We start from the raw sequence: 109,166 nt of genomic DNA on the forward strand, positions 1-109,166 counted from the left end.
ATTACTTAACTCCACTAACTGAAACTCCCTTGGTATCAGTCTTTTAAAAAGTGGCTAACTTGTTCTTGCAATTTGCGATGGTATTTTTGTTTTGAATCATTACAGAAATAGTATTAGCTGATTGTGCAACTTCATGCTTACTAAAGAACTGTGCACCTAAGATTCGACGATTGTCCTTATCATAGACAAGTCTGATCGTTAGCATTTCAGTTGTAGGCATATAAGCTGGACGATAGTAATCATGATAAATTACATAGTCAGCATTAAAGCCCCATTGCAATGCATTCTTCAAAGTCAATCCTGTAGAAGCAATCGTGTGCTCAAACAATTCCATTGCGGAAGTTGCTTGTGTTCCCATATATTTCTGAGTATTTCCGAAGACATTCACACCTGCCAAAGCACCTTGGCGAATAGCGTTCGTTGCAAGTGGCATATAAGCTGGTTTGCCAGTTGGATTGAAATTAACGGTACATGCATCCCCAGCGGCATAAATATCAGGATCTGAAGTTTGAACATATTCATTAATAATGATAGCTCCACGACGATCCATATCAACTTGTCCACGTAATAATTCTGTATTAGCGATGAATCCAGTACATACGATGACCAAGTCAGCCTTGTGATCTTCCTTGTTTGTCTCAATAACTACCTTGTCATCACCACTGAATCCACTAACACGTTCGTTCAAAAATACTTCAACGCCATTATCCGTAAGAAGTTTTTCAACATTCTTAGACATTGACTTATCAATATAATGGTCCAGAATCTGGTCTCCAGACTGGATCAATGTAACTTTGTGATCTGTATTAGCATAACTTTCAGCCAATTCGACACCAATATATCCACCACCGACAATGGCAATATGATGGTTATCCTTAGCTGACTCATAAATTTCACGAGCTTGTGCATAACTCTTGCACATAAGAATCTTTGAATTATCAATTCCCATGATTGGTGGAACTTGTACATAAGAACCAGTTGTCATAATTAATTTGTCATAAGTATCTTCAAAAACATTACCTGACTTAATATCCTCAATCATTAACTTCTTATTCTTTGCATCAATTTTTAATACATCATGCTTCATAAATACCTTAGCTCCGAGTTTTTCCAATTCGGAAGGATCTGAATAAAACATGTCTTCAAGACGCTTTACTCTGTGTCCCAAATACAAAGCTATACCACATGACAAAAATGAAATATTATCATCACGTTCATACAGTAACTTCTGTTCCGGGATGATCTTGTAAAATTTGATCTACAGCGGCGGTACCTGCATGGGTACACCCAACTACAACAACCTTCATTTAAATTCCTCCAATTTGAAAGTACTACACTTCAATCATACAACAAATACAATTTTTTTAAACAATATTTTGATATTCCAAGCACAATTTTATAAGTATACCTTTTTTAAAAATAATATATATAATTAAATTTGTAAGACATAATATTGCGTTATAATGAATGTTGATTTTTTTGTTCCTACTGTTGAAATTGATATACCGACTGTGTAGACCGATTTCAACCAAGGTCTGAAATCTTGCTTTTGAACTCAACACAAACCACGGATTTCAATTACAAATTAAAAACCGTCTAAAACTAAAGCAGATGCATATTTAACCGTAGGCGGCAAAAAAACAAAAACCAAAAACAAAAAATTCAAAAACTAAATCAAGGGACACTTTATATGACATGGACTAAAAAAATAATATATGCCGTGACCATCATTTCAACAATGATTTACCTGCTATGGCGCTTATTCTTCACTATCCCTTGGCACTCACAATTCTGGGTATTGCTATTTGCCATCCTGTTACTACTAAGTGAAATCATTTCCAATTTCACAGCCTTTGTGCTGATTTGGAATAAGCAACAGGTCAAGGCATTCCCACGCCCAAAGATAAAAGACGAAGAATATCCCGATGTTGACGTCTTAATTGCAACTCATAATGAACCACCTGATTTATTAATGAAAACTATTAATGCCTGTACTTTTATGAAATACCCTGATAAGGAAAAAGTACATATTTACGTATCTGACGACGCTAATAGGCCTGAAATAAAGAAACTGGCTGAAAGTTATCATGTGAACTACATGGGTATCGTTGACAACAAGGACGCCAAAGCTGGTAACTACAACTACACTTTGTCCAAAACACACTCAAAATTAGTTGCTACATTCGATGCGGATATGATTCCATACTCAGAGTTTTTACTTGAGACAGTCCCTTACTTCGTCGAGAACGAAAAAGAAGGACAACAAGATGATCCACCTAAGGATTGGAAACCTATTGGATTAGTTCAAACTCCGCAAAGCTTCTACAACGCTGATATCTTCCAGTACAACCTTTTCTCAGAAAACTCCATCCCCAACGAACAGGATTACTTTTCACGTGAAGTTAACGTGCTCAATAACGCCCACGGTGCTGCTATCTATACTGGTTCCAACACAGTTATTTCTCGGCAAGCTATTGTAGACGCTGGTGGATTTCCTACCGATACCATTACCGAGGACTTTGAACTAAGCATGCGCATCAATACCCAAGGATACAACAATATTTCGACTGTCGAACCTATGGCGAGCGGATTGACCCCAGTTGATTTCAAGAGTGTTATGAAACAGCGAATTCGTTGGGCACGTGGTGTTATCCAAAGTATTTATAACTTAAAAGTTCCTTTCAACAGTAATTTGACTGGTGCACAACGTTTGGTCTACATGAACAGTTACTTCTACTGGTGGGCATTTCCAAGAAGATTCCTCTATATCTTCGCACCAGTTTTATATGCTCTATTCAAGATCAGAGTCGTTAATGCTGACTTCTGGATTCTTCTAGCTATTTGGGCTCCGAGTTACTTCCTAGTTCAACTTGTTCTAAGAAATATTACTGGTAATATTCGAACGCAGCGCTGGGGAGAGATCCAGGAAACTGTCTTCGCCCCCTACCTATTCTTCCCCGTTATCTTGGAAAGCTTCGGCATCAAAGCCAAAACGTTCAAAGTAACCAACAAGGAAGCCAAAACTTCTAAGAAGGATCTCATCTATGTTCTTCCTTACCTAATACTGTGGATAATTGTCTTCGTAAGTATCGTCAAGTTCAACTATGGTAAGTTCGGTTCAGAGATCATGTATGGAAGTGTCATAACTTTCTGGCTCCTCATGGCATTGATCAACCTATCTTTTGCGGTTCTTCTATGTTTAGGTCGCCCAATTTTCAGACGTTCTGAGCGATTCGCCAAACGAATCAATGTTAATGTTTCCGTTAACGGTCGTGGATACGATCTTGAAACAACCAATACATCTGAGGGTGGTTTGTCATTCATCTCTAAGAACCCTCTATATTTCCCTAAAGACACTGCAATCGACTTCGTTCTAAAAAATGATGACTATGAATCACACCTAAAAGGCAAAATCGTGCGTGCCTTTGAAACTCGCAATGGCTGGATGTACGGTGTATCACTCCTCACTCCAGAAACCAAAGAGTACAACGAATACTTACAGATAATTCACGATGGATTCAACAAGTATCTTCCACAAAAACGTGATCCTTGGGATACGGCTTTGGATGAATTAATGGATAACTTCGATCAACGTTTCAACAAGAAACAAGTTCAACGACAATTCACCAATGAATTCCCAATAATCCAAGTCAACAAACGTTTCAATTCTGAATCTCAAGAATTCACTATGACTACTTTTAACTTTGAAACCGTCACACTAGCTGGTACTAGCTTCGAAAAATTACCGGATACTCTTCATTTGAAATTATCCGATGATATAAGTCTGGATCTGACGGCGAAAAAAAACGCTGAATCCAATCAACGCCAGTATCGAGTTAATAATCTAGAAAAATTGCTTAACAATGATTCATTTGTAGATATCATCAATGATTGGGGAGGAAAATATGACGAATATTCTGTTAACAACGCTTAAATTCATAGCTTTCTTCCTATCAACTTGGGGATATGTATCCACTGCAAAGAGATATACCAAGGTTGACCGCAAGCTTATCTGGGTGATGGTATTTTGCGGAAATATCCTAGTACTATATGCCTTCGCTTACTTCAAACTTCTGAATCTTGCTGCAAATGTTATGTTCGGACTGGGGCTAATCCTTTTTTTGGTCAGCTTTATCCTCAATCTCAAATATCGTACTTGGCATTTTCCTATTCAATTGCATACACTCTGGATGCTGTTCTATGGAGCAATGCTCGGAACAACTCTTTTAAGTGCTCATTTGGAACATTACGACAATTTCTCACACTGGGCAGTTATCGTTAAATTCCTTTATACACAAGGACGACTTCCAGGGGCTGCAGACACCATAATCAGTTTTACTTCCTATCCAATGGGAAGCTCACTATTTGTTTATTACGTAACACATATTGTCGGATTTGAAGCCGGTAACATGTTATTTGCACAATTCATTTTGTTATTCAGCTGTATGGTCGCAATGTTTGCTGTTATCAGAGATGAGAGTCGTGCGCTTATCACTATGATGATGTGTACCATGATCACACTCTTTAACTATTTCAACATTGCTATCAGAATGAACAATCTATTGGTTGATTTTGTTATTCCTATGTTATCAATTGCTGCAATAAGTGGGATCTATCGCTACCGGAATCAAATTGGGTTGATGACTTTACACGCAGCAATGCTGGGCGCTGTGATCGGAATCATTAAGAACAACGGAATTATCTTCAGTGTGATCGTAATTGGCTACTATGCCTATGAAGTTTTCCACAATTCAAAGACTATGCAGGCTGTCATTAAAAGTACTATCAGTCTTATTTTTATGGTCACCGAAACACTTGCACCAATTATGATCTGGAATAGTCATGTCAAATCTACCTTCAAAGCGTCTAAACACGAAGTAAGTATCAAATCATATGAAACTATCTTCGGTGACAAGTCTATGACCATTGTTCATAAAATAATTCATAAATATGTCTCAAGTATTTTTAGTTTTTCCAGTTTATCCACCAAAGGAATCATTCTGGTCAATCTGATTTTGTTGATTACCTTCTTTATCATCAAATATCGCATCAAACATAAAACCCATGCGCTCAAGGCACTTATCGCCATCGATATTACAATAATCTTGTATTACGTTGGTATTTTATTGATGTTCTTAGTGTCAATGCCTACTCCAGAAGCATTGCAACTTGCCGGATTCGAGAGATATGCTTCAAGTATTGTCATATTGGCGCTTGGGGCTGTCGCCATGGTTCTGGCTCAAGAGTTAGATGCTTCATTATATGAGCAGAACATCATGCTGCGTAACTATCGAAGCTATAAGACAATAACTTCCAAAAAGATCTACCAATATACTTCAATGGGTTTGATTTTTATTGCAACACTGATGGCTTTATCTGAGAATAACGGTATTCGCTACAATGAGAAGCTCTATAGCAAGACCGAACCATCGAGAGTTTCAAAAATGACTGGTAATAATATGAAGCTCAATCATACTCGTTACCTGATAGTTTCCACCGATGCCGCAGATGTTAATAGTTACCTCACGGCTTACGTTGGTAAATACTACTTATTCACACCAAATGTCGATGCCAAAGAATTCTTCGTTATGGACGACGATCAATTTGTCGCAATGCTCAAAGGTTACGATAAAGTTGTTATTTTGAAAAAACATTTCACATTTAACGCCATGACCGAAAAGATCTACCATAAGAAGTATGGACCGGGAATTTACTCAACCAAGCAAATTCTGGATCAAAAAGAATTTGTAAAAGATGCTAACAACTAATATTTGATAATTTTTTTACATGAAAGGAAATTATAAATTTTGTTTCAAATATTCTAAAAAGATTTTTATTTATATAATCTAACAATATATTCAACTTAATGGTAATATCTATATTAGTTGCTATAATGTCAATAATTATTTATAGCAAATAGTTTACAAATTAATATTTAGAGGTGACGGATGTCAATGACTTATAACTTTGATAGTTTCCAATCACTTTTAAGTGTAGACGGCAATATTAATGCAATTATTATAGGATTGATCACAGTTGGTATTGTGACGATAATCACCCTCATGGCGTACTCATTCGAGAATCTCCTGCAGGGTAACTCCAATTCGACTTATCGATTCTTCCTTCAGTTAATTGAAGGCATTGTCTTAGCAATAAGCATGATTCTTGTTCAACATATTTTCAAAGCTCTGAATTCTGGGGATGCAAGGAATTGGTTCTACGCAACTACTCAACTAACCATCCTTCTTTACAGTCTTTATACAATGCAGAATCGTGTTATCGAGATAATGAATATAATTGCACCTGTTTATATATTCGGGTATCGTGCCGTAACTGGGTACAATAACTATCTAATACTATTTTCAATTTCAATAATTTTACTTGCTCTAATCGTTATTTATATCTATCATAACTTAGAAAAAATACTGTCCTCTAACTTGAGATTCATCATAGTCCAAGCAATCTACGGTGTCATTTGGTGGGTGATCATCTGGCCATTCCACAAGTTCACGCTGTACTATACATTCAACATGGTCATAGGATTTGTTATCTACATGTCGATCATTCGCTACTTAGCTAGATGGATTCGAAATTCTTTCGACAAATATAACAACTTAACTTAAATGGTGAATTATGACGAACTCACTGGAATCAGGAATCGAGCCAACTTCGATGAAGTATCTGAAGAGGTCTTCAAAGTCTACAGCAGTGATCCTGACGTACCAATGACGATTGCCATGTTCGATATTGATCACTTCAAGAGATTCAATGATACCTATGGCCATTTGACTGGTGACAAGGTTTTGAGACATGTTGCTTCTCACTTCGAACGTCAATTGTTCAAAAAAACTACTCGTGGACAATTATTCCGCTACGGTGGTGAAGAATTTGTCATCATCTTCAGAGGTCTAAAAGCCGATGAAAGTGTCAAAATAATTGAAGACATTCGAAATGAATTGATCAATGACCCACTTGATTATAATGGTCAAGAGTTGAATATCCGTGTTTCTTTCGGTGTAACTGAACTACGAGATACCGATATTTCATTCGACGATTTATTCAAGCGAGTTGATCACTATCTGTACAGATCCAAAGACGCAGGTAGAAATAGCTTAACAGTTGAAGACAGAACTATAAGTTTTGAAAGTTGAATTCAAAGAAGCTGGGGAAACAGCCCAGCTTCTTTTTATATCTAAATATAATTATTTCGATAACATGTAGTATACTAATTGTTAGACGCAACTATAATTGAGGTTATTAAAGTTACAACTTGAAATCTAATTCAGAGGTGCGGAATGACTATACAGCTAGAAGCTGGTATTTTTCAAAGACTTTTAAATGTTGACGCCAATATCAACGCTATAATTATTGGCCTGATAACGGTCGGAATAATCACTATTTTGACCGTTTTATCGTATAGTTTTGAGGGAATTTCTCGAAAACACAAAAAATGGTATGTCGATATGGTTCTAGGTCTTATAGAGGCTGCGGCACTAGTGTTGAGCATGATCTTAGTTCAACACATATTTAAGGCTATTAATGCTGGCAGTTCAACGAACTGGTTCTATGCCACGACACAGATGACTCTAATGCTCTATGCGTTATACACTATGCAGAATCACTTCATCGATGCAGTCAATATTGTTGCCCCACTATACGTTTTCGGGCATCACTTGGCTCATGAGAACACGAACTACAATATTTTCTTTGTGGCAATTCTGATTGTTTTGGCAATCACAGTTATCTATATTGCCTTCCATAAGAACACATTACAGAGTACTGAATGGAAATATCTTGCACTACAAATGATCTATGGTGGTATCTGGTGGATTCTTATCTGGTCTATCTACAAATTCTCACCAGTCAAGACAATTTACATGATGTCTGGTTTCATCGTTTATATGTGGGCGATTCGCTATGTTTCCAAGTGGATCAGAAACTCATTTAATAATTACAACAATATGTCCGAAAAGGTTAATTATGACGAACTGACTGGTATTAGAAACAGAGCTAACTTCGATGCTATCTCTGATCAAATATTCAAAGTTTATTCACATGAAAAAGATATCCCACTAACAATGGCAATGTTTGATATTGACCGTTTCAAAAACTTTAATGATGAATACGGCCATTTAGCTGGCGATATGGTATTGCATCATGTGGCTGAAGTATTCCATCATCAATTATTCAAACAAACAACCAGAGGTCAATTGTTCAGATACGGCGGTGAGGAATTCGTTATCGTCTTCCGTGGTTTGGACACTGATGATTCAGTAGAAATAATTCGTAATATTCGTAATGAATTGATCAATGATCCACTCTACTACAATGGTAATGAGCTAAATATCCGTATTTCATTCGGAGTATCACAATTAGCTCCTGCCGACAGGAATTTCAAAGACTTCTTCAAGCGTGTCGATCACTACTTGTATGAATCAAAGAAATCCGGAAGAAATCGTATTACCATTGAGGATGAAACATTCCCATTTGAAACAAATATGTAGTTTTCTATGAGTATAACTAAAAAAGTCAGTGCATTTACTTATGTAAATGCGCTGATTTTTTAGTTGAATGAAAGAAATTGCCTTATTTAATTTTTATAAATTAAATTATTAAAATTCAGTGTTATACTAATTTCAGCTTACTAACAAATATAGCCTTTAAGACTAGTATTGTTGAAATCTTGTTCTAGGGGTGGAGGGATAAATATTCAATTAGACACAGATATTCTTCAAGGCTTTACAAATATCAACATAAACATCAATTCAATAATCATTGGCTTGACGGCAATTGGGATAATTACCATTCTGACTATCCCGTCTTACACATTCAAAGAAAAAATCGAGGAACATCAAAACTGGCTGTACGATATGGGATTTGACTTCCTTGAGGCCGTCGGATTAGTTGTCGGTATGATCCTTGTTCAACATATTTTCAAATTCATAAATGCTGGCGATTCTGCCAACTGGTTCTACGCCACTACACAAATGACTTTGATGCTCTATTCACTGTATACGCTGCAGAATTACTTCATTGATCTGGTGAACATATTTGCCCCACTTTACATTTTTGGACATCACTTAGCTGATGGTAATATGACCTACGCTGTGTTCTTCATATCAATCCTGATTGTACTGGCGATCACTGTAATTATTATTTCAATTGACAAAAACACGATTCAAGATACCGAATGGAAGTATCTATCACTACAAGTAATTTATGGTGGCATCTGGTGGATATTGATCTGGTCAATTTATAAATTCTCTATTCTAAATACTTTCTATATGCTGATAGGTTTCATCCTATACATGTGGCCGATTCGTTTCGTATCTACAAAGATACGACGTTCACTAAATGAATTATCAAAAAGAATTAATTACGATGAATTGACTGGCGTCAGAAACCGTGGCAATTTTGATGAAATGTCAGATCAAATATTCAATATTTATCGAAACAGCAATAAACCAATGACACTTGCAATGTTTGATATCGATCAATTCAAGCAATTCAATGATACTTACGGACACTTAGCAGGAGATAGAGTTCTACGACATGTGGCAAAACTCTGTCATCATCAACTATTTGAACAAACTCGCAAGGGACAATTATTCAGATACGGTGGTGAGGAATTCGTTATTATTTTTCGGGGTCTTGATTCTGAGGACTCCGCAAAAATAGTTAATCAGATCCGTAATGAAATAATTAACGATCCTCTATCGTATAATGGCGATAAATTAAATGTTCATATTTCATTTGGCGTTACTCAATTGACTGCCACCGATCAAAGTTTTGATGACTTATTCAAACGTGTTGATCACTACTTATATGAATCGAAAAAATCTGGAAGAAACCGTATTACTGTTGAAGATGAAACATTCTTATTTGAAACTGGAATATAACAAAGTGCAGCAAAGCACGTTTAACTTCTAAATATAATTTAAAAAATCAGTGTATTTACTTATGTAAATGCGCTGATTTTTTATTTAACGAAAGAAGCTGTCTTTAGTTGTGCGTTTACACTGCACTCTTAATGACTCATGTATTTGCGCTACAACAGCTTTTTATGTATGATTTTGCCCACAAAAAAAGGTAAGACTTTCGTCTCACCCTCGGGAAGGAATCAGTTATTTTGAATCTGGTAGTCCCTAATTGCCATAGTACAACATAAGTACTTTTGGCGCAATAGGTATTAAACAAAACATTTTAACTCTTTTTCAAATCAATGGTTTCAATTTTATATTCTTTTAACAATTATTTAATATTAACTTAATGATAGATAGATTGGCTTCAATGGTTCCCGCCTCCGGCAACGAAATATCTTATCTGCCATGTGGACCGGCTCGAGCCAAAGTGCGGTCTCTCACCTCGACCTGAAGCTTTGCCATGCAAATCTCCAGGTTCGTCCTGTGGCTTCGCCACTCTCATGGCTGATAAAATATTTTATTACCTACGGCTAATGTATATCAATAATAGTTTTGTAAATTTCTCGAGCAAGATACTGATTCAAAATTAGAATAATATCTAATAACTGTAGGCTACAGCGCATAATGATGTTTCAACGAAGGTACAACTATTTTATCAGCTATGCCAATAATTATTCCTTGGATAAATACCGCCAACAATGTTCCTATGCCGACGGATAACAACTTACCTGTTGTCACAAAACAGATCACCATAATTGTTACTGGCGGCGTATAGCTCAGCAACTGTCCCCACCCCGCTGAACCATGTAAATACTTAAATCTTAATAGGTATGCTAATTCATCATTGGGATGTTGAATCAGATTACAACGTTGATAAATCGATGTACCGACTGAAACACCGATCAGTCCCAGAACATCTAGAACAATTCTGAATACAATATTCAAATGATTTAATTGCAACGGTAGATATAAATTAGAGAAGAATCCGACCAAATAACTAAATGGCAAAGAAAATAGCAAATTTGAAATAAAAATATGTCCATCAAACTTACCAATCAATATTTGATTTGCAATCGTTACCAATACCGCATAAACAAACAAAGTTGTCCCATAAGAAACATTTATCAAATGTGATATATTTACACCTGATGCCATCCAAACGGCACTACCGACATTGCTATCGATCATCAGAGCATTGGATGCAGCATCTATGATAATTGCAAATATCAAATACCCCATTCTCTTTTTAAAACTGTTATCCTCCACGAATCCACCCTCTTAATAATGTTTAAATACGATAAGTTTATGTTATTACTTTTCGTTCCAAACAAAAAGAAGACTAGGCATTTTTTGCTTAATCTTCTTTTGTTTTTTTGGAAATGAGTTTACGAAAGCCAGCAGTCTGTGCTTGCTACCGGCTTTCGACACTCTCTATTTCTAAAACGAGTTGCAGAAGGGCAAACCTCTGCGCTTACTACGACTAATAGCTTTGTCACTTCGTGACAAAACTATTAGTCTAGGTAATGCTCAAGGTCTGACCGCCCTTCTTCCACTCTCTATTTCTAAAATGAGCTACAGAGGCCAGATTCCTGTGCTCAGCTACGCTTTATTAATCGCCCACTTCGTGTGCAATCAATAAACCTAGGCTAATGCTCAGAATCTCACCGGCCTCTTCCAATCTCTATTTCTTTGGATGCTGCATTTCGTCCATAGAAATCAAATGGAATTTATGTTCATGATTTGGATCATATGCTTCGATCTGAGCCATCATTCCGGTATCTTCGTGCTCTAGAATGTGGCAGTGATACATGTATACTCCAAATTTAGTGAATCTAACGGCCAAGCGTACTGTCTCTCCGGCATTTACACCGACAACGTCTTTCCATCCATGTTCATTTGGATATACTTCTTTGCCATTTCTGCTCAATACTAAGAATTGATTACCATGCATGTGGAATGGGTGAATCATTCCTTTGTCCATGTCATTTGTATTTGTGACATCCCAAATTACTGTATCACCGATCTTTTGCTTCTTATCGATTCTTTGCATATCAAACAACTTACCGTCAAGTCTAACTTGATCATCCATACCTGACATTACGGTATGTACGATTGGTGTACCTGGCGTTGGCACTGGTGTTGGAATTGATGCCATGTGTTCTGGTAACTCAACATCTTCACGTTTATACTCGCCAATCTTGAACTTCATAACTGGAATATTATCTGTCATTAAAGTTACAACGTCACCGGGCTTCTTATCACCAAAATCTACAATAACTTCGGCACGTTCAGCACATGTCAGCATTAGTTTGGTGAAGTGAACTGGTGATGGCAATGTACCTCCATCAGAAGCAATTTGTGTGAATTCATGGTTGTCATCAAAATGAAGACGCCATTCACGACGATTAGATCCATTAAGAATACGTAATCTGACACGTTGTGTTGTCACATCAAATACACCATTGATAGTACCGTTGACCAAAGCGTACTTGCCCAAAGTACCATCCATATCGTAATCAGCTTTGTAGTCCAACTGATTATCATGATAACTTCTATCTTGCAAGATAACCGGAATATCATCGACGCCATAATTTCTTGGGAATGGTAATTTAGCTTCTTCATCATCAGTAACTACGACTGCTGCAGCTAGACCATTCCAGACTTGACGAGCTGTATTTGGACATGGGTGAGCATGTAGCCAATCAGTTTGTGCTTGTTGGTCAAGTGTGAAGTCGATATCACGACTGCCACCAGGGTAAACTGGTGCATGTGGACCACCATCAACGATAGGTCCTGTGACATTTAATCCATGCCAATGAAATGTTGTTACTTCTGGCAACTTATTAACTAGGTGAACGTGATAATGTACACCCTTTTTATAAACAATTGTCTTACCTAATATATTGGCGCTGTATCCCCAGGTCTTAGTTTTTTTACCTGGTAGCATCTGTGTTTCGCCCTCTTGAGCAGTTAATGTGTAATAAACATCATTACCCTCAACTTTGTCAGGCTTCAACAATTCTGGAATATTTAACGGTTTCTCTGGCACGTCAGCCACCTCTAATGGCTTATATCCACCGTCATGCAAGTCAAATATCGGCTCATCAAAGAAATAATCATTGTAAACTTTTTTTTCTCCCAATACATTCGCCTTCTATTCTATTTTTTAAAAACCCCAAACAGATTAACAATTGCCTCAAACAACATTCCGATAGCCATCATATACATTGCTATCATGTTCTTATTAGCAATCACGAGAAAAAGCAATATGGCATAAAAGATAACCATGAATACCGAAAACAATTTCGATCCACCCATCACAATATCACCACCAAACTTTTACACATATATTTTAATACAACGTTTACAAGTATAAAAATAGATATCTAATTATTTAATTATTAATTCAAAAATTAACAAGTGTTTGATGTAATCGTCATATTGGTTAAAAGTGTGACAAGACGTGACCTTATTCTGCTTAAACAAATAAGAGATGTAATCCAAAGTCAGATTACATCTCCTATTCTCCTTAGTGCCCAAATGTTGAATATGCTTCTACTAAATTAATTCTTCTTTCGTATAAACCTAAATATCGCTAAGAATACTCCTAATGCCATTCCCAAAACTCTTAAGATCTCACGATTCATTGTCTGTGTTTTCGGTAAGAATCTTGAGCCGACCACACTTTTATCAGGAGTATCTTCAACTGAAGCTAGATCTAACGGTGCCTCAGTACTCATATCAGTGTCATTATCCATTTCCGACATCATAACCGGATCATTAGAAGTGGCTCTTTCGTCTACTTCTTCCAAAACTGGACTTTCAACCGCAGAATCAGTTTCAGGTTCTAATCCAGGATCTACTTCTAAATCTGGAACTTCTATTTCTGGAAACTTGGGTTCCTCTGGAATCTCTGAATCACCTGGATTTTCAGGTTCTTTGGGTGTATCTGGAACTTCTGGTTCTTCGAATTCATCTGGTTTCTCTGGGATTTCCGGCTGTTCTGGAACTTCAGGTACTTCTGGTGTTTCTGGTTCTTCCGGTTCCTCAGGTACTTCTGGTGTTTCTAATTCTTCTGGTTCCTCGGGTACTTCTGGTGTTTCCGGTTCTTCTGGTTCCTCAGGTACTTCCGGGATTTCCGGTTCTTCCGGCACTTCCGGAATTTCCGGCTCTTCTGGTTCCTCAGGTACTTCTGGTGTTTCTGGAATCTCTGGATCTGGGAAATCCGTCTCAGTATCAGAACCATCTTGGAAGTCCCATCTGTGACTTTCTCCGTTAACAATTTTTACAGTGTTGGCAACAATATTACCATCGAAATTATGATAGGCCTCAACGTGAGCTTCTGGGGCTAAAAGGCTCCCTTGAAATGTTGCGTCGATTCTTATCAGGCCATGATACAAGCCATCTGACGAGTTACTATCATAAAAATTCCACAACAGATGATTATCATCAAATATTTCAGTATTCTTATTGCCTCGATCACCACCATCGTTATATTTGATTTTGATCGGTGATGACATACTATACTCAGCTTGTCCTTCAGTATCGACATTAATAATAACTGTTGTCCCAACCTTTTCTTTACTAATGCCATCTATGATCAATGGCCTATCTTTAGCCAGAACTTTAGCAGTTAGATTAATAACAATTTCATTTCTTTCATTCGGCTCGTAGTCCTGTAATTTGATAACTCTGTTATTCTCATCTGTAAAATTATCATTATTCAATTCTGCGTTAGGAGTCCTTTGCGATAACTTATTTGACTGAATTCCTAACGAGCTGAACATTTCGTCAAAATTAATATATTTATTATTGTTTTTATCTTGAAATAATTCAGACGGATCTAAATGATTAATTTTCCTATTATCCGCAAAGACATCCCCATTTACAATATTGAGTAAGACACTGTCGCCAAAAACAACTTTGTTCCCTCGAGTATCATTTTTAACGACAAAGGAGCTCTCAATACAATGTACTAAGTTCTCAATATAGTAAATATCCTTTTCCAGCGTTCCCTCATGAATCGCTGTTCCAAAGTTAACACGACCATCTAATTTTTGAACCGCCAAGTTCCCATTAGTATGAGCGGTCAATGTAGCTTCTCTAGCAAAAATATGAAAATAGGCTGCATAACTTAACAGATTATTAGGTTTTTCCCCAAAATCATCCTGGACTCTTCCACCATCATTAATAGCATCATTTACCAACACCGCATTAATATCAAAAACTTTTACAGAGCTTTCATTACTTGCGGCCCAGACTTGCTCAGATTTAACTAAATCTGAAATAAACGGCCGATAAATAGCCGAATATACCAACATACGACCTACCGATAATCCAGTAGCAGTCATAATAACTCTCTTCCTCATATTCTCACTTCCAATCAATAAATTTGTGACATAATTTTATTTTATAAATTTACTTGTAAGTTTGTCACGTTTAAACACAGCACAATCTACGGGAAAACAAAAAGGAACGTGCATTATTGCACGCTCCCTTAATTATTATTTCCTATTTAATGTAATTTACAAAACCAACTTTGTTAAATCTTCTCAATTTTTCCTACAGCAATTGGCAATGTAACGTGCTGATCATAATGACCCACAGCACCAGCGATGGTATCTGGTAATTCTAGATCATCTGGAACACCGTGGACATAAATAACACGCTTGTCTAATTCCAAATCATCAGTTCCAAATACTTCCTTAAACTTGGCTTGTAGCTTATCCAATGGAACTTCTTTCTCATATTCAAAGCTTCCGTCAGCGTTTGAAACTGGATATGTATCATTAGGGACATTCATATCATGTGGTGCGGCATCAAATGGAACCATGGTTGTACCTGATACTGGTTCTGTTTCAGGCAGGTCAACGAAACCATCACCATTAACATCTTGTGCACTAGTGGCAATTTGTGCATCTTTCCCGTCTGGGAATCCGTGGAAGTGTTCCCAGTGTTGTGTATTTTTAGGAGTATCCTTCATTGAGATGTGAATCTTCAAAACATCATTTTCAATTTCAAATGTAGCTGTTCCGTGAGCAGCTGTACCGATTTTTTTCTCATTCAATGGAACGATTTTTGCACTATATTTTTCTGTCATAGTAACTCCTCCAGTTATGTCTTAATTGATTACAAGAGTTATTGTATACTGATGACGAACAAATAGAATTGACATATGTCAAGAAAGAGAAAAATAATTTATGGCACATGACCCTATCAAATGCGTGGAACAAGTTCCCATCTTCAAAGGTGCTCCAAGAAGCGTTATTGAAGCACTGGCTAAAGTATCTGTTCACCAAAAAAAGATCAACAATGGACAAATGATCTACTCGCCTGGTGACCCCAATGATCGATTAATGATCGTAGATTCTGGAAGAGTTCGTGTCTTTAGTTACGCTGACGATGACCGCGAGCGTACACTCTACATGCTGCGTTCGCGTGACGTTGACTTAACTGGAGCATTATTCACCAGTCACCAACATCACAATTTTGCACAGGCCGCTGAACCAACCGAAATATGTTATTTGAAACAAGACGCCTTCAAAGACGTCTTAAAGAAATACCCTGAAATGGCACTGTCTTTGGTTGACATACTGGGCGAGAGATTAACATCACTAGAACAGCGTGACGTCACCGATACTCTATTAACTTCTAAGGAACGACTCTATAACTATCTACTAGAATTACAAGGCCAATTCAATAGTTCAAACTTCAAGCTTCCAGTCACAAAAAAAGACCTAGCGTCATATTTAGGGATTACTCCTGAAACACTAAGTCGGCAATTAAAATTATTAGTTGCGGAAAACAAGATAAAATTAGATAAAAGAGAATTTACGATTCTCTAGTACGTGTAAGCAATTATTTTACCGTTAATATAATTAGCGAGATAAATATCAGCCACATCCAAATTTTGTTCCTTTAGTTTGCGTTCGACCCATTCAGGATCACGACCAATCATCTCTAATTCATCAGTATTGATCTTACCGTCCAACACAACTGGGTACTTGATATTTTCTTCGTCATTCATAATGATAGTTAACTGACCATTCTGTTCAAAAACAGCACGCTTCACATTACTTATATCGGTAACGCCAGCAGTTCGCAGTTTAAACGATAAGTCGGAAGCTGACAATCCATTACGTAAGGCAAGATCAACATCGATCTTGCCGTTTTTTACGATCATTTTAGGTGAACCAATTATCATTCTTCTGAAGTAAACATTGTGATTCGACAAGAACTTGGCGATAAACACTATCAATGTCCAAATTATCAAAACCAAGGTAAATTGGAATGTCGTGATGCTAGAGTTGTAGATCATACCACCAACGATTCCACCAAGTACATAATTTTGAAGCTGATCAATGGCACTAGTTGGAGCAATATTGCTCTTACCAAAAAGATTGATCTGGATAACCATGAAGAGAAATCCAATCGTTAACTTCAATGCTAAATTACCATATGATATATCCATAATTTCTCCTCTACTTCACCAAATTAATCTGACTGGAATCAACGATGCTGGCCCTATTCAAAGTGTAACTATTGACATTATTATCAAAACTGACACGATAATAATTCTTGCCGGCTTTTATCAACATCCCTTCAGTCAGACTAGAGCTATTCGAATAAAGTTTTTTCTTGGGAATCTTCTTTTCTTTTGAAATCGAACGCATCAATGTCAGAGTTTGATTAGTCTGATTATTAATATCGATCTGTTTCTCGTAATTGTTGTAGTTGATTCCAAAAAACAATGCGATTGCAAAAACAAAGATAATTGCTAAATCACGGTATTTGTTATCTCTGCGATTCCTAAAATACAAAACTCCAGAAACAATCAAAGCAATGGATAGCCCCAAAATTACCAGGATAAATAAGAAATTGGGTTCTTGATTCTGTTCATATAAATGTTGATACGAGTAAAAAGTCATTGCAATTTCCCCTCAAATTCATAAAGCACTATTACTATTATAATATACGAAAAAAGTTGTTCTCTATTAAAAGAGACCAACTTTTTAAAATAATTAATTGCATTTTTCATTTTCTCTAAATCAAAATGTTTTCTGCTTATTCGCTTAAAATCTTTTTTGAATGTAGTAGTACGTTCAATGCTAATCATTTAGTTCGTTCCACAATTCATCTACAGAATTAAACTTTCTTAGATTACCAGATTCAGCTTCTTTTCTAGCTGCAATATTTTGAGGATTTTCTGCACGTGGTTTAAATGGGAGTGCATTATCGGTCAACGACTGCTTTAAGAACATTGTAATGGCAGTCGATAAATCCATTCCCATAGACTTAAATAATTCTTGGGACTCTTCTTTTAATTCTGGATCTACCCTAATGCTAATTCTTTTATCCTTATCACTACTATTTATTTGTTGCATCAATATCACCCGTTTCCAATGATGTTTTGACCATAATAGCATGTATGACACACGTTGTGTACCGTTATGCTTCTAAGTTACAAGTAATCATTATTTATTCCAAGGAAAATCCAAACTAATATTATTATTAAACTCACGCTGACGCATCAACTTCTCCATACGCTCAGCTTGTCTTTGCTGATAACCTTGACAAACAAACTTGTATTCATCAGTATCAGGAACCACTTCAGGTAATTCAATACCTCTTTCAACAACTACAAATGATGAGAAACAAGTCAAACCTAAGAATCTCTCACCAGTCTTCAAATGTTCGCCAATAATCTTCGTAAATACTTCTATCGAACGCTTACCAACACCAGATACGTACGATTCAGTACACATCGAATCCTGCAATCTAAATGGCAGAATGAAGTTAACCTGATCAACTGAAGCTGTGACAGTCTCGATTCTAGCAACACGGGAAGCTGGAATTGAAGAATTATCATCAATGGTAGCGAGTATCTTGCCACCGAATACTGTATCATGTTCATTCAAATCCGAAGAGAATACTCGATGATTACTGACTGACAAAGTTTGTGAAACTTTTAAGGATTTCATAGTTTTACCTCGTAATATGATTAATTACTATTATTATACTAGAAAAAATCCATAGACAATTGATCAATAACCGTAGTATATGATTAGACGATTTTAAACGTCTAATTTCGTACGAAGCGCTTCAGTCAAAGTAGCCGAAAAATTAATATTTTGTTCTTTACCTAACTTAACCAAATATTCAGGAACGGTGACATTTTTCCTGACTGTCTTAGGATTATTTCTACGATATTCATCCATATCTATCGAAATAATCGTTTTAATATCATTTTTGGAACAGTTAATATTTTCAAGATCTGTAGCCTTTGGATATTCAGTCATATCCTCCAACATAATACCTACTGCATCTTCAGCCATTAACAGCGCATCCCTCAAATCTTCACCCTGTGTCCAAGTTCCTCCATCGACATCGGGAATTTCAACTGTATATCCCTTATCTTCAGGATGCAAAATGACCGGATAAATTAATATATTCCTTTTATTCTCCATTTTTAAAAGTCCTTTCATCATCTATCTAATCCTAGCCTTACGTAATATTGATTGTTCTAATCTTTTTTTTAACTCTTTCGAATGGATTGGAATCGGGATAGATATTTTAGTTACTGGATTATACATCTTCAAATGTGATCCTCTTTGAGATTTTTCAATAAAGCCATGTTGTTTTAATAACCTAACTAACTCTCGAGGCTTCATAGTCATTAAAAGTGTTCCTCATTTCTTTCAATTATACACATTAATACTCATAATCAGCAATTTTTGTGCATAATCAAAATTACGAAAAAAGACCACATCTCTGTGGTCTAAATTACACACTATCTTCAAAATCCCAACTAAGTTCAGCACTATACGTACCTGCTCTCAAAAATGCATCATCGATATATAAAAGCAGACCGTTTTCTTTGTCCCAACCAATTGAATCAAAATTCTCACCAGCTGTTGTCTCATGCAAAAGCACCTTATTATCAAACAAATCTACATAATTACCGTTGTCATAATATCTGACACTGGCAGCGAGAATATTTCCCATGGTATCTGAGAAAGGTGTCTTCTGTGAAACGTAGGCTTTCTTACCTTGCTTGTCACGTCTTTGATCATTGACTTTCACAACATTGCCATTTGGTGCGTTGTGTTCATCATCACGATATTGAAGTGTCTTATTGTCAGTTGGTCTGATCTGACCAAAGTTCAAATCGTCCACAGACACACTGAAACCATCCAACACGTAATTGATTGTCTCCGGAGTCCCCTTGGTCATATAAACTTCGTTAGTATTTGAATTTCCATACGCATAAGGTGTATAAGTCAGTGCATCTTGACCAGTTACACCAGCAACTGTCGTTCTCACTTCGACTGAATGGCTTCTAATATCTACTCCATCATAATCCAATCCCGTGATAACCAAGTCGTCTGTACCATCTTCATTATTATTAACGATTGAGTACTCACTCGGATCCAAGACTGTTCCATCTAACTCAACAGTATCTACCTTAGTTCCAGAATACAGTGGTATTACGTAGCATCCATCTTTCAGAACTCCTTTATCACTGTTTTCAGTTATAACGGCGTTATACGTAACCTTATCGTCATTGGTAACACCATTCAGAATATGATCATCATTATTTGATTGATAAGTCTCGTTCTTCACACTATTAGTAATGGTCAGATCAGGCTTATTGATAACTGTCAATTTGGCCTGATTGGTCGTTAGTGAAGTACTACTTATAAGACCATATTTGAACGTTAACTTGGCTTGATAAGTCGTTCCATCATCATCCATCGTAGTATTCGGTACTGTATAGGAAAGATAGTCACGATAGTCAGACGCCGTACTCGTGGCAACTGTAGTCTTCTTTCCATTTTGATCATATCTATACCATTCGATCGTTATTTTACCGTCAGCATCATCATTATCACCGACTGTACTACCTTGCATATCAAACGTTGCATCATCACCAATATCAACAGTCTGATCATCCAGACCACCACCAACAATTACAGTAGTTGAATCTGAAACGGTTGAACCATTAGGATTATGTAAGGTACCAGTTACCTTTACCTTCCCAATTGCACCGTCCTTAGCAACCAACTCTGTTGTATTACCACCATTATCAGAATCCTTGGTAAAATCAGCTATGTCAGGATTATCAACTGTATATGTAATAGTTCCGTTAGCATCGCTTGGAGTAGGATATCCATGAACGTGAGTGGAATTATTAGAGATATTACTGTTGGATGAATTGTACAAGTATTCATCATCAGCCGTGACTTTCAAACCAGTGGCATTAACCGGATCCTTGGCATGTACTGCAGTTACTTGAGAATAAATATGCGTCTTTAATAACCAACCAGTGGCATAATTCCAATATTGTGTATCTAGTTGATACCAAGTCGTACCAATCTCTGTCGGAGTAACAGGCATGTTCATCTTTTGCCCACCGTCTCCTTTGGGAACTTCAGTCCAGGTCTCTCCAGCATCTGTTGTCTTGTACCATCTATAATGGGCACCGTCAAAAATACCTCCAAGAACTGACCAAACAGATCTTCCGGCACTAGTACGAATAATAATCTGCTGCCCAACTTGAGTATAGTAATCATCTTCAGGCTGCAGTGAGTATCCATTGGTCAACCAAATACCCAAAATTTTTACAACATCTTTATTAGGCTTCTCCATTGGTTTAACAACTACTTCCTCAGTATCATCAGCTTGAGCAATATCAGTTTCGTACCTATCAACAGTTCTGATAGATATGATCAATAGAACACTAAGGCAGAACAATCCTAGAAACATCTTCTTTATTGGGTGTCGTTTCATAATCAGTTCTCCTTGTATACAAAATAATTTCATATTGATTATCGCAAATACTTATGAAGTATTATTTTCAGTAATCAATAAATTATTTTTTATAAATTGATATTATATTTTATACAGCAAATAGGCCTATCAGCTCAACATTTCAATTGAACTAACAGGCTTATTTAGGACGATATACGTATCGTCAATCACTTTCAAATTTTAAGTATATGCATAGATTCCAGTTATGATGTAAAAATATATTGTGTCTTCGGTATAATACCTAGGTAAGGGAGATCCTCATGAATATTTCTAATAACAAAAAACAATGGATCAAATCACTGACAGTAGTCCTACTCTATATTCTGCTAGCAGTAATAATGACCATTACTCTGAATACCAAAGGAATCATCTGGGGTGGAGATGACGCTCCATTTCATATAGGAAGACTTGTATCCATCAAGCATTCATTCCAATATGGCAACTTTATCCCCAATATTTCCACTTCCAATTTCCGGCTGATCGGCTATGGAATAAATATTTTTTATCCTTGGGTAACTATTGCTCCAATAGCAATATTATTGATGATTTTTAATAATCCGATTACTGCATTTTATACCGGTATCGGCATTTATTTCTTCATATCATTTCTAATTAGTCATTGGGTAATGATGAAGTTCTCCAAGTCATTTTTGAATTCAATTATCTTTTCTTTGTTTTATAATTTATCGACATATATGCTAATAGATATTCTTCCACGAACAGATGTAGCTGAGTTTATCGCAATGATTATTTTACCAATATGCTTTTTAGGATTTTATAATGTGTTCTTTGGAGACTTTCGCAGTTGGAATATTTTAGCAATTGGCATGTCAGCACTTTTATTAACACACTTATTATCAACAGTTATTTGTGCATTCTTTTTCATCTTTATCCTGATTCTGTACGCCATCAAATCCAATCACTACTGGCAACGCTGCAAATCTCTGATCAAAGCGGTCATAGCAACAATTGGAGCCAGTGCCATCTTCTTGTTGCCATTCTTGAATGAGATAACTTTCCAACCTTATGCACAGCCATCACCATATATTCTCAAAGGAAAAGTCTTACTCAAGATACTACGTGCTAGTTTAATTAACAGCAGCATCCAAAGTTATGATGGTAATACGTACAATCTTGGGATATTTTTGATAACTTCTCTAGTATTAGGATTAATCTTTTTTTACAAACTTTCACCGTTATATCAGCGTATTTATACATTAGCCTTTTTATCCTTCTTCATGGCAACTGACGTGTTTCCTTGGAGCCTATTCCAAAACACTCCCATTCGCGTGATTCAATTTCCATTCAGGTTTTTGATGATAGCCACATTACTTACGGCAGTCATTGCCAGCAAACTATTAATAATGGTGATAGAAGAATTCAATCTTCAAAAACTCCAGATTGTCATCGTTTCACTTCTTGCAATCATTCTCTGTTCATTCTGGGTCTCGTCAGCCAATATTGCTAAGAATCAGGAATATATTAATAATCAATACAGGACTTTGACCGAACGACAAGTCAAAACTGATAACTTCTATGAAGACTATTATGAGCAGTACTCACCCAAAGCTGCCGGAAAGAATATCAAATCTACAGCTTGGAATATAGGCCAGATCAACAACGATCCAGTCGTATTCCATCCCCAGACTAAAGGAGACTCAATAGTTATTCACATTGGTGAACAACCTAAGAACAGTAAGATTGAATTACCAATTATTCGCTACAAAAATACCCGTGTAAGTTTGAATAATAAGAAGATTGAATTCACAACAAGTAAAAATGGCACCGTTCAGGTGAATACCAAGCACAAAATGAAACATCTGACATTCAAAGTAACTTATCACAAAGACAATCTGATTCTATTCAGTGCTGCGCTATCCATTGTATTTTGGGTATACCTGTTATATAGGTTCAAATTAGACAGTAAAAGGTTGCCTTATAAGTTATACTTATTATCAAATAACAAACTAAGTTCAAATTGAGAGGACAATTATTATGTTTGCGAACCTAATAAATAGACATACTAGAGAGGTCAAGAATGTCAAAGTAGGATTCTCTTGGACCGAATTCTTTTGGGGGTTTTGGCCCGCAGCATTTCGTGGAGACTGGAAATGGTTCTTCATTATAATACTGGCTGACATAGTTCTAGGAGTATTCACTTGGGGTGGCGGCTCACTACTAATTAATTTTATTTTTGCATTCTTCTACAACAAACTATATGTCAAAGACCTGTTGAATAAAGGATTTGAACCTTCAGACAATGGTGACTATAATGTCTTGGCATCACAAGGTTATATTTAAAACTACAAAAGGAACATGAATTCCAGCTTCAGATTGGGATTTATGTTCCTTTTTTTGTACACATATACAATTATTAGATTTTTTTAATTTTATGCTATTTTTTTTAACAAAAGGCTTATACTGTTTTTAAACAGTGACCCTATACCTGTTTAAATAAAATACGAGGTACGCTTTATGATCAAAAATGCAGATAGATTTAATACTTTGAATAGAACAGAAACAGTTAAGGAAAACTTATATCAAAAATTAATAGAATAAGGTGATTTTTTGTCTATAGTTCTTTCAGTAGAAAATTTATGTAAAACTTTTAATTCTCATAAAGACGAATTCAAAGCTGTGGATAATGTTAGTTTCAACATTCACGACGGTGAAATAATCTCATTACTAGGGCCTAACGGTGCTGGTAAAACTACAATTGTTTCCATGGTTGGTGGATATTTATTACCCACTAGCGGAAAAATTATAATTAATGGTGAAGACCGTTATCAAAACAAGTTCAAGACTAAGGTCGGAGTTGTACTTGGTGGAGAGCTGGGATTTTATGGTCGTGCCACAGCCTTGGATAACTTAATGTTCTTCGCTGACTTAGCCAAAGTTCCACGCCGAGAACGTCGTAGTGAAGCGCTAAGAGTATTGGACCTAGTGGAATTAAAAAATGTTGCTAACAAAAAGGTTCAGTTCTTCTCAAAAGGAATGAAGCAAAGGCTTCATATTGCACGTGCTTTGCTTGGTAATCCTCCGCTATTGCTCTTAGACGAGCCTACTAGTGGATTGGATGTGGAGATATCCGTAGAGATACACAAGATCATCAAACAGTTAGCAAATAGTGGCGTCGCTATTTTATTAACTAGTCACACGATGACTGAAATTGAATCATTATCTGATGAAGTACTGCTAATTGGTGCTGGAAAGATATTTTCACATGGCACGGTTAAGGACATTATTAGTGAATCTGATGTTCATCATATTGACCGTCCTGCAACTTTAGAAGAATCATATCTAGCAATTGCTTCAAAGTTAAGGAGGCCTTAATATGAGATTTCTTCGACTATTTTGGTTTCACTTCAAACTTTATGCAACCAACCAGTACTTTCTTTGGCTAACTATTTCCAGTACGGTCTCACTTTTCTTGCTGCAATTCGTTGCGGCTTACGTAACTCACAATCTAAATGATCCTGCATTGTGGTTAAGAAGTGGCGTCTTTGGACTCTGGTCATCCGCTACTACAGCCGCTGGATGTATTGGCTTCCAACGTTTTCAAGGGACGCTCCCTTATATAATCAATACTGGGATCGACAATAGAATTTCGCTAGTAGCCCTATTACTGCCAGCTTCTAGTTTCGGTTTATTAGCATTTCCAATTTCATACATAATGGCTATTGTACTTGGAGTAGCTCATTCAAATATTTCAATAAATTTAATTATGATAATCCTCGCGCTCTGGATTGCAGCGGCATTGATGGATCTATTAATAGCGGCGTTCTTCTTATTGACAACTAATGCAATTGTCTACGAAGAGCTAGTTACCATTCCACTATTACTCGTATCTGGACTGTTTTCATCTGCTCCAATATTGCGACCAATATTAACACCGTTTCAATGGCTAATACCTATTTCAGTACCCATCCATACACTATTGAATCAGACGGACAACTTTAATTTAGGAGCCTTTTTTGTCAGTTGTATCCTATGGGCTGTAATTACCTGGATAGTAACTAATCGTATATTACATACTGCCAGTAAAACTGGGAATGCGAGGTTGATGTAATGAAAATTCAATTTTCTTCCCTGTCTTACTTACAAAACTGGAAAACAAGGTTTGTCTACTTTGTCTTAATCCCTATGATCGACTTACTATTATTAGTCTTGATAAACGCACAATATACCAATAATTTGAACTGGTCAGTTGCTGTAGCGACTATTGTTCTATCAGGCGGAACTTTGTCGATGAACAGTATGTCACAACTTTTCGTAATGGATCGAACGTTGAGAATCGATCGTGAAATGGTGGTAAATCGACCATTTTCACCTGACTATTGGGTATCCAAGATACTAACTTCTGCAATAGCCGGATTGGTTCTGATTATGATCAACTTAATCATTTTGGGAATCCTGCAAGCTCCATATTTTTTATTGATCCGCGCTCTTATAATGACTCCTTTGATTATCTGTTCAGGGATAATCGTCGGTTTTCTTGGTGCTATAGCCGCTTGGGAGAATAGTAATCCTTATTTCTACATGAACTTAATCGGCTCACTAACTACAATCGTTTCTGGAGCTTTGGTCCTAGTTGAGAAATATCCTTTATGGTTGAGAACCATCAGTCACTTTTTCCCATTTTCACAGACTATCCAATTCGTTGTTACTGGTTCTGGTCACATCTATTGGGATGCAATCGTTGATTTATTTTGGCTATTATTAGGTATTATTTGTTACAAAGTCAAAATACATAGAATTTTGAAAAATCAGGCGCAATTGTGGTAAAGAGGAGTACGAAACAAATATATAATTCATTAAACGTGTGAAAAAACACAACTTTTTCCGCTTAAATCAAATAGAGGCTGTAATCCAAAACCGGATTACAGCCTCTATTTGATTTAATGCTCAAAAGTTGAACGTGTTTTGTTCCACTCTCTATTTTATGATCCCTCCCGGAATCGAATTGCGAGTAATTAAAAGCCTATTAAACCAACGTTTACAACACTTTTAGCTGTCAAAATCACCCCCGTGACGCTGACGTGACTCACTTTTTTAAATGCTGACGTACTCGGAGAATTTCTCAGCCGTTTCACGATCAGACTTTTTAGATAAATGTGCATAGGTATTGAGTAAGGTATCCGCGTTTTGATGACCAACTTGATGTTGTATTTGTTTAATGGTTAGTTCGTTGCTCTCAAGAGCCGCACTAATATACGAATGCCTGATGCCATGAACCGTGATACGTTTTAGATCGTATTTATCAATAATATGATCAAGCCAAGAATTAGGTTTCATCAAACTAAGTAATTTGTTCTTAGTATTTGGGAAAAGTAATTGATCGGTTTTGTTAGTATTGAAGCCAAGTATAAACATATTGCGTCTCATTGTTTTAATCCAATTGTTAAGTATTGAAACAGTTTTATCATCTAACGAAAGGATTCTATTAGATGCAGGTGTTTTAGTTGTACCTATCGTTTGTTTATTATTAATATCACGAGTAATTGTTTTATTAATCGTAATTGTTTTATTGATTGGGTTATAGTCCTTTACTTGTAATGCAAGTATTTCAGCCTTGCGAGCGCCAGTCATTGCCAGTACACGTAATATGGCTACCGCTTTATCATTTCTACCGGAATACTCTTTAATCAAGCATTCATAAAACGTTTGTAATTGGTCACGATCCCAAAAGTTTTCTTTTACCACTTTTACAGTTGGTTCCCTCATTTGTGGTAAGATTACAAACTCCATTGGATCACTATATATAATTTTTAACCGTCTAGCTTCTTTAAAAATCAATGCGGCATAGTTCTTTATTTTACGATAGTCCTTTAATTCAGTAGACCAATCGTTAACTATTGCCTGACATTGTTGAGCAGTTATCTTTTTAATTGGATACTTGCCGAGCGCTGGTAAAATATGATAATTAAACATACTAATAACATGGTTAAGTGTACTTTCCTTGACGGTGTTTTGATACGACTCCATAAAATAGTCGTATACTCCCTTATAGGTAACGTTTTGGTTTTCTTGATAACCATAGTTATCTATATTAGTTAGAACCCTAGACAAAGCAATTTCAGCCTGTTTTTTAGTTGAAAAGCCACGTTTAGTGGTTCTTTTTTTCTTTCCAGTTATTGGATCTTTACTAATTGTGCATTGATAACGCCACATTTTAGATCCGTCTGCTAATTCGTATTGTGTAATTGATGACATTGTAATTACTCCCGTTTCCTGTCGCACGGCATGGAGTTTTTAGGAGTGGTTACTCAAGAATTGCCTTTAAAATACTAGTTAAGCTTTCAAGAATTTCAGCTTGAGTTTTATCAGTCATTTCATTATTTTGATAATTGTTGATAACACTAACTATATAGGTTAACTCTCTTATTTTTACAGGATCATCATTCAACTGTTTGGGTTGATTAATGTATGAGAATTTTATAGCTTCTGCAAGAAGTTCAGACGTTTGATTTTTAAATACAGTTTCATTGAAATCGACATCATCAAAAAAGTCTTTTACATACTTTTCAGAAGAACCGCGTTGATCGTTTTCCCAATCCAATATTGTTTGTGCAAACTGTTCTTTTACATAGTCAGGAGCCTCTTTACGAAATAGTTCGCGGTCTTTTGCATCAACATAATAGCTTGTATCTACTAACTTGCTAGCTGGAATATCCAACTTCTTAGCAATTGACTTTAATAATTGAACTCCCATATTTCTTTTATCATGCTCAATTTCAGACATATAGGATCTTGAAATATCAAGTTTTTTGGCAAGTTGTTGTTGAGTCCAGCCCTTGTCTTTCCTGTATTCTCTTATGATTTCACCGGGTTTCATACGCTAACCTCCTAAGGTGCATTATATAAGACTGTTCGACAAAAGTAAACATTTTTTCTGTTAACACTTGACACCTATAATTCAAAATGATATATTATGGACGTCGACAATAGTGTACATGATTAAAACATGTTTCACTAATTTTTTTGATAATCAGTGTCGACAATAGTGCACATAAAAGGAGGGAAATATCATGGAATTAAAAGTAAATGTGCCAGATACATTAGATCAGCATATACAAGACTTAGTACAGCAAACCGTTACCGAGATGTTGAAAGATGTTCAGCACGGTTCCAAGTACAACGATTACTTAAACTTGGGACAAGCAGCCAACTACCTATCTATCTCACGTGGAACGCTTAATAAGGTTATTGAACAATACAATATCCCAGTGACGATGATTGGAAACGCTACAAGAATCAAAAAAACTGATTTAGACACTTATATGAAGAAACAAGCAATCTAATAAAAAAACTATAGCTGGCACGGCATGGAGTTTGGAGGTTGCTAATGGAAGACGAGTTAAAGAGTCTATTGCAGGAAGTTCAAACAGAACTTAGTACGATCACTACCGACACTATTGTACTTGGAATTAAGGAGGTGATGAAAAATTGCGATATTGATATAGCCCGCGACATGGCTAGAGATGCAGCAGATATTGTAAAGATTTTGGAACACAAATAAAAATATTGGAGAAAATTAATTATGTTTGAAAATGATGAAGAAGAAATGAATTTTATTAAAGAACAAGACGAAGTTATTCAAGCACACATTCAAAATATCGAAATGAACTTAGATGCTTTAAAGGGAAACAGTACCGTTACTTTAAGCGATTATAAAACAACACACGTTCTTTCACAATTGGAACTAGCAAATGAAATTGCACTTGATGCCAAAGCTATTAGTGATGCTATTTTATTACAGTAATGAATTACAAAAAAAAGGCAAGAAAAAAAGGACTTACAAATACCCGACCAAAGGGTGTAAGTCCTACACATAGTAATTAATACTTGCCTTAATTATACCAAAAATTAGGGAGATTTAAAACATGGAAAATGAATTAGAAGATATTATTTGTATGAATTTGAACAATAAACAAACGATTGATCTAGCGACAGCATTTATAGATGCGGTTCAAACCGTGTCAGCCAATGATACAGAGACGGCTAGAGAATTATTATTTTCTCAAGGATATATTTCAAGATTGTATGAAACACTTGCTACCGTGTCGGCTTCAATTAATACAGTTAATAGTCGATTAGGTGATCTAATTGAAAAACTCCCCAATGAGGATAAATGAATTTGTTTGCACACGCAACAATAATAAGGAAGTGATAAATTGACCACTTATGAAATGGCTTTAGAACTAGCCAAAAGAAATATATATTACTATCCTACCGCACCTGGTAGTAAGTCGGGTATGAAAGATACTCATGGTTTCAGTGATGCCGTAAATGATGATTTCATGGCTAGTGAATGGTTTCAAGAAACTAATAACAATATCGGTATTAATTTAAAGAAGTCGGGCTTAATGGTGGTAGACGTTGATATGCATGGCAATGGCAACGGCAGACACAACCTACTGAAAGTATTTAAAACATATGGACGGTTACCAGATGATACGTTAATAGAACGAACACCACACAATGGAATACATTTCTTCTTTAAAGTACCAGATGGTACAGATGTTAAGAGTAAGACAAATGCTTTTTTTGATAAGTCTTCTATTGATCTAATGTGCAATAATATTTTGATTGCTCCCAGTACCATTAATGGATCTAGCTATGCTCACGTGTCTGGTTCTTATGACGATATAAAACAAGCCCCCACCTGGTTACTAGAGTTTGCCCAGGATAAGCCAGCTAGTAACGCTGGGTTTGGCGAACCGCGTTTTAAAAAGTATACGGGAGCTTTACTGGACAAGATCGTTAAGGGTGCGAGCCTTGATGAACACAACAGAAATACCTTCCTTACAAGTCTAGCAGGTTCGATGCTTGCCGTGGGAACTGATGCCAGCAACGTTTATGAATTACTGTCGGTTATCAATCAAAACTTTATATCCCCACCTTTACCACAGAAAGAGCTGGACACCATTTACAGTTCAGTTGTTTCAAGGGAACTACGTAGATTGAAGGTGAAGTGATGGAAGAAAGACTTCAAGACAAGATTAAGGAATTATCGCAGGTACAGGAAGCAAACCAGGTACAAGATGACAAGGTACACCCTTTATGGTTCTACAAAGATGACAATGGAAAACAAGCCGTTGGTGATTTAGGACTAGCAAACGGGATATTGTCAGAAAACAAAATGATAACGTTTGATGCCTTTAAAGAGGGCTATAGATATGATAAAAAATTAGGACACTGGCGTATTGGTTATTTGAATTATTTAGGAAGCGTTATTGTACACAAGCTGCAAGACGTGGGTTATTGGAAGCCTAAAACTTTCAATTCTACCCAATTGCTTATTACTAAACAAATATATTCAGATACAACCGGTAATGTATTCGATCATAGTAAACCTAACTTAGTTGCCTTTAAGAATGGTACTTATGATATAAATACCGATCAGATCAAACCTAACGATCCCAACGATTATATTTTGAACGGTCACAATTATGACTTGGATATGGAATCAGATACCCCCACTACCGATCAATGGTTTAAAGAATCATTTCAAGATGCAGACGTTTTTATGAAAGAGTTTATTGGTTACATGTTTTATAGATCGTACGAGCCATTTCAAAAGTTTGTTATCCTACGTGGTTCCGGTGATGACGGCAAGTCTACTTTCCTAAACTATGTAAGAACGATCATAGGTGACAGCAATACCGCAAACGTAGACTTAAAAGGATTATCAGGTAATGAAGCAAAGTTTAATACCTCTACCCTTTATGGCAAGGAAGTAAATTATTTTGCTGATATTTCTAAGGACTATTTAAAAGATAGCTCAACCATTAAAACACTGACTGGTAACGATTATATGAAAGCAGAGTTTAAAGGCAAAGACCCGTTTACGTTTAGAAGCTACGCAAAATTAATATTTAGCGCTAATGAGTTACCCACCTTTACAGACTTTACAAAGGGGTTCTTAAGACGTGTGGCATTAGTAAAATACCACTTTATCCCTGACTTTGCGGACAAGTTCAATATGCAGCAGATTGAGGACGAAGCGCCGGCATTTGCTTATAAATGTATGACGGCATTTAAGAAAGCGTTGGATCAAAAAGAACTATCAGAAACGCCAGACATGAAAGCTCAAAGTGATAAATGGCTTAAGGACAATGACCATATCTCTAGTTTTGTATCAGATATGTGTGTGATTGATCTAGACAATGAAAACGGAGAACCGGCCGGCATTGTATACGATGACTACGTACAGTATTGCCAGAGCCATGGTTTTAAAGCTCACAATCAACAATCCCTCACATCTAGTTTGGAATCATTTGGAATTATTCACAAAAGAAGAAAACAAGGTGAAGAACGGGTTATGAGATATATTCATTTATCATTTAAAAAGTAACTTTACCATCTCACTACGCCAAGTGGCGGCCACGTGGCTCCTATCTTTTAAGAGAAACGGCCACGCTAAACCCTATTATATCAACGATTATAAAGCGAGTGGCCTAAGTGGCTTCTCTATTTAAAGTCATTAGTCAAAAAAAGTAAAATACTATATTTAATAAAATATAAAAGATACTTGAAATAGACCGGCCACAGCGACCATTTAGGCTACAAACGCCGGTGTATCAACAAACATAGTGGCTTATTCAAGATAAAACTAGCGGCCACGGTGAAGCGTCATCATGTGTTTATAAAGAGTACAAAGATTATTGTTCAAACCAGGGTTATAAACCCCGTGGTCAAGCAGTGCTGACAGAATATTTGGAAACAAAGGGTATTGTTCATAAAAAGAAGCAATTTAAAGGCGACAGAGTTTGGCGCTATATTCATTTAGCTATGGACGATAAAAAAGGTATTAATTTTTAAAAAGTGTCCAAGGGATGTCCATAAAGTGTCCAATGATTTTTAATTGCTTGGACACATGAAACGTTGTTATACCAGCTTTTATAAGCAAAGTGTCCATAGTGTCCATATGTTTCTAAGTCTTAAGATTAAAAAAATAAAAAACAAAAAATATAGAAATATATATAAGAGGGCAGTCATGTGACTGGACACTTTGGACACTTTTACTACAAACGTTGTTATACCAGTGTTAAAAGTGTCCAATGGTTGCATATTGAATTGGACACTTACTGGATAATGGTTGGACACATTAATTACTAAGAAAGGAAATAAAACAATGCAAGAAATTAAAAAAGACCCCCTATACCTGTTCATTAAGGATAGAGAATCCGTGATTAGAAATAAATTGCCACTACTATACTTTAGTGGTGAAGATGATAACCCAGCTAGTTTCTTAAGCCTATCACCGCAGGAGAAGACCACATTAGTAGCGTGGGTACTTAATACACTGGTCAAAGGTAAGAGCATTAATACAGATATTACTTCTTATGGAATTAAACATTTATTCGATAAGCCATTAAATGGTTTCTATGTCAAAAACGGAGTAATGAAAGGTGCAATGTTAATAGCTGGTTTCACGACTGACAATATTAAACAACGTAATTGGAGTTTCAACGTAGCAGAAGCGAGTTATAAGAACGTGCATAGAACTAACGCCCACACTCGCTATATAAACTTATTCAAGAATCGCCTACCCAATAAGGGAAAGGTGTCCCTATCATGATAAAACAAATACAATATTTTAATGGCACCAATATGGTTACAGCCAACCAAGGCAAGGACTATCAGGACGCCACTATACATAATGGACAGATACATCTAACCATAGAGTACGGACTTGAAAAGATTATCAAGACAAATAATTATGAATGTATTGAACTTGATGAAGAACTGTATTCGAAACGAAACATAAAGAAAGGCAATGATTAACTATGAAACCAAAGAAGATTTGCTCACATGCAGGTTGTAATACATTGATTGATTTTGACCAAAAGTTTTGTAGTAAACACAACGATGTAAGTAAGTGGCGCATGAGTTATGAGGGCAAGTACAGACAGTTCTACAAGTCTAAACGTTGGATAAGGGAATCAAAACAATTCTTAATTACTAATTGTGTTTGTGTGAAGTGTTTAGACGAAGGAATTATTAAAAAAGCAGATGTTGTTGATCACATTGTACCGTTGAAGGTGGATTGGTCTAAAAGATTTGATCACAACAACTGGCAAGCACTATGTCACAGACATCACGGAGAGAAGACAGGAGCCGAGCAACGAGCCCGTACGAACTCCCCCACAAGTTTTAGGGGGGCTACCTTACAAACGCCTAGGGGCCGGTGAGGACTTTTCTGTGAACAAAAAGCCAAGAAAATTAGCTACTCTAGTATCTTATTTATTAAATTATGAAAGGACTTGATTAAATGGCAAGTGGAAGACCACCGAAATTGACGGCATACGATGGTAATATTTCAAACCAGACTAAAGCCGATAAAGAAAACACTGAAAAACAGTTATTCAGTTATAAGGATCTAAACAGTAACCCTCCCGACTATCTCAAGGGTGAAGCATTGAAAGAATGGACTCACATTGTTCCATTGCTTAAAAAAGATAGTCCAATATCAGAACTAGACCGCGGTATGATTGTCGCTTATTGCAACACGTACGGACTTATGGTTGATTGTCAGAACGCACTTAATGAGTCAGGTACGTTTGATAGTAATGGCAAGAAAAGTCCTTATCTAGTCACACAGCAACAAGCAACGCGAGACTTAAAGAGCTATGCAACAGCCTTGGGACTAACGCTAGAAAGTCGCTCCAAGTTGGAATACACCAAGGCAAAGAATGCAGAGCCTGACGACCCTTACAGTGACATGCTGGAAAGTATTTGATGAGTGCAGCACAGGAATACGTTGACGCAGTCCTAAACGGGGACGTCATAGCTGGCAAGAAAATTATACAGGCTTGTCAGCGATTCAATAAGGATATGGAGCGACAGAGAACTAATGACTTTCCTTATTATTTTGATGAAAACATCGAAACAACGGTACTTAAATTTACCGAGTCATTGCCGACCACTGACGGTAAGAAGTTGAAACTTGCACGCTTCCAGAAATGGTTGTTATCAAACTTGTATTCGTGGCGTGAGGTCGGTACTGGTAACAAACGATTCGATCGGGCTTTTATCTCAATGGCACGTAAGAATAGTAAAACTTATCTAGCCTCAACAATGGGCGCTATTGCGCTTCTAATAGAAAGTGAACCCGAACAAGGTAGACAGATACTATTTACAGCAAATGCCGTTAAACAAGCACGTTTAGGCTATGACATGATGGCTAGTGAACTAAGACAAGCATGTAAACAATCACGGCTACTGGCTGGACGTTTGAAGATTAATAACTCACGTATTACTGACAAATCGAGTAATAGTTTTGCTACTGCTCTATCAAGCGACACAAGCACGTTAGATGGATACGGTGCATCATTCGCAATATGTGACGAGTTCCACGAAAGTAAGACACGCAAAGTTTACGATGCTATCAAGTCAGGAATGAACAACCAGAAGAATGGATTACTGGCAATTATCAGTACAAGCGGACTAGATACCAATTGCCCTATGTATGAAGACTATCAATTCTTATCCAAAATACTTGCTGGTAAAGATAACGCCGATCGGTATTTTATAGCCATTTGGGAAATAGACCCCGAGGACAAAGAAACTCTATTGGATCACCCAGAAGTATGGATAAAGGCAAACCCGTTATTTGAAATTGAAGAAGTTAAAACAACAATGATGGCATCAATACGCGATGACTTGGAACTTGGAGTTAAGCAAGATAATGCAGTACCCGTATTAGTTAAAAACTTCAATGTTTGGGAAAACGCTAAAACTAATCAGTTTATGGCAATTGAGGACTGGACAAAAGCACAGATTGACCACAAACCAGATATCACTGGCAAACCTGTATGGATCGGTATTGATTTATCCAAGACTAATGACTTATCAAGTGTTAGTTGGTTGGTTCCACTTGATAACAAACAATTCTTTATTGATTCGTTTTCATTCGTTGGGACTAAAGGCGGTATTGATACCAAAGAACGCCGTGACAATATCAGTTATAGAAGACTTGAACAACGTGGAGAATGCGAAATAAGCACCCTAGAAAGTGGCATTATTGACTATTCAAGGATATATGACTTTATCAATAAGTTAATTGATGATAACAAACTGGACTTACAAGCCATTTGTTACGATCCCTACAACGCTAACACCTTGATCACTGACTTAGAAAAGCAAAATTATCCAATGGTTGAAGTAAGACAAGGAGCCATCACTTTATCAATACCAATCCGAGAGTTTCAGGAACAGATTTATAACAATCAGATTGTACACAGTGATAACAAACTACTTACATACGCGGTTAACAATGCCGTATTGCGGTACGACTCACAGAACAACGTACTAATTGATAAGACTCAATACACAACCAGAATTGACCCACTTGCGGCGTTACTTGACGCGTTCACGATCGGTAAAAACTACTTTACGGAGGCAATCAATGCAAAAGCTAAAAATGAGTATTACAAATCAGACCAGTTTACTTTTTAAGAACTACCTACCAACTGTATTGCTGGTAGTTGGAATGGTAATGCTGACAATCTCAACAATGCTTATGGCAGGCTTTACATGGGCTTTATTTATAGCCGGTGTATTCACTATCATAATTGCGTTCTTACTTGATAAGGGGGTGTAAAATGCTACCGGCACCGCGATCACCCACAAGTAAATTGATTAAAAATAATAATGAAAGGAGTAATTAAATGACATTTTTTAAACCAGTCAAAGCAGACAGCCACAACGCCTTTATTGATGCTGTGACTAGTCTAACAAGCGATGACAACACCACTTACTATGGTGTAAATGCAATTAAAAACAGCGATGTTTTTAGTGCAATTAGAATACTAGCCAGTGACGTGGCAAGTAGTCCAATAGAGCTACACAAAGGCCCTAAACCTACTAAAGCTGACAAGTATTACAGCTTATTGAACAATCGCCCTAACGATCAAGTTGATGGTTATAACTTCAAGTATGCACTAATGGTTAACCTACTGCTAAACGGTAACGCGTTCGCTGAAATTGATAACCCTGACGATCCGCAAGAGTTGCAACTAGTTAAAAACTCCAGTATGGAAGTTAAGCAAGATGACGAAACCGGTAGACTTATATACCTTGTCAGCAACTCCAAAGGACGACAGCGCCGAGTTAATCCCGATCACATTTTACATTTCAAGTGTTTCACCATGGACGGCATTACTGGTACAAGTCCTTTAATGAGTTTACGTGATGAGTTGGAAATACAAAACGCCGGTAACAAAATGCTTGCCAGCTTTTATAAGAATGGTATCAACTCAAACGGTATCTTAAAGGTTAAAGGATCGGACTTAGATGCTGACGCCAAGAGTAACATTCGCACAAAGTTTGAAGCAGCCAACGCGGGTGCTAGTAATACATCACGTGTAATGATTTTGGACGAGGGACAAGAATATACACCAATGGAGGTTAACAGTGACGTAGCAAAGTTGGTAAATTCTAACGACTGGACAAGTAAACAAGTCGCCAAGGTATTTGGACTTTCCAGCTACCAATTAGGTATTGAAGAAAGCCATTCCAGCGTTGAACAAACTAACTTGAACTATGTTAATGGAACTTTAAGACATTGGTTTGATACTTTCAGTTCCGAGCTTAATTTTAAGTTATTGAGTGGCGCTGACAAGTACAATTTCAGCTTCAATACTGATGTGTTACTCACTACCGAACCCAACGCGGTGTTAGAAAACGCGATAAAAGGTATTCAAGGTGGTGTTTTAACCATTAATGAAGCCAGAGAAAAAATGAACCTACCCCCAGTAGATGGCGGTAATAATTTATTGGTAAGTTTGAACTATACGCACTTAGATAACATGGACGCCTACCAAAATTCAAAGAATACAGGAGAAAAATAAATTTGAATAATGAAGACAAAGAAAAACGCTTGAATACAGATGCCGGCTTATCCGCTCAACCTACCAAAGATGATGGACAAGAAAACACTGACTCAAACGCTCAACAAAAAGATAATAACACAAACGATAAGAAAACATTAAGTGGTTATGCCATTGTGTTTGGACAACCTAGCAAGGATCTAGGAGGTTTCAAAGAAGTAATTGACAAGGGCGCACTTGATGACGTTGATTTATCAGACGTGTACCTTGTTAACAATCACGACCTATCGCAAGTTCTAGCAAGTACCAAAGCTGGTACATTGAAACTCGATACTGACGATAAAGGACTACATTTTGAAGCACAACTACCAGATACAACAACGGCCAACGACACGTACGAAAATGTCAAAGATGGCAATATCTCAAGTATGAGTTTTAGTTTTGTCACTTCTAAAGACGGCGACGAGTTCACTAAGGACGATCAAGGCAATGTAATTAGAACCATCAAACAAGTTAAATCATTGTTCGATGTGAGTCTGGTAGCCATTCCAGCGTATGACGATACCAACGTACAAGTAAATAAAAGATCTTATGAAGAATTTTTAAACAATAACAAAAAGGTGGAAAAAAATATGGAACAAACAATTATTGATAACGCAAACACAGAAACAAGAAGTTTTGAGGACTATATCCGTTCAGAGGGTGAACAGCGTGACGGCTTGACAACTGAAAGTGCTAAGGTCGTAGTACCTAGTGAAGTAATCAAAGATGTATTTGATCTAAAACGCAGCAAGTACAACCTAGCTCAATACGCAACAACTAAAAATGTTGGTACCGCAGTTGGTAATTATCCCGTTGCAACTAATCAAACAGCCACACTAGCAACTAAGGAAGAACTTGCCGAAATCGCGGACGTTGATGCTGATATGTTTAAGGGTGTTGATTATAAAGTAACTACAAGAGCCGGAAAAATTTATTTGTCTAATGAACTAGTCGAAGACTCTGAAGTAAACATTGTTTCAGAAGTTAAAGCACAACTTCAAAAGTTGGTAGATAATACTGACAATTCAAACATCATGGATCTATTGAAGACATTTACTAAGGTTTCAGCAACAAGCATTGACGACCTTAAAAAAGTTTATAATGTTGACCTTGATCCAGCACTTAATAAGTCAGTAATCACTAATCAATCGGGTTTTAACTGGCTTGATACATTGAAAGATTCAGATGGGCGTTATATCTTGCAACCAAGTATTTCAGCACCAAGCGGTAAATCATTGTTTGGATCAGATGTAATTGTTGTAAGTGACAATTTATTTGCAAACTCCAAGGCTGGAGCATTCCCAATGGTTATTGGTGATATTGCACAATCAGTATTTCTAGCACGTAAGAACCAAGTGCAAGTACAATGGGACCAATTCGACAGTTACTCTCAAGGTCTTTCAGTAGTCGTACGCAATGACTATAAAAAGATTGATGAAAACGCAGCACGATATGTTGAAATCACACCAGCTACTACACCCGCAGCTTAATAATTAATAATTGGTATCGGTAAAATGCCGGTACCTTTTTATTTAATGGTTATACAAGTGGTAACAACCCTTTAAGGGTTTCCGTGTACGCCGAAGTGGCGTGTACAAACTATGACCAGAAAACTAGATGCAGTCATACCCGGACTGTCAATTTGTCGGTTCAGGGCTATTGTTCAAAGATGAATAACCAATAAGAGGCACCCAATTTTGAACACCCACATACATTAATTAAAATGATGAAAGGAAGTTATTATAAATGGTTAACGTTCAGGATCTAAAAAATAGTTTACGTATCACTCACACGTTAGATGATGACTTACTACAACGCTACCTTGATACAGCAACGGCATACGTTACTAATGCAGTTAACAGTAACGTTGACAATAAAGAATATGGCAAGTACAAACAATTCGATTTTGCAGTTAGTTTACTAGCTCAATACTGGTACAACAACCGTGGAATTGAATTGAAGAAACAAATACCAATTGAGGTTTTAGCAATGATACAACAATTAAGGGGGCTACTTTAATGGCTAAACTAGTAAATAGTCCTAGTGAACTTAACGAAGTTATAGAGTTTTCCAAACTTGGATATTATGAAGATGAGCTTATGAACCAGATTGAAGAAGATGTAAAACTTTTTAGTACATGGTGTAAAGTTATGACCCAATCACTCAAAGACTTTTCTGGCGAGGCACGCGGGTATATCACAGATAAAACTGTATTCATTATAAGATATGATCAGCCACAACCAATTGATGGAAATATGAAAGTACATTGGAATGGCGATGTATATGAGATCACTGATATACTTAGAGATACAGCAGCTAAACAGTACGATAAGATTATTTGTAAGAAACTTAAATAATTACAGGAACGCCAGCAATGGTGCTCTTTTTTTTACCCGATTAGATGACTCACTAACGAGCGCAAAAAAAATAAGATATCCGTTAAGATACCTTATCCCATGCCATGCAGCATATGTTAATTTGATGTTTTCGTGACGTCAGCGTGACTCACTTTTTTCTAAAATCAGTGATAATCGGTGAAAAGTAAAAAAATGCAAAATATTGATTTATCAGTAGTTTGAGGAGTTATGCACACCCCTAAAATCTATCAATGATCCCTCCCGGAATCGAACCGGGGACCTACTGCTTAGGAGGCAGTTGCTCTATCCAACTGGGCCAAGGGACCATAATGACACTACTAATAATAGTGCCACCAAATTATTACAATGTAAAGATGATTTAATCTTGTTTGTGATTTGAAGAAGGTGCACGTCTCTTACCTTTGTTCTTCTGGTCACGAAGACGCTTCTTAGGTTTAGCTTTTGGTTTAGTAACTTGAGCCTGACGTTTTTCCTTACGATAAGTTTGTTTATCAGAGAATGTTCCGTCACGATTCAAGAATACTTTTTTAACTTCTTCATCCGTGAATTCTTGAAGATTTCTAAAGTCATGACTATTACCGAAGGTAACAACATTACCAGCCTTACCCATTCTACCTGTACGTCCAGCACGGTGAACATACTCACTATTATCACGTGGAATCATATAATTGATAATAGTTGTGACATCATCGATATCCATACCACGAGCAGCAACGTCAGTAGTCAACATCAAATTAACTTTTTTACTAGCAAATAGTTGTAAAGCTGACTTACGTTGTTGTGAAGACATCTTACTATCAAGCGCAACGTAATTCGTCTTGTTGTAACGCAAATCACTGATAACTTTGTGTAATGATCGAGAATTATTGAAGAAGACAATTCCTTTGAACTTCTTATCATGTGCCATTTCTCTGATCAGCGCATTCTTAGTGTTATCGGTCGCAGCATTGATGAAGAAGTGCTTGATCCCAGCAGTATATGAACTATCATCACGTTGGTCGATCATCAAGAAGTCTTGGCCAAACCACTTGCGCATATCCTTGAAGATCTCATTTCCAGTAGCTGAGAAGAATGTCATCTGAACATCCCCCGGCATTTGAGAAATTGCATCACGAACAGGTTCAAGCTTTGATTCATTCAACATTTCATCCGCTTCATCAACGATAACCGTTTGAATCTTACCAGGCTTCACTTTACGTGCTTCAACTAATTCGTTCAAACGACCCAAAGTAGCAACGAGAATTTCAGGCTTCTCTTTGAGTTTCTTCAATTGACGTTGTGGATTGGCTCCCCCAGTAACGGCCTGAACACTGCAACCAACAGCCTTAGCTAAGGGTTGCAAAACAGTTCTAACTTGGATAGCTAATTCTTGTGATGGCTCTAAAATCAAAACTTGCAGACCATCTTCTGGTACTAAGGTTTCGATCATTGGCATAGCAAAGGCCAGAGTCTTACCTGAGCCAGTTGGTGCCATAGCAATCAAGTCTTTGCCCTCTTTGAATGGCATGTAGACTGATTCTTGGATCTTAGTTAATGTTTCAAAGTTATTTTCCTTAAAATAATCTTGATATAATTTTGGTATTTCCACTTTATTCTTCCTTATCCGCTTCAAAAACAAGTCCGGCGCTGGTTCTGGCTTGTTCTAGCACTCGATTTACTTTTTTAGCATAATCGAATAGTTTTTCGTAAGCTTTGGTATCTTTTTCATTCATAATCCTAGCGAACTCAATTGTCTCAGAATCCATTGGATTATCGCTCTTATTAGTTGGAATCTCAGTTAGCTTCTTCTCTTCATTAGCTTCTGTAACACGATTGATATCCCCAGCACTATCCATCAATAATGTCTTCTTACCAAAGTAGATCTCTGAAGGCATGTATGAATTCTTAGTTTTGCCAATCAAAATATTAACGTCGAACTTGTCATATTTCAATGTAATACTACCTGAACCATCAATTCCTGAACTCAAAATCTCTGGCTCATAGTCAACTGAATTAGGAGCTCCAAATAATACTACAGCATCATAGACTGGATATACACCTAAATCGTACAATGCCCCACCAGAAAATTTGGGATTGAAGATATTTGGCAAGTTACCAGCTAAAAAGGCATCATAACGACTTGAATATTTAACATATGACAACGTTGCTCCACTCAAACTATCACGATTGTTATCGACATAGTTTTGCACAGTCTTAAAGATTGGTTCATGAATCTGTCTAGCAGCTTCAAAAACATAAACACCCTTAGCATGAGCCAAAGTATCTAGAATTGAAAATTCACGTACATTTGATGTGCTTGGCTTCTCCAAAACCACATTCTTACCATTTTCAATAGCAAGACGTGCTTGTGCGAAATGCAAAGCATTTGGTGATGCAATATAAACCGTATCAAAATCATCACTAGCAAGAAATTTGTTAATATCGTCACTCAAGTTAATGCCAGACTTATTCATCTTATCGACAAACTCTTGCGCCTTTTCCTCAGTACGAGAATAAACATGTGTCAATTTAAACGACTCTGTTTCCTCCGCTGCTTCAATAAACTGTTGCGTGATCCAATTTGTCCCGATTATACCTAAACTTCTCATAAAATCACCTCATCTATTTAAGTAGAAAAAGCACGGCTTTTTTTTCTTACAAAATCTACCGGCTTTTTCCGCTCTCTGTCTATAATTCTACTTATATCCTCAAACAATTACCACCAAAAACGTTACAGGTCTTACCAAACTGTTGTAAGATATTACTTTACGGATAAATTTAGGAGTTTTTATAATGGAAAAAGAAACAGATAAATTAAAAAGAGAACTGGGATTCTTTCCTGCTCTCTCCACTGTCATGGGCTTAGTAATCGGTGGCGGGGTCTTCTTTAAGATTTCAAGTGTTACAGCTGCGACTGGATCAGCAAGTCTAACCATTTTCGTCTGGCTACTAGCTGGTTTTATTACCATCAATGCTGGTTTAACTATTGCGGAATTGGCTGCGGCATTGCCAGTTGCTGGTGGTATTTACAAATATATCGAATACATTTACGGGAAGGTTCCAGCTTTCATGCTGGCTTGGGCACAGTCAGTTATCTACTATCCTGCAGGAATCTCTGCATTATCTATTATTTTTGCCACACAAGTGATCAATCTTTGCGGATTGTCCGCTGGCTTGAGAATACCCATTGCTATTGCTCTTGTAGTCTTCATGTATGCCGTCAATCTTCTCGGCGCAAAAGCTGGTGGTGCTATCCAATCAGTTGCCCTTATTGCCAAACTGATTCCTATTGTTTTGATTGTCCTAGTAGGGCTATTCACACATTCAAGTAACAATGTCTCTTTATTTCCAATAACTTCTGGAAGTCATCCCGACTTCTGGTCTTCAATGGGTGGCGGATTACTAGCAACAATGTTTGCTTTTGATGGTTGGATGAATGTTGGTAATCTAGCTGGAGAAATGAAGAAACCTGAAAAGGATCTATCAAGTTCAATTATTATTGGACTATTCTTGATTACTCTAATATACGTACTAATAAGTTTCGTATTCATCAAAGAATTACCATTCCATTTGATTCCTGGTAACCAAAATGCGGCTTCAGAAGCAGCCATTAATATCTTTGGTGACATCGGGGGCAAAATTGTTACTATCGGTATTTTGATTTCAGTTTTCGGAGCGGTCAATGGCTACACAATGACCGGACCACGTGTAAGTTACGTGTTGGGTGCTGATGACGAAATAATCTTTAGTAAGTTCTTCGCTAAATTAACTAAGAATAGTCGCATCCCTGCAAATGCTGCACTTATCCAGACGATTATTGCCATCATCATGGTCTTCATGGGCAGCTTTGACTTTTTGACTGACATGCTGGTATTCGTTATGTGGATATTCTCAGTAATGATGTTCATTGGAGTATTCATCCTGAGAAAAAAAGAACCAGAACTAGTTCGACCGTATAAGATCAACTTCTATCCGATTCCACCAATAATAGCCATCATCGGTGGTGCTTATATCGTTATCTCAACTCTATTCAGACAACCTGTTCTTGCGGCAACTGGAATAGCTATAACACTACTGGGACTGCCAGTTTACTATTTACATCAATATAACAAAAAAAAGGGGTCGCTATAATGGCAGCTTCTTTTTTTTAACGTTATAATCTAAATGATTTTATAAACCCTGAAAATATTGTAGGTGTTGAAAATGGATAGTTTATTTAAAAATAAATTTGAACAAAAACTAGCTCATATAACTTTAAAATTACAAAAATTATTGTTCTATCGAATTATTCAGCGTACTGTTCTAATGATCTTCCCCTTCGTCCTATTTGGTGGATATATCAAAATCATTCAGATAACTGTTCTTGACAAGGATAGTTTCCTTACGGATATTCTCCCCAAACTTAACAATGACTTTATTTTTACCCAAATAAACGATATTGCTAATGTGCTCTACAGTCTAACTCTGGGATGGGTCGCAGTCATGGCGACCTTTGGTGCCGCTAAATATACCGCCAAATATTTTCACCGTGATGACCAATTAGCTGGGCTAACAAGTATCAGTTCGTTACTGATAATTTCATATGCATACTCCAAAGTACAGCCAATGTCCTTTCACGGAGAAGTATTAGGCATAAGAGGATTACTCTTCGCCATCTTGTTGGGGATGCTTGTCGGTTGGATCTTCAAGATATCCAGCTCATCAGCGCCCGACCACTTAACCAAACACCTATCTAGTAACATTCTTGAACGTACTTTCATATCTTTACGAGCAATCACTATTATTCTGATATTTTCAGTTATAATCAGTTTTTTGGTCAACATAACTTACTATTCTGACCTGCCAAATAACATCATGTATTCACTTGCTAACAACTATCGTAGTAAAAATCAGGTGATCCAATTATTAAGCACTTTAGGATTCTCATTTTATACTATCGTTGCTTCATTCTTTGGATGGTCAGGAATCTATTCTCCAATCGAAATAGAGAAGTCAGACCCTACAATTGTTGAAAACTTGAGCTATGCATTAACTCACCATACCGCTTGGGGATCTCCAAATTTATTTACCAGCAACACACTTTATCATCCTTTTGCGACTCTTGGAGGGACTGGCTCAGTCCTCGCTTTGATAATTGCTATATTCTTAGTTTCCAAGGATAACGACTTCCAGACCGTTGCCCGCTGGTCAATGATCCCAAGTATCTTTAACATCGGTAGCAGTGCGATGTCTGGTATTCCAGTTCTATTCAATATTATTTTTCTAATTCCATTCGTACTAGCACCACTAGCATGCATGTTATTGGCCGCAATCGTCCTTCAGTTGCATTTGATGCCGCCAAGTGTCTATCCGGTACCGACCGGAACTCCAGGCCTGCTAGAGGCATTTATTGGCACTGACGGTAGTTGGCAAGCTTTGATCTTCTCCATTATCTGCATGGCAGTCTCAGTTTATATTTACATTCCTTTTGTACGGATAGCTGAGAAGCTCAAGACAATTGACAACCTAGCTTTGGACGAGGGAGGCAATATCGATGAAAAGAACTAATCGCTTAAACAAAAGACCGCTTCAGAAGAAGCCATTAAAATATCTGATCATCCTATCTGTAATCTTGATCATTCTAGGTATCCCTTCATATATTTGGACAAAGAAAAACGTTGCTACAATGGCGGGAAGATATAATTCACCGATGTCCCCTATTATCATGATTCCTGGAAGCAGTGCTACAGTTGATCGTTTTGACAGCCTAGTAAAAACGATTAATAAGCAGTATGGTGAGCACCACAGTCTTTTGAAGCTAACTGTCCACACTGATGGTAAAATCACCTACAAGGGCACTATTCGCCCCAATGACGACCGTCCATTCATAGTAGTAGGCTTCATCAATAATCGGGATGGCTATAATAACATCAAGGATCAATCTAAGTGGTTCAATATTGCCTTCGATCAATTGAAAGAACGATATCGATTCAGTAGTTTTGATGCCTTCGGGCATTCTAATGGTGGATTGATCTGGACGTACTTTCTTGAGAATTACTTCGACGATTCATCGATCAACATGGATTCCCTACTGACAGTTGGAACTCCATACAACTTCGAAGAAAAGAATAGTTCCAATAGAACCCAGATGCTAAACGATTTTATTAAGGGTAAGGACAAATTGCCAAGTGACCTGACATACTACTCGATTGCCGGAACACAGCTATATACAGATGACGGGATCGTTCCAATTGGAAGTGTCGATGCTGGTAAATATATCTATGAAGGTGTCATCAAGCACTACACGCTCATAACCCTTACAGGTAGTAAGGCTCAGCATTCTGATATGATCACAAACAACCAATTTATTTCAATTTTCCATCAGTATATTATTGGGAACAAATTAAATAATCCAAATGATAATAACAATAAAAAAGCTCCACAAGTTACCAGATAAATTATATTGTCAAGCCAAAACGCCATTATTTAGATATTAATAATGACGTTTTCTTTGTAGCAAACGGTGTCTAAACTTGTTTTTAATTCAGTGCTTGAATACAATTGTTTATTATAGGTAATACTGTACAAGGAGGTGTCAGAATGCTGCCAGTCTATTTGTTGGAAGATGACAATGTCCAGCGAGAGAATTATTCAGATTTTATACACAATAGCATTATGATCAACGATGCTGATATGGAACTCAAACTGGTTACTGGCACAACTGATGAATTATTTGATTCCTTGGATAAACAAACCAAAGGACTATTCTTTCTTGATATGGAAATAGCTGATAACAAAACTGCAGGTTTAGAAGCCGCAGAACAGATCAAGAAGCTCATACCATTGGCTCAAATAGTCTTCATTACTACTCACGATGAATTGACGTTGATCACCCTTGAACGAAGAATTGCCCCGCTCGATTACATAATCAAGAACAAAGGTATGGATGCTATCAAAAAGAGCATCAATAATGACATTGCTTTAACTCAGCACTATTTTGAAAACTTTGCTCATCATTCTCGTAATTTATTTAACTACAAAATTGGAAGTCGCTTCTTCTCAGTTCTAATGGATGATGTCATCATGCTATTCACGGAAAAGGCTGCTCCAGGTCAGGTTACTCTGATCACTAAGAATCAACGTGGATCATTTATGGGATCACTGAATTCATTAGAAACACAGTATCCAGATCTGTTCCGTTGTGATCGCAGCTACCTAGTTAACTTGGATAATGCCAGAACGTATGACAGTAAAAGTCGTGTATTAACATTCATCGATGATTCTTTTTGTAAAGTCTCATTCCGAAAGAGTCGCGAATTAATGAACTCCCTAGAAACTAAAATTAAATAAGAGAACATAATACTTCTGAGCATAACTAAAAAACCTCGTATTTACGTAGTAAATGCGGGGTTTTTGGGTTAAACAGAAGAAGTTATGTTACTAGTTTAATGAATTCTGTAGTTATTCCACAGCTTCTTAGTTTGTAATTCTATTCAATTAAGCTTCTGATTGTTTTTCAATCTCTCTTTGTTCTCTACCTACTAGTTTGTCCAAACTGACATCGTAAACATCAGCGAATTTAATCATCGTGTAAATATCTGGCGTTCTTGTATTATGTTCATACTTTGAAATTGTTGTTATATCAACATGCAGCATATTTGAAACTTCACGTTCTGAAAGATTTCGCTCTTTACGAAGAATTCTCAAATTGTCACCTAATTGTAGGTTTCCACTAATACGAATTTCCTCTCCCATGAAATACCTCAATTCTATTCTTCTTAAAATTAACACGTATGTATATATTATTTCATAAGTTTTTTTCTCTGCAAAAAAAACTTATAAACGTAAAATTTTCACCTATAAACGTAAAATCTCCAGTTAAAATTACCAATATCTTGTTTTAAATGTAAAATATCCCTACAATTATTTGGTTAAGTTCGAACTCGCTATCGATCTACGGAAAGGAATAGGTTCATCTAACAACCTTATGTTATATATACGAACTGATTTAGGACTCATTGAAAACTTCTTCATTTTATTCGCAACCATGGAATTGTTTCACTTTTTTAATAAGGAATTTAAGTATTACTACTTGGTCAACGATATAGTATTATCAGCCGCCTTTGCAGTATTGGGGTTATACACTAATGATTCATTTTTGCTATTCTTCGTATTATTTATGCTAGGAATACAGATACTGCAAAATAAGGCCCATCGTCTCAATTATAATAACGGCATTGCACTTGTTCTAGCTGCTAATATTCAACTGATCTTATCCAGTCTCAGTACATACATCACTAGTTTCATCATCTTCTTTAGGGTCAAATGCTGGAATGTTCATGCTCTAGAAGAATTCCAGAACACTTTTGTCCCACTATCATTGTTGATAAATGTCATTCTATTATTTATCCTCGTCTCAATCGTCAGTGTTCTAGATTATCAAATAATGCAAGTCAGACACAACATAATTCGTTATCACCTGGGTAAAAGGGTCTTTATTTCATTATTCACACTATTGTTAACGCTCATGATCATTCTTGTTGTCAGTGATATTCAAGAAGTCACCGCCGTAATTCAAATGGGAATAGTTTTAGCATTCACCGTTGTGACTGTATCCACCTATTGGCAGACGATAGTTTTCATTCAATCATACACCATGCGCAAAGAAGCTAGCGAGGCCAACGAACGTATCAAAGAGATGGATGACTATCTGACTAGTTCACAACAACAATACGAAGATCTGCGAAAGTTCAAGCACGACTTTCAAAACATTCTCCTATCGCTAGGACAGGTCGTAAATGACCAAAGTTCCGATGAAATTAAAAGATATTATCACGATTTGATGAATCAACAATCCAACTTCAAGAAACTACAAAAAAATAATTTAGTTGAGTTAAGAGCAATTAAAAGCAAGCCACTTCAGAGTCTACTAACTCAAAAATATTTCATTGCTAAAGCCAAAGGAATCAAAATAAACTTTGAATTCAACGACTCTGATTATGAAATAAAAAAGAATGATCTCTCGATCATTCGTATAATTGGCATTTTAATTGATAATGCTATCGAGTATGTACAAGAACTAGACGAAAGGAAGTTCACTTGCGTATTTCTAAAATCCTCAGGAACAATTGAGATAACCGTTGCTAATCAATTGAAGGAGACTATTAATATTAATCAAATCTTCAAATCAGGTTATTCGACTAAAGATAATCATCAAGGTTATGGCTTGGCCAATATCAAAAATATTACCGACAATTCAAAAAACTTATTCATGGACGCCAAAATCGTCAATGAATATCTGATGATGACGCTAATTGTATTACAAAATGAGGAAGTTTAGGCTTCCTTTTTTATTTTTACATTAGTTAAGTGCTTACATTGACTACAAATCAAAATACCTCAACAAGCATCAAAATAGCGCCGATAAACATTGATCCGCCAACTATCCCATACCAAGATGCTAATGCATTAAATATAAATATTCTTTTGAAACCCTTTCCTTCTGGTACCGTAAAATACCCAATAGAAGCAAACAATTGCCAGAATGCAATAATCAGCATTCCGATTGCCACAAATGTGCGACCTATCATAGTAACCCCCCTCAGGATTATATTCTAACTACATTTTGACCTAAAAAAATAGTGAGGTCAAGGTTATATCCACCTTAATCTCACTATTAATTATTATTAGTTATTTTCTAGTTAATCTAGTTACTGATTCAATATGATTTGTCATTGGGAACATATCTACTGGAGTAGCATCGCCAATTTCATATGTGTCACTCAATAGCTTAAGATCTCTTGCCAATGTGGCAGGATTACAACTGATATAAACAATCTTCTTTGGCTTGATATTATTGATTGATTCGATCAATGAATTTGCCAAACCTTTACGAGGAGGATCGACCATCAATACATCGACCTTCTTCTTATCCTTAGCCCATTCATTCAAGACAGTCTCAGTCTTACCAACGATGAAGTCAGCATTCTCGATTCCGTTGATCTCAGCATTTCTCTTAGCATCTTCAACAGCATCAGCTACCATTTCAATACCAGTAACATGCTTAGCTTGGTCAGCTAGTGACAATCCAATTGTACCAATACCAGAATAGGCATCGACAACATTTTCTTTTCCAGTTAATTCTGCCTTTTCAACAGCTAACTTGTACAAACGTTGTGTTTGTGTAGGGTTAACTTGGTAGAAAGAACGTGGTGAGATTCTGTATGTGTGACCCAAGATCTCATCATCAATATAAGGACTACCGGCAAGAAGCAACATATCTCTACCCAAGATTACGTTAGTAACCTTTGAGTTGATATTTAAGTACAATGACTTAACTTCTTGATTAGCCATGATTTCTTGAGAAATTTCTTTGTAATGTGAAATATCACGAACACGTGATACCAATACAACCATCATTTCGCCAGTGTAATATGCACGACGAACCATGATAGTACGGATTTGACCTTTGTTCTTAGATTCTTCAAATCCACGGACGTTATATTTACGAAGAATATCACGAACGCGCTTGATTTCAGCATCTATCTTAGGATCTTGAATCAAGTAATCTTCCATAGGAATCAAGTCATGTGAATGTCTACGGTAAAATCCTGAAGTAAGCTTGCCGTCGATTTGACGTACAGGAACTTGTGCCTTGTTACGGTAGTGGAATGGATCATCCATACCGATTGTTTCATTGGCATCAATATCCAATTTAGCTTTTTGGAAGTCGATTTTGATTTGCTTTTGCTTGAACTTCAATTGTTCTGAGTACTTTAAGTGACTCAAGGGAGCAATTCCTGTTTGTACATAGACATTATCAATATTTTCCACACGGTCTGGTGACTTCTTGATAATATCAAGTGCTTTAGCGAAGCCATAACTCTTACCGACCTTCAAAATAACGGCATTAACAACTTCGCCAGGTAATGCATTATCGACAAATAATGTAAAATCATCAACTTTAGCGACACCCTTACCTTCATAAGATAAGTCTTCGATATTTAATTCTACTTTGTCATTCTTTTTAATATTTGGTTTTTCCATATTCCATCCTTTACGCAAAAAAGGGTGGCTGTTATTTCTCGTTCAGCCGCCCTTTTAGCAATTATTCGTCTAATTTTTTCTCTTCTTCAATAATCTTTTCACCGGCATCTTTTTCAGCAAGTGTTGGATCATCTAATGCTTTCAAGGGAATTGAATCAACATTGGCATAGATATTCAAATGTCCATGAAGATTCTTAAATTCCATTGGAGCATCCCCACCATACTCACCATCAAGATTGACCATGATACGATTATCATCATTGGCTTTAACACTAAGATTCTTTGTCTTAGTATAAATAATCTTGGGATTATAAACGTGACGACCACCATTTAGGACTAGAGTGATCAAATGAATCAAGTCACGCAGATTTGTTTCCTTAACAATAATAAGTGAAAATGTACCATCACCAATTACTGAGTTAGGAGCAATCTGTTCCATTCCACCGATCGAATTAGTTAATCCAATCAGGAACATTGTGGCTTTACCATCAAATACACCCTCATCATATTCAATGTGCATGTCAATCGGACTGATTCTAGGCAACATTTCTGCACCTTTAACCAGGTATGCTAGATAACCAAGAATTGACTTATATGCTGATGGTACTTCATAAGTTAGTTCTGTCATCGAACCACCACCGGCAATATTGATAAAGTAGCTTTTGCCAGCCTTACCAACATCGATTGGCATCTTTTGGCCCTTAAGAATAACTTTGGCAGCTTCCACAACATCATCACGTGGAATCTTCAAAGCACGAGCATAATCATTGGTTGTTCCGGCAGGAATGATTGCCAACTCCGGACGTTTGTCCAAGCCAGAAATACCATTAACAACTTCGTTAATAGTTCCATCACCACCAGCAGCAATGATCAGATCAAAGCCTTCTTTGGCCACACGCCTAGCCTCATCTTGAGCAGAGTTCTCTTTTGGGGTAGTACGAAAAGCACTAGCTTCATAGTCGGCTTTTTCAATGATATTTAAAATATCTCCTACATTGTTTCTCAGTGTTTCATGCCCTGAGCTAGGATTATATATCAACCTTGCACGCATAAAAGTTCTCCTCACTAACGATTGTTTAGCTCGGCCATTAGGATCTTGTTAACAACTTTGGGGTTAGCTTGTCCATGTGTTTGCTTCATAATTTGTCCAACTAAGAAACCAACTGCACGATCTTTACCATTCTTAAAGTCATCAATTGATTGTTGGTTATTGTCTAGAATATCCATAATCATTGGCTTCAATACTGCTGGGTCTGATTCTTGAACCATACCCTTTTCTTTAACCCATCCTTCAGGCTCTGTTCCATTACTGATAGTTTCTTGGAAGACCTTTTTAGCAATCTTAGAAGAAATAGTTCCATCAGAAATCAACTTAATCATCGTTGATAAGTGCTCTGGTGTCAACTTAGTATCGAGTAATCCAATCTTCTTTTCATTCAAATAAGCGTTAACTTCACCCATTAACCAGTTAGAAATTAATTTTGGATTTGCGCCAAAACTGACAGCTTCATCAAAGAAGTCTGACATTTCCTTAGTATCTGTTAGAACACCAGCATCATATTCAGGAATTCCTAATTCATTAATATAACGTTCACGACGTTCTTGAGCGGGTTCTGGTAAGCTTGCTTTGATTTCCTCAACCCATTCTGGTTTGATTTCGAAGTCAGGCAAGTCTGGTTCTGGGAAATAACGATAATCATCGGCACCAGACTTAACACGCATTAAGACTGTTTCTCCAGATTTTTCGTCAAAACGTCTTGTTTCTTGTTCGATCTTGCCACCATTCTTTAGTACAGCAGCTTGACGTTTTTCCTCATATGCTAAGCCAAGTTTGACGTAGTTAAATGAGTTAAGGTTCTTTAGTTCGACCTTAGTACCATAAGTATCTGATCCAACTGGTGTGATAGAGATATTAGTATCAACACGCATTGAACCTTCTTCCATCTTAACGTCAGATGCGCCAGTAAATTGAACAATTTGACGAAGTTTTTCTAGGTATTGATATGCTTCTTCAGGAGAATGCATATCAGCCTTTGAAACGATTTCGATAAGTGGTGTACCTTGACGGTTCAAATCGACATAAGAATAACCGTTGTTTCCGTGGGTATTCTTACCGGCATCTTCTTCGACGTGAAGTTCAGCGATACCGATTCTCTTCTTCTTGCCATCAACTTCAATTTCAATATATCCATCATGACCCAATGGCTTGTCACTTTGTGTTAATTGATAAGCCTTAGGATTATCTGGGTAGAAATAGTTCTTACGATCAAAATGCGTATGGTTTTCTATTTGAGCATTTAATGCAAGTGCAACCATAACACCTAATCTATATCCTTCTTTATTTACAGTTGGTAATGTTCCTGGAAAACCAAAATCAATAACGTTGGTATTAATATTTGATTCAGCACCATAAGCAACTGGTGAAGGACTAAACATTTTTGACTTTGTCTTAAGCTCAACGTGAACTTCTAGACCGATAGTAGTTTCAAAATTCATTAGTCTTCCCCCTTTAATGCAGTTGGTATTTGTTCATAGAATTTATTCTCTTCTTGTAATGCATAAGCAGCATTAAAAATAGCTTGTTCATTGAATGGTCTAGCCATGATTTGTAATCCTACTGGCATACCATCAGCTAATCCTGCAGGAACTGAAGCAGCTGGAAGACCAGCCAAGTTAGCAGGGATAGTTAAGATATCATTCATGTACATTGCTAGAGGGTCATCGATTTTATCACCGATCTTGAAGGCTGTACTTGTAGTTGAAGGTCCCATGATGAAATCGTGGTCTTCTAGAACTTTGTTCATTTCTTCGATAAATAGAGTTCTAACTTGGGCTGCTTTCTTAAAGTATGCATCATATGCACCAGCTGAAAGAGCGAAAGTACCTAACATAATACGACGTTTAACTTCTGTACCAAATCCTTCGGATCTTGAGTTAACGAACAAGTCCTTGATGTTCTTAACATCCTTAGCACGGAAACCATAACGTACACCATCGTATCTTTGTAAGTTAGATGATGCTTCACTTGATGCTAAGACATAATAAACTTCAACAGCATGTTTCAATGCAGGAAGACTTACTTCATCGACAGTAGCGCCAAGCTTCTTGTATGTTTCAAGAGCCTTATTAACTTGTGCAATAACCTCAGGGTTAGTTCCTTCATGCCAGAATTCCTTAGGAACGGCAATTCTTACACCAGTCATATCCTTGCTTAAATTAGCACGATAATCAGGAACTTCCTTCTCTGAACTAGTACTGTCATGTTCATCATGACCAGCAATAGCTGAAAGAACTGTAGCTGAATCTTCAACACGTTTTGACATGACACCAACTTGATCAAGACTTGACGCAAAGGCGATAACACCCCAACGAGATACACGACCATAAGTAGGTTTGATTCCAAAAATACCATTGAATGATGCAGGTTGACGAATTGAACCACCAGTATCTGTACCAAGAGCAGCAATTACTTCACCAGAAGCAACAGCAGCAGCTGAACCACCTGATGAACCACCAGGAACTGTATCCAAATTCCAAGGATTATGTGTATCACCAAAGTATGATGTCTCAGTTGATGAACCCATTGCGAATTCATCCATATTTGTTTTACCAATGTTGATAGCACCAGCAGCTTCTAGTTTTTCTAGGACTGTAGCACTATAAACAGGCATGAAGTTATACAAGATCTTACTTGCAGCTGTTGTCTTGATACCGTTACTTACGATATTGTCTTTGATTGCAATTGGGATACCTGATAGAGAACCCTTGATGCCATCATTATCAACTTTTTCAGCATCTTTAACTGCATCATCATTAACTGTGATGAAAGCGGAAATATCTTTTTCCTTATCTTTCATACCATTTAATGTTTGATCAGTTAATTCTTTTGAAGTTAATTCTTTATCAGCTAACTTCTTGTGCAATGAATCAATAGTTTCGTTTAAATAATTCACTATTCGTCTTCCTCCTTAGCAACAATCGTAGGTACTTTGATCAGGTTATCTTCAGATTCAGGGACATTCTCAAACATTTGCTCTCTTGTTTGAGTATGAATACCCTTATCTTCACGGAATGTTGTACTTGTATCACCCATGTTGTATGTAGGTTCAACGCCATCTGTATCAACACTGGCCAAGTTACTTTCCATATCAACGATTTTGCCTAGTTGACTAACAAAACTATCAACTTCATCATCTTTTAATTTTAGATTTGCTAATTCAGCAACATGTAAAATTTCATCTTTTGAAATCATTAAAATTCTCCTTAATCAAGCTACACAAAGCGTATTACTACAAAGTACTACGTTTTGCGTAACTCTTTTTCTATTAGTCCGCATCAAAAACATGTGAGTAGAACTTATTATTGGTACGTGTAACAACTGATTGCTGACTATCTACAGTTTGAATGTTGATATCAAGATCTGCATTCGAAGGTAGATACTTAGTTGCACTTTGTTGTACGAATTGAGTAAAACTAGTTATCTGCGCTAAACCATCGAATTGAGTATTAATGGTAATGTCCATTGACTTCAAGTTATTCCCATCATAATGAGCCTGTGCTGTAACACCGGACAAATTAGGGAAGTAATCTTGAATATTATTCTTGAAGTTTGCGAACGCATCAGAATCACCACTATTAATAGCAGTTTGATTATTTACCACTGGTAATACTTGATTCTTAAAGTTCAATTCTTTCCAATTGCCTAAGTCGCCACTCTTACTTACAGAATATTGGAAATAAGTTCCACCAACTAGAGTGTCTTCTGGTGCAACTGAATACAATCCAACTGTAATTGGAATATTTCCAACGTTACTCTTCTTACGTAGTCGTTTAACGACTTCTTTGGCAATACGTTCACCTTGGGCTTTTTGTTCTTCTCTACTAATAGTAGTTTGATAAGTTGCACCGTATTGTTTCTTTTGGTAGTAATCGATCTTGTTCATAGCAATACCAATTGAAATACCGGCCAGCTTATACTTACCATCTTGCTTTTGAAGATAATCTTCTTCAAGCATTTGTTGGAAGTACATTGGCGCACGTTTTGTTTCACTCTTTGAACCATTTGAAGCCGGATTCAATCCATCCGGGTTCTTCTTTGACTTGCGTCCCAACCAGTCAGTAACAGTAGAAGAAGATAAGACTTGTCCCTCTTGGAAGACGTATGAATTAGTTGAAAATTCTTTCTTCGACAAATTCAAAAGTCCACTTTCAAAACTACGGCTATTGAAAGCATTGCTATTATCAGCAGCCGTTATTCCTGAAATTGAACTAGTCTTGTACTTACCATTACTCATCAAAACATCATATGAACTTGTATCTGATGAACTAGCTGTTTGAACAGTACTTTTGCCACTATCACTACTTCCAGACGACAATCCAGAATCTTGTAAATTACCACAAGCAGTTAAAAGAAGCGAGCACATTATTACTAGTGCCGTAGCTTTTACGAATTTTTTCAAAACTTTTCTCCTACTCCTCCGCATCATCCAGATAATCAGATAATGTTGCTTCATCAATAATCTGCGTTCCTAATTGTTGAGCCTTAGTCAGCTTGCTACCGGCCTTTTCACCAGCAATCAAGATATCAGTTTTTTTAGTAACTGAACTTGTAACCTTAGCACCATAATTCTCCAACATTTCAGATAATTCCGAACGCTTATAATTCTGCAATGTTCCGGTTATAACAACTATTTTATCAGTAAAATGCTGATTTGTTTCATTAGAATTTGAACTGCCAGCAAATTCCATATTTACATTTACCGATTTCAGTTCATTGATCAAGTTCTGAACATCCTCATTTGCGAAGTAAGTAATGATACTATTGGCAATTATTTCTCCCATAGTATTAACTTCAAGAATCTCTTCCTTTGAGGCATCCATCAAGTTGTCCAAGCTTCCAAAACTTTCAGCCAAAATTCGGCCAGCCTTAGCGCCCACATGACGAATCCCTAATCCAAAGATCAAACGTTCAACTGAATTACTCTTTGAATTATCAATTGCTGTTAACAGATTATTGATCGACTTTTCTTTGAAGCCGTCCAATGTTGCTAAATCATCAGCAGTTAACTTATACAGATCAGCAACATCTTTAATCAAGCTCTTAGTATACAACTGTTCAATGATTTTTGGACCTAATCCGTCAATATTCATTGCATTTCGTGAAGCAAAATGAGTCAACTGTTCTTTAACTTGAGCTGGACACTTTGGATTAATGCACCTTAATGCAACTTCATCTTCCAAATGAATCAGCTCTGAATCACAGTATGGACAATGAGTTGGAATCTCAGCTGGAACAGAGTCATCTGGACGTTTGCTCAAAACAACTTGAGAAACTTCCGGAATAATATCCCCAGCCTTATGCAACATAACTGTGTCGCCAACTCTGATATCTTTTTGCTTGATCATATCTTCATTATGAAGTGTTGCTCTAGCAACTGTTGTACCAGCTAATTGAACTGGATCCATAACGGCTGTTGGCGTAAGAACTCCCGTACGACCAATGGTCCAAGTTATTTCTCTAACTACTGATTCAGCCTGCTCAGGTGGAAACTTGTAAGCTATCTCCCATCGAGGAACTTTAACAGTATTACCCAAACTACGCTGAGTTGACAAGTCATTTACTTTTAAAACAACACCATCAATTCCATAATCCAAGTCATCACGTACTTTTCCGTAACGTTCGATGTATTCCTTTACACCACTAAGTCCCTTTGTAACTTCAGCCGTAGGATTAACATGGAATCCTAATTCTTCAAGTGTTTGCAAGGCTTGGCTTTGAGTAGTCACATTTAAATCATCAAAAGTAACGATCGTATACATAAATGTATCTAGTTTTCTTGAGGCAGTAACTTTTGGATCCAACTGACGAAGACTTCCAGCGGCAGCATTTCTAGGATTAGCAAATACTTGTAGGCCTTCATTCTCACGTTCTTCATTCAGACGCAAGAATTCTTTCTTCGACATGAAACACTCACCACGAACCTCGAAACTTAACGGCTTGCTTAATTTCTGAGGTATTGTGCCAATTGTCTTCAGATTCTCAGTTACGTTTTCACCAATTGTTCCATTACCACGAGTTGAACCTTGAACCAGAACACCGTTCTCATAAACCAAAGAAATAGCTAATCCATCAATTTTTAATTCAACATTATAATCGACTTCTTCACCAACATTCTTCTCGATTCTGTCATTGTAATCAGCCAACTCATCTTCTGAGAAGACATCCCCCATTGAAAGCATCGGAATATCATGCGTAACTTTATTAAAATCAGGTAAGGTAACATCCCCGACCAATTGCGATGGTGAATCAGGAGTTACTAATTCTGGAAACTGCTGTTCTAACTCCAACAAACGATTATATTGTTGATCATAAACATTATCTTCAACCAACGGAGCATCTTTTGTGTAATACGCATCACGATACTCATTCAACTTTTCTCTTAATCCAGTTAATTCTTCATTGGCTTGTGATTTAGTGATTTCTGCCATCTTTTTCACCTCTTAGGTTTACAAATTATTCAGATTTCTTAATAGGAGCAAATTCAGCTAATAAGCGCTTGATACCTTCATTAGCAAAGGCAACATCTAATTCAGCATCTTTACCTTTACCATTGACCTTAACAACTGTACCTTGTCCCCACTTCTTATGCTCAACTTTATCGCCAATATTCCAGCTGACATTTTCAGCACCTTGAGCACCACTAGCCTTCTGCGTTTCATCCACCTTATAACTTGAATGAAGTGCAGCTGCATGGCGCCTTCTCGTATATGGCATTTCTGATTCTCTCTTATTAGTTCTGCTAGATGTGACACCACCAGCATTTTGGTTGACCAAGTTAAGGTGCTTATCGTCGATCTCTTCCACAAATCTTGATACTTGATTACTTTGAAGACGACCATAGAGCATACGACTGTAAGCATTAGTTAGATACAGCTTCTTTTCAGCACGTGTAATACCAACATATGCCAAACGTCGTTCTTCCTCTAACTCCTCTTGTTTCATCATTGCACGACCCAATGGGAAGATTCCTTCTTCCATACCAACTAGGAAGACAAATGGGAATTCTAGTCCCTTAGCTGCGTGAAGCGTCATCAATGTAACTTCTTGTTGGTTCTCTTCCAAATCATCTTGGTCACTGACCAATGAAAGCTCAGTTAAAAATGATTCAAGTCTGGTCTCATCAATATCAGGATCTGGCTCGTACGATTGATCGAATTGAGTTGTAACAGTCAAAAGTTCTTCAATATTCTCAATTCTTGATTGAGATTCAAGGTTATTTTGTTGTCTTAATTCATCAAGATATCCTGATTTATCAAGCAAGTGGTCCATTAAGTCAGTCATCGAAATAGTCTTAGCTTCTTCGGCCAAATCATCAATTACCTTGGCAAATACCGCAAAAGTCTTTCTTGGCTTAGCAGGTAATGACGACAATTCAATGTTTTCAGCAGCTTCTAGTAAAGACCAGCTGTGTTCATCGGCATATCTTTGAAGCTTCTCAATTGTACCTGGTCCGATACCACGCTTAGGACTATTGATAACACGTTGAAAACTCATAGAATCATCACGGTTAGCAACCAATCTCAAGTAAGCCATAATATCTTTGATTTCTTTACGATCATAGAACTTATGTCCACCAATGATCTTATAAGGAATATTAGCTTGTAAGAACTTCTCTTCAAATGTACGAGATTGGGCATTAGTACGATAAAGAATGGCAAAATCACCATAATTGTAATTTTTCAAAACCAAGTCTCTAATTTGAGAAACAACATACAATGCCTCATCTGACTCGTTTTGGCCACGATAGAAGTTAATATCATCACCCTGAGCATTATCAGTCCAAAGTTCCTTAGGCTTACGTTCAGTATTATTGCTAATAACCTCATTAGCGGCATCTAGAATTGTCTTAGTTGAACGATAATTTTGTTCCAGTTTGATAGTCGTAGTTTCAGGATAATCTTTTTCAAAATTCATAATGTTCTTCATATTAGCGCCACGCCAGCCATAAATACTCTGGTCAGCATCACCAACAACACAAACGTTGCGATACTTAGCACCCAATTGTTGAACTAACTTGTATTGAGCCTCATTAGTATCCTGGTATTCATCGACGTGAATATATTGGAACTTAGTTTGATAATAATCCAACACATCAGGACATTGCTCAAACAAAATATTTGTCTGCATGATCAAGTCATCAAAGTCCATGGCTTGATTCTTTTCCATTTCTTTAGCATATGCGTCATAACAATTAGCCACAATTTGTTCAAACGGTGACTTAGCATTCTGTGCAAAATCAGCAGGTGTCAACAAATCATTCTTAGCGTTACTAATAGCACCAAGAATAGCTCGAGGGTCGTATTGTTTAGGATCAAGATTCATACGTTGAACAATTTGCTTCATCAAAGTACGTTGTTCCGATGGGTCAGAAATCGTAAATGATCTCGACTTACCCATCTTATCAATGTCACGCCTTAAAATACGCACACAAAGAGAATGGAAAGTTGAAACCCAGACATCATTTGCAGATTCTCCAAGTAATTTTCCAATTCTCTCTTTCATCTCTTTGGCAGCCTTATTGGTAAAAGTAATAGCTAGAACATGCCAAGGCATTACATTCTTGTTCTCTATTAAGTATGCAACACGATGCGTTAGTACACGTGTCTTACCACTACCAGCACCAGCCATGATCAATAGTGGCCCTTCAGTCGCAACAACAGCTTCTTGTTGTTCAGTATTCATACCTTTTAACATTGTGTCATCCAATTTAAACTACCTCAAATCCTTAATATATCAACATTTAACAAAAAACATCTATTTTACATTGTAGCAAATTTTTCGTGACAATAATACTATTTAGAGCGTGTCGAGAGGCGGTTAAACTTTGAGCACTGCCTAGGTTAATGAAGGGGTCACGAAGTGACACATTTATTAATCGTAGCAGGCACAGAAGTTTGCCTCTCGTAAGCGCATTTCGACAGAGCACGTCGAAGAATGGGAATGTCCGAGCATTACCTAGGATAAAAAGTGTGACACGAAGTGTTACATTTTTTATTCGTAGTAAGCGGAGCGACGTTGTTCTTCGTAAGCGCATTTCGACAGAGCACGTCGAAGAACGGGAATGTCCGAGCATTACCTAGGATAAAAAGTGTGACACGAAGTGTTACATTTTTTATTCGTAGTAAGCGGAGCGACGTTGTTCTTCGTAAGCGCATTTCGACAGAGCACGTCGAAGAACGGGAATGTCCGAGCATTACCTAGGATAAAAAGTGTGACACGAAGTGTTACATTTTTTATTCGTAGTAAGCGGAGCGACATTGTTCTTCGTAAGTGCGTTTTAATATAACGCAACCCAAAACCCAACAAAAAAAAGACATCTGCATCCGCAAACATCTTTTCCATCAAAACTATTCTAATCCAACACGTTTGAATATTTCATCAACATGTTGTAAATGCCAGTGATAATCAAAGGCATCATCGATATCTTCTTTAGATAACTTATCTGTAACACGACTATCAGCTTCCAACAATGTACGGAAGTCCTTCTTTTCATCCCAAACTTCAGCAGTCTTAGGTTGAACAATATCATAAGCCTGTTCACGGCTAAGGCCAGCTTCAACAAGTTTGAGCATAACACGTTGTGAAAAGATCAATCCGTGTGTCATGTTCATATCTTCCATCATCTTATCAGGGAATACTGTTAGATCCTTAGTGATTTTAGTGAAACGAGTCAAGATATAATCCAATAATTCTGTTGTATCAGGAATAATGACACGTTCAGCAGAACTATGAGAAATATCACGTTCATGCCACAATGGAACATCTTCCAATGCTGTGAAGGCATGTCCTCTAATGACACGTGCTAGTCCAGTAACATTCTCTGAACCAATAGGATTACGTTTGTGAGGCATTGCTGAAGAACCCTTTTGACCAGCAGCAAAATATTCTTCTGCTTCACGTACTTCGGTTCTTTGTAAATGTCTTACTTCCAAAGCAAAACGTTCAATTGAAGTGGCAATCAATGCCATTGTTTGGATATATTCAGCGTGAAGATCACGTGGAAGAACTTGTGTAGAGATTTCTTGAGCACGAATACCAAGTTTCTTACATACCAATTCCTCAACCTTAGGTGGAACATTGGCAAAACTACCAACAGCACCACTGATCTTACCAGCTTCAACACCCTTAGCGGCGTGATCAAAACGTTCAATATCACGTTTGATCTCTGAATACCAGTTAGCGAGTACCAAACCAAACGTTGTTGGTTCAGCGTGCACACCGTGAGTACGACCGATCATAACTGTATCTTTGTATTCTAGTGCCTTCTCCTTAACTACTTCTAAGAAAGTATCCAAGTCTTCTCGGATAATATCATTAGCTTGTTTCATTAAGTAACCATAAGCTGTATCAACAACATCAGTTGAAGTAAGTCCGAAGTGAACCCACTTTCTTTCTGGTCCTAAATAACGTGACACGTCACGTGTGAATGCTACGACATCGTGTTTTGTTTCTTTTTCAATTTCTTTAATTTCATCAACATTGAACTTGGCGTTTTTAGCAACCAGTTTTGCATCTTCAACAGGAACTTCGCCTAATTCACTCCATGCTTCAGTTGCGGCGATTTCAACCTCTAACCAAGCTTGAAATCTATTTTGATCTGTCCAAATGGGGCTCATTTTTTTAGTTACATATCTGTCAATCATAAGTTATTCTACTCTCCAAATATTAGTTGATAAGATATCTTCCTTTAGCTCATCTGCATCATCAGAAACTACCGATATATACCCAACATCCCGGCTAGCTTCATTTTTAGCTTTGAATCCTGTGTAATAATTGAATTTCCATTGCGCCTTTTCCTGCAATAGATCCAAACTCTGAGGCAAGTTACCCTCAACAATTTTGAGAGTTGCCGCATTTACCATTGGATATATTTCTGGAATTGGCCAGTCACAAATTGCTCGAATATGTAATTCAAATTGCGATACTCCTGTGGCTTCTTGATAAACATTAGCCGAATAATTAATGCCTGGAAAAATCCGTTTGACATATAATACATCAGCTTGCGATAACAAGAACCCAATTCCGAAGATTCCGACATAGTTCAGCTTATTTGCAATCTTTAATGCTACACGTTGCATTTCAGCTTCAACATCTGGATCGTTCTTTTTGAATAGATAAGAACTCATCAAATGTGAACCATCATAAATCTCCCTGATCATTGGAAATGTGTGAACCTTGCCATTCTTACTCTTGCTGACCATAACTGAATACTCAGCTTTTGTATCGATCCAGGCCTCCAGAATATAAGTACCATTTTCAAGTAGTTTTGTCAGATTATTAACATCGTTATAGTTGTAAATAACATGGCGTTTCAAAACCGTCTGATTTTTCTGGATAGGCTTGAGAATGCAAGGGAACCCTATTTCCTCTACCGCCTTTTTAATATCATCAGTCGTTACGATTGAAAAGAACGGTGGTACATTGATGTTCAAATCATTAAGAAATGTCCGCTCAATGTACCTATCTTGAGCAATCGATAACAACTCTGATCCCTGAGCAACATTGAATTCAACTTCAAGTTGCTTCAAAAGATCACCATTGAAGTTCTCGTCCATATACAAAAGGAGGTCACTTCTATGACCCAGTTCACTTAGATTATCAATATTCTCTAATTCGCCGATTATATAATTATCCGCAGCTTGTGTCGCAATATCATCTTCTTCAGACGTCAAAAGCATGGTCCTGAAGCCCATTCTTTTAGCTTCCAATTCGAATAAATATGTCTCACTACCGCCGCCAATTATTCCTAGAGTTTTACCGGGCGCAATAAAAGTCATAAATCCACCTTCCTATGAAACGAACTTCTAATTAGTCGTTTTCAGGTTCAAAAACAACTTGTCCATTATCAAAGGCTTTAATACGAGCCAATGAATAAATTGGAGTTCCTGCTTTATCAATCATTTGTCTTCCCTTTTGGAATGACTTTTCAATAACAATTCCGATACCTGCCAGATCTGCTCCAGCATCTTCTATAATTGTGTTCAAACCATTGACAGCTTGACCATTAGCTAAGAAGTCATCGATAATCAAAACCTTGTCATCGCTAGATAAGTACTTCTTAGCAATACTGATATGGTTAGATGTCTTTTTAGTAAAAGAATAAACCTCGGAAGTATATAGATCATCGTTCAATGTAACTGATTTGTGCTTTCTAGCAAACACTACCGGTACACCAAATTTCAATCCTGTCATAACTGCCGGAGCAATTCCTGATGATTCTACAGTCAGAATTTTATTGATCCCTGAGTCCTTAAAACGGTTGTAAAACTCCTCACCCATTTTTTCCATTAACATTGGATCAACTTGATGGTTTAAAAAGCTGTCTACTTTAAGCACATCTTTCCCAATCACACGACCATCTTTTTTAATTCTTTCTTCTAATTCTTTCACTACGTTATCCCCCATTTATAGAATAATTAGAGTCTATCATATTTTGATTTTCACTTGATACCTTCATCATACTTTTTTAGATTATATTTTTGTATAATCCGAATAATTTTACTTGTATAACCCGGATCAGTCGCATATCCATCAGTTTGAAGTGCCACAGCGGCATCAATATAATCCTTCGATTGTATGACTTGTTTGTATTGTTCGGAATTCCATGACGTACCATTGACTAATAATTCAGCATGATCCTTCATTGACTCCCTAAAATCTGAATAAACTCTAAAACGTCCGTTTATAGTAATCCATTGACCATTTGTATACTCTTTAGTTTGTAACACTTTGGTGTTGCTGGGATCATCGCCCTTAACACCATAATAATTATTATAATCCTTTGCGAGCGAACTATTACCCCAATCACTTTCCAATATGGCCTGTGCAATAGTTATGCTCGGAAGCACTCCATATTCTTTACCCAAGGTAACGGCATACGGAGCAATTTTTTTAACAAAGGTATTACGTTCTTGATGAACCTCTTCAACCCTAGTAGCTTCTCGATATTGTGTGTACCGACGATAACCAAAGAATCCGACGAAAATCACTGCAAAAATTATAACCAAAGTAATTACAGATGTATTATTGTTGTTCTTCCTTCGTCGATTAGTTCGACGATGGGTATATCTTCTATTTTGCGGCAATTGTTTAATATCCCTTTTTTGTCATTATTTTCTATTATAGCTGATATATTTGAAAAAATTATGACAACGCAGGCTTAATTAATCTTTTCTTCAGTTTTAAATTTCTTACTGTGATAATACAACAGCCAGCATATCAAAGCGATTATTTCTAACCCAGCTGTGAACAAGAATATACTACGATATCCAAACCCGTTAGCAATTCCCGCAGCCATCATAGGACCAATGACACTTCCCATCGACTGAGCCGACTGATTATAACTGAATATTCGTCCAAATATTGCTTGTGGCACCATCTGCACCGTCAAGATTTGAATGGCTGGAAGTAATGCCGCATCAGCAACCCCCAAGATAAATCTCAGTATGGTAAATTGCCAGACGTTTTGTATAAGACTAGTCATAAACAATACAATAATTGCCAATACCAAAAAAATCATCAAATTATTCTTTGCACCCAATTTATCGATCAGTCGTCCTACAATGCCAGCCATTAAAATGGTTGCCAATCCTGGTGCCGCCGCAACCATTCCTGTAACAACATTTAAATTATTGCTAGAAGGCAGAAGCTCCTTGACGAACAAACTGACCATTGGTGTAATTGCATTGGTTGTTGCTTGAATTGCCAGTAATGAAACAAACAAAGCAATGAAGAATCCACTGCCGATTTTTTTCATTGCTGGCAATACAGGCTCTAGTTCATCCCTAGTAATAGGAACAAAATTCTCCTTAACTCCCAATAATGTCGTAATAAAAACCGTTGCCATTAATAAACTCGTTACAAAAAATGCTCCTCGATATCCAACTAAGGTAGCCAAAACTCCACCCAATATCGGTCCAGTCAAAGAACCAGTAATGCTCCCTGTTACAAGTTTGCTCATAACTCGTCCACGTTTATCTACTGGTGCTTCAACAGACATTAAGGCATTAGCATTATTGATATATCCGGAAAAAGCACCTTGCAATGCCCGGAAAAATAACAGAAACCAAACATTAGGAGACATGCCTACCAGAAAAATCGTAACAGTCATTACCCCTGATGCACGAAGACACATCAGTTTTCGTCCCTTTTGATCTGCCAAACGTCCCCATAACGGCGAAACAATCGCCTTAGAAAAATATGTTAAAGAAAATGCCAATGCACCCAAAAAGTTCAATTCAGTATTGGAAAAGTCTCCCAAAGTGTTTATGTACAAAACAATAAATGGCAACGTCATCGCATTACCCAATTCAGTGAGCATACTACCAAACCAGACAACTCTGAAATTTTTTTGCCAATTAACTGTAACCTGATTCATTAGTTCAACACCCCTTAAATTTAAACCATAATTGTATCGAACCAATGTAAATTTTATGTTTCATTATTGTAAAGATTCTGTATAGTTCAAAAAAAGGGTAATAAAAAAGCCAGCTCTCTCGAGCTGACTTCTGACTTTAAATGTTATTAGTCTTTAACAACGTTTGAAGCTTGTGGTCCACGATCGCTATCTTCGATATCGAATGTTACGGCTTGACCTTCTTCAAGTGTCTTGTAACCGTCACCTTGGATGGCTGAGAAATGTACGAATACATCACTACCATCTTCGCGAGTAATAAAACCATAACCCTTTTCTGCGTTAAACCATTTTACTGTTCCATGTTCCATCAGACTGTTCCTCCTGATAACTAATATTTGTGCATTATCTCGTGGTACATCATGGAAGAAAGCCTTTAATAGATAAAACCATTCGAACCATTAACCATTCAAAAATACAACTCTTATATTACCATGTATCCGGAATCATTTCAAATCGTACAAGGGATTCTGCTTAAATAAATTACTATAAAAAATTACAAATTTACTTGTTTTTTATATGGTATTGAATTTTGTGCTCCTTGCTCTTGTACCGTGAATGAAGACGCTTTACTTGCAACAGTCATTGCCTCTTCCAAATTGCTCAAGTCACTCTTCAAATTAGCAGCTAAGTAGCCAATGAAAGTGTCCCCCGCAGCAGTCGTGTCGACAGCCTTAACTTTGAATGCATTTACGAATCCAAACTTGTTATCAACCAACGAATAGAATGATCCTTTTGAGCCAACTGTGATGATAACTGTACCAACACCCATCTTGTGTAATTCAGCTGATGCTGCCTTCATAGAATCAACATCGTTGACTTTAATTCCAGTAATGGCTTCTGCTTCGATTTCGTTTGGAGCAATAATATCTGTATTCTCAAGCAATTCACTAGGAATATCACTCTTAGCTGGAGCTGGATTCAAAATAGTAACTACTCCATGAGCTTTGGCAATCTTGAACATTTCAATTGTGGCTGGAATTGGTGTTTCAAACTCCGAAATGACACAGTCAGCAGAAGAAATTGCTTCTTCTGCTTCATGAATATCATCAACAGTAATAGTTTGATTAGATCCACCATAAATCAAAATACTATTTTGGCCTTTATCATCTAGTAAGATATAAGCCTTACCAGTTCCGGCTTTTTCATCTTCTGTAACATGTTCAATATTCAATCCATCATGTTTGAAAGTATCGATCATAAAATCAGCCGCATGATCCTTACCGATTTTACTAATAAATGACGTCTGTGCACCAGCTCTAACAGCAGCGATTGCTTGGTTGGCACCTTTACCACCACCAGCAACAGAACGGTCATGCATAGCCATTGTCTCACCAGGAAGTGGTAATCTTGCAATATTTAAAATTGTATCAACGTTAATTGACCCAAGAACTACAATTTTTTTCATAAATAATATTTTCCTTTTCTATCTAATCTAAAATACTACTCCACTCTCTAACAAGATATTTGAATATGGAGTCTCTTCACCTGTACGGATAAATGCTTTTGTATCGCTTAGGTCCTTCTTCATTTGTTCATGTGGCATAAATTCGATAGGAATATCACCAACAACCTTTTTAACAGCTGCCAATTGTTCTGGATTTTGTACTTTGATTTCTTCAGCAAGATAAACCTTTTGAACTTGTAGTTCACTTAAGACATTTTCAAGAACTTGCATGAAACTAGGAATACCAGATTCCAATGCCAAGTCGATCTTTTCAGTATCTGAAGGTACAGGCATTCCTGCATCCCCAATACCAATTGTGTCAAAGTGACCCATTTGAGCAATGACACGAGATATGTCTGAATTAATAACTCTTGTTTTTTTCATGAAATCTTCACCTTTTTCTGTAATCGTTTGCATTAGTATTCTAACATAAGAGAACTTATATTCAATTATTTAATGACAATCAGTCTACAAAACAATTATTGATAGATATTAAATTAACGTCTATCCTATTGATAACAAAACCTATTTAAACATATAAGGATGGACAAATGAAAAGAACAGTTAAACTAAGCTTTTACGTCATTATTTTCTTGATTTTCGCCCTGATCGGCTACTGGATGCCCATGGTCGGTGACGACTTAAACTGGTGGAGCGGCTGGGGATTACAGTACTTTTCAAGTGGTAACTTCACATATTACGACGGAAGATATCTCGGAGATTTATTGATAATCTCAATGATGAAATTCAAGTTTATTGCATTCCTAGCATATGGTATCTTCCCCACACTGATCGTTTACCTGATTCAGAAGATCCGTGAAGAAATCTCACCTGCTAGAAATATTGGCCTTGTTTCATCCGGTATCGCCACGTTGATGTTTCTTCTTGTTCCCAAATTAATTTTCAAACAAATTTGGGGTTGGCATTCCGGTTTTGCAAATTATGTCCCCAGTGCCGTATTTCCATTATTTCTACTATATTTAGTAATCAAGAATATCGATAATAAAAATAGTCATTATCTGCGTACGCCTACATTGTTAATTTTCTTTGCAGCATTATTTGCCCAATTCTTTGCTGAACATATCACTTTGCTAAATTGCTTTAACATTGTATTGGTATGGTTATTATTTAGGAATAGATTTAGTCCATCATTCAAAAAGGTCATGTACATAATAATGGGAGGTAACTTCTTAGGAGCTATATTAATGTTCATCAATGGTGCCTATACCAAGGTACTTACCGGTAGTGATCCATATCGCCATGTTAATGGGACACAAGACACTCTCTTGACATACTTCCAAAATTACTTTTCTAAGAGTCATATAGTCATTGGATTCACAGTTATCATTGTTGCAGCTTTGATCATTGTCTTCTTATCCTTTAAACTTAAGAATCAAAAACGAGCTATAACCAACATTGGTCTAATTTTATCTAGTGCCGTTTCAATTGCACCATTTATCGTTATCTCTCCATTTGGTTCAAGATGTATTTTTGCAGCTTATACTTTCTGTACCGCACTGATAGCAATCAACTTAGATATAATCCTCGACGCATATCAAAAGTATCTATTTCCTCTGGTCACCATTGCCTTAATTGGTGTCGGACTCAAGACGGATTATATTGCTAATGATTATGGCAATACATTCAGTATTGCGAAGAATTATTCAGCATTCCAGACACAAAATAATCGCAACATATATTACATTCCTTCATATAAGAATACCGATTATATTTGGTCAAATGATACTTCGAACGATCCAATGTTCAAAGCTTACTACATCATTCATAAGAATCTGCCCGTTCAAGCTATAAACTATGCCGATTGGACAGATGCCTTAAGAATAGTTAATAAGAAGAAATACGATTCTAAAAATTCCTTCATGACCGCATTCGATGAGCAAATTCAACATAAGGTAAAATTAATTGAAGAAAAAAATTCTAAGTAACTAAATATTATAATATTTATATTTAATATTATGTCTGATACGAGGCTAATTTATATACTTTTCATTCATATAAGTTGTGATATACTAATTTTCGTAGCAAGTTGCTACCCCAATCAAGCAACTTGCTGTATTCCGTATTTAGATATCTGCCTCTAGTAAAAAAGACCAACTCCACCGCCGGAGTTGGTCTTTTTTTGCTTTGTCGCCTACGTTTAGAAACAACCATCCCGCTATAGTTTAGAACAATTCCCTAAGCTGGAGGTAGCAAGAAATTTCAACAGCCGTGAATATGGCGAAGCCATAGGACGAGCTTTAAAACTTTGCAAAGCAAAGCTTTAAAGTCGAGGTTCGAGACCAAGGCTCGAACCGGTCCACACGGCACATGAAATATCTTGATACCGGAAGCAAAAACCCAAACCACTATTCAACATCAAATACATAATCAGAAGAATAAAATGGGATTCGATAAGCACGATATGCATAAGCTTTCGAAGAAGAATTCTTAACTGTTAAATTGAACACTTGATTACCTTCAGAATCTACCTCAATAATATTACTTTCATTACCATTATCTTTGTAGCCAAAATCAATCAGTGTATTGCCGTTTGATTCACGCTCGGCATAACCAATAATACTTGTAAAATTAGTCTTACCAAGACTCTTACCATACGACCACGTCTGATCAATAGTCATATTCTTGGTATTGATCTTGTATTCAACAGCTTGAGAATACTTACCTGAAGTCTTCTTATCACCATTTGTGACATCGATATTATTATCGTAAAGGATGATATCTTCACTATCACCATCATGTTTTAATAGATACAACCCATGTTGTCCACCTGTAATAGTGGTTCCAATTGTTGATGTTAATATCTTGTCTCGATATTTCTTTGGCCAGGTTGCTTTCTTCTTGCCACTATAGATCCAGATTATTTTATTGGTCTTATAATCAAGCTTCATGATCATATCTTGATTACGACCAGAAATCATTATGCTGTTATCTGAAGAATCGTAATCAAGCGCATTTTGATGGAACCAATCTATTTTCCCATCCGATCCAGCTTTATATTTTTTATACATTGAACTTGGAAGAATTTTCTTCAAGTCAATGACTTTGACAACCTTTCCCGTCTTATGGGAAATTTGAACCATGACATCCTCTTTGTACTTGGATCCGTCACTAACAGTCGCTAAAATATCGTGGTTTGGTAATTCCAACAAATCGTGATGGATCACAGTTGTTTCGTCTTTGGCATTACCACTGTCATTAGATTTTGTACCCGGATCAAAACTGTATTCTTTATACACACGTCCGAGTACATCTGTTTCTATTAAATCATTGTAAACTTGAGAACTCTCTTTCTTTTTAGTCAAAACGAGCATACGCCCATTAGAAATCTGTTCAATTGTATGTTGCGAATATTCTGTCAAATACCATCTAACATTGCCATCGGCATCAACGGCAAACGGTTCTTTAGTTGTTCGATTAATAATTGTCAGTTTATTATCACCAATATCCATCTTGGATTTATCAGTATTCTTAACCGTGATAGTTGCATTCTTAATATATTTAGGAAGTACACCGGTTTTCACCCGTAGAGTCTTGGTCTCAGTTGTTCCGTTTTTATAAGTTACTGTAATAGTCACTTTATTATTTTTGTTAGCATATAAACCAACTATTGGAACTTGATGTGTTTTAGAATATCCACCATTAACTTTGTTAGTAATACTTGTGTTGTCACTCTCACCTTCTACGGTATAAGTAACTTTAGCATCTTCATCCGTTTGAAAGATTGCCAAAGCAGTGAGTGGTGACGTTTTGTATGGATTAACTTTTACATACGGATCACTCAATGTATATGCGGAATCTTCAACCGCTTTTTTATAAGTAGCGGTTAACTTCTCCTGAGCTTTCTCTCTAGTCGTAACAAGTTTTGATCCAACATTCTTCTTAATCTGTGCATCAGTTAATATTTTTTCGTTAGCACTATCTGAACTAGTTTTAGAACATGCTACTACAATTAACGATAAAAACGCTAAAATAATAGCCATAAAAGCTAGCTTTCTTCGCAATTGTCATACTTCCTCTCAATTTGACTTGGAATTTTCATTCCTCACTGATTGTAAGATGAAATCAATTTATACGTATTTAAAACACGCTAAGAGTATTCTAAGAAATTCTTATATTGTTTACTTAATATAAGCTCAATTGTATTTATTTCACTTTTGGAAAAAGTCTCTTACAAAATGTGAATCAAAATAACAGACAAAGGATAGTATTATAGTAGCTGTAATAAAGATAGATACCTCGTATATAACACACAAGATAAGAAACATATAAAAGTTCTACTGGCATAGAACTTAAGCAAAAAAAAAGATATTCACAGCTGGCACTGTGAATATCAACACACACAATATAAAGATTTGAATTTAATTAATTTACAGATGAAGTAAATGATTGTTCAACAACATCAAACATAGCAACATATGTATCTGGAGCTACACGCAAGAATGGCATACCGTCAGCAGTATAAATGGCAGTATCGGAGTACCACTTTGTACCTGCTTGTAACTTCAATTTACTACTCTCCTCGAATTTATGATTGTAGACAGAAACCTCATGGTCTGTGGCTACTTTAATAATTTCGGGGCGTTTTTTGTATAGAAAACTATCGTCAGAGCTCAAAAACTCATTGGCAGATACTTGATAGTAATCCTTGCCGTCGATTTTAGTTACGTTACTTACTGACCAAGTACTAGAATCATCTAGACTGTTACTTGTCTTTTCCCCAGAAGCATTGTATAAAGTTGCATCAGCATTTGAATCTGTGCTTACTTCAACCTTATAGTTAGAACTAACACTTTGAGCTTGAGCAGTAGCTGCTGGAGCGACTGCAGCACTTGTACTCAATAGAGCCATAGCTAACAATACGATCGCATTTTTTTTCATAATATTTCCCTCGTATATATATATTTATTTTTAATTTTGAAATTCAAAAATCACACAAAATAGGACACACAAAAAGTTCTACTGGCATAGAACTTAAAACTTAAGCAAAGAACACACACAACAACGTTGTCTAGACAAGTTTGCAGTTTGTCTAATTGTTATTGTTAGCTTTATATTACAAAATTTAGTAAACAATTACAATACATATGGTCTATTTATTATTATTAATTTTTTAATAATTTGCATTAAAAAAGCTTGAAATCGCTATCATTTGGCGGTTTCAAGCTTTTTTGCTTTCTATTCATGAATTTGCATTTTTTCTAATAAATTTTTATTATCAGATAACTTAGCAAAATAGTAAGCGGCATCTTTTAATTCACGATATTCAGACTGTTTCTTGGGATCATCTTCTATAGCTTCAGCAGCATAATAATGTAGATAATCTACAAAATAAGTCGTGTGTCGCTGTTTAGCAAGAGAAATTCCACGATCACTGAACTCACGTGCCTTTTTATTCAATCCCAATTCAACGTATGCACCAGCAAGTGATTTACAAATATAAATGACTTCAACTTCATTGGCGTTTGGTATTTGTAGACTCTCTTTGGTAGCACCTTCGATCATTTCAAAATAATACGTAGCACGATCGTTATGTCCTTGTTTCAAATAATTCATACCCTTAAATAAATATGTTAATAAAGTATAAATATCATATACGTCTGATTTGGTTAATTGTAAGACTTTATCTAATGTGAACAGCGAATCATCAAAGTTATCATTGTAATATTCCAACGCACCTTTAATCAGATTCACTTGTTTCAAATCATTATCGCTTAATTTACTATGAAGCATTTCAAGCTTCTCGGAAATTTCACCAGTATTATCTAATAGTAGATCACGTTCTAAGGAATCCAGGATACTCTCTTCTTCAGAAGTTGAATTGCTTGAAAAATCACTGAACACATCATTCAAACTCAGTTCCAGTCTCAAACAAATTTTAGTAAGAATATTCACCGTTGGAGCAATATTATGCTTTTCAATTTTACTTATCGTGTTCTGAGTACAAATATCCGTTGCTAATTCTGTTTGTGTAAGATGCATACTTCTTCTCTTATCGTATATGACTGATCCTAGAAACATTCTCTTTCACTCCTATTATTGGGATAAATTTCATAATTAATAATACCACATAGGATATTAAATAGTCCTTTTATGATAAATAAGTTTTTTACTACCATTGTTATGGTAATATTCAGGTACATGAAACGATTTATATTTTGGGGCATTTGTGTTGAGTTTATTCACTATTTTGAAGATAATTTACATTTCATTTAAACATAAGCAAGAAGAGAATATCATATAATGATTTATTTAAGCACTATATCTTATCAGGTCATGGATTTAATTAATAATATACTTTTCTTTTTATTAATTTTCATTATAATCCCACAAACACGATCCAAACTAAATGTGATACTGGCCATTTTGGCTAGTATCACATTTAGCTTTATAGACCTATATCATGACAGTACAGGATTGTTACTACCTATTGTAAGCTATTTCTTTCTATTTAGAACTTACAAACCAAGAGTCGTCAATCGAATTCTGACACTCATCACCAGTACACTTATCAATGCTTTTTCTCAAAGTTTGTCTGGTTTAATAGCATTAAAACTATTTAACTATGACGGCCACATGCTAGAGATGTTGATCAGTAATGTTATTGGGAATTACATTATTGCATTATTAATAGTTTATTCTGGAATTTTTACCGTTCATTGGCTCAGCAGATATATTGATTTCAACGATAAGATAATCGTGATGATAATTACATCTGCTCTAGCAATTCTTTTAATGGGACTGATAGCCTTAACAATCGTATCGAGAATTTTGAACGTTCAATTGGAGTATATGCAGACAAATATCATTTTAAGCGCAATCATATTTATTTTCATTTTTCTCGGAACTTTGTACTATATTGCTGGATACCTTAAACAACAGCGCGCTATCAAGGAATTAGACAAACTAAAGGAAAATCGCCTGTATATTAAAGAACTAGAAGACAGTTATAACGAAATGCGCAAGTTCAAACATGACTATAAGAATCTCTTGTTATCACTATCAATTCAGCTGCAAGACAATCAAAATACCGCTGCTTCTGAAACAATCAATAAATTATTGAAAGACTCTAGTATTGAGCAAGCTTCCAAATTGAATTACCCCGGCTTGTTCAGTTTAAAAGATGAGCTCATTCGCGGAATAATCATCAGCAAACTTATCACAGCCAAGAATGAAAATATCGCTACTGCTGTAGAAATTGCTCCTGATATTAATATCTCCAGAAATGACTCAATTACAATAACTCGGATACTAGGAATTCTTTTTGACAACGCAATTGAGGCTTGTCGAAATGAATCCCATCCCTTTTTGGACTTTGCTTTGATCAGCGATCCTAAATATACCGAGTTTATCATAACAAATAATACGGCCCCCAATGCCAAAATCAATTTAAATCAAATTTTTTCAAATGGTTTTTCAACCAAAGAGAATCACAGTGGACTTGGTCTAACCAATGTTCAAGAATTAGTAAATAAAAAACCAAATTTCTTTTTAAAAACAAAGTTCGAGAATGACGAATTTACTGTCATTTTAACGATTGAAAAGGAGAATTAGATTTTGTTAAACGTTGCTATATGTGAAGATAACCTGGAGTTAATCAATGTTTATCGATTAATTTTTAAAAATTACATGAAAGAACATCCCGAACACGAAATGCGCATTGTTGTCTCAACAGGCAATCCTAGTGAATTGGAGAACTACATTAAATATCGTAGTGATAATAATCCAATGTTCTATTTGCTTGATATCGAATTCGCTGATTCGGAAACAAAAGGTATCGACATTGCTGCAGAAATTCGTAAGAATGATGCTACAGCAAAAATAGTTTTTGTCACTACTCACGAGGAACTGGCTTATTTAACGTTTAAAAGAAAAATCGAACCTCTCGACTATATCCGTAAAGAAGACGGAATCAAAGCTATGAACGAATCACTATACAAAGACCTAGATGTTACGTTCGAACGTCTGCATGAGTTGAATTCACAACGACGCCGAATGTTCCATTATAGCTTAGGTTCACGTGATTACACAGTTGATATTTCTACAATCAATTACTTGGAAACATCATCTAGTTCACATAAGATATTCCTGCACACACTCACTGAGATCACCGAATTCAGAGGCAATCTCAACAGCATTGAAGAAGAATTCTCCAACTTGTATCTAGCTCACAAAAGTATCCTCGTTAATATCAACAATATTCGTTCAGTTGATTCAATGAACAAAATGATCTATTTCAATGACGGATCTAGTTGCGAGGTTTCTAGACGTAAATTGCCTGGACTCAAAAGACAGATTGCACAGTAATCACTTGTTACTGTGCTTTTTGTTTGCAAAAAAGCCTGTAATCCAAAATCGGATTGCAGACTCTTTTTGACTTAATGTTCGAAAGTTGAACGTGTTGTCACACTCTTCTAATATGCTTCAGTAAAACTCTGTGAAATAACTTCATACATTGGAACATATTCATTCGGTGCAACTCTGACGAATGGCATTCCTGATGAAGTATAGATCACTGTGTCTGAATACCAATAAGTATCAGACTTCAAGGCAACTGATGTACTCTCGACAAAACTATGACTATAGACATCGACTTCACCACTGGAATCCTCCACTTCGATGATTTCTGGACGCAATTGATACAAATAACTATCTTTAGAACTTAAATATTCATCATAACCAACTCTAAATAACTCTGAACCATCATTTTGATCTAAGATTCTTCCTACCTTCCAATTACTCTTATCGGGTAATGACTTTCCAATTGATTCTCCGGTAGAATTATATAGCTTTCCTGGATTTGAGCTCACTTCGGCAAGATAACCTGCACCAGTCACTGACTCAGCTTGTACCGTATTATAATGTAGTGAAGAAAAGCTCATAAGAAGCAAAGCTAATATCATTGAGATAATAGTTTTCTTTTTCACTTTTCCGTCTTCCTTTATCTTAGATTAAAGCCGATTCTAAGCTGATAAATATCAAAATACAAAAAAATTGCATACAAAAAATTAAATATTTGTTTTAATATTTTAATTGTTGTACATTTTGAACATAAAAAACGACCTACTAATTAAAGTAAGTCGTTCATCAATACTACTTATTTATGCGGGTAAGAAGATTCGAACTTCCACGGAGATAATTCTCCACAAGATCCTTAGTCTTGCGCGTCTGCCAATTCCGCCATACCCGCGTACAAGTAATATTTTACATTTCATTAATTTCAATATCAAGAGCAAGTTCAATGAAATTTACTTAAATATTGATATTTTTGATAAATTTCAACTTTCCACGACATTTTCCACAGACAAAACGTCTGGTATCGATTTTTCTCACACGTTGATATATTGTATGGCACTTAGAACATTCGTAAACATGAACTGTTTTGTGCTTATTAGTATTATTCAGTGACGGTGCGAATCTTAACCCTCCCACTTGTTTCAATAATACTTTGAACTCATGGTCCTTATGTTGTGACGGCATCCCAGAATTATAGAGATGGTAATGGCAGAGTTCATGTTTAATAACACCAACCAGAGTTTCCATTCCATATTGTTGGTAAATCTTAGGATTAATATCTATATGTCTATCCTTAAGATGGAATCTACCACCGGTCGTCCGCAAACGATTATTAAAGAACGCTTCATGAACAAAAGGTTTCCCAAAGTATTCTTGGGAAACCTTTTTTATTAGAACAGTTAATTCTGAATCATTCATTAGATTTCAGTCATCTTTTGCATGTACTTAGAAAACTTGTCCATGTTCTCATCTTGAACTTTTTCAGCTGTGTTGAATTTCTCACGATCAATAGTTTGGTCTTCATTGATACTGTCAGTCATATCAGCACATCCCTCAACGTACTTCTTAAATGCTGAAACAAGTGACATATGTGTACCCATATATCTTGCAGGTGCTTTTGCCTTTTGCAACTTAGCTAGTAGTGATTGGTAGTTCTCTGTACCACTCTTAAAATCATGCATGATCTTTGTGTATTCAACTGCATCGATTTTTTCTACTTGATCACGGTCCAAAGCCTTACGCAATGTTTCAAACTCAGGGTTCAACTTATCTTGTTCATCCTGAATTGATTGAACTGTTCCATTGATCAAATTACCATAAACCATGGCCTTTTTTTGTGCTGCATTCATAAATGCTTACCTCTTATTTTCCTTTAATGTTTTCTCTGTATAAATATCACGTTCAATAGTGAAACGTGGACGATGCTTAACCTCACTGAATATCTTACCAACATACTCACCAATAACACTGATACAAATCAACTGAACACCGCCAAGTGCCCAAATTGAGATCATCATTGATGGCCAGCCAGACACAACGTGACCATTGATCTTTTGAACTATTGTATAAATCAATAACGCAATACTGATCAATACAATGAAGAATCCCAGTCCCATGATCATCTTGATTGGAACAATCGAGAACGATGTAATTCCATCCATTGCAAACTTAATCATCTTTTTTAATGGATACTTAGATTCTCCAGCAAATCTTTCTTTTCTAGCATAATACACTTTGGCCGACTTGAATCCAACCATTGGGACGATACCACGTAAGAATAAGTTAGTCTCTCTATAACTAAGCAATACCTCACAAGCACGCTTACTCATCAGACGGAAGTCCGCAGAGTCAGGAACTAACTTGACACCTAACCAGCCCATGAACTTGTAGAACATTTCGGCCGTACCACGTTTGAATGAACTGTCAGTATCACGATTGTTACGAACACCATAGACAACCTCATTACCTTCAATGAACTTATCGACCATTTCAGGAATGGCATTAACATCGTCTTGGAGGTCAGCATCGATCGTAATGACGGCATCGGAATCCTTAGAAGCTGAAGTTACACCAGCTAATAATGCTCCTTGATGTCCAAAGTTACGACTCAATTTGACTCCACTGACCAAGTCATTCTCACTAGAATACTCATCGATCAGACTCCAAGTCTTGTCTTTACTACCATCATCAACAAAAACAATCTTACTGTTGGCAGAAATTTTTTTCTCATTAATCAGATTATTAACAATCTGTGTTAGTTCCTTAGTTGTTTCGTGGAGTACTTCTTGTTCGTTATAACAAGGTACAACAATACTTAATTTAAACAATATGTTTTCGACTCCCCTTTACTTTTTGACCGATCCAGTTTGCGACTGTATACAATCCAACACTGCCTAGAATTGCTACGACAGGTAATAATTCAAGACGATATCGTCCTTGAACTTCAATCAATAATTGAACTACTGCATAAGCCATCAATGTTAATAATAACAAATAAATATGTCCGCTAAACTTAATCTTGAATAATCTTAACGATCCGATCCACGAGAATATTATCAATAACACACTTCCCATGTACGCAGCCAAATTCATTAGATTAGTTGCTCGTGCCGAATGAATAGTTACAAACTCCGTGAAGTCAGTTGCCGTGGATCTTTGTGCCCACAGAATACTATTCTTGCGCCAGAACAAGCTAAGCCATCTAGTTGGACTCTCATTCAAATAATCGAATTGTTCCTTGATGACCTTATGCTCTTGCTTGCTCATCTTGGCACGACTAACCTTCATATCAAATTGATTGACCATTGCCTGGTCATAGACACCACTAGAATTATAATCCAAACCAGTTACGAATTTCCATTCAGAGTCACGATTGGTTAATCCATATTCATTCAGACCAGATGCTTTGATAGCCATCCCAGCTCCACTGAAGATAACAAAATATATAGCCAAAGTTATTAATAACTTCCAGATAGCATGAATATCGAACTTATTATTTTGTATCAACATATAAATAATAATGTAAACCACGATACCAGCAATAATTACCGGACCGATTGGTCTGATAACACTACCGACTGCAAGTGTGACACCTGCCAAAGAATAAGACCAATACTTGTTGATCATCAATAGATAGAAAGTTACTAAAAATAGCAGCATCCCCAAATATTGATTACATGACTGACTATTCAAGGCAAACCAATCCAAGTCGATCATTAATAAAAGAACTGCTAAACGAGCCATTTTGATATTGTTGAATATCTTGACCACTAACTTGTAAACCATCAAAAGAATCAATGATTGATACAGTACATTCAATAATTGAATCGCAATGACATGCTCACCAAATACTTTCACTACCGCCATTACATACACTAAGAAACCAGTTTGATAAGCCCACTTAGCAAAGTAATCATTGTCAGTAGAATAAATTGCCTTACCTGATAATGCTGCTGGAGCATTCCCCCAGAAAGCTCCGAAATCACTGATCTGTGCTTTTGGTACCAAATTGATCCAAATAATTGCGATAATCGCAAAAATTGCTATCAACGTGTACAACACAAGTCGGTTCTTGATTAGATTGTCATCCGAAACTCTAATAAGAACTAATGCTGCCAATAAAGTCAAAATGATTGCACAAATAAGAACCAGTACATTAAATACTGGTTCATACGATAAATAAGTTTTACTGTAATAAATCACCATTTGAACAAACACTACTGAAGTAAATATAGCAACACAGATTAATATGATTTTGCTGATAATATCTTGAAATTTGTTAAGCATATTTTCCTCTTCAATCTAATCCCTGTTGATTTTGCTTTTTACGCAGTAGTTTCGTTAGCATGAGAATGCTTCTTAGCATATTCACCTAACTTAGAGATACACCCTTCGATATTCTCCATACTTGATGCATAGCTGAAACGAATGTAACCTTCTCCACCTACACCGAAGAAACTACCTGGCAAAATAGCAAGATGTTCTTCATCAAGTATATCATTACATAATTGTACGTCATCCTGATTCAAGCCATCAGGAATCTTACCAAATAGATAGAAAGCTCCATCTGGATCGGGACACTTGAAACCTAGCTTAGTCAATCCAGCTTCCAAAACATCTCTTCTAGCACAATATTGTTTGCGCATTGCAATAGGATCATCGAATCCATTCTTATATGCCTCTAATGCTGCAGCCTGCGTGATGGATGTGATCGAAGTAGTTGCTAACTCGTGAATCTTATTGATCTGAGCAATTATTTCAGCAGGACCACAGACAATACCAAAACGCCATCCAGTCATTGCATGCGACTTAGAAAGTCCATTGAGCAAGATAGTTTGTTCTGGCAAGAAACTTGCGAATGATTCATGCTTATAATTATACGTTAATTCACTATAAATTTCGTCGCTAACAACGAAAACATCATATTTTCTCAACACATCTGCTAAAGCAGCCAATTCGTCATGAGTATAGCTGACACCAGTTGGATTGCTTGGGAAATTCATTAAGAATATTTTAATCTTAGGATGCGTCGTCATAATCTGATCTAACACATCTGGAGTTACCTTGAATCCCGTCTTAGATGTATCAATATAGACAGGATTTGCCTTGTTAAAACTTGCATCAGGTCCATAGATCGTAAATGATGGTGAAGGAATCAATACCTCATCACCTGGTTGTAATATTGCATTAAACGCAGAGAAAACACCTTCTGTAACACCAGTCGTAGCAACGATCTGAGTCAATGGATCATAGTTCAATCCATATTTAACATGCAGATAATTGGCAACAGCTGATAACAGCTCATGGTCACCTTCTGGAACTGTGTAGTGAGTCTTATTTTCCAAGATACCATTGATTGCACCTAATTTGATGTGATCAGGAGTTGGAAAATTTGGTTCGCCGATAGTCATATTGATAACATCAGGAATACCCTTGGCACGTGCATTAAACTTAAAGATATCCTGTTGTTTTAGAGCTAAAACTTCTGGTTTCATTAATGAAATTAAATTTTTCTTCATGTTTAAACACCTCTTTGTGCATATTTTAACACACTTACTACCTATATTTTACTCATTTTTCGAAAAAAGGACATTCAAAAGGTTGAATGTCCAATCATAAAGTTTATTTATCAAATACTGTATAAGGAGTTCGACGTTTGTGTGCTGTCTTACGATACCAATTCTCAATAATTTCAGCACTCTTAACAGGAACTTCTTTACCTTCCAGGTAATTATCAATGTCTGTATACGATACACCAAGAGCTTTCTCATCAGGAAGGCTTGGACGATCTTCTTCAAGGTCAGCCGTTGGTGTCTTCTCGTAAAGGTTCTTTGGAGCGTTTAATTTTTCTAGCATTGCACGTCCTTGACGCTTATCCAAACGGAATAGCGGCGTTACATCAGCAGCACCATCACCAAATTTTGTATAAAATCCGGTTATGTTTTCTGCTGCATGATCAGTTCCAACGACAACACCCTTATTATCACCTGCAATGGCATATTGTGCAATCATTCTCGTACGAGCTTTGATATTGCCCTTGTTAAAATCAGTGATATTGAAACCATTATCTTCGACGGCTTTGACCATTGCGTCAACACTGTCTTTAATATTCACACGTGAAACGACATCAGCTTGCATCCATTCGATAGCTTGCATGGCATCTGATTCATCTGCCTGTTCACCATATGGAAGACGCACGGCAATGAACTTGTAATCCTTGTCGCCAGTTTCATCCCGAAGCTCAGTCATAGCTATTTCTGACAAACGTCCAGCCAAAGTTGAATCTTGACCACCAGAAATCCCTAATACTAAGCTCTTTAGTCCTTTGTTCTTTAGTAAATAATTCTTTAAAAAGTCTACTGAACGGCGAATCTCTTCGTCAACATCAATTACAGGCTTCGTTCCTTCATAATCAATTATTTCTTTTTGAAGCGGTCTCATTTATTAGTCACCTATTCTAATGTTATTTACATCGTTACGGATCTTTTCGATATATTTCATCTTATGACTGTAAAGTTTTGAAGACAAGTCGACTGGATAGATTTGTGGATTCAAGATACGTTTGTATTCATCCCACAATGAATCAAGATTCTGAGCACAATAGTCTCTGATATCTTGTACACTTGGAGTCTCATAAACCTGCTTACCATCTTCAAAAATATCATGCAACAATGGCTCAGCTTGGAAATCCTTCACCGTCTTGTTGATATATGTATATTGTGGATGGAACATATACAATGATGAATGTTTTCTAGGATCTTCATTCCAAAGTGTGACGTAATCACCTTCAGACTTATTATTCTTTTCATTATTAGTTATTCTCCACACTTGTTTCTTACCAGGTGTAGAAATCTTAACAGCATTACTTGATAGTTTCAAAGTATCCATCATGTTGCCGCGATTGTCTTCAATACTTACCAACTTGTATACAGCACCCAGAGCTGGTTGATCAAAAGCAGTAATATTCTTAGTACCGATACCCCAAACATCGATCTTAGCATCCTGCATCTTCAAGTTAAGGATAGTTTTTTCGTCCAAATCATTTGAAGCGTAGATCTTGGCATCAGTGAATCCAGCTTCGTCCAATTGTTCACGAACACGCTTAGAAATATAAGCCATATCACCAGAATCAATTCTGACACCTTGGAAGTTGATCTTGTCGCCCATTTCTTTGGCAACCTTAATGGCACTAGGAACACCACTCTTCAAAGTATCATAAGTATCCACTAAGAAGACACAGTTCTTGTGTGTTTCAGCATAGGCCTTGAAAGCCTCATATTCGTTACGATATGTCTGTACCAATGCATGAGCATGAGTACCAGAAATAGGAATACCGAACATCTTACCTGCAAGAACATTACTTGTAGCATCGAATCCACCAATGTATGAAGCACGACTACCCCAAATAGCGGCATCTACTTCTTGAGCACGACGTGAACCGAATTCCAATACAGGATCATCGCCACAGACAGTCTTGATACGTGCTGCCTTAGTAGCAACTAGTGTTTGATAGTTGATCATATTGAGAATAGCTGTTTCGATCAATTGACATTGTGCAAGTGGTCCTTCAACTTGGAAAATTGGTTCTTCATTGAAGACCAAATCACCTTCCTTAGCTGAACGGATAGTACAGCTGAATGTCAGATCCTTTAACCAACGTAAGAATCCTTCATCGAATTCTCCATATTCTCGTAAGTATTCAATATCTGAATCTGAAAACTTAAGATTGTTCAAATAATCAATAACATGTTCCAAACCAGCAAAAATGGCAAAGCCATTATCGAATGGCAGATTTCTGAAATAACATTCAAAAACAGCATTACGATCATGCAGCCCTTTCTTCCAGTATGTATACATCATATTCAATTCATAATAATCTGTATGTAAAGTTAAACCTTCGTCTTGGTATTGAGTCATCATATCTCCTTGATTTTTGATGGTCTTAAAATTTACAGTTTTTATTTTACCATGAAAACTAAATTTGCTTGTAACCTTGATCCACCAATTCAGCTAACTTTTCAATTGAGTAGTTTTCACGACTCTCTTGATAAAGTGCCAAACCTTTTTGATTCAATGTATCGCTCTTCCAATCCAAATAAGCATCATTCAATGCAGCAATAAGTTGTTCTTCATTCTCAGACTCAACTAACCAGCCTGTACCATCATTGATGATCTTGCTTGTTGCACCGACATTTGTCGCAATGACTGGACGTCCGTAATAAGCTGATTCCAAATAAACAGTTGGTAAACTCTCGGACTTAGAAGTCAAAATTGAAATATCACAGTCTTCATAGTAATCACCAGTGTGTTCCTTGAAACCAACGAAGTCGACCATTTCGTCAATTCCTAAGCTCTTAGCCATTTTTTGCAATTCAGACATCATTGGCCCATCCCCAACCAAAGTCAAACGATAGTTGAATTTTACCTTGCTCAGAGCATTTAAAAGCAACTTGTGGTTCTTGACTTCTACTAAGCGAGCAACTTCCAGAATACTGAAAGTCAAATGTCTAGTTGGAAGTGGATTGGAATTAGAAAAGTCAATTGCATTGAAGACTTCAAATGTTTTACTTTCTGAAATCTTCAATTTTTTAAAGTAAGATTTTAAATCAGGATTCATGTAAAAAATAAAATCTGACTTCTTCAAAGCATGAAGGTTCAGCTTAATCATGACCTTACCTTTCAAACCTGAAAAATCAATTCTTGGATCTGAGTGAACAGTAATTGCCCACTTGGCGTTGATTTTTTTGTGGATCATCGAAACAATATAATTGGCACGAGGACCATGGGTGTGAACAATATCGATTTGATTGTTGTTAATATATGCAATTAGTGGTTTTAATATCGATAGATCAAAACGCTGCTTCTGTGGCATTACAGCAACCTGCAAGCCGTTTTCACGAGCCATCTTGGCAACAGGTCCATCTTCGAAAGTAAGTAAACTAGACTCAGTATGAGTCAGCTTCTGACCTTTCATCAAATTGATAATATAAGTTCTAGCTCCGCCGTCTTCGTTACCAGCATTAATATGTAAAACCCTCATAGCACACCTCTCAAAATAATCTTTTCTCGTGTATAATAATACAGTAAAGGAGAACGGTATGCACAAGAATAGAATAAATATTTTGGGTACAGAATTCGATAACTATACTGAGAAACAATTCCATAAGTATTTGAGTGACGATATGGACGGCAGATCAAACAAGTTCATCGTTACCGCTAATCCAGAAATGGTTTTGTCAGCACAAAAAAATCCCAAATTTTCAAAAGTAGTCAACAGCGCCGATTACGTTATTCCTGATGGAATAGGAATCATCAAAGGTGCGAAAACATTAGGAACACCCATGCATGAACGTATCACTGGCTTCGATACTTTGATGTTCTTGCTACAAGCAGCTAATAGAAAGCAGCTCAAAGTCTATCTTCTCGGTTCAAAACCAGAAGTTATTGAAGCAAGTGCCAAACGTATCGAACGTGAATATCCACAGCTTGATCTAGTTGGATATCATGACGGATACTTCAAAGACAATCAAGTGATCGTTGATGAAATAGCTGAGAAGAAACCAAATATTGTTTTGGTTGCTCTTGGATACCCCAAGCAGGAATTCTTCATTAATGAATATCGCAAAGACATCGATGCTATCTGGATCGGTGTTGGTGGAAGTTTTGATGTCTTCTCTGGAACAAAGAAGCGTGCACCGGTTATTTTACAGAAGTTAGGTTTGGAGTGGACATATCGTCTTTTCAAAGAACCTACTAGAATCGGTCGTATGTTAGCAATTCCTAAATATATGAATTTAATTAGAGCAGAAAAAAAGAGCCAGGAAAAGTAATTTTCCTAGCTCTTTTGTTTATTCCGCCTACGGTTGAAAACGATGCTCCTGCTACGGGAACGTCTTCAGCCAAGAAGCGATCTGAAGACTCGATTTTGAACTCTGCATAGAACGCAGATTTCAAAAGTCGTCCTGTGCTGTAAGTCCGGTAAATCACCGGCCAACACCACTATCGCAGCCGAATCATCATTTTCAACCTCCGGCTATATTTACTCTAGTTATTCTTAGTTTTTAAGTAGATAAACGTTAGTAATAATTTATCTTAGCTGGAGGTTACGAATATTTTATCAGCCGTGAATATGCTGTTTGAACGGAGGTTTCCCGTTCATTACAGCATGGGACGAGCTTTAAGATTTGCGATTTGTGCAAAGCTTAAAGTCGAGGTTCCAGACCTTGGCTGGAGCCGATCCCCACGGCAGATAAAATATCTCGTAACCGGAAGCGGCAAATAGAAATAAAACTATTTTTCAACGCCAAGTGTATAAGGATCTTCATCTGTTCTTAAAAAGATTCTTGCATTAAGCATCGCATACGCTAATATCGAAACGAAATAAATACTTACTGAAGGTGCTTCGATAACGTGTCCTGTCAAAAGTGCCATACCGAATCCCAAAGCAACACTGGCAACTAATAGTGACCACTTAAATGACCACATATGCTTGAACTTCCTGAAGAATGTACCAATAAGGTAGATTAAACAGTAAATCAACGGTGCCATATAAACGATTGTTCCTAAGAATCCAAATTGGAAGAAGATATCAATGTAATCCATTTCAACCAACTTAGCATTCTTGACCTTCTTAAAGTTAGTAGCATACCCCATTCCAAAAATCTTTTGGGCAGGTGTTGCCTTATGGAAGTTATGAGAAGCATTCTCAAAGTAAATTGTTCTACCACTCAATAAGTAAGAAACTGTTTTGTTTGTCTTAATATATTTCTCTTGGTCTTTAGTAATACCCTTTTTGGTCTTAGCCTGTTTCTTTTTATACTTGACCATTTCTGTATGAAGTTCAGCTGTTCTTGAAACAGCCATCATTGGATAGGCAACGAATATTCCGCCCAATGTAACTACCAACAATCCTATCAGTGTCGCAATCATCTTCTTATTCGAGTTACGTCTGAATAATTGAATAACTGCTGCCAAAAGTCCCATGCAGATACTGCAGACAATGGCAATTAGTGAACCCTTGGTACCAATCAATAGTGATGAATAAACCGCCACAATAATTGATATCCAATAATAGGTTCTAGTAAGATCATCAATTTTTTCCAATGCATACCAAATCATGATTGGGAAAGTAATTGAAACAATGGCACTCAATTCATTAGCGGCGAAGAACCAGCCACTCTCGCCTAGTTTGTAGTAAGAATACGAACTAAAAGAAGTATTAGTGAAGTGAGCAACTATCATAATAATACTGATCAAGTTCACAGCATAAAAAATCATCTTTGGAAAAAAGCGATTAATTATCCTATCTTCAGCTAATTCTTCAAACGCGAAGAAGTATCCTAACAACATGACTGGGTAATACAAACTCTTAGCCAATGTTGTAACTTCAAGTGATGTAACAAATAACGTCTTAGTCTTATAGTTAATGTACAAGTTTATGACGGACATCAAGGCTAGAAGCACAAAATATCCGATAATCGTAAAACCACGCCTGTTATCTAGATTAAGTATTAGATATATCAATAGGAAAAAGACCGTAACGGCCATAACGATCATACGAATGAATACCCCAAAAGTAACATCCATATTTAGCCGCATCATTAAACCGGTGATGGAATCTAATATTGGTTGAAACACAATATATAGCATCAAGAAGATACTATATTTTTTTACAAAGCTTTGCATAAGTGACTCCTAGCTAAATATTTTGGAACTGCAATGTTTCCATACTACCCTAAATTACGTGTAAAAAAATAAATTGTTTTATCTTTCTAGATAAAATTCAAATCTGTCTCCAGCATATTGGGAGCGAACATATTCGAATGGACGTCCGTCATCCAAAGTTGTAACCTGACGCAAACGAAGAATAGCTGAGCTACGTTTGACACTCAATAACGTTGCAATCTTTTCGGATGCTAACATGGCTGAAACAGTTTGGGTAGCACTACCTAATCTTAATCCAGCTTTGTTCTCAAGTGCTTTATAAAGCGAAGACGTTATGTCTTCCTTATCTAGGTTGCTAACAATTGACAATGGAATAGTAGTAACTTCGAAGCAAATTGGCTGATCATCAGCGTAACGGATTCTCTCCATACGTAGCACTTGGTCGCCTTCATTTAGCTTAAGCTTTTCCATTTCACTCATTGATGGATCGGCAGTGTGATAAGAAACAGTCTTGCTTGATGGCTTCTTACCTTGTCCCTCAGTAATCTCAGTAAAACTAGTTGTTCCTGACATTTTCTCTTGGACCTTGCTGCTAGCAACATAAGTACCTGAACCAACTTGTCGTTGCAAAATACCTTCATCTACCAAGGTTTGAATTGCTTGTCTAAGAGTCATCCGGCTCACATCAAAATCATCAGCTAATTTACGCTCAGAAGGAATTCTTTCACCGACTGCCCACTTACCTGATTCGATTTCTTTTTTAATTCTATTATGTATTTGAATGTAAACTGGAACTCTCATTATTGAATCTCTCCTTTTGAGCAGTTGAATGCATTATTAGTTATGATTATACCGTAGTTTAGTCAAATAATAAAAAAAAGGACCGATAAATTATCGGCCCTTTTAGCATATTGGGTTAGCTGGATTCGAACCAGCGCATGATGGAGTCAAAGTCCATTGCCTTACCGCTTGGCTATAACCCAATTAATGGAGGGGAGTGGATTCGAACCACCGAACCCGAAGGAGCGGATTTACAGTCCGCCGCGTTTAGCCAGACTTCGCTACCCCTCCATGTCTTTACTCGACTTAATTATATTACCGAAAATATTTATACATTTCAAGTATTTTTAGAAGAAAATTTTTAATGGGAAATAAATTACGGTGGTGTCTCCAGATTTCACAGACGCAACCTGCTGTGGGGTCGCTCCAGCCAAAGAACAGGCTTCCGACTCGACTTGAAGCCACGAAAATCACGTGTCTACAAGCTCGACCCATGGCCTAAGCTGACAAAATACGTCAGCTAAAGCCATCCTCACAGCTGATTACATCTGTGAAATCTTCCAATAGAACTTATATCCTTTACTCAATGATGCTATCTTCTGAATTCTTGAATTTTGAATCAAAACAATACTCCCACACAAAAGTCGTTCATAAATATACAAGTTAAGATATATAAATTCTTACTACTGAATATCAAAATCAGTTGAAATAATTAGCTGGAGATTACAAAAAATAATACCAGCCGTGAAATGCCGTTTGAACGGAGAACTTTCCGTTCATTACGGCATGGGACGAGCTTGGAGATTTGCAAAGCAAAGCTTCAAGTCGAGATTCGAGACCGCTTTTCGGCTCGAATAGGTCCCCATGGCAGGTATTATTTTTTGTAATCGGAAGCGGCAAATCAAGCAAATAAAAAAACAGACTACCTAAATAGTCTGCCTTGAATTTTAAATTTTATACTAAAACACGTTTATGAAGGACAGCTCTCTGCGCTTACTACGCTTAGTGAATTCACCACTACGTGGCAAACCCACTAACCTAGGTAATGCTCAAGAACTACCGTCCTTAAAAACGCTCTACTAATTAACACCCTTCATTAATGGTTTGATCTTAGGAACTAAAATAGCCAAAATCACACCAACAACAAGTGTAACTACACCTGTAATACCGAAGAACATCATTTCGTTACCTGGATTACCAGGTTGGAACAACTTAACAAGTTGCGCATTGGCAGCTTGACCAGCTGAATCAGCTAAGAACCACATACTCATCATTTGTGATGAAAAGGCCTTAGGAGCTAGCTTAGTTGTAGCTGACAAACCAACTGGTGAAATCAACATTTCACCAATTTCAATGATTCCCCAACTTAGAACTAGCCATAGTGGGTTAACTTTTCCATCTGGACTTAGACCAACTAGAGGGATCATAAGTACGAAGTATGAAATAGCTGTAGCCACTAGACCCATCCAGAACTTAGAAGGTGAAGATGGTTGTCTCTTACCTAACTTAAGCCATAACCAAGCAAATATTGGTGAATAAATAATGATGAAGAATGGGTTAAGCATCTGGAATTGTGGAGCTGAAAGACTGAAGTTAGCAAAGTGGAGCTGTGTTTGTTCTGCAGCAAATAATGCTAGAACAACTGAACCTTGTTCCTCAATTGCCCAGAAAATTGCAGCAGCGATGAACAAAGGAATATAAGCAATAACACGTGAACGTTCAACCTTTGTAACTTTTTTACTTGTCAGCATCATTACAAAGTAACCAACTGGCAAGGCAATACCAAGCACACTCAAGATAACAATAAAGTTATCAACAGTTAGTGCATTGGCGAATGCCATAATACCAACGATAATAACCAATGCTACAACACCATAAGCGATACGTGTGTAGAATTTCTTTAATTCTGAACCTGAAATTGGATCTGGTGCTCTAAGACTTGTTTCTGGTAGATGCTTACCATCCCACCAATAAACAATAAGTCCGATAAACATACCAATAGCAGCTAATGAGAATCCAGCGTGGAAATTAAAGTGGACCCACATTGAGTTAACAGCTTGTGGTGCAATAAGTGAACCCAAGTTGATACCCATAACATAGATACTGAAACCAGAATCACGACGTGGGTCGTCATCTGTATATAATCCACCAACCATTTCGGATACGTTTGGCTTCAAAAGACCAGTACCAATAGTGATCAATCCGATTGAAAGGAATAATCCAGATTCCCCTAATGGGAATGACAATGCGATATGACCAAGCATGATCAATACCCCACCCCAGAAAACAGTCTTTCTGGCACCCAAGATTCTATCACTGATATATCCACCGATAACACTAGACATATAAACTAGTGATCCGTAGATAGACATAACTGATGCGGCTGTGACTTGGTTCATTCCAAGTCCACCCTTAGTTACTGCATAGTACATGTAGTAAAGCAGGATGGCACGCATACCATAATAACTGAATCTTTCCCAGAACTCAGTTAAGAATAAAGTTCGCAGACCAACAGGTTGTCCGAAGAAACCTCGGTCGTTCTTCTTTTCATCCATTAAAAAATCTCTCCTCACATTACACAACGATGTATTAATATTAAACTCTTCGAGATTATCTGTCAAAACTTTTTTAATATTTAAGTCAAAAATGTTGTTATATCAACAAAAAAAAATAAGAGTCTTTTAATATAGACTCTTATTTACAGAAAAAATCATTTTTGATGTATTAACTTGGTAATTCTTTGAATAAAGTGAATTATACATAAATTTGAATCATAATCCAGGCTTGACTTCTATCATTAGCCAACTCGCCAAAATTATTTATGGTGTTTGAATGCCATTGTAGCGGCAACAGCATCTTTCCAGCCGGCATAAAGATCTTTACGAACCTCTTCTTTCATCGCAGGTTCATAAACATTGCCAGTTTTATGGTTCTTTTTAATATCTTCGATGTCTTTCCAGTAGCCACTACCTAGTCCGGCTAAGAACGCTGCACCTAGCGAGGTGGTTTCTAATTCTGAAGATACCTGTAGTGGAATACCCAACAAGTCTGATTGGAACTGCATCAGATAATCGTTAGCCGTTGCGGCTCCATCAACCTTCAGAACTTCAATTGGAATCTCTGCATCTGAGGCCATCGTATCAATGATGTCCTTAGTCTGATAGGCAATTGCCTGTAATGTAGCCTTGATAAAGTCGTCATCTGTCGTACCACGGGTGATGCCGAAAACAGTTCCGTGAGCCTTATCATCCCAATATGGAGCTCCTAATCCAGAGAACGCTGGTACCACATATACTTCATTGTGGTCAGTCGACCTCTTAGCTGCAGCGTCAGTATCAGGCGTTTTTTTGACCATTCGCATCCCATCACGCAGCCATTGCAATGCAGCTCCAGCAACAAAGATACTACCTTCCAAGGCGTACTTGATTTCACCATTGATCCCATAAGCAATCGTCGTCAACAGGTTATTATCTGACAAAGCCGGCTTATTACCAGTGTTCATAACGGCAAAGGCACCAGTTCCATAAGTATTCTTCACCATCCCTGGTTCAAATGCCATTTGACCGAACAATGAAGCTTGTTGCGAACCGATCATACCGGTAATTGGAACTTCTGATCCATAGAAATGATAATTCTTAGTTGTTCCAAATAGTTCCGAGTTAGAACGAACCTCTGGCAACATTACTCGAGGAATATCAAACATCCTCAGTAAATCATCATCCCATTGCAAGTCATTAATGTTGAACAGCATCGTACGACTGGCATTAGAATAGTCGGTCAAGAAGCTTTGACCGTCAGTTAGCTGCCATAACAACCAAGTATTGATCGTACCAAACAACAACTCACCTTTTTCAGCTCGTTCTTGTGCTCCAGCAACTTGATCCAGAATCCAACGGATCTTTGTTGCTGAAAAATAAGGACTAACGATCAAACCTGTCTTTTGGTGTATCTCTTCTTCATGACCATCTTTGATCAATTTGTTGGCAAGATCTGAAGTCTGACGACTTTGCCAAACAATTGCATTGTAGATTGGCAATCCAGTCTTTTTATCCCAGATAACCGTTGTTTCACGCTGACTAGCAATACCAATTGAATTGATCTGATCAGGTTTGATGCCAGATTCGATCAACGCCGTAGCAATCGTAGTCTGGACAGCATTCCAAATCTCAGTTGCATCATGTTCGACCCAGCCAGGATTAGGCATGATTTGGCGAATTGGGTGTCTAGCCGCAACTATTTGCTTGCCGCTATGATCAAAAATAATTGCTCTGGCAGTTGTTGTTCCCTCATCAATTGCTAGTATGTATTGTTCTTTATCCATTATTATCCTCACATTTAGCCATATTAATATCTTAATAGCTTCTATTTAATAGCTTTATGCTTGAACTGTCTAGTAGCACTGACAGCTTGTTGCCATCCTTCATATAAGTAATCTGAACGTTTCTTGTCCATCGATGGCTTGAATATAGCACCTGTTGCATAATCTTTTTTGATTTCATCTAAGTCTTTCCAATAGCCAACAGCTAATCCAGCTAAGAAGGCTGCTCCAAGGGCGGTTGTCTCTAAGTCCTTAGCACGTTGAACTGGTGTTTGAAGGATATCTGCTTGAAATTGCATTAAATACTTGTTATTAGCAGCTCCACCATCGACCTTTAATGTAGGAATATCGATTCCGGTATCCTTTTTCATTGTGTCGATAACATCACGTGATTGATAAGCCAATGATTGCAATGTTGCCTTGATGAAGTCTTCTCTAGTTGTTCCACGAGTCAAGCCAAAGACTGCACCACGGGCATCTGAATCCCAGTATGGAGCTCCTAATCCAGTGAAGGCTGGTACTACGTATACTTCGTCATCATCACTTGAACTTGCAGCAGCTTCCTCAGATTCTGGTGCTGAATCAACCAATCTCATAGCATCACGAAGCCATTGAATGGCAGAACCAGCAACGAAAATACTACCTTCTAGAGCATAGTAAACTTTGCCGTTGATACCATAACCGATCGTAGTTAATAGATTATTATCTGATAATTGTGGAGTTTCACCAGTGTTCATCACAACGAAGGCACCAGTTCCGTAAGTATTCTTAACCATTCCTGGCTCGAACGCCATCTGACCAAACAAGGCAGCCTGTTGATCACCGGCCATACCTGAAATAGGAACTTCTGAACCATAGAAGTGATAATCCTTAGTCTTACCATAGACTTCTGAATTAGGACGAACTTCTGGAAGCATTGCTTCAGGAATATTCAATAGCTTCAAAATATCTTGATCCCACTTCAAGTCATGGATGTTGAACAACATTGTACGACTGGCATTGGAATAATCAGTCACATGTGTTGCTCCACCAGATAGCTTCCATAGTAACCAGCTGTCGATCGTTCCAAATAATAATTCTCCACGCTCAGCACGTTCCTGTGCTCCATCAACATGGTCAAGGATCCAGCGAATCTTAGTAGCTGAGAAGTAAGAATCAATCAACAATCCCGTTTTTTCGTGGATCATATCATTGTATCCAGCTTTGATTAACTTATCGGCGATGTCGACAGTCTGACGGCTTTGCCAGACAATTGCGTTATAAATCGGTAGTCCTGTCTTCTTATCCCAAATCACGGTCGTTTCACGTTGATTGGTGATACCGATACCGGCAATCTGATTCGGCTTGATACCTGATTCAATGAAGACGTTGGCAATAGTAGATTGGACGGCATTCCAAATCTCATTAGCATCATGTTCTACCCAACCTGGCTCCGGAAAATGTTGCGTGAATTCACGTTGTGCATCAGCAACCTTGCTTCCTTGCTTATCAAAAATAATTGATCGTGTACTAGTTGTTCCTTCGTCAATCGCCATAATGTATTCGTTTGACATTTCTGCACCTCATCTCTGTAATGTAAGCGTTTCATAACAAAATTCTATAATAAATAGCCAATTATTGAAAACTTTAAGGCTTATTTACAAAAATTAGTTATTTCAATTATATTTTACTATTATTTCTACCAAAATATTTTTGATAACCCAAATATCCAATAAAAATAAAAATTGAGACAATTGAAATGATCCAGCCAAGCTTCAATCCTGGAACTCGATACTTCAATTCTATCTTATGATATCCCTTGCCTAGATCAATCGCCATCAAATCACTGACAACTTTATGAATCTTAACTTTCTTACCATTGTCATAAGCACTCCAGCCATTATCATATGGAACACTTAATAATAACGGTGAAGCCTTCTTAACATTGATAGTTCCTCTGACAATATCGTGATTCAAATCTGAAGATATCTTCATCGAATTAGCACGGAACTTGTCCACTGTTGGTTCGAACTTATCCCAGTCTAATGTTCTGAAATAACTAGGATTTATTTCCAAAGGCTTGCCTGTTAAAATTTCAACCTTTACTGATTCATTTTTCTTAAAATTACCCAGATCCATAACGGCGGCTTTTTGCACGTCAATCTGTGGAGTGCTGATACGCTTGTTGTTAACGTAGATTCTGGAGGCATAATAATTGAACGGTGAGGCATAGAAGTATAACGGACCTTCCGCTTCAGTTTTCAGTTGATAAGTGTACATAGTTCTCTTTTTAACGTCATTTTGTGACATTGTCAGAATAGAAGCATTCTTCAGATATTCTGTCTCAGTTCCGTTGAGATTCTGCCACAAACGATTCTGATTATCTAGAGCACGTTTGGACATCATCTGGAAGTTATAGACATCCTTATTAACCAAGAATCCAAGCGTTGGTGCAGCATAATTCTCATTGACCATATATAAATGATCCAATTGACTGACATCGAAATAAACACCATATAAAGAATTGGTTAACGCCGTCCCACCAAAATGACTAACACGTCTGACATTGAAGCTGAAATAACCCAAGTTATTCATCATCTCCATTGTGTTCTGATTCAAAGTTGAACTATATAGACTCAAACCATTAATGTTGAAGAGAATCGGGTCATTATAATTGTTGTACTGATCTGGAAAAGCCTTATTCAATCCTGACTTAGAGACAACTATTCTGTGTCCAGGATGACTGCTATTCTTAACATCAGTTAAAATATCGTTCTCCCGTGAATACTGACGGCTATAAACTCGCTGGTCACCAAGGTAAGCTGTATCGAGAACTGAATTGAAATTCGAATATACTTCAAATGAAACCATCAACAAAATTAATATCCCAAAATATCGATTATGGTTGAATAAATAAATCAGAAAACCAGATATAACGATGCAGATCAAACTCAACCAGAAATAATATCCATTGTATTCATTCTCGACTGTTTCATAACCCATCTTCTCGATGAATTGAGGAACCAGCCACTCTGTTGCATAACCAATACTGATCAACATACCTGAAACGCAAGTAGCCTTGATAATCGTCGAAGTATCCTTGAAGACACCTGCAGAAAACGCCTTGCGGGCAATGAAGATACAGGCAAATGAAAAGATAAAACTATTCCTGAATGGGAATCCAGCTGGATTCTGGAACATGTGCCAAACCGTGTTGAAGGTAGTAATAAACATACTAGCCAACAAAATGCCTATCAAGAATAGTGAATGATTCTTGTCAGACTTCTCAACTCGATCACTGAAAAAATAACTCAACAATAGAATCAAAATTGTGGAAGTCATAAAGACCGACGGTCCGTGATGCAACCTCTGAACAAAAGTATTCCCACCGATACCAAGCTGTGTAAATGCCTCAAACCCAAAACGTGCTGATGGTAAATAATTGAAGCCATTGAACGAAGTCTTAGCAGTCTTCAACATTCCAGCAAACGTCGGTACCAACACTACCGCTGAACTCAACCCTGCCAAAATAGACGTAATCAAATAGTTCCGAATAATAACGAAACGATTACGCTGTTCTAATAACTTATTTTCAAGTGCTAAGTATATGAAGAAACAGACTGAAAAGATGCACAACATATAACCTAAGTAATAGTTAAAGATAATTGAAAGCAGAATTGAAAAATAATACAAAACGTATTTGTTCTGTTGAATGACACGCATGACACCTACAGCCACAATTGGCAACATGATCAACGCATCTAGCTACATTAGATCATAAAAATAAGAAGCAACGAATCCACAAAAACTATAAGCTATCGTAAAAATATAATTTAAAAAGCTTGCTTGTTTGAAGTATTGCGTCAAAAAATACGACATTGTCACGCCCATAGTGGCAATTTTCAGCATAATTATGACATCGGCAGCTACTGGAACCGCCTGTGCTTTGAATAATACTAGTAACAAATTGAATGGTGACAACAAGTAATAACTAACGATTGGGAAGAAGTTATCACCAAGCGACTGACTAAATAGGTACAAATGAAAGTTTCCATGAACTAATTGACGCCTTAATTCGGTTAAAAAAGCAATGTACTGTGTACCTAAGTCACTAGTCAAAAAGTTAAAATGACCAAACGGAACTAAGCCGTTCGACCAAAATATCGCTGAGATTATGACCAGATTGATGACGAAGGCACCTAAGTAATATGCGATACGATTTTTCTTTATCATTAAGTAATCTCCCATAAAAAAACTACGATAAAATCTTACGTAATTAATACCATATAATCAAGTCGATTACACTTAAAAGGGCTTGTTGCTGTTCTATTGTCGCTTCCGGTTGAAAAATTTTTATCTGCCGTGTGGATCGCTTCAAGCCAAGGTCTTGAAGCTCGACTTTAAGCTTTGCTTCGCAAATCTTAAAGCTCGTCCTGTGGCTTTGCCACATTCACGGCTGATAAAAATCTTTCAACCTCCAGCTCATATACTACTTACTACTTACCTAATGCACCTAAACAATACAGATTAGCATTCCATTATCCAATAACGTATTAATCACAAAAATCAGAATAAAAATATAACTACAAAATAGCCGGAGGTAGAAATTGATTGATTCAGCTGTGGAAGTGGTGTTGGATGGTGGTCTACCATCCTTACAGCACAAGACGACTTTTGAAATCTGCGGTCCATGCAGAGTTCAAAATCGAGACTTAAGACCGCCCCTCGGCTTAAGTCGGTCTCACAGCAGAATCAATCACTTCCTACCGGAGGCGGACAAAAAAACAGAACTAAATTTCCGCTTTAATAAACTTTTCTAAATAATCATACGTTTACATTTTTTTCTTGGTCCATACCTCTTTATTTATTCAAATAAAGGGACTACTATAGTCTCTTGATACAAGTATTATATAAAAAATTATATTTGGAGGATACATTATTGGAATCAACTTATCGTTATTTTGTTCAGCCACAAGTTCAGGCCAAAACAAAGACCGTTATCGGTTACGAATTGCTTATGAAGCAACTAACATCAGAGGGATGGCGCATTCCTGCATCATTCTCTGCCGTTGATCCACAAGTAACAGCCGATTTATTAGTTGAATCTACCAAAGTATTATCAAATAAAGTTCGTCGACTATCAGTGAATGTCAGTCGTGAACAATTAATGACGACATCTATTTCTAATGCCATTATCAAAAGTCAGCAACAAATCTATCCCACAAAGTTAATCGTTGAATTAACTGAAGAAGAAAGTGAAATAGAATACACCGTTGAAGAAGTCCTAGCACAACTCAAGGAATTCTTAAAACGTGGAATTCAAATTTCACTCGACGATGTCGGCACTGGCCTTAATCACTTCTGTAACATTAGTGAGTTATTGCCATTTGCCTCAGAACTCAAATTTGCACTACAAAACTTCACTCAAAAATTCGTTGATCCTAAGATCCAGAGTAAAATTCACTTCTGGAATGCTCTTAGCAAAGAATATGGATTGAGATTGGTCCTTGAAGGAATCGAAGATGCAGCCGATAGTAAATTATGTGAAGAAATCGGTGTCCATTTTAAACAAGGTTACTATTACAGCAAGCCATTACTTCTCAAATTACCTGGAGATTACGTAGAAAACTAAAAATAGACAATAAAAATACACGATAAAATTTTATCGTGTATTTATTTTGCTCTAATTATTCTGAAACTTTACTATTTGCTTTTTCAACTGCGGCGATTGCCAATGAACTTACATAGTTAACTGGCTTGTCGAAGTTTGGTTGGAAGAAGAAGTCGACCATTGATAATTCATCAATTGTAACCTTCTTTTGAATAGCCAATGACAATAAGTTAGCTGATTGAGAAACATCATACATACTTGTCAAAGCTCCACCAACTATTTCACGAGTTTCTGGATCCCATACCAAGTTCATAAGAACTGGTGTAGTTGTTAACATGAACTCAGGACGATAGTTGTCCTCAAGTGATACTGTTTCAACATTCTTGCCAAGAACCTTAGCGTGTCCAGCAGTCAAACCACTAGCAGCATATGTTCTGCCGAACAATTCAACAGCTGATGATGATTGTGTTCCCATATATTTTGCTGTATCTTTTTCGATATTTGCTCCAACCAAGATACCTTGACGAACAGCATTTGTTGCCAAAGGAATGTATTGATTGTCATTTGTTGGATTGTAGAATACTGATGCAGCATCTCCGGCTGAGAATACATCTGGTTTGCTTGTGTGCATATATTCATCCACGATCAAAGCACCATTTGGAAGTGTCTCGAATTCATCCTTAAACATATCTGTATTAGGACGGAAACCAACACTCATTACAGCAACGTCAGCCTTGTACTCATTCTTATCAGTCTTAACGATAACACCATCTTCAACTTCTTCGAATGATTGAACCTTCTCGCCTAATCCAAGAGTTACACCGTGGTCAATGTAATCTTTTTCAGCTACTTCTGACATATTCTTATCGAAGTTCTTTGCCAAAACATCAGGTAAAGCATCGATCAATGTAGTCTTCTTGCCAAGTGTGGCATATCCTTCAGCCAATTCAGCACCAATATAGCCGGCACCAATAACGATTGCACTGTTGATATCCTTAGCATTTTCTTTCAATTCTGTGGCATTAGTCCAGTTCTTGCATAGAAATACTCTATCTGAATCAATTCCAGGAATATTAGGAATGATTGGAGCTGAACCTGTGGTAATGACTAACTTGTCGTAATCTTGTTCGAAATCTTCGCCACTTTCAAGATTCTTAACAGTTAACTTCTTATTATCAAAGTCAATATTAGTTACATCATGCTTCATGAACATGTTTGCACCTAATTTTGCCAAATCATCGGGACTTGAGTAGAACATCTTGTTAGGATCTGAAACACGATCACTAACCCAAAGAGCAATACCGCATGAAAGAAATGATAAGTTATCATTACGTTCAAAGACTGAGACTTCCCAGTCTGGGTGTGCCTTCAAAATATTCATTGCTGAGAATGTACCTGCGTGTGTACAACCAATAATACTAACCTTCATAGTATCTACCATCCTTTTTGTGATAATTTAAACTATGACATTGACGACACGTCTAGTGATGTAAGCGCTTAAATAAACTTAGTAAAAAAATATGCCTTCATAATAAAAGCACTAGGAATGTGTCAATACCAATAGTTTACTTCTCCCTCGTTAACCAAAATCCTATTTTTGACCGCAAAACAAGAAGTACTTATATTATCATATAAAACAATCGATTTGTGATATTAAAAACAAATAAAATTTTTTGTCTAAAATGGATAGAAATGTTTAAACAAATATTGTATACTCTAGTCGTGAAAGAGATAAAGATACGGTTGCCAATGCAATTCCTTCCTTTTATTAAATAAATGGAGTGGCTGCGGTACACATCCTCATATCGTAGCAACTTCCATTTCGCTCAACGTAAATGAAAATTGCCCCCCTCAATCAATTTTCAATTTATGCGGTTTAAGTTTCGTCAGTTCCCATTTTCCCATTCCGATGATCACTGATTGAATGCTTTCAATTAATTAATAAAATCCCTCTCTATTTTTGACAAATTTGGAAACCTCACAAAACCGTATCTTTATTCTCTGACACTACTGGTAACCCGTTACACAGTGAGTGTGACAAAAAAATTAAGCCTGTCCCCCCAAGAGACTGGCTTATTTTTTTGCACTTTTTTTGTTTTTTGTTGTGTTCTGTTTGTCGTCTGCGGTCGAAACCAATAAGTCTGCTGTGTGGAACGCCCCCCAGCCTAAGTGCGGTCTGGGGACTCGACTTTAAGCTTTGCTTTGCAAATCTTAAAGATCGTCCTGTGCTGTAAGAACGGCTTTCGCCGTTCAACACCACTTCCACTGCTGACTTATTGCTTTTGACCTCCGACTTGTATTCGCTAGGTAAATATTTGGATTCAGTATCATATCCTTATATAAATTCCTACCTCGGTCTGATTATATTTCACCACATTTGAATATAAATAATCCAAAATATTTAAAGTAATTCACAATCAACCATCTTAAAAATACAAGTGTGCACATAATCCGGAAGTTGTGAGACATTTTACCAGCAGCAGGTAAAATATCTTGCAACTGGAGGCAACAAAAAAAGAACACCAGCTAAACGCCAGTGTTCTCTATTCAATATGCCATCTGCAGGATTTGAACCTGTGACCGCCGGTTTACGATACCGATGCTCTACCAACTGAGCTAAGATGGCAAAAACGCCTATAAAAAAATACATCTAATTCATATGAACTAGATGTATTATCGGCGCACCTAGGTTTTCCTAAGTCATTTTAACTCCGGATGTCAGACTCGAACTGACGACACCCTGATTAACAGTCAGATGCTCTACCAACTGAGCTAATCCGGAATAATTAATAGTCGCTTTTCAACAACTATTAAATTTTATCAATCTACTAATAAAAGGTCAATATCTATTTAGCATTTTCTTTTGTAATTTTTGTAACTCCACCCATGTATGGTACCAAAACATCAGGAATTGTAACTGATCCGTCTTCATTTTGGTAATTTTCAAGGATTGAAGCGACACATCTACCAACAGCTAGACCTGAACCATTCAATGTGTGAACTAATTGAGTCTTACCATTTTCGTCACGGTAACGAATTTGAGCACGACGTGCTTGGAAGTCTAGACAGTTTGAACAACTTGAGATTTCACGGTACTTGCCTTGTCCTGGCAACCATGTTTCAAGGTCATATGTCTTAGTTGAACTGAAACTTGCATCCCCACTTGATAGCACAATAACGTGATAAGGAATGTTCAACTTCTTCAAGATATTTTCAGCATCAGCTGTCATCTTTTCCAATTCATCAAATGATTGTTCTGGCTTAGCAATCTTAACCATCTCAACCTTATTGAATTGGTGCATACGGATCAATCCACGAGTATCACGGCCGGCACTACCTGCTTCTGAACGGAAACTTGGTGATAGAGCTGTAACCTTCTTAGGAAGTTCAGCGCCGTCAAGAATCTTACCAGCAAAGTAGTTAGTCAATGGAACTTCAGCTGTAGGGATCAATGTCAATGGGTTCTCATCGACCATAACAGTATAGACATCTTCAGTAAACTTAGGGAATTGAGATGTACCAAACATTGCTTGGTTGTTTACCAAGTAAGGTGTGATCATTTCTGTATAACCTTCTTTTTGGTGTTGATCCAACATGAAGTTGTAAACGGCACGTTCAAGTCTAGCACCCATACCAATGTAGTAAACGAAACGACTACCAGCAACTTTAGCAGCTTGGTCGAAGTCTAAGATACCTAGAGCTTCACCAATTTCCCAGTGGTGCTTTGGTGTGAAGCTGTATTCAGGAATGTCTCCCCATTTGCGAACTTCTTTGTTGTAGCTTTCATCAGGTCCAACTGGAACTGAGTCATCAGGAATATTGGGTAGACGAACCAAGATATAGTTCATCTTTTCTTCTGTATCTTCAAGTTTAGTATCGATTTCTTTGATGTCACTACCAACTTGCTTCATAGCAGCGATTTCGTCATCGGCACTTTCCTTATTACGTTTCTTAGCAGCAATACCTTGAGAAACCTTGTTTCTCTTTTCCTTCAATGTTTCAGTTTGAACTAATAGTTCACGACGATTCTTGTCAAGGTCCAACAAGTGGTCGATCTCTTCAGCAGTAACACCACGTGAAGCTAACTTATCTTTAGTCCAATCTGGATTTTGTCGAATCATTTTGATGTCTAACATAACTTTTCCTCCTAATTTATATGCAAAAAAATAGTCGCTTCGAATCCCAAATAAAGGGACGAAACGACTATTTTCGCGGTACCACCCAGTTTCAATGTACACAAATATACATTGCACTCTTAGACTTTATCGGATCAATCCGAACGGCATTGCCCGTTAGCCAGAATACTGGAATAAAAATCTTAACGATTCACACCAACCATCGTTTCTCTGGAAGATTCTTGAATAGGTACCCTATCGGCTTTTGTATTTATCTATATAATAATTTAAAATCACTCAGAATTCAAATTAATAGTGATAATGTTTCTTCGTGTGCTTAACATCAATATCATCAAGCTTCAAGAACTTGGTATGATATCTGAGTTTGTAGTATGCCCAGCAGACGAATAGTATGATCAATCCACTATAACTGATCAATAGACGCATAACGTTGAAGTTGACCAGTGAACGAATATCTTGTCCAATGATAATGATAATTCCCAAGATAATAGCTAGGATCGGACCAAATGGGAACCACTTAGCCTTGTACTTCAAGTCATCCAAGCTGTAACCCTTGTTAATATAAGCCTTTCTGAAACGATAATGTGAGAACGCAATACCGATCCAGGCGATGAATCCAGTCAATCCACTGGCTGCCACTAGTAATTCATAGAATGAATCACCATACAAACTTGTGAACAATGCAGCTCCACCGACTAAAGCAGTTAATAGTAGAGAAAAGATTGGAACACCACGATTATTAGTCTTCTCAAAGATATGTGGCGCCATGTCATTCTTACTCATTGACCACAACATACGACTGGCAGCGTACAATCCAGAATTAGCGGCTGAAATAACTGAAGTCAAGATAACAGCATTCATAATTCCGGCAGCAAGTGGAATACCAACCTTCTTGAAGACGATAGTGAATGGACTGATAGCAATATCACCAGCGCCAGAACCTAATAGATTAGGACTTGTATAAGGTATCAAAGCTCCAATAACTGCAATCGACAAAATATAGAATAGAAGAATTCTCCAAAATACTTGTTTGATTGCCTTAGGAATACTTTTTTCGGGAGTTGCCGATTCGCCAGCTGTAATACCAATCAGCTCAGTCCCTTGGAACGAGAACCCGGCAACAACGAACACACTTAGAACAGCTGGCACACCGCCAACGAATGGTGCTTGTTTATATGTATAATTAGATAAGCCGACACTACCATGACCACCTAGAATACCCATAATTGTCAATACACCGGCAATCAAGAATACGATAACAGCAGTGACTTTGATTGATGAGAGCCAATACTCAGTCTCACCAAATGAACCTACAGAAACCAAATTAATAACCAGTAAAATGATCATGAACGTCAAACTTATCTTCCATGACGACCAACCTGGGAACCAGTACTTGACCACAAGCGAGATGGTCGAAAGATCAACAGCTAACGTAATAGCCCAGTTGAACCAGTAATTCCAGCCTAGCGCAAATCCGAACGCTGGGTCGATGAACTTCGTTGCGTAAGTCGCAAACGAGCCTGACACTGGCATATACGTTGCCATTTCTCCTAAACTGGTCATTAAGAAATAAACCATGATACCGATAGCCACATAAGCTATCAGCGCGCCTCCGGGGCCGGCCGTTGAAATAGATGAACCACTAGCCACGAACAATCCAGTTCCAATCGACCCACCGAGGGCTATCATGGATAGGTGTCTAGTCTTCAACGAACGACTCACATCAGTATTTTCCATTTTTCTTCGTTTCCCCTATCTTGGATTAAAAAAAATCCTTATTACCAGAAGAAACTACTGATAATAAGGATTATACTTTCATCCAAATGATCAATAGCTCAACGTACAATGTACGACAGTCCGTTATTTATTAAATAACGGCCCAATCAAATCACCAAAGTAGGAGTGAAATAATTTCGGCATTTTCACCTTTTACACTAAATCTTTGTACCCTATCGTACTCAAAAGTGCTAATAATTGACAATGCGCCTCTATCTGATTACAAAATATTATAAATAAATGTTAACATAGTAGCAAGTAGTGTCACAAAATAATTACGATTTAATTTAATATGCCTAGTCGGGGGAATCACACATGTTGGAGCAAGTTTTCTTAGTTAAACAAGATGTTGAGAAATATCGAATGCTTTCAGTCATCAAAGCATTGCCACCTCAAGAGCTCAACCTAAGCAATATCAGCAACCGGATGAACTTTACTTATCAAAAAACATATAACATTTTTCAAGCCTTACTCGAAGATATCCTTGAAGTTGTCCCAGATATGGACCCTAAAGTAACCAAGATCGAGTCGATCGACTTTTCAAAAATTGCCATCGATACTTATCGTTTATATTTAGTTCAAAACTCTATCGTCTTCCAAGCCTTTAATTATGGACTAACCAACGCTAATCCGTCATTCGAAGCTTTCAGTAACGAACACTTCACTAGTAAGTCGACACTTAATAGAAGAATGTCAGCTTTCAGATCATTTCTGAAGAACTTCGGCTTGAAGATCTCCAACTCGACGCTCGAAATCAAAGGAGACGAAAAGAGTATTCGTTGGATGGCTTACTTCGTCTATTGGTACATATATCATGGTCAAGAATGGCCATTTCAATTGATACAACAAGATGCCATAGACGGCATTATCGACCGCTCTGGGAAGACTTTTAGCAACCCTATTACTTACCTGCAATTCGAATATTTCCTTGCTATATCAAGAATTAGGCTGATTAAACGTAATTATATCAACAACATGGATACGTATGACGATGTCTTCAGTAACCAAAAACTAGGCAGCGACGTATTGCGTCGTGAAGACTACTCCATCGTTCCTATTAACGCCTTGGATAATGAGAATAAATTGATCAATCTATTCCACAAGATGGTCTTCCAACCAAGTGCTGAAATCTACAAACAACCAATGAACTTCGATGTCAGGATCAATCCAAAATTCTATGCTTTGGTTTATCACTTTATAGACTTCCTCAAGGAACACTATCGTGATGACATGACCGTCTACCATAACCAAAAAAGTCCTGAAGGATATCATGACTTATGTTTCAAGAGATATTATCTTCTATCACATCATGGCTAATGACGGAGTGGTCAAAGGAAGTTACTACGATAAGAATCCTGAAGATACAAAGAATCTCTCATCGCTGTATCAAGACATCCTGAGCTTCTTCTCCAATGTCGATGAGACACAATACAAAGGTATCAAGAATGCCTCAGAAGCCATTGCACATGACCTGTATCAGATTCTACCAAGTTATATCAATACAATTCGTAAAGAAGATTACATTCACGTCAAAGTTCTAGTTGATCCCGGTAATGCGACTGAAGAAGTTGTCCTAAGAAATGTTAGAACACTAGAATTCGTTGAAGTCGTACCAAGTGATCAATACGAAGACGTTGACGTCTTAATAACAACCCTTGATATCTTACCAAGAGAAGAAGAACGTGACCTCTATCCTAAGAATATGCAAGTTATTACCTGGAACATCACTGCAACAAGAACTGATTACATCTGGCTGTTAGTTAGATTGAATTCAGTCTACGTTGATAAATTGAAGAAACGTGATGCTGGTAATAAGAAGACAAAAAAATAGACCTTACGGTCTATTTTTTTTGCTTATTTACGACTTCTAGATTTCTTACCATGCGTACCAGTTGTCTTATTACGTTGTGAATAGTAGAGATACATCCAAAGAACAACGAAGATCAAGACTACAATACCAATAATAATAATGATCCATTGGTTAGTGTGGCGACCTTCTGCCTCATTTTGTTGGCTCTCAATCGCGTCAGCACTACGCTTACTTACTGTAATAGTACGAGTAAAGGTCTTCTTATAGCCAGCCTTGCTAGTGATAGTAATCTTAGCTTTGTACTTACCAGAGTTCAAGTCTTTCACTGGAATGAAGTAATTGAACTTAGAATTAGGTGCAATCTGTAAATTCTTAGCATTGTAATCCGAAGTCTTATCATTATGAGTTATCTTAGCTTTCAGAGTAACCTCATTGATATTGATTGGAGCAGTGTTGTCCAAAGTATAGGCGATACCAGAATTACCAGCTACTGCTTTAGGGAAAGCATTAGTTAGATGCATATCAGGTACAACACCATCATCCTTGGAACGCAATACAACACCCTTAACATAACGAACTTGGTTCTTAATGTTAATATTCTTCGACTTAGTAGGACTAACGTTAGCCGTAGTTGTGACACCACCCAGAATAATACCTGTGTACTCTTCTGGTGGAGATTTAACAACGAAACTAACAGTCTTAGCCTGTCCAACCTTCAAATTGACAGAAGTCTTGCGCTTACCATCGACTAATGAAGTAAGCGATGGATTGGAGTTCTTGTACAACTTCACATTGTACTTATCATATCCAATTACACCAGAGTCAGCAGTGTAGGCATTGTTGACCTCAGCTGCGACCTTAATAGGCTTACTACCAGTGTTGATGATCATAACCTTCAACGTCTGTTCCTTCTTAGGTTCGACCTTCAGGTCAAAATAAGATTCATTTTGATCAATTTGATTATCAGGTAATACCGCTTGAACCGAATATGACTTGTCAGCCGCAGCATCAACCTTAGTTGGTAGAAGGAACCCCACCAACAGTAACATCATAGTTGATAAAAATATCGTTAATTTTTTCATACTTTTAACTCCTGTTCTGACGCCATAGTCCCCAGAAAATTAGGACAATTAATGAAACAAGTACTAACACAATTAAAACATAAGTTATTGTCTTATCATATACAAGTCCTCTACAACGCTTATTTATATCATTAGCTTGCTTCTCAGTTATAGTATACGTCTTCTTGAAGTTCCATATGGCCTTACCACTTCGAGCAACACCCACCACCTTATATTTACCAGTCTTGATAGGTGTATTATTTTGATTAAAATCTATTGGAATCTTTGAATTAGGTGCAACTTTTGGATATGTCAAATCAGCAATCATGGATTTAGGACCCATATTAAATCTATCAAGCCAACTCTTGCGTTTAACATTCATATGAATAATAACCTTTTTCATAATACCGGGCTGATTATTTTCCAAATTCACATACATATGAGGTTGATAATGATCAACTCCTAATGACAAACTATTCAATTTCAGAATTCCACCAACAGCCTTATTATCTTCAGTAATCCACACTGGCACTGAAGCATTTCCATTATTAGGCTGACTTATATCGTATATATTGAACCCTGCCATCATAAGCCCTTTAACTCGCTCATTAGGCAACTTAACTTTAAAAGTTAGGTCCTTCGTTTGACCTGCATTCAAAGTAACTGACTGTGCCTTCGTCATATCTCTAAATGCAGTCTTTAAACCAAACTGACCCGATTTAACGCTGGAATCGTACACAATTTTGCCATCCGCAGATGTAGTAGCATTAGTAGGCTGAACTCTCAAACGAATTCTTCTAACCCCAAAATTACTTATTGATATCTTTAATTTTCGTGTTCCACTATCTTTACTAATTATTTGAAATCTATCAGTAATATCAGAATCACCAACTAAAGGTGTCACAGAAACCCCATTAATTTCAGCCTTTGCGACATTCGATGAAATCATAAATATCATAATTGCAAAGAGTGCTATTGATAAAACCCAAGTAAATTTTTTCATTATCTAGCCTCGTTAAATAATCTTATACCCTAATAATACTAAAAAAGCAGTTCCAAGTCTTGGAACTGCCCATTCTTTTATTTATATTAAGATATTAACGACGACGTCTTCTTTGTGGTTGTTGTCCACCATTATTATTTCCATTATTGTTATTCTTTCTTCTACCTAAGTAGATACCTAATCCTAGAATAATCACTAGAGCTAGAATTCCAAGTAAGATATACAGCCATAGATAATTTGGTTTAATTCCTGCCAACTTGTTATATTTAGCAGCATCGGCGTTATTAATCGAGAAGTCCTTGTTCAGAACCCAGCCTCTAACACCATTTGAAGTTTTATATGTTAACTTCAAATGATAATCACCGGCTTGAAGTGCTTTCTTACCCCAAGAAATAGAATAATTATAATTTGATGTAGGAGCAATATCCTGAGCTGTCGATTGATTAGTGATTTTAAACTTCTTATCACCTTTCTTTGTAACAACAGCTTTCGCATTTAAAGAACCAATAAATCCATTAGTTGAGTTACGTACATTGGCCTTGATACCAGGCTCCGCACCCTTTCCAGTACTTGTAGCCGCTGGTTTAACACTTCCAATAGAATACTTAACATCTTGATCAGTATTACCTCTTTGACCAATTTGAATGGGAATAGTATAGCTAAATTTATTTTTAATCAAAGTACCATTTGAAGAAACAGTTCCTTTAGCTTTTTCTTTATATGGGAGAGATTGCAAGTTTAATCCGAACACTTTGTTAAATATCCACGAAATGAATCAATGGCAGTATTCCAGCCTAAAAC

94 protein-coding genes, 6 tRNA genes, 2 pseudogenes and 1 riboswitch are annotated in these 109,166 nt (G+C 36.9%); of the genes and pseudogenes, 38 read left to right on the top strand and 64 right to left on the bottom strand.

Annotation, left to right across the window (positions count from 1 at the left end; all coding sequences use genetic code 11):
- Positions 1-76: 76 nt before the first annotated feature.
- A pseudogene (locus EKM66_RS04770) lies at positions 77-1,307 on the bottom strand (FAD-dependent oxidoreductase); the annotation flags it as partial.
- A 383-nt stretch (positions 1,308-1,690) separates the two neighbouring features.
- On the opposite strand from EKM66_RS04770, the gene EKM66_RS04775 reads away from it, so the two are divergent.
- From EKM66_RS04775 to EKM66_RS04800, 6 genes are all read left to right on the top strand, one after another.
- Positions 1,691-3,934: a glycosyltransferase family 2 protein gene (locus EKM66_RS04775; RefSeq protein ID WP_125762224.1), complete on the top strand. Its 2,244-nt coding sequence runs from the start codon at positions 1,691-1,693 to the stop codon at positions 3,932-3,934.
- Positions 3,906-5,768 carry a hypothetical protein gene (locus EKM66_RS04780; RefSeq protein WP_125762226.1) on the top strand — a complete coding sequence of 621 codons (1,863 nt, stop codon included), beginning with the start codon at positions 3,906-3,908 and terminating at the stop codon, positions 5,766-5,768. The genes EKM66_RS04775 and EKM66_RS04780 overlap by 29 nt, the downstream gene beginning before the upstream one ends.
- A 186-nt stretch (positions 5,769-5,954) precedes the next feature.
- Positions 5,955-6,623 carry a hypothetical protein gene (locus EKM66_RS04785; protein WP_125762228.1) on the top strand — a complete coding sequence of 223 codons (669 nt, stop codon included), beginning with the start codon at positions 5,955-5,957 and terminating at the stop codon, positions 6,621-6,623.
- Positions 6,624-7,151 carry a GGDEF domain-containing protein gene (locus tag EKM66_RS04790; protein WP_125762230.1) on the top strand — a complete coding sequence of 176 codons (528 nt, stop codon included), beginning with the start codon at positions 6,624-6,626 and terminating at the stop codon, positions 7,149-7,151.
- 144 nt (positions 7,152-7,295) lie between these two features.
- Positions 7,296-8,504 carry a GGDEF domain-containing protein gene (locus tag EKM66_RS04795; RefSeq protein ID WP_125762232.1) on the top strand — a complete coding sequence of 403 codons (1,209 nt, stop codon included), beginning with the start codon at positions 7,296-7,298 and terminating at the stop codon, positions 8,502-8,504.
- Between the two features lie 171 nt (positions 8,505-8,675).
- On the top strand, positions 8,676-9,899 hold the full coding sequence (locus EKM66_RS04800) for a GGDEF domain-containing protein (RefSeq protein ID WP_125762234.1): 1,224 nt from the start codon (positions 8,676-8,678) through the stop codon (positions 9,897-9,899).
- A gap of 636 nt (positions 9,900-10,535) precedes the next feature.
- Here the strand turns inward: EKM66_RS04800 and EKM66_RS04805 are convergent.
- The 4 genes from EKM66_RS04805 to EKM66_RS04820 all read right to left on the bottom strand — a co-directional run bounded on the left by EKM66_RS04805 (position 10,536) and on the right by EKM66_RS04820 (position 16,023).
- On the bottom strand, positions 10,536-11,189 hold the full coding sequence (locus tag EKM66_RS04805; RefSeq protein ID WP_318530616.1) for a YczE/YyaS/YitT family protein: 654 nt from the start codon (positions 11,187-11,189) through the stop codon (positions 10,536-10,538).
- Between the two features lie 415 nt (positions 11,190-11,604).
- Entirely contained in the window at positions 11,605-13,065 is a 1,461-nt protein-coding gene (locus EKM66_RS04810; protein WP_125762236.1) for a multicopper oxidase family protein, read from the bottom strand.
- A gap of 421 nt (positions 13,066-13,486) precedes the next feature.
- Entirely contained in the window at positions 13,487-15,292 is a 1,806-nt protein-coding gene (locus EKM66_RS12675) for a collagen-binding domain-containing protein (protein ID WP_125762238.1), read from the bottom strand.
- Between the two features lie 173 nt (positions 15,293-15,465).
- Positions 15,466-16,023 carry a hypothetical protein gene (locus EKM66_RS04820; protein WP_125762240.1) on the bottom strand — a complete coding sequence of 186 codons (558 nt, stop codon included), beginning with the start codon at positions 16,021-16,023 and terminating at the stop codon, positions 15,466-15,468.
- A gap of 100 nt (positions 16,024-16,123) precedes the next feature.
- On the opposite strand from EKM66_RS04820, the gene EKM66_RS04825 reads away from it, so the two are divergent.
- Positions 16,124-16,768 (top strand): Crp/Fnr family transcriptional regulator, encoded by a 645-nt coding sequence (locus EKM66_RS04825; RefSeq protein ID WP_125762242.1) that lies wholly within the window; start codon positions 16,124-16,126, stop codon positions 16,766-16,768.
- Here EKM66_RS04825 and EKM66_RS04830 read toward each other — a convergent pair.
- The 7 genes from EKM66_RS04830 to EKM66_RS04860 all read right to left on the bottom strand — a co-directional run bounded on the left by EKM66_RS04830 (position 16,765) and on the right by EKM66_RS04860 (position 21,713).
- The gene (locus tag EKM66_RS04830; protein WP_125762244.1) at positions 16,765-17,394 is read right to left on the bottom strand and encodes a DUF421 domain-containing protein; all 630 of its coding nucleotides are present in this window, start codon (positions 17,392-17,394) and stop codon (positions 16,765-16,767) included. The genes EKM66_RS04825 and EKM66_RS04830 overlap by 4 nt on opposite strands.
- A gap of 10 nt (positions 17,395-17,404) precedes the next feature.
- On the bottom strand, positions 17,405-17,851 hold the full coding sequence (locus tag EKM66_RS04835) for a DUF3290 family protein (protein WP_125762246.1): 447 nt from the start codon (positions 17,849-17,851) through the stop codon (positions 17,405-17,407).
- 180 nt (positions 17,852-18,031) lie between these two features.
- On the bottom strand, positions 18,032-18,307 hold the full coding sequence (locus EKM66_RS04840; protein ID WP_125762248.1) for a type II toxin-antitoxin system RelB/DinJ family antitoxin: 276 nt from the start codon (positions 18,305-18,307) through the stop codon (positions 18,032-18,034).
- 90 nt (positions 18,308-18,397) lie between these two features.
- Positions 18,398-18,904, bottom strand: coding sequence for an acyl-CoA thioesterase (locus tag EKM66_RS04845; RefSeq protein ID WP_125762250.1), 507 nt, complete (start codon positions 18,902-18,904; stop codon positions 18,398-18,400).
- 93 nt (positions 18,905-18,997) lie between these two features.
- Complete coding sequence (locus EKM66_RS04850) at positions 18,998-19,390, bottom strand: type II toxin-antitoxin system HicB family antitoxin (protein WP_125762252.1); 393 nt, start codon at positions 19,388-19,390, stop codon at positions 18,998-19,000.
- A gap of 21 nt (positions 19,391-19,411) precedes the next feature.
- On the bottom strand, positions 19,412-19,600 hold the full coding sequence (locus tag EKM66_RS04855) for a type II toxin-antitoxin system HicA family toxin (RefSeq protein ID WP_125762254.1): 189 nt from the start codon (positions 19,598-19,600) through the stop codon (positions 19,412-19,414).
- Between the two features lie 106 nt (positions 19,601-19,706).
- Positions 19,707-21,713, bottom strand: a complete 2,007-nt coding sequence (locus tag EKM66_RS04860) for a hypothetical protein (protein WP_125762256.1) — start codon at positions 21,711-21,713, stop codon at positions 19,707-19,709.
- Positions 21,714-21,994: 281 nt separating this feature from the next.
- Between EKM66_RS04860 and EKM66_RS04865 the strand changes: the two genes are divergently transcribed.
- The 5 genes from EKM66_RS04865 to EKM66_RS04885 all read left to right on the top strand — a co-directional run bounded on the left by EKM66_RS04865 (position 21,995) and on the right by EKM66_RS04885 (position 26,519).
- Positions 21,995-23,716 (top strand): hypothetical protein, encoded by a 1,722-nt coding sequence (locus EKM66_RS04865; protein WP_125762258.1) that lies wholly within the window; start codon positions 21,995-21,997, stop codon positions 23,714-23,716.
- A gap of 13 nt (positions 23,717-23,729) precedes the next feature.
- Positions 23,730-24,035, top strand: a complete 306-nt coding sequence (locus EKM66_RS04870; protein ID WP_125762260.1) for a DUF2628 domain-containing protein — start codon at positions 23,730-23,732, stop codon at positions 24,033-24,035.
- Between the two features lie 267 nt (positions 24,036-24,302).
- The gene (locus EKM66_RS04875) at positions 24,303-25,067 is read left to right on the top strand and encodes an ABC transporter ATP-binding protein (protein ID WP_125762262.1); all 765 of its coding nucleotides are present in this window, start codon (positions 24,303-24,305) and stop codon (positions 25,065-25,067) included.
- Between the two features lies 1 nt (position 25,068).
- The gene (locus EKM66_RS04880) at positions 25,069-25,803 is read left to right on the top strand and encodes a multidrug ABC transporter permease (RefSeq protein ID WP_125762264.1); all 735 of its coding nucleotides are present in this window, start codon (positions 25,069-25,071) and stop codon (positions 25,801-25,803) included.
- Positions 25,803-26,519, top strand: coding sequence for an ABC transporter permease (locus tag EKM66_RS04885; RefSeq protein ID WP_125762266.1), 717 nt, complete (start codon positions 25,803-25,805; stop codon positions 26,517-26,519). Before EKM66_RS04880 ends, EKM66_RS04885 begins: the two co-directional genes overlap by 1 nt.
- Positions 26,520-26,786: 267 nt before the next feature.
- Here the strand turns inward: EKM66_RS04885 and EKM66_RS04890 are convergent, their stop codons facing one another.
- Positions 26,787-27,947: a site-specific integrase gene (locus EKM66_RS04890; RefSeq protein ID WP_125762268.1), complete on the bottom strand. Its 1,161-nt coding sequence runs from the start codon at positions 27,945-27,947 to the stop codon at positions 26,787-26,789.
- A 49-nt stretch (positions 27,948-27,996) separates the two neighbouring features.
- Complete coding sequence (locus EKM66_RS04895) at positions 27,997-28,569, bottom strand: helix-turn-helix domain-containing protein (RefSeq protein WP_125762270.1); 573 nt, start codon at positions 28,567-28,569, stop codon at positions 27,997-27,999.
- 193 nt (positions 28,570-28,762) lie between these two features.
- Here EKM66_RS04895 and EKM66_RS04900 point away from each other — a divergent pair, with 193 nt between their 5' ends.
- The 14 genes from EKM66_RS04900 (at position 28,763) to EKM66_RS04960 (ending at position 39,969) form a co-directional block, all read left to right on the top strand.
- Positions 28,763-29,035, top strand: coding sequence for an excisionase family DNA-binding protein (locus EKM66_RS04900; protein ID WP_125762272.1), 273 nt, complete (start codon positions 28,763-28,765; stop codon positions 29,033-29,035).
- Between the two features lie 44 nt (positions 29,036-29,079).
- Complete coding sequence (locus EKM66_RS12525) at positions 29,080-29,253, top strand: hypothetical protein (RefSeq protein WP_164505043.1); 174 nt, start codon at positions 29,080-29,082, stop codon at positions 29,251-29,253.
- Positions 29,254-29,274: 21 nt separating this feature from the next.
- Positions 29,275-29,496 (top strand): hypothetical protein, encoded by a 222-nt coding sequence (locus tag EKM66_RS04905; RefSeq protein ID WP_125762274.1) that lies wholly within the window; start codon positions 29,275-29,277, stop codon positions 29,494-29,496.
- A gap of 121 nt (positions 29,497-29,617) precedes the next feature.
- Positions 29,618-29,869, top strand: coding sequence for a hypothetical protein (locus tag EKM66_RS04910; RefSeq protein ID WP_125762276.1), 252 nt, complete (start codon positions 29,618-29,620; stop codon positions 29,867-29,869).
- A 39-nt stretch (positions 29,870-29,908) separates the two neighbouring features.
- Positions 29,909-30,712, top strand: coding sequence for a bifunctional DNA primase/polymerase (locus EKM66_RS04915; RefSeq protein WP_164505044.1), 804 nt, complete (start codon positions 29,909-29,911; stop codon positions 30,710-30,712).
- Positions 30,712-32,091 (top strand): DNA primase family protein, encoded by a 1,380-nt coding sequence (locus EKM66_RS04920; RefSeq protein WP_125762280.1) that lies wholly within the window; start codon positions 30,712-30,714, stop codon positions 32,089-32,091. Before EKM66_RS04915 ends, EKM66_RS04920 begins: the two co-directional genes overlap by 1 nt.
- A 780-nt stretch (positions 32,092-32,871) precedes the next feature.
- Positions 32,872-33,318, top strand: a complete 447-nt coding sequence (locus tag EKM66_RS04925; RefSeq protein WP_125762282.1) for a hypothetical protein — start codon at positions 32,872-32,874, stop codon at positions 33,316-33,318.
- Positions 33,319-33,625: 307 nt separating this feature from the next.
- A complete protein-coding gene (locus EKM66_RS04930) occupies positions 33,626-33,931 on the top strand; it encodes an HNH endonuclease (protein ID WP_318530617.1) in 306 nt (101 codons plus the stop codon).
- Positions 33,932-34,011: 80 nt separating this feature from the next.
- Positions 34,012-34,479 carry a phage terminase small subunit P27 family gene (locus tag EKM66_RS04935; protein WP_125762285.1) on the top strand — a complete coding sequence of 156 codons (468 nt, stop codon included), beginning with the start codon at positions 34,012-34,014 and terminating at the stop codon, positions 34,477-34,479.
- On the top strand, positions 34,479-36,197 hold the full coding sequence (locus tag EKM66_RS04940; protein WP_125762287.1) for a terminase large subunit: 1,719 nt from the start codon (positions 34,479-34,481) through the stop codon (positions 36,195-36,197). The genes EKM66_RS04935 and EKM66_RS04940 overlap by 1 nt, the downstream gene beginning before the upstream one ends.
- 212 nt (positions 36,198-36,409) lie before the next feature.
- Positions 36,410-37,591 carry a phage portal protein gene (locus EKM66_RS04945; RefSeq protein ID WP_125762289.1) on the top strand — a complete coding sequence of 394 codons (1,182 nt, stop codon included), beginning with the start codon at positions 36,410-36,412 and terminating at the stop codon, positions 37,589-37,591.
- Between the two features lie 2 nt (positions 37,592-37,593).
- Positions 37,594-39,102, top strand: coding sequence for a phage major capsid protein (locus tag EKM66_RS04950; RefSeq protein ID WP_125762291.1), 1,509 nt, complete (start codon positions 37,594-37,596; stop codon positions 39,100-39,102).
- Positions 39,103-39,358: 256 nt separating this feature from the next.
- Entirely contained in the window at positions 39,359-39,631 is a 273-nt protein-coding gene (locus EKM66_RS04955) for a head-tail connector protein (RefSeq protein ID WP_125762293.1), read from the top strand.
- The gene (locus tag EKM66_RS04960) at positions 39,631-39,969 is read left to right on the top strand and encodes a phage head closure protein (RefSeq protein WP_125762295.1); all 339 of its coding nucleotides are present in this window, start codon (positions 39,631-39,633) and stop codon (positions 39,967-39,969) included. The genes EKM66_RS04955 and EKM66_RS04960 overlap by 1 nt, the downstream gene beginning before the upstream one ends.
- A 252-nt stretch (positions 39,970-40,221) precedes the next feature.
- Here the strand turns inward: EKM66_RS04960 and EKM66_RS04965 are convergent.
- The 3 genes from EKM66_RS04965 to EKM66_RS04975 all read right to left on the bottom strand — a co-directional run bounded on the left by EKM66_RS04965 (position 40,222) and on the right by EKM66_RS04975 (position 42,578).
- Positions 40,222-40,295: transfer RNA gene (locus tag EKM66_RS04965), tRNA-Arg, on the bottom strand.
- A 53-nt stretch (positions 40,296-40,348) separates the two neighbouring features.
- A complete protein-coding gene (locus EKM66_RS04970; RefSeq protein ID WP_125762296.1) occupies positions 40,349-41,578 on the bottom strand; it encodes a DEAD/DEAH box helicase in 1,230 nt (409 codons plus the stop codon).
- Position 41,579: 1 nt separating this feature from the next.
- Positions 41,580-42,578: a Gfo/Idh/MocA family protein gene (locus EKM66_RS04975; RefSeq protein WP_125762297.1), complete on the bottom strand. Its 999-nt coding sequence runs from the start codon at positions 42,576-42,578 to the stop codon at positions 41,580-41,582.
- Between the two features lie 184 nt (positions 42,579-42,762).
- On the opposite strand from EKM66_RS04975, the gene EKM66_RS04980 reads away from it, so the two are divergent.
- The 4 genes from EKM66_RS04980 to EKM66_RS04995 all read left to right on the top strand — a co-directional run bounded on the left by EKM66_RS04980 (position 42,763) and on the right by EKM66_RS04995 (position 47,298).
- Positions 42,763-44,100 carry an APC family permease gene (locus EKM66_RS04980; protein ID WP_125762298.1) on the top strand — a complete coding sequence of 446 codons (1,338 nt, stop codon included), beginning with the start codon at positions 42,763-42,765 and terminating at the stop codon, positions 44,098-44,100.
- A 72-nt stretch (positions 44,101-44,172) separates the two neighbouring features.
- Positions 44,173-45,516 carry a PTS transporter subunit EIIC gene (locus tag EKM66_RS04985; RefSeq protein WP_125762299.1) on the top strand — a complete coding sequence of 448 codons (1,344 nt, stop codon included), beginning with the start codon at positions 44,173-44,175 and terminating at the stop codon, positions 45,514-45,516.
- Positions 45,503-46,405: an alpha/beta hydrolase gene (locus tag EKM66_RS04990; protein ID WP_125762300.1), complete on the top strand. Its 903-nt coding sequence runs from the start codon at positions 45,503-45,505 to the stop codon at positions 46,403-46,405. Before EKM66_RS04985 ends, EKM66_RS04990 begins: the two co-directional genes overlap by 14 nt.
- A 143-nt stretch (positions 46,406-46,548) precedes the next feature.
- On the top strand, positions 46,549-47,298 hold the full coding sequence (locus EKM66_RS04995) for a response regulator transcription factor (RefSeq protein ID WP_125762301.1): 750 nt from the start codon (positions 46,549-46,551) through the stop codon (positions 47,296-47,298).
- A 147-nt stretch (positions 47,299-47,445) separates the two neighbouring features.
- On the opposite strand, the gene EKM66_RS05000 is transcribed toward EKM66_RS04995, so the two are convergent.
- Positions 47,446-47,703 (bottom strand): helix-turn-helix domain-containing protein, encoded by a 258-nt coding sequence (locus EKM66_RS05000; protein WP_125762302.1) that lies wholly within the window; start codon positions 47,701-47,703, stop codon positions 47,446-47,448.
- A 232-nt stretch (positions 47,704-47,935) separates the two neighbouring features.
- Here EKM66_RS05000 and EKM66_RS05005 point away from each other — a divergent pair, with 232 nt between their 5' ends.
- Positions 47,936-49,288, top strand: coding sequence for a GHKL domain-containing protein (locus EKM66_RS05005; RefSeq protein ID WP_125762303.1), 1,353 nt, complete (start codon positions 47,936-47,938; stop codon positions 49,286-49,288).
- 49 nt (positions 49,289-49,337) lie between these two features.
- Here the strand turns inward: EKM66_RS05005 and EKM66_RS05010 are convergent, their stop codons facing one another.
- The 17 genes from EKM66_RS05010 to rbsD form a co-directional block, all read right to left on the bottom strand.
- A complete protein-coding gene (locus EKM66_RS05010; protein WP_125762304.1) occupies positions 49,338-49,538 on the bottom strand; it encodes a hypothetical protein in 201 nt (66 codons plus the stop codon).
- Between the two features lie 100 nt (positions 49,539-49,638).
- Positions 49,639-50,994, bottom strand: coding sequence for a 23S rRNA (uracil(1939)-C(5))-methyltransferase RlmD (rlmD, locus tag EKM66_RS05015; RefSeq protein ID WP_125762305.1), 1,356 nt, complete (start codon positions 50,992-50,994; stop codon positions 49,639-49,641).
- A 61-nt stretch (positions 50,995-51,055) separates the two neighbouring features.
- Entirely contained in the window at positions 51,056-52,045 is a 990-nt protein-coding gene (locus EKM66_RS05020; RefSeq protein ID WP_125762306.1) for a diacylglycerol kinase, read from the bottom strand.
- Between the two features lie 14 nt (positions 52,046-52,059).
- Positions 52,060-53,490 (bottom strand): Asp-tRNA(Asn)/Glu-tRNA(Gln) amidotransferase subunit GatB, encoded by a 1,431-nt coding sequence (gene gatB / locus EKM66_RS05025; protein ID WP_125762307.1) that lies wholly within the window; start codon positions 53,488-53,490, stop codon positions 52,060-52,062.
- Positions 53,490-54,947: an Asp-tRNA(Asn)/Glu-tRNA(Gln) amidotransferase subunit GatA gene (gene gatA, locus EKM66_RS05030; RefSeq protein ID WP_125762308.1), complete on the bottom strand. Its 1,458-nt coding sequence runs from the start codon at positions 54,945-54,947 to the stop codon at positions 53,490-53,492. Before gatA ends, gatB begins: the two co-directional genes overlap by 1 nt.
- Positions 54,947-55,246, bottom strand: a complete 300-nt coding sequence (gene gatC, locus EKM66_RS05035) for an Asp-tRNA(Asn)/Glu-tRNA(Gln) amidotransferase subunit GatC (protein ID WP_125762309.1) — start codon at positions 55,244-55,246, stop codon at positions 54,947-54,949. Before gatC ends, gatA begins: the two co-directional genes overlap by 1 nt.
- A 73-nt stretch (positions 55,247-55,319) precedes the next feature.
- Positions 55,320-56,453, bottom strand: a complete 1,134-nt coding sequence (locus EKM66_RS05040; protein WP_125762310.1) for a CamS family sex pheromone protein — start codon at positions 56,451-56,453, stop codon at positions 55,320-55,322.
- A gap of 10 nt (positions 56,454-56,463) precedes the next feature.
- Positions 56,464-58,482, bottom strand: a complete 2,019-nt coding sequence (gene ligA, locus EKM66_RS05045; RefSeq protein ID WP_125762311.1) for an NAD-dependent DNA ligase LigA — start codon at positions 58,480-58,482, stop codon at positions 56,464-56,466.
- Between the two features lie 25 nt (positions 58,483-58,507).
- Positions 58,508-60,748 (bottom strand): DNA helicase PcrA, encoded by a 2,241-nt coding sequence (gene pcrA / locus EKM66_RS05050; RefSeq protein ID WP_125762348.1) that lies wholly within the window; start codon positions 60,746-60,748, stop codon positions 58,508-58,510.
- A gap of 653 nt (positions 60,749-61,401) precedes the next feature.
- The gene (gene purB / locus EKM66_RS05055; protein WP_125762312.1) at positions 61,402-62,697 is read right to left on the bottom strand and encodes an adenylosuccinate lyase; all 1,296 of its coding nucleotides are present in this window, start codon (positions 62,695-62,697) and stop codon (positions 61,402-61,404) included.
- 3 nt (positions 62,698-62,700) lie between these two features.
- Positions 62,701-63,831: an ATP-grasp domain-containing protein gene (locus EKM66_RS05060; RefSeq protein ID WP_125762313.1), complete on the bottom strand. Its 1,131-nt coding sequence runs from the start codon at positions 63,829-63,831 to the stop codon at positions 62,701-62,703.
- A 31-nt stretch (positions 63,832-63,862) separates the two neighbouring features.
- Positions 63,863-64,444: a xanthine phosphoribosyltransferase gene (locus EKM66_RS05065; RefSeq protein WP_125762314.1), complete on the bottom strand. Its 582-nt coding sequence runs from the start codon at positions 64,442-64,444 to the stop codon at positions 63,863-63,865.
- A 50-nt stretch (positions 64,445-64,494) separates the two neighbouring features.
- Positions 64,495-65,139 carry a glycoside hydrolase family 73 protein gene (locus EKM66_RS05070; RefSeq protein ID WP_125762315.1) on the bottom strand — a complete coding sequence of 215 codons (645 nt, stop codon included), beginning with the start codon at positions 65,137-65,139 and terminating at the stop codon, positions 64,495-64,497.
- A gap of 74 nt (positions 65,140-65,213) precedes the next feature.
- On the bottom strand, positions 65,214-66,431 hold the full coding sequence (locus EKM66_RS05075; RefSeq protein WP_125762316.1) for an MFS transporter: 1,218 nt from the start codon (positions 66,429-66,431) through the stop codon (positions 65,214-65,216).
- Positions 66,432-66,577: 146 nt separating this feature from the next.
- On the bottom strand, positions 66,578-66,778 hold the full coding sequence (locus tag EKM66_RS05080) for a cold-shock protein (RefSeq protein WP_010020786.1): 201 nt from the start codon (positions 66,776-66,778) through the stop codon (positions 66,578-66,580).
- A gap of 185 nt (positions 66,779-66,963) precedes the next feature.
- Positions 66,964-67,875: a ribokinase gene (rbsK, locus tag EKM66_RS05085; RefSeq protein WP_125762317.1), complete on the bottom strand. Its 912-nt coding sequence runs from the start codon at positions 67,873-67,875 to the stop codon at positions 66,964-66,966.
- A 27-nt stretch (positions 67,876-67,902) separates the two neighbouring features.
- A complete protein-coding gene (gene rbsD, locus EKM66_RS05090) occupies positions 67,903-68,298 on the bottom strand; it encodes a D-ribose pyranase (protein ID WP_125762318.1) in 396 nt (131 codons plus the stop codon).
- 167 nt (positions 68,299-68,465) lie between these two features.
- On the opposite strand from rbsD, the gene EKM66_RS05095 reads away from it, so the two are divergent.
- Positions 68,466-69,860: a DUF6056 family protein gene (locus tag EKM66_RS05095; protein WP_125762319.1), complete on the top strand. Its 1,395-nt coding sequence runs from the start codon at positions 68,466-68,468 to the stop codon at positions 69,858-69,860.
- A gap of 420 nt (positions 69,861-70,280) precedes the next feature.
- Here the strand turns inward: EKM66_RS05095 and EKM66_RS05100 are convergent, their stop codons facing one another.
- The 3 genes from EKM66_RS05100 to EKM66_RS05110 all read right to left on the bottom strand — a co-directional run bounded on the left by EKM66_RS05100 (position 70,281) and on the right by EKM66_RS05110 (position 73,953).
- Positions 70,281-71,915 carry an aryl-sulfate sulfotransferase gene (locus EKM66_RS05100; protein ID WP_164505049.1) on the bottom strand — a complete coding sequence of 545 codons (1,635 nt, stop codon included), beginning with the start codon at positions 71,913-71,915 and terminating at the stop codon, positions 70,281-70,283.
- A 382-nt stretch (positions 71,916-72,297) separates the two neighbouring features.
- Positions 72,298-72,813: an SLAP domain-containing protein gene (locus tag EKM66_RS05105; RefSeq protein ID WP_125762320.1), complete on the bottom strand. Its 516-nt coding sequence runs from the start codon at positions 72,811-72,813 to the stop codon at positions 72,298-72,300.
- 297 nt (positions 72,814-73,110) lie between these two features.
- On the bottom strand, positions 73,111-73,953 hold the full coding sequence (locus EKM66_RS05110) for a helix-turn-helix domain-containing protein (RefSeq protein WP_125762321.1): 843 nt from the start codon (positions 73,951-73,953) through the stop codon (positions 73,111-73,113).
- A 345-nt stretch (positions 73,954-74,298) separates the two neighbouring features.
- On the opposite strand from EKM66_RS05110, the gene EKM66_RS05115 reads away from it, so the two are divergent.
- Complete coding sequence (locus EKM66_RS05115) at positions 74,299-75,486, top strand: sensor histidine kinase (protein ID WP_164505045.1); 1,188 nt, start codon at positions 74,299-74,301, stop codon at positions 75,484-75,486.
- Positions 75,487-75,489: 3 nt separating this feature from the next.
- Entirely contained in the window at positions 75,490-76,239 is a 750-nt protein-coding gene (locus EKM66_RS05120; protein ID WP_125762323.1) for a LytR/AlgR family response regulator transcription factor, read from the top strand.
- A gap of 107 nt (positions 76,240-76,346) precedes the next feature.
- On the opposite strand, the gene EKM66_RS05125 is transcribed toward EKM66_RS05120, so the two are convergent.
- From EKM66_RS05125 to EKM66_RS05170, 10 genes are all read right to left on the bottom strand, one after another.
- On the bottom strand, positions 76,347-76,859 hold the full coding sequence (locus tag EKM66_RS05125; protein WP_125762324.1) for a hypothetical protein: 513 nt from the start codon (positions 76,857-76,859) through the stop codon (positions 76,347-76,349).
- A gap of 177 nt (positions 76,860-77,036) precedes the next feature.
- Positions 77,037-77,122, bottom strand: a tRNA-Leu gene (locus EKM66_RS05130).
- A 62-nt stretch (positions 77,123-77,184) separates the two neighbouring features.
- A complete protein-coding gene (locus tag EKM66_RS05135) occupies positions 77,185-77,646 on the bottom strand; it encodes a SprT family protein (RefSeq protein WP_125762325.1) in 462 nt (153 codons plus the stop codon).
- Positions 77,646-78,077, bottom strand: a complete 432-nt coding sequence (locus EKM66_RS05140) for a hypothetical protein (RefSeq protein ID WP_125762326.1) — start codon at positions 78,075-78,077, stop codon at positions 77,646-77,648. The genes EKM66_RS05135 and EKM66_RS05140 overlap by 1 nt, the downstream gene beginning before the upstream one ends.
- Before the next feature lie 6 nt (positions 78,078-78,083).
- On the bottom strand, positions 78,084-79,055 hold the full coding sequence (locus EKM66_RS05145) for a glycosyltransferase family 2 protein (RefSeq protein WP_225426557.1): 972 nt from the start codon (positions 79,053-79,055) through the stop codon (positions 78,084-78,086).
- Positions 79,048-80,514 (bottom strand): hypothetical protein, encoded by a 1,467-nt coding sequence (locus EKM66_RS05150; protein WP_125762328.1) that lies wholly within the window; start codon positions 80,512-80,514, stop codon positions 79,048-79,050. Before EKM66_RS05150 ends, EKM66_RS05145 begins: the two co-directional genes overlap by 8 nt.
- A 38-nt stretch (positions 80,515-80,552) precedes the next feature.
- Positions 80,553-81,746, bottom strand: coding sequence for an aminotransferase class I/II-fold pyridoxal phosphate-dependent enzyme (locus EKM66_RS05155; protein WP_125762329.1), 1,194 nt, complete (start codon positions 81,744-81,746; stop codon positions 80,553-80,555).
- A gap of 103 nt (positions 81,747-81,849) precedes the next feature.
- A complete protein-coding gene (gene nadE / locus EKM66_RS05160) occupies positions 81,850-82,668 on the bottom strand; it encodes an ammonia-dependent NAD(+) synthetase (protein ID WP_125762330.1) in 819 nt (272 codons plus the stop codon).
- A gap of 3 nt (positions 82,669-82,671) precedes the next feature.
- Complete coding sequence (locus EKM66_RS05165) at positions 82,672-84,144, bottom strand: nicotinate phosphoribosyltransferase (RefSeq protein WP_404811459.1); 1,473 nt, start codon at positions 84,142-84,144, stop codon at positions 82,672-82,674.
- A 58-nt stretch (positions 84,145-84,202) separates the two neighbouring features.
- Entirely contained in the window at positions 84,203-85,267 is a 1,065-nt protein-coding gene (locus tag EKM66_RS05170) for a glycosyltransferase family 4 protein (RefSeq protein WP_125762332.1), read from the bottom strand.
- Positions 85,268-85,325: 58 nt separating this feature from the next.
- Between EKM66_RS05170 and EKM66_RS05175 the strand changes: the two genes are divergently transcribed.
- Complete coding sequence (locus EKM66_RS05175; protein WP_125762333.1) at positions 85,326-86,057, top strand: WecB/TagA/CpsF family glycosyltransferase; 732 nt, start codon at positions 85,326-85,328, stop codon at positions 86,055-86,057.
- Between the two features lie 460 nt (positions 86,058-86,517).
- On the opposite strand, the gene EKM66_RS05180 is transcribed toward EKM66_RS05175, so the two are convergent.
- From EKM66_RS05180 to EKM66_RS05215, 8 genes and pseudogenes are all read right to left on the bottom strand, one after another.
- Positions 86,518-87,912, bottom strand: a complete 1,395-nt coding sequence (locus EKM66_RS05180; RefSeq protein WP_125762334.1) for an O-antigen ligase family protein — start codon at positions 87,910-87,912, stop codon at positions 86,518-86,520.
- A 78-nt stretch (positions 87,913-87,990) separates the two neighbouring features.
- On the bottom strand, positions 87,991-88,692 hold the full coding sequence (locus EKM66_RS05185; RefSeq protein ID WP_125762335.1) for a GntR family transcriptional regulator: 702 nt from the start codon (positions 88,690-88,692) through the stop codon (positions 87,991-87,993).
- A 110-nt stretch (positions 88,693-88,802) separates the two neighbouring features.
- Positions 88,803-88,874, bottom strand: a tRNA-Gln gene (locus EKM66_RS05190).
- 5 nt (positions 88,875-88,879) lie between these two features.
- Positions 88,880-88,962 (bottom strand) — tRNA-Tyr (locus EKM66_RS05195).
- Between the two features lie 788 nt (positions 88,963-89,750).
- Entirely contained in the window at positions 89,751-91,226 is a 1,476-nt protein-coding gene (locus tag EKM66_RS05200) for a peptide MFS transporter (RefSeq protein WP_125762336.1), read from the bottom strand.
- Positions 91,227-91,486: 260 nt separating this feature from the next.
- On the bottom strand, positions 91,487-92,992 hold the full coding sequence (gene glpK, locus EKM66_RS05205) for a glycerol kinase GlpK (protein WP_125762337.1): 1,506 nt from the start codon (positions 92,990-92,992) through the stop codon (positions 91,487-91,489).
- Positions 92,993-93,033: 41 nt separating this feature from the next.
- Positions 93,034-94,542 carry a glycerol kinase GlpK gene (glpK, locus tag EKM66_RS05210; RefSeq protein ID WP_125762338.1) on the bottom strand — a complete coding sequence of 503 codons (1,509 nt, stop codon included), beginning with the start codon at positions 94,540-94,542 and terminating at the stop codon, positions 93,034-93,036.
- A gap of 106 nt (positions 94,543-94,648) precedes the next feature.
- Positions 94,649-97,216: pseudogene (locus tag EKM66_RS05215) on the bottom strand (YfhO family protein).
- 691 nt (positions 97,217-97,907) lie between these two features.
- On the opposite strand from EKM66_RS05215, the gene EKM66_RS05220 reads away from it, so the two are divergent.
- Positions 97,908-98,600, top strand: a complete 693-nt coding sequence (locus EKM66_RS05220; protein WP_125762339.1) for an EAL domain-containing protein — start codon at positions 97,908-97,910, stop codon at positions 98,598-98,600.
- Positions 98,601-98,655: 55 nt separating this feature from the next.
- Here EKM66_RS05220 and EKM66_RS05225 read toward each other — a convergent pair whose 3' ends face one another.
- From EKM66_RS05225 to EKM66_RS05245, 5 genes are all read right to left on the bottom strand, one after another.
- The gene (locus tag EKM66_RS05225; RefSeq protein WP_125762350.1) at positions 98,656-100,008 is read right to left on the bottom strand and encodes an FAD-dependent oxidoreductase; all 1,353 of its coding nucleotides are present in this window, start codon (positions 100,006-100,008) and stop codon (positions 98,656-98,658) included.
- Positions 100,009-101,132: 1,124 nt separating this feature from the next.
- Positions 101,133-101,205 (bottom strand) — tRNA-Thr (locus tag EKM66_RS05230).
- 83 nt (positions 101,206-101,288) lie between these two features.
- A tRNA-Asn gene (locus tag EKM66_RS05235) sits at positions 101,289-101,361 on the bottom strand.
- Positions 101,362-101,425: 64 nt separating this feature from the next.
- On the bottom strand, positions 101,426-102,715 hold the full coding sequence (gene serS, locus EKM66_RS05240) for a serine--tRNA ligase (protein ID WP_125762340.1): 1,290 nt from the start codon (positions 102,713-102,715) through the stop codon (positions 101,426-101,428).
- 288 nt (positions 102,716-103,003) lie between these two features.
- Complete coding sequence (locus EKM66_RS05245; RefSeq protein WP_125762341.1) at positions 103,004-104,452, bottom strand: amino acid permease; 1,449 nt, start codon at positions 104,450-104,452, stop codon at positions 103,004-103,006.
- Between the two features lie 86 nt (positions 104,453-104,538).
- A riboswitch (Lysine riboswitch) is annotated at positions 104,539-104,714 on the bottom strand.
- Between the two features lie 92 nt (positions 104,715-104,806).
- Here EKM66_RS05245 and EKM66_RS05250 point away from each other — a divergent pair.
- Together EKM66_RS05250 and EKM66_RS05255 are read left to right on the top strand one after the other, a co-directional pair.
- Entirely contained in the window at positions 104,807-105,808 is a 1,002-nt protein-coding gene (locus EKM66_RS05250; RefSeq protein WP_125762342.1) for a helix-turn-helix domain-containing protein, read from the top strand.
- The gene (locus EKM66_RS05255; protein WP_125762343.1) at positions 105,762-106,322 is read left to right on the top strand and encodes a hypothetical protein; all 561 of its coding nucleotides are present in this window, start codon (positions 105,762-105,764) and stop codon (positions 106,320-106,322) included. Before EKM66_RS05250 ends, EKM66_RS05255 begins: the two co-directional genes overlap by 47 nt.
- Positions 106,323-106,345: 23 nt before the next feature.
- Here the strand turns inward: EKM66_RS05255 and EKM66_RS05260 are convergent, their stop codons facing one another.
- The 3 genes from EKM66_RS05260 to EKM66_RS05270 form a co-directional block, all read right to left on the bottom strand.
- Positions 106,346-107,383 (bottom strand): DUF916 domain-containing protein, encoded by a 1,038-nt coding sequence (locus EKM66_RS05260; RefSeq protein ID WP_125762344.1) that lies wholly within the window; start codon positions 107,381-107,383, stop codon positions 106,346-106,348.
- 4 nt (positions 107,384-107,387) lie between these two features.
- Positions 107,388-108,365, bottom strand: a complete 978-nt coding sequence (locus tag EKM66_RS05265; protein WP_125762345.1) for a WxL protein host-binding domain-containing protein — start codon at positions 108,363-108,365, stop codon at positions 107,388-107,390.
- Positions 108,366-108,459: 94 nt separating this feature from the next.
- The gene (locus EKM66_RS05270; protein ID WP_164505046.1) at positions 108,460-109,116 is read right to left on the bottom strand and encodes a DUF3324 domain-containing protein; all 657 of its coding nucleotides are present in this window, start codon (positions 109,114-109,116) and stop codon (positions 108,460-108,462) included.
- Positions 109,117-109,166 lie beyond the last annotated feature (50 nt).

The organism is Companilactobacillus hulinensis (assembly GCF_003946555.1).
In the GTDB taxonomy this organism is placed as follows: domain Bacteria; phylum Bacillota; class Bacilli; order Lactobacillales; family Lactobacillaceae; genus Companilactobacillus; species Companilactobacillus hulinensis.

Excerpts from the sequence above, each read along its gene's own strand:
- EKM66_RS05260 (WP_125762344.1), bottom strand. The coding sequence starts at position 107,383 with ATGAAAAAATTAACGATATTTTTATCAACTATGATGTTACTGTTGGTG.
- EKM66_RS04895 (WP_125762270.1), bottom strand. The coding sequence starts at position 28,569 with ATGAAACCCGGTGAAATCATAAGAGAATACAGGAAAGACAAGGGCTGG.
- pcrA (WP_125762348.1), bottom strand. The coding sequence starts at position 60,748 with ATGTTAAAAGGTATGAATACTGAACAACAAGAAGCTGTTGTTGCGACT.
- EKM66_RS04825 (WP_125762242.1), top strand. The coding sequence starts at position 16,124 with ATGGCACATGACCCTATCAAATGCGTGGAACAAGTTCCCATCTTCAAA.
- EKM66_RS05255 (WP_125762343.1), top strand. The coding sequence starts at position 105,762 with ATGACTTATGTTTCAAGAGATATTATCTTCTATCACATCATGGCTAAT.
- EKM66_RS05200 (WP_125762336.1), bottom strand. The coding sequence starts at position 91,226 with ATGGATGAAAAGAAGAACGACCGAGGTTTCTTCGGACAACCTGTTGGT.
- EKM66_RS04840 (WP_125762248.1), bottom strand. The coding sequence starts at position 18,307 with ATGCAACAAATAAATAGTAGTGATAAGGATAAAAGAATTAGCATTAGG.
- EKM66_RS04920 (WP_125762280.1), top strand. The coding sequence starts at position 30,712 with ATGGAAGAAAGACTTCAAGACAAGATTAAGGAATTATCGCAGGTACAG.
- EKM66_RS04945 (WP_125762289.1), top strand. The coding sequence starts at position 36,410 with ATGACATTTTTTAAACCAGTCAAAGCAGACAGCCACAACGCCTTTATT.
- EKM66_RS05245 (WP_125762341.1), bottom strand. The coding sequence starts at position 104,452 with ATGGAAAATACTGATGTGAGTCGTTCGTTGAAGACTAGACACCTATCC.
- EKM66_RS05100 (WP_164505049.1), bottom strand. The coding sequence starts at position 71,915 with ATGGCTATTATTTTAGCGTTTTTATCGTTAATTGTAGTAGCATGTTCT.
- EKM66_RS04955 (WP_125762293.1), top strand. The coding sequence starts at position 39,359 with ATGGTTAACGTTCAGGATCTAAAAAATAGTTTACGTATCACTCACACG.
- EKM66_RS04870 (WP_125762260.1), top strand. The coding sequence starts at position 23,730 with ATGTTTGCGAACCTAATAAATAGACATACTAGAGAGGTCAAGAATGTC.
- EKM66_RS05250 (WP_125762342.1), top strand. The coding sequence starts at position 104,807 with ATGTTGGAGCAAGTTTTCTTAGTTAAACAAGATGTTGAGAAATATCGA.
- EKM66_RS05020 (WP_125762306.1), bottom strand. The coding sequence starts at position 52,045 with ATGCGTGCAAGGTTGATATATAATCCTAGCTCAGGGCATGAAACACTG.
- EKM66_RS04940 (WP_125762287.1), top strand. The coding sequence starts at position 34,479 with ATGAGTGCAGCACAGGAATACGTTGACGCAGTCCTAAACGGGGACGTC.
- EKM66_RS05150 (WP_125762328.1), bottom strand. The coding sequence starts at position 80,514 with ATGCTTAACAAATTTCAAGATATTATCAGCAAAATCATATTAATCTGT.
- EKM66_RS05010 (WP_125762304.1), bottom strand. The coding sequence starts at position 49,538 with ATGATAGGTCGCACATTTGTGGCAATCGGAATGCTGATTATTGCATTC.
- EKM66_RS04820 (WP_125762240.1), bottom strand. The coding sequence starts at position 16,023 with ATGACAGAAAAATATAGTGCAAAAATCGTTCCATTGAATGAGAAAAAA.
- EKM66_RS05185 (WP_125762335.1), bottom strand. The coding sequence starts at position 88,692 with ATGAGAGTTCCAGTTTACATTCAAATACATAATAGAATTAAAAAAGAA.
- EKM66_RS05005 (WP_125762303.1), top strand. The coding sequence starts at position 47,936 with ATGTTATATATACGAACTGATTTAGGACTCATTGAAAACTTCTTCATT.
- EKM66_RS04845 (WP_125762250.1), bottom strand. The coding sequence starts at position 18,904 with ATGAAATCCTTAAAAGTTTCACAAACTTTGTCAGTCAGTAATCATCGA.
- EKM66_RS05265 (WP_125762345.1), bottom strand. The coding sequence starts at position 108,365 with ATGAAAAAATTTACTTGGGTTTTATCAATAGCACTCTTTGCAATTATG.
- EKM66_RS04775 (WP_125762224.1), top strand. The coding sequence starts at position 1,691 with ATGACATGGACTAAAAAAATAATATATGCCGTGACCATCATTTCAACA.
- ligA (WP_125762311.1), bottom strand. The coding sequence starts at position 58,482 with ATGGCAGAAATCACTAAATCACAAGCCAATGAAGAATTAACTGGATTA.
- EKM66_RS04850 (WP_125762252.1), bottom strand. The coding sequence starts at position 19,390 with ATGGAGAATAAAAGGAATATATTAATTTATCCGGTCATTTTGCATCCT.
- rlmD (WP_125762305.1), bottom strand. The coding sequence starts at position 50,994 with ATGGAAAAACCAAATATTAAAAAGAATGACAAAGTAGAATTAAATATC.
- serS (WP_125762340.1), bottom strand. The coding sequence starts at position 102,715 with ATGTTAGACATCAAAATGATTCGACAAAATCCAGATTGGACTAAAGAT.
- EKM66_RS04880 (WP_125762264.1), top strand. The coding sequence starts at position 25,069 with ATGAGATTTCTTCGACTATTTTGGTTTCACTTCAAACTTTATGCAACC.
- EKM66_RS04930 (WP_318530617.1), top strand. The coding sequence starts at position 33,626 with ATGAGTTATGAGGGCAAGTACAGACAGTTCTACAAGTCTAAACGTTGG.
- EKM66_RS05095 (WP_125762319.1), top strand. The coding sequence starts at position 68,466 with ATGAAAAGAACAGTTAAACTAAGCTTTTACGTCATTATTTTCTTGATT.
- EKM66_RS05080 (WP_010020786.1), bottom strand. The coding sequence starts at position 66,778 with ATGGAACATGGAACAGTAAAATGGTTTAACGCAGAAAAGGGTTATGGT.
- glpK (WP_125762337.1), bottom strand. The coding sequence starts at position 92,992 with ATGGATAAAGAACAATACATACTAGCAATTGATGAGGGAACAACAACT.
- EKM66_RS04995 (WP_125762301.1), top strand. The coding sequence starts at position 46,549 with ATGCTGCCAGTCTATTTGTTGGAAGATGACAATGTCCAGCGAGAGAAT.
- gatB (WP_125762307.1), bottom strand. The coding sequence starts at position 53,490 with ATGAATTTTGAAACTACTATCGGTCTAGAAGTTCACGTTGAGCTTAAG.
- EKM66_RS05110 (WP_125762321.1), bottom strand. The coding sequence starts at position 73,953 with ATGTTTCTAGGATCAGTCATATACGATAAGAGAAGAAGTATGCATCTT.
- EKM66_RS04975 (WP_125762297.1), bottom strand. The coding sequence starts at position 42,578 with ATGAGAAGTTTAGGTATAATCGGGACAAATTGGATCACGCAACAGTTT.
- EKM66_RS05060 (WP_125762313.1), bottom strand. The coding sequence starts at position 63,831 with ATGACTTTTATTGCGCCCGGTAAAACTCTAGGAATAATTGGCGGCGGT.
- EKM66_RS05180 (WP_125762334.1), bottom strand. The coding sequence starts at position 87,912 with ATGCAAAGCTTTGTAAAAAAATATAGTATCTTCTTGATGCTATATATT.
- EKM66_RS04990 (WP_125762300.1), top strand. The coding sequence starts at position 45,503 with ATGAAAAGAACTAATCGCTTAAACAAAAGACCGCTTCAGAAGAAGCCA.
- EKM66_RS04830 (WP_125762244.1), bottom strand. The coding sequence starts at position 17,394 with ATGGATATATCATATGGTAATTTAGCATTGAAGTTAACGATTGGATTT.
- EKM66_RS04925 (WP_125762282.1), top strand. The coding sequence starts at position 32,872 with ATGCAAGAAATTAAAAAAGACCCCCTATACCTGTTCATTAAGGATAGA.
- EKM66_RS04795 (WP_125762232.1), top strand. The coding sequence starts at position 7,296 with ATGACTATACAGCTAGAAGCTGGTATTTTTCAAAGACTTTTAAATGTT.
- EKM66_RS04960 (WP_125762295.1), top strand. The coding sequence starts at position 39,631 with ATGGCTAAACTAGTAAATAGTCCTAGTGAACTTAACGAAGTTATAGAG.
- glpK (WP_125762338.1), bottom strand. The coding sequence starts at position 94,542 with ATGTCAAACGAATACATTATGGCGATTGACGAAGGAACAACTAGTACA.
- EKM66_RS05140 (WP_125762326.1), bottom strand. The coding sequence starts at position 78,077 with ATGAATGCAGCACAAAAAAAGGCCATGGTTTATGGTAATTTGATCAAT.
- EKM66_RS12525 (WP_164505043.1), top strand. The coding sequence starts at position 29,080 with ATGGAAGACGAGTTAAAGAGTCTATTGCAGGAAGTTCAAACAGAACTT.
- EKM66_RS04900 (WP_125762272.1), top strand. The coding sequence starts at position 28,763 with ATGGAATTAAAAGTAAATGTGCCAGATACATTAGATCAGCATATACAA.
- EKM66_RS05155 (WP_125762329.1), bottom strand. The coding sequence starts at position 81,746 with ATGAAGAAAAATTTAATTTCATTAATGAAACCAGAAGTTTTAGCTCTA.
- EKM66_RS04890 (WP_125762268.1), bottom strand. The coding sequence starts at position 27,947 with ATGTCATCAATTACACAATACGAATTAGCAGACGGATCTAAAATGTGG.
- EKM66_RS04785 (WP_125762228.1), top strand. The coding sequence starts at position 5,955 with ATGACTTATAACTTTGATAGTTTCCAATCACTTTTAAGTGTAGACGGC.
- EKM66_RS04980 (WP_125762298.1), top strand. The coding sequence starts at position 42,763 with ATGGAAAAAGAAACAGATAAATTAAAAAGAGAACTGGGATTCTTTCCT.
- EKM66_RS05105 (WP_125762320.1), bottom strand. The coding sequence starts at position 72,813 with ATGAAAAAAAATGCGATCGTATTGTTAGCTATGGCTCTATTGAGTACA.
- EKM66_RS05170 (WP_125762332.1), bottom strand. The coding sequence starts at position 85,267 with ATGAGGGTTTTACATATTAATGCTGGTAACGAAGACGGCGGAGCTAGA.
- EKM66_RS04780 (WP_125762226.1), top strand. The coding sequence starts at position 3,906 with ATGACGAATATTCTGTTAACAACGCTTAAATTCATAGCTTTCTTCCTA.
- nadE (WP_125762330.1), bottom strand. The coding sequence starts at position 82,668 with ATGAGACCGCTTCAAAAAGAAATAATTGATTATGAAGGAACGAAGCCT.
- EKM66_RS05135 (WP_125762325.1), bottom strand. The coding sequence starts at position 77,646 with ATGAATGATTCAGAATTAACTGTTCTAATAAAAAAGGTTTCCCAAGAA.
- gatC (WP_125762309.1), bottom strand. The coding sequence starts at position 55,246 with ATGATTTCAAAAGATGAAATTTTACATGTTGCTGAATTAGCAAATCTA.
- EKM66_RS05175 (WP_125762333.1), top strand. The coding sequence starts at position 85,326 with ATGCACAAGAATAGAATAAATATTTTGGGTACAGAATTCGATAACTAT.
- rbsD (WP_125762318.1), bottom strand. The coding sequence starts at position 68,298 with ATGAAAAAAACAAGAGTTATTAATTCAGACATATCTCGTGTCATTGCT.
- EKM66_RS05225 (WP_125762350.1), bottom strand. The coding sequence starts at position 100,008 with ATGAAGGTTAGTATTATTGGTTGTACACACGCAGGTACATTCTCAGCA.
- EKM66_RS04910 (WP_125762276.1), top strand. The coding sequence starts at position 29,618 with ATGGAAAATGAATTAGAAGATATTATTTGTATGAATTTGAACAATAAA.
- EKM66_RS04885 (WP_125762266.1), top strand. The coding sequence starts at position 25,803 with ATGAAAATTCAATTTTCTTCCCTGTCTTACTTACAAAACTGGAAAACA.
- EKM66_RS04905 (WP_125762274.1), top strand. The coding sequence starts at position 29,275 with ATGTTTGAAAATGATGAAGAAGAAATGAATTTTATTAAAGAACAAGAC.
- rbsK (WP_125762317.1), bottom strand. The coding sequence starts at position 67,875 with ATGAAAAAAATTGTAGTTCTTGGGTCAATTAACGTTGATACAATTTTA.
- EKM66_RS04835 (WP_125762246.1), bottom strand. The coding sequence starts at position 17,851 with ATGACTTTTTACTCGTATCAACATTTATATGAACAGAATCAAGAACCC.
- EKM66_RS05000 (WP_125762302.1), bottom strand. The coding sequence starts at position 47,703 with ATGGGAGAGGAAATTCGTATTAGTGGAAACCTACAATTAGGTGACAAT.
- EKM66_RS04935 (WP_125762285.1), top strand. The coding sequence starts at position 34,012 with ATGGCAAGTGGAAGACCACCGAAATTGACGGCATACGATGGTAATATT.
- EKM66_RS04855 (WP_125762254.1), bottom strand. The coding sequence starts at position 19,600 with ATGACTATGAAGCCTCGAGAGTTAGTTAGGTTATTAAAACAACATGGC.
- EKM66_RS05075 (WP_125762316.1), bottom strand. The coding sequence starts at position 66,431 with ATGAATCAGGTTACAGTTAATTGGCAAAAAAATTTCAGAGTTGTCTGG.
- EKM66_RS04985 (WP_125762299.1), top strand. The coding sequence starts at position 44,173 with ATGGATAGTTTATTTAAAAATAAATTTGAACAAAAACTAGCTCATATA.
- EKM66_RS04860 (WP_125762256.1), bottom strand. The coding sequence starts at position 21,713 with ATGAAACGACACCCAATAAAGAAGATGTTTCTAGGATTGTTCTGCCTT.
- EKM66_RS12675 (WP_125762238.1), bottom strand. The coding sequence starts at position 15,292 with ATGAGGAAGAGAGTTATTATGACTGCTACTGGATTATCGGTAGGTCGT.
- EKM66_RS04865 (WP_125762258.1), top strand. The coding sequence starts at position 21,995 with ATGAATATTTCTAATAACAAAAAACAATGGATCAAATCACTGACAGTA.
- EKM66_RS05165 (WP_404811459.1), bottom strand. The coding sequence starts at position 84,144 with ATGACTCAATACCAAGACGAAGGTTTAACTTTACATACAGATTATTAT.
- EKM66_RS04790 (WP_125762230.1), top strand. The coding sequence starts at position 6,624 with ATGGTGAATTATGACGAACTCACTGGAATCAGGAATCGAGCCAACTTC.
- purB (WP_125762312.1), bottom strand. The coding sequence starts at position 62,697 with ATGATTGACAGATATGTAACTAAAAAAATGAGCCCCATTTGGACAGAT.